General features: G+C 72.3%; 97 protein-coding genes and 3 tRNA genes (1 of these 100 running past the window's edge). 49 read left to right on the top strand and 51 right to left on the bottom strand.

All coding sequences use genetic code 11. The features are described 5' to 3' along the window. The 3 genes from ispD to rlmB form a co-directional block, all read left to right on the top strand. On the top strand, positions 1 to 623 hold the 3' portion of the coding sequence (gene ispD, locus J2X49_RS01850) for a 2-C-methyl-D-erythritol 4-phosphate cytidylyltransferase (RefSeq protein ID WP_310121837.1). 538 nt of this gene lie to the left of the window's left edge; only the last 623 of its 1,161 coding nucleotides appear in the window; the start codon falls outside the window, past its left edge; it ends in the stop codon at positions 621 to 623. A 114-nt stretch (positions 624 to 737) separates the two neighbouring features. Then, complete coding sequence (cysS, locus tag J2X49_RS01845) at positions 738 to 2,147, top strand: cysteine--tRNA ligase (RefSeq protein WP_310121834.1); 1,410 nt, start codon at positions 738 to 740, stop codon at positions 2,145 to 2,147. Then, positions 2,144 to 3,115: a 23S rRNA (guanosine(2251)-2'-O)-methyltransferase RlmB gene (gene rlmB, locus J2X49_RS01840; protein WP_146355478.1), complete on the top strand. Its 972-nt coding sequence runs from the start codon at positions 2,144 to 2,146 to the stop codon at positions 3,113 to 3,115. The genes cysS and rlmB overlap by 4 nt, the downstream gene beginning before the upstream one ends. A gap of 28 nt (positions 3,116 to 3,143) precedes the next feature. Here rlmB and J2X49_RS01835 read toward each other — a convergent pair whose 3' ends face one another. Together J2X49_RS01835 and J2X49_RS01830 are read right to left on the bottom strand one after the other, a co-directional pair. Beyond that, positions 3,144 to 4,448, bottom strand: a complete 1,305-nt coding sequence (locus J2X49_RS01835; RefSeq protein WP_128190348.1) for a DUF4032 domain-containing protein — start codon at positions 4,446 to 4,448, stop codon at positions 3,144 to 3,146. Between the two features lie 107 nt (positions 4,449 to 4,555). Then, the gene (locus J2X49_RS01830; protein ID WP_310121827.1) at positions 4,556 to 5,629 is read right to left on the bottom strand and encodes a sn-glycerol-3-phosphate ABC transporter ATP-binding protein UgpC; all 1,074 of its coding nucleotides are present in this window, start codon (positions 5,627 to 5,629) and stop codon (positions 4,556 to 4,558) included. A gap of 173 nt (positions 5,630 to 5,802) precedes the next feature. Here J2X49_RS01830 and J2X49_RS01825 point away from each other — a divergent pair, with 173 nt between their 5' ends. Both J2X49_RS01825 and J2X49_RS01820 read left to right on the top strand, forming a co-directional pair. Next, on the top strand, positions 5,803 to 6,687 hold the full coding sequence (locus J2X49_RS01825) for a thioredoxin domain-containing protein (protein ID WP_128188559.1): 885 nt from the start codon (positions 5,803 to 5,805) through the stop codon (positions 6,685 to 6,687). Continuing rightward, positions 6,687 to 7,676, top strand: coding sequence for a thioredoxin domain-containing protein (locus J2X49_RS01820; protein ID WP_310121824.1), 990 nt, complete (start codon positions 6,687 to 6,689; stop codon positions 7,674 to 7,676). Before J2X49_RS01825 ends, J2X49_RS01820 begins: the two co-directional genes overlap by 1 nt. Positions 7,677 to 7,889: 213 nt before the next feature. On the opposite strand, the gene J2X49_RS01815 is transcribed toward J2X49_RS01820, so the two are convergent. Beyond that, positions 7,890 to 7,961, bottom strand: a tRNA-Thr gene (locus tag J2X49_RS01815). A 48-nt stretch (positions 7,962 to 8,009) separates the two neighbouring features. Between J2X49_RS01815 and J2X49_RS01810 the strand changes: the two genes are divergently transcribed. Then, positions 8,010 to 8,993 (top strand): DMT family transporter, encoded by a 984-nt coding sequence (locus J2X49_RS01810; protein WP_310121821.1) that lies wholly within the window; start codon positions 8,010 to 8,012, stop codon positions 8,991 to 8,993. On the opposite strand, the gene msrB is transcribed toward J2X49_RS01810, so the two are convergent. Beyond that, entirely contained in the window at positions 8,977 to 9,375 is a 399-nt protein-coding gene (msrB, locus tag J2X49_RS01805; RefSeq protein ID WP_128188562.1) for a peptide-methionine (R)-S-oxide reductase MsrB, read from the bottom strand. The two genes, J2X49_RS01810 and msrB, sit on opposite strands and share 17 nt — an antisense overlap. Before the next feature lie 73 nt (positions 9,376 to 9,448). Here msrB and J2X49_RS01800 point away from each other — a divergent pair, with 73 nt between their 5' ends. From J2X49_RS01800 to groL, 3 genes are all read left to right on the top strand, one after another. Further along, positions 9,449 to 9,802 (top strand): DUF3263 domain-containing protein, encoded by a 354-nt coding sequence (locus J2X49_RS01800; protein WP_310121819.1) that lies wholly within the window; start codon positions 9,449 to 9,451, stop codon positions 9,800 to 9,802. Further along, a complete protein-coding gene (locus tag J2X49_RS01795; RefSeq protein WP_310121817.1) occupies positions 9,799 to 10,341 on the top strand; it encodes a LytR C-terminal domain-containing protein in 543 nt (180 codons plus the stop codon). The genes J2X49_RS01800 and J2X49_RS01795 overlap by 4 nt, the downstream gene beginning before the upstream one ends. Before the next feature lie 110 nt (positions 10,342 to 10,451). Then, positions 10,452 to 12,071: a chaperonin GroEL gene (gene groL, locus J2X49_RS01790; RefSeq protein WP_128188565.1), complete on the top strand. Its 1,620-nt coding sequence runs from the start codon at positions 10,452 to 10,454 to the stop codon at positions 12,069 to 12,071. A 370-nt stretch (positions 12,072 to 12,441) separates the two neighbouring features. Here the strand turns inward: groL and J2X49_RS01785 are convergent, their stop codons facing one another. From J2X49_RS01785 to J2X49_RS01760, 6 genes are all read right to left on the bottom strand, one after another. Continuing rightward, entirely contained in the window at positions 12,442 to 12,732 is a 291-nt protein-coding gene (locus J2X49_RS01785) for a WXG100 family type VII secretion target (protein WP_128188566.1), read from the bottom strand. 62 nt (positions 12,733 to 12,794) lie between these two features. Beyond that, on the bottom strand, positions 12,795 to 14,405 hold the full coding sequence (locus tag J2X49_RS01780; protein WP_310121810.1) for a HAMP domain-containing sensor histidine kinase: 1,611 nt from the start codon (positions 14,403 to 14,405) through the stop codon (positions 12,795 to 12,797). Continuing rightward, complete coding sequence (locus J2X49_RS01775) at positions 14,406 to 15,101, bottom strand: response regulator transcription factor (protein WP_310121807.1); 696 nt, start codon at positions 15,099 to 15,101, stop codon at positions 14,406 to 14,408. Between the two features lie 64 nt (positions 15,102 to 15,165). After that, positions 15,166 to 16,818, bottom strand: coding sequence for a DNA repair helicase XPB (locus J2X49_RS01770; RefSeq protein ID WP_310121805.1), 1,653 nt, complete (start codon positions 16,816 to 16,818; stop codon positions 15,166 to 15,168). Positions 16,819 to 16,919: 101 nt separating this feature from the next. Continuing rightward, on the bottom strand, positions 16,920 to 18,596 hold the full coding sequence (locus J2X49_RS01765) for a helicase-associated domain-containing protein (RefSeq protein WP_310121804.1): 1,677 nt from the start codon (positions 18,594 to 18,596) through the stop codon (positions 16,920 to 16,922). After that, the gene (locus tag J2X49_RS01760) at positions 18,596 to 18,907 is read right to left on the bottom strand and encodes a hypothetical protein (protein ID WP_164877040.1); all 312 of its coding nucleotides are present in this window, start codon (positions 18,905 to 18,907) and stop codon (positions 18,596 to 18,598) included. The genes J2X49_RS01765 and J2X49_RS01760 overlap by 1 nt, the downstream gene beginning before the upstream one ends. 95 nt (positions 18,908 to 19,002) lie before the next feature. On the opposite strand from J2X49_RS01760, the gene J2X49_RS01755 reads away from it, so the two are divergent. Together J2X49_RS01755 and J2X49_RS01750 are read left to right on the top strand one after the other, a co-directional pair. Then, the gene (locus J2X49_RS01755; protein WP_146355429.1) at positions 19,003 to 19,377 is read left to right on the top strand and encodes a cold-shock protein; all 375 of its coding nucleotides are present in this window, start codon (positions 19,003 to 19,005) and stop codon (positions 19,375 to 19,377) included. Continuing rightward, a complete protein-coding gene (locus tag J2X49_RS01750) occupies positions 19,361 to 20,026 on the top strand; it encodes a DUF3027 domain-containing protein (protein ID WP_310121798.1) in 666 nt (221 codons plus the stop codon). The genes J2X49_RS01755 and J2X49_RS01750 overlap by 17 nt, the downstream gene beginning before the upstream one ends. Here J2X49_RS01750 and serC read toward each other — a convergent pair whose 3' ends face one another. Beyond that, positions 20,027 to 21,127: a phosphoserine transaminase gene (gene serC, locus J2X49_RS01745; protein ID WP_310121796.1), complete on the bottom strand. Its 1,101-nt coding sequence runs from the start codon at positions 21,125 to 21,127 to the stop codon at positions 20,027 to 20,029. Between the two features lie 80 nt (positions 21,128 to 21,207). Between serC and J2X49_RS01740 the strand changes: the two genes are divergently transcribed. The 5 genes from J2X49_RS01740 to J2X49_RS01720 all read left to right on the top strand — a co-directional run bounded on the left by J2X49_RS01740 (position 21,208) and on the right by J2X49_RS01720 (position 29,626). Beyond that, on the top strand, positions 21,208 to 21,879 hold the full coding sequence (locus J2X49_RS01740; protein WP_310121792.1) for an iron dependent repressor, metal binding and dimerization domain protein: 672 nt from the start codon (positions 21,208 to 21,210) through the stop codon (positions 21,877 to 21,879). A 145-nt stretch (positions 21,880 to 22,024) separates the two neighbouring features. Next, a complete protein-coding gene (locus J2X49_RS01735) occupies positions 22,025 to 22,822 on the top strand; it encodes a C40 family peptidase (RefSeq protein WP_310121790.1) in 798 nt (265 codons plus the stop codon). Between the two features lie 99 nt (positions 22,823 to 22,921). Next, complete coding sequence (locus J2X49_RS01730; RefSeq protein WP_310121787.1) at positions 22,922 to 23,707, top strand: NlpC/P60 family protein; 786 nt, start codon at positions 22,922 to 22,924, stop codon at positions 23,705 to 23,707. Positions 23,708 to 23,954: 247 nt separating this feature from the next. Then, a complete protein-coding gene (locus J2X49_RS01725; protein WP_310121785.1) occupies positions 23,955 to 26,348 on the top strand; it encodes a heavy metal translocating P-type ATPase in 2,394 nt (797 codons plus the stop codon). A 116-nt stretch (positions 26,349 to 26,464) separates the two neighbouring features. Beyond that, positions 26,465 to 29,626 carry an HAD-IA family hydrolase gene (locus tag J2X49_RS01720; protein ID WP_310121782.1) on the top strand — a complete coding sequence of 1,054 codons (3,162 nt, stop codon included), beginning with the start codon at positions 26,465 to 26,467 and terminating at the stop codon, positions 29,624 to 29,626. A gap of 16 nt (positions 29,627 to 29,642) precedes the next feature. On the opposite strand, the gene J2X49_RS01715 is transcribed toward J2X49_RS01720, so the two are convergent. The 3 genes from J2X49_RS01715 to J2X49_RS01705 form a co-directional block, all read right to left on the bottom strand. Next, the gene (locus J2X49_RS01715; protein WP_310121780.1) at positions 29,643 to 30,503 is read right to left on the bottom strand and encodes a F510_1955 family glycosylhydrolase; all 861 of its coding nucleotides are present in this window, start codon (positions 30,501 to 30,503) and stop codon (positions 29,643 to 29,645) included. Positions 30,504 to 30,600: 97 nt separating this feature from the next. Further along, on the bottom strand, positions 30,601 to 31,203 hold the full coding sequence (locus tag J2X49_RS01710; protein WP_310121775.1) for a DUF305 domain-containing protein: 603 nt from the start codon (positions 31,201 to 31,203) through the stop codon (positions 30,601 to 30,603). Positions 31,204 to 31,300: 97 nt separating this feature from the next. Then, on the bottom strand, positions 31,301 to 31,699 hold the full coding sequence (locus J2X49_RS01705; RefSeq protein ID WP_310121773.1) for a DUF6153 family protein: 399 nt from the start codon (positions 31,697 to 31,699) through the stop codon (positions 31,301 to 31,303). 98 nt (positions 31,700 to 31,797) lie between these two features. Here J2X49_RS01705 and J2X49_RS01700 point away from each other — a divergent pair. Then, positions 31,798 to 31,869: transfer RNA gene (locus J2X49_RS01700), tRNA-Arg, on the top strand. Positions 31,870 to 31,912: 43 nt separating this feature from the next. Then, positions 31,913 to 32,980: a peptidoglycan bridge formation glycyltransferase FemA/FemB family protein gene (locus J2X49_RS01695; protein WP_310121771.1), complete on the top strand. Its 1,068-nt coding sequence runs from the start codon at positions 31,913 to 31,915 to the stop codon at positions 32,978 to 32,980. Between the two features lie 79 nt (positions 32,981 to 33,059). Here J2X49_RS01695 and J2X49_RS01690 read toward each other — a convergent pair whose 3' ends face one another. Both J2X49_RS01690 and J2X49_RS01685 read right to left on the bottom strand, forming a co-directional pair. Next, on the bottom strand, positions 33,060 to 33,470 hold the full coding sequence (locus J2X49_RS01690; RefSeq protein WP_310121768.1) for a four-helix bundle copper-binding protein: 411 nt from the start codon (positions 33,468 to 33,470) through the stop codon (positions 33,060 to 33,062). 91 nt (positions 33,471 to 33,561) lie between these two features. Beyond that, positions 33,562 to 34,053, bottom strand: a complete 492-nt coding sequence (locus J2X49_RS01685) for a DUF305 domain-containing protein (protein WP_310121766.1) — start codon at positions 34,051 to 34,053, stop codon at positions 33,562 to 33,564. 170 nt (positions 34,054 to 34,223) lie between these two features. On the opposite strand from J2X49_RS01685, the gene J2X49_RS01680 reads away from it, so the two are divergent. Beyond that, positions 34,224 to 38,075, top strand: coding sequence for an AAA family ATPase (locus tag J2X49_RS01680; RefSeq protein ID WP_310121763.1), 3,852 nt, complete (start codon positions 34,224 to 34,226; stop codon positions 38,073 to 38,075). Beyond that, positions 38,072 to 38,383, top strand: a complete 312-nt coding sequence (locus J2X49_RS01675) for a hypothetical protein (RefSeq protein ID WP_310121760.1) — start codon at positions 38,072 to 38,074, stop codon at positions 38,381 to 38,383. Before J2X49_RS01680 ends, J2X49_RS01675 begins: the two co-directional genes overlap by 4 nt. A 96-nt stretch (positions 38,384 to 38,479) precedes the next feature. Here J2X49_RS01675 and mscL read toward each other — a convergent pair whose 3' ends face one another. From mscL to J2X49_RS01660, 3 genes are read right to left on the bottom strand one after another with little or no spacing between them, the layout of a single operon-like run. Then, entirely contained in the window at positions 38,480 to 38,887 is a 408-nt protein-coding gene (mscL, locus tag J2X49_RS01670; protein ID WP_310121758.1) for a large conductance mechanosensitive channel protein MscL, read from the bottom strand. A gap of 39 nt (positions 38,888 to 38,926) precedes the next feature. Continuing rightward, entirely contained in the window at positions 38,927 to 39,199 is a 273-nt protein-coding gene (locus tag J2X49_RS01665) for an FmdB family zinc ribbon protein (RefSeq protein WP_310121756.1), read from the bottom strand. Between the two features lie 10 nt (positions 39,200 to 39,209). Then, positions 39,210 to 39,800, bottom strand: coding sequence for a 5-formyltetrahydrofolate cyclo-ligase (locus J2X49_RS01660; RefSeq protein ID WP_310121754.1), 591 nt, complete (start codon positions 39,798 to 39,800; stop codon positions 39,210 to 39,212). 87 nt (positions 39,801 to 39,887) lie between these two features. Between J2X49_RS01660 and J2X49_RS01655 the strand changes: the two genes are divergently transcribed. From J2X49_RS01655 to J2X49_RS01635, 5 genes are all read left to right on the top strand, one after another. Then, positions 39,888 to 40,553, top strand: coding sequence for a GNAT family N-acetyltransferase (locus J2X49_RS01655; RefSeq protein ID WP_128188590.1), 666 nt, complete (start codon positions 39,888 to 39,890; stop codon positions 40,551 to 40,553). Positions 40,554 to 40,610: 57 nt separating this feature from the next. Next, positions 40,611 to 41,816, top strand: a complete 1,206-nt coding sequence (locus J2X49_RS01650; protein WP_310121747.1) for a hypothetical protein — start codon at positions 40,611 to 40,613, stop codon at positions 41,814 to 41,816. A gap of 54 nt (positions 41,817 to 41,870) precedes the next feature. Next, positions 41,871 to 41,946 (top strand) — tRNA-Ala (locus J2X49_RS01645). A 165-nt stretch (positions 41,947 to 42,111) separates the two neighbouring features. Further along, a complete protein-coding gene (locus tag J2X49_RS01640) occupies positions 42,112 to 43,386 on the top strand; it encodes a glycosyltransferase (protein WP_310121745.1) in 1,275 nt (424 codons plus the stop codon). A 69-nt stretch (positions 43,387 to 43,455) separates the two neighbouring features. Continuing rightward, the gene (locus tag J2X49_RS01635) at positions 43,456 to 44,295 is read left to right on the top strand and encodes a phosphatase PAP2 family protein (protein ID WP_310121741.1); all 840 of its coding nucleotides are present in this window, start codon (positions 43,456 to 43,458) and stop codon (positions 44,293 to 44,295) included. A gap of 30 nt (positions 44,296 to 44,325) precedes the next feature. Here the strand turns inward: J2X49_RS01635 and J2X49_RS01630 are convergent, their stop codons facing one another. The 3 genes from J2X49_RS01630 to J2X49_RS01620 all read right to left on the bottom strand — a co-directional run bounded on the left by J2X49_RS01630 (position 44,326) and on the right by J2X49_RS01620 (position 48,111). Next, positions 44,326 to 44,922: an NADPH-dependent FMN reductase gene (locus tag J2X49_RS01630; RefSeq protein WP_310121739.1), complete on the bottom strand. Its 597-nt coding sequence runs from the start codon at positions 44,920 to 44,922 to the stop codon at positions 44,326 to 44,328. A 60-nt stretch (positions 44,923 to 44,982) separates the two neighbouring features. After that, entirely contained in the window at positions 44,983 to 46,509 is a 1,527-nt protein-coding gene (locus J2X49_RS01625) for a hypothetical protein (protein ID WP_310121736.1), read from the bottom strand. Positions 46,510 to 46,662: 153 nt separating this feature from the next. Continuing rightward, the gene (locus J2X49_RS01620) at positions 46,663 to 48,111 is read right to left on the bottom strand and encodes a DUF222 domain-containing protein (RefSeq protein ID WP_310121733.1); all 1,449 of its coding nucleotides are present in this window, start codon (positions 48,109 to 48,111) and stop codon (positions 46,663 to 46,665) included. 130 nt (positions 48,112 to 48,241) lie between these two features. Here J2X49_RS01620 and J2X49_RS01615 point away from each other — a divergent pair, with 130 nt between their 5' ends. After that, positions 48,242 to 48,664, top strand: coding sequence for a MarR family transcriptional regulator (locus tag J2X49_RS01615; protein ID WP_310121731.1), 423 nt, complete (start codon positions 48,242 to 48,244; stop codon positions 48,662 to 48,664). 30 nt (positions 48,665 to 48,694) lie between these two features. On the opposite strand, the gene J2X49_RS01610 is transcribed toward J2X49_RS01615, so the two are convergent. Next, complete coding sequence (locus J2X49_RS01610; protein WP_310121727.1) at positions 48,695 to 49,201, bottom strand: VanZ family protein; 507 nt, start codon at positions 49,199 to 49,201, stop codon at positions 48,695 to 48,697. 163 nt (positions 49,202 to 49,364) lie between these two features. On the opposite strand from J2X49_RS01610, the gene J2X49_RS01605 reads away from it, so the two are divergent. Beyond that, entirely contained in the window at positions 49,365 to 50,024 is a 660-nt protein-coding gene (locus J2X49_RS01605; RefSeq protein ID WP_281439983.1) for a low molecular weight phosphatase family protein, read from the top strand. 83 nt (positions 50,025 to 50,107) lie between these two features. Then, entirely contained in the window at positions 50,108 to 51,997 is a 1,890-nt protein-coding gene (locus tag J2X49_RS01600; protein ID WP_310121722.1) for a glycosyltransferase, read from the top strand. A gap of 24 nt (positions 51,998 to 52,021) precedes the next feature. On the opposite strand, the gene J2X49_RS01595 is transcribed toward J2X49_RS01600, so the two are convergent. Then, positions 52,022 to 52,798, bottom strand: a complete 777-nt coding sequence (locus J2X49_RS01595; RefSeq protein ID WP_310121721.1) for a DUF6270 domain-containing protein — start codon at positions 52,796 to 52,798, stop codon at positions 52,022 to 52,024. 201 nt (positions 52,799 to 52,999) lie between these two features. On the opposite strand from J2X49_RS01595, the gene wecC reads away from it, so the two are divergent. The 4 genes from wecC (at position 53,000) to J2X49_RS01575 (ending at position 61,721) form a co-directional block, all read left to right on the top strand. After that, a complete protein-coding gene (wecC, locus tag J2X49_RS01590) occupies positions 53,000 to 54,244 on the top strand; it encodes a UDP-N-acetyl-D-mannosamine dehydrogenase (protein ID WP_310121719.1) in 1,245 nt (414 codons plus the stop codon). A gap of 47 nt (positions 54,245 to 54,291) precedes the next feature. Continuing rightward, positions 54,292 to 58,689, top strand: a complete 4,398-nt coding sequence (locus J2X49_RS01585) for a glycosyltransferase (RefSeq protein WP_310121717.1) — start codon at positions 54,292 to 54,294, stop codon at positions 58,687 to 58,689. Beyond that, positions 58,686 to 60,353 carry a DUF6270 domain-containing protein gene (locus tag J2X49_RS01580; RefSeq protein ID WP_310121716.1) on the top strand — a complete coding sequence of 556 codons (1,668 nt, stop codon included), beginning with the start codon at positions 58,686 to 58,688 and terminating at the stop codon, positions 60,351 to 60,353. The genes J2X49_RS01585 and J2X49_RS01580 overlap by 4 nt, the downstream gene beginning before the upstream one ends. A 132-nt stretch (positions 60,354 to 60,485) precedes the next feature. Then, a complete protein-coding gene (locus tag J2X49_RS01575; protein ID WP_310121712.1) occupies positions 60,486 to 61,721 on the top strand; it encodes a glycosyltransferase family 4 protein in 1,236 nt (411 codons plus the stop codon). Positions 61,722 to 61,739: 18 nt separating this feature from the next. Here the strand turns inward: J2X49_RS01575 and J2X49_RS01570 are convergent, their stop codons facing one another. Genes J2X49_RS01570 through J2X49_RS01535 form a run of 8 tightly spaced genes read right to left on the bottom strand, consistent with a single transcriptional unit; the run spans position 61,740 to position 74,104 of the window. Continuing rightward, positions 61,740 to 64,958, bottom strand: coding sequence for a glycosyltransferase (locus J2X49_RS01570; protein WP_310121710.1), 3,219 nt, complete (start codon positions 64,956 to 64,958; stop codon positions 61,740 to 61,742). Then, positions 64,955 to 66,406, bottom strand: a complete 1,452-nt coding sequence (locus J2X49_RS01565; protein ID WP_310121708.1) for an FkbM family methyltransferase — start codon at positions 66,404 to 66,406, stop codon at positions 64,955 to 64,957. Before J2X49_RS01565 ends, J2X49_RS01570 begins: the two co-directional genes overlap by 4 nt. 50 nt (positions 66,407 to 66,456) lie before the next feature. After that, positions 66,457 to 68,508, bottom strand: a complete 2,052-nt coding sequence (locus J2X49_RS01560; RefSeq protein ID WP_310121706.1) for a DUF6270 domain-containing protein — start codon at positions 68,506 to 68,508, stop codon at positions 66,457 to 66,459. Beyond that, on the bottom strand, positions 68,505 to 69,248 hold the full coding sequence (locus tag J2X49_RS01555; RefSeq protein ID WP_310121703.1) for a hypothetical protein: 744 nt from the start codon (positions 69,246 to 69,248) through the stop codon (positions 68,505 to 68,507). Before J2X49_RS01555 ends, J2X49_RS01560 begins: the two co-directional genes overlap by 4 nt. A gap of 49 nt (positions 69,249 to 69,297) precedes the next feature. After that, entirely contained in the window at positions 69,298 to 70,446 is a 1,149-nt protein-coding gene (wecB, locus tag J2X49_RS01550) for a non-hydrolyzing UDP-N-acetylglucosamine 2-epimerase (protein ID WP_310121700.1), read from the bottom strand. A gap of 12 nt (positions 70,447 to 70,458) precedes the next feature. Then, a complete protein-coding gene (locus J2X49_RS01545) occupies positions 70,459 to 71,253 on the bottom strand; it encodes an ABC transporter ATP-binding protein (RefSeq protein WP_310121698.1) in 795 nt (264 codons plus the stop codon). Between the two features lie 31 nt (positions 71,254 to 71,284). Further along, entirely contained in the window at positions 71,285 to 72,247 is a 963-nt protein-coding gene (locus J2X49_RS01540) for an ABC transporter permease (RefSeq protein ID WP_310121695.1), read from the bottom strand. Positions 72,248 to 72,307: 60 nt separating this feature from the next. Then, on the bottom strand, positions 72,308 to 74,104 hold the full coding sequence (locus J2X49_RS01535; protein WP_310121693.1) for a glycosyltransferase: 1,797 nt from the start codon (positions 74,102 to 74,104) through the stop codon (positions 72,308 to 72,310). A 33-nt stretch (positions 74,105 to 74,137) separates the two neighbouring features. Between J2X49_RS01535 and galU the strand changes: the two genes are divergently transcribed. Both galU and J2X49_RS01525 read left to right on the top strand, forming a co-directional pair. After that, positions 74,138 to 75,031, top strand: a complete 894-nt coding sequence (gene galU / locus J2X49_RS01530; protein WP_310121690.1) for a UTP--glucose-1-phosphate uridylyltransferase GalU — start codon at positions 74,138 to 74,140, stop codon at positions 75,029 to 75,031. Between the two features lie 74 nt (positions 75,032 to 75,105). Continuing rightward, positions 75,106 to 75,444: an Lsr2 family protein gene (locus tag J2X49_RS01525; RefSeq protein ID WP_310121687.1), complete on the top strand. Its 339-nt coding sequence runs from the start codon at positions 75,106 to 75,108 to the stop codon at positions 75,442 to 75,444. Between the two features lie 118 nt (positions 75,445 to 75,562). Here the strand turns inward: J2X49_RS01525 and J2X49_RS01520 are convergent, their stop codons facing one another. Continuing rightward, positions 75,563 to 76,258: an SGNH/GDSL hydrolase family protein gene (locus tag J2X49_RS01520; RefSeq protein ID WP_310121684.1), complete on the bottom strand. Its 696-nt coding sequence runs from the start codon at positions 76,256 to 76,258 to the stop codon at positions 75,563 to 75,565. A gap of 27 nt (positions 76,259 to 76,285) precedes the next feature. Next, on the bottom strand, positions 76,286 to 77,653 hold the full coding sequence (locus J2X49_RS01515; RefSeq protein ID WP_310121682.1) for a maltokinase N-terminal cap-like domain-containing protein: 1,368 nt from the start codon (positions 77,651 to 77,653) through the stop codon (positions 76,286 to 76,288). Positions 77,654 to 77,775: 122 nt separating this feature from the next. Between J2X49_RS01515 and J2X49_RS01510 the strand changes: the two genes are divergently transcribed. Together J2X49_RS01510 and J2X49_RS01505 are read left to right on the top strand one after the other, a co-directional pair. Then, positions 77,776 to 77,940 carry a hypothetical protein gene (locus tag J2X49_RS01510; protein WP_310121679.1) on the top strand — a complete coding sequence of 55 codons (165 nt, stop codon included), beginning with the start codon at positions 77,776 to 77,778 and terminating at the stop codon, positions 77,938 to 77,940. An 86-nt stretch (positions 77,941 to 78,026) separates the two neighbouring features. After that, the gene (locus J2X49_RS01505) at positions 78,027 to 78,161 is read left to right on the top strand and encodes a hypothetical protein (RefSeq protein WP_310121675.1); all 135 of its coding nucleotides are present in this window, start codon (positions 78,027 to 78,029) and stop codon (positions 78,159 to 78,161) included. A gap of 104 nt (positions 78,162 to 78,265) precedes the next feature. On the opposite strand, the gene J2X49_RS01500 is transcribed toward J2X49_RS01505, so the two are convergent. The 9 genes from J2X49_RS01500 to hrpA all read right to left on the bottom strand — a co-directional run bounded on the left by J2X49_RS01500 (position 78,266) and on the right by hrpA (position 89,129). Continuing rightward, positions 78,266 to 79,231, bottom strand: coding sequence for a DUF4349 domain-containing protein (locus tag J2X49_RS01500; protein WP_310121673.1), 966 nt, complete (start codon positions 79,229 to 79,231; stop codon positions 78,266 to 78,268). A 279-nt stretch (positions 79,232 to 79,510) separates the two neighbouring features. Then, positions 79,511 to 80,485 carry a TetR/AcrR family transcriptional regulator gene (locus J2X49_RS01495; RefSeq protein ID WP_310121671.1) on the bottom strand — a complete coding sequence of 325 codons (975 nt, stop codon included), beginning with the start codon at positions 80,483 to 80,485 and terminating at the stop codon, positions 79,511 to 79,513. A gap of 37 nt (positions 80,486 to 80,522) precedes the next feature. After that, the gene (locus tag J2X49_RS01490; protein WP_310121669.1) at positions 80,523 to 81,350 is read right to left on the bottom strand and encodes an aldo/keto reductase; all 828 of its coding nucleotides are present in this window, start codon (positions 81,348 to 81,350) and stop codon (positions 80,523 to 80,525) included. 134 nt (positions 81,351 to 81,484) lie between these two features. Next, positions 81,485 to 82,687: an MFS transporter gene (locus tag J2X49_RS01485; RefSeq protein ID WP_310121667.1), complete on the bottom strand. Its 1,203-nt coding sequence runs from the start codon at positions 82,685 to 82,687 to the stop codon at positions 81,485 to 81,487. Between the two features lie 75 nt (positions 82,688 to 82,762). Next, entirely contained in the window at positions 82,763 to 83,287 is a 525-nt protein-coding gene (locus tag J2X49_RS01480; protein WP_310121665.1) for a hypothetical protein, read from the bottom strand. Between the two features lie 44 nt (positions 83,288 to 83,331). Then, positions 83,332 to 83,886: a hypothetical protein gene (locus tag J2X49_RS01475; RefSeq protein ID WP_310121663.1), complete on the bottom strand. Its 555-nt coding sequence runs from the start codon at positions 83,884 to 83,886 to the stop codon at positions 83,332 to 83,334. Then, a complete protein-coding gene (locus tag J2X49_RS01470; RefSeq protein ID WP_310121661.1) occupies positions 83,873 to 84,481 on the bottom strand; it encodes a hypothetical protein in 609 nt (202 codons plus the stop codon). The genes J2X49_RS01475 and J2X49_RS01470 overlap by 14 nt, the downstream gene beginning before the upstream one ends. Before the next feature lie 254 nt (positions 84,482 to 84,735). Next, positions 84,736 to 85,080, bottom strand: coding sequence for a DUF6804 family protein (locus J2X49_RS01465; protein WP_310121659.1), 345 nt, complete (start codon positions 85,078 to 85,080; stop codon positions 84,736 to 84,738). Between the two features lie 71 nt (positions 85,081 to 85,151). Next, positions 85,152 to 89,129 (bottom strand): ATP-dependent RNA helicase HrpA, encoded by a 3,978-nt coding sequence (gene hrpA / locus J2X49_RS01460; protein ID WP_396130731.1) that lies wholly within the window; start codon positions 89,127 to 89,129, stop codon positions 85,152 to 85,154. Positions 89,130 to 89,346: 217 nt separating this feature from the next. On the opposite strand from hrpA, the gene J2X49_RS01455 reads away from it, so the two are divergent. Both J2X49_RS01455 and J2X49_RS01450 read left to right on the top strand, forming a co-directional pair. Next, entirely contained in the window at positions 89,347 to 90,324 is a 978-nt protein-coding gene (locus J2X49_RS01455; protein ID WP_310121651.1) for a hypothetical protein, read from the top strand. A gap of 152 nt (positions 90,325 to 90,476) precedes the next feature. Continuing rightward, positions 90,477 to 90,947: a cupin domain-containing protein gene (locus J2X49_RS01450; RefSeq protein WP_310121648.1), complete on the top strand. Its 471-nt coding sequence runs from the start codon at positions 90,477 to 90,479 to the stop codon at positions 90,945 to 90,947. Positions 90,948 to 91,023: 76 nt separating this feature from the next. On the opposite strand, the gene J2X49_RS01445 is transcribed toward J2X49_RS01450, so the two are convergent. From J2X49_RS01445 to J2X49_RS01435, 3 genes are all read right to left on the bottom strand, one after another. Further along, positions 91,024 to 91,932, bottom strand: coding sequence for a hypothetical protein (locus J2X49_RS01445; protein WP_310121646.1), 909 nt, complete (start codon positions 91,930 to 91,932; stop codon positions 91,024 to 91,026). Positions 91,933 to 92,013: 81 nt separating this feature from the next. Continuing rightward, the gene (locus J2X49_RS01440; protein ID WP_310121644.1) at positions 92,014 to 93,504 is read right to left on the bottom strand and encodes a multicopper oxidase family protein; all 1,491 of its coding nucleotides are present in this window, start codon (positions 93,502 to 93,504) and stop codon (positions 92,014 to 92,016) included. Beyond that, on the bottom strand, positions 93,504 to 93,764 hold the full coding sequence (locus tag J2X49_RS01435; RefSeq protein ID WP_128189444.1) for an SHOCT domain-containing protein: 261 nt from the start codon (positions 93,762 to 93,764) through the stop codon (positions 93,504 to 93,506). The genes J2X49_RS01440 and J2X49_RS01435 overlap by 1 nt, the downstream gene beginning before the upstream one ends. Positions 93,765 to 93,925: 161 nt before the next feature. Between J2X49_RS01435 and J2X49_RS01430 the strand changes: the two genes are divergently transcribed. Next, positions 93,926 to 95,713 carry a DEAD/DEAH box helicase gene (locus J2X49_RS01430; protein WP_310121638.1) on the top strand — a complete coding sequence of 596 codons (1,788 nt, stop codon included), beginning with the start codon at positions 93,926 to 93,928 and terminating at the stop codon, positions 95,711 to 95,713. Positions 95,714 to 95,728: 15 nt separating this feature from the next. On the opposite strand, the gene J2X49_RS01425 is transcribed toward J2X49_RS01430, so the two are convergent. Together J2X49_RS01425 and J2X49_RS01420 are read right to left on the bottom strand one after the other, a co-directional pair. Beyond that, positions 95,729 to 96,298 (bottom strand): DapH/DapD/GlmU-related protein, encoded by a 570-nt coding sequence (locus J2X49_RS01425; RefSeq protein ID WP_310121636.1) that lies wholly within the window; start codon positions 96,296 to 96,298, stop codon positions 95,729 to 95,731. 116 nt (positions 96,299 to 96,414) lie between these two features. Continuing rightward, positions 96,415 to 97,047, bottom strand: a complete 633-nt coding sequence (locus J2X49_RS01420) for a hypothetical protein (protein WP_310121633.1) — start codon at positions 97,045 to 97,047, stop codon at positions 96,415 to 96,417. A 145-nt stretch (positions 97,048 to 97,192) separates the two neighbouring features. Here J2X49_RS01420 and J2X49_RS01415 point away from each other — a divergent pair, with 145 nt between their 5' ends. Both J2X49_RS01415 and J2X49_RS01410 read left to right on the top strand, forming a co-directional pair. Beyond that, the gene (locus tag J2X49_RS01415; RefSeq protein WP_310121630.1) at positions 97,193 to 97,954 is read left to right on the top strand and encodes a hypothetical protein; all 762 of its coding nucleotides are present in this window, start codon (positions 97,193 to 97,195) and stop codon (positions 97,952 to 97,954) included. A gap of 57 nt (positions 97,955 to 98,011) precedes the next feature. Further along, on the top strand, positions 98,012 to 98,635 hold the full coding sequence (locus J2X49_RS01410; RefSeq protein ID WP_246990546.1) for a class F sortase: 624 nt from the start codon (positions 98,012 to 98,014) through the stop codon (positions 98,633 to 98,635). 3 nt (positions 98,636 to 98,638) lie between these two features. Here the strand turns inward: J2X49_RS01410 and J2X49_RS01405 are convergent, their stop codons facing one another. Next, entirely contained in the window at positions 98,639 to 99,301 is a 663-nt protein-coding gene (locus J2X49_RS01405; protein WP_310121626.1) for a hypothetical protein, read from the bottom strand. A gap of 121 nt (positions 99,302 to 99,422) precedes the next feature. Between J2X49_RS01405 and J2X49_RS01400 the strand changes: the two genes are divergently transcribed. The 4 genes from J2X49_RS01400 to J2X49_RS01385 all read left to right on the top strand — a co-directional run bounded on the left by J2X49_RS01400 (position 99,423) and on the right by J2X49_RS01385 (position 104,240). Beyond that, the gene (locus J2X49_RS01400; protein ID WP_310121622.1) at positions 99,423 to 100,928 is read left to right on the top strand and encodes an MmgE/PrpD family protein; all 1,506 of its coding nucleotides are present in this window, start codon (positions 99,423 to 99,425) and stop codon (positions 100,926 to 100,928) included. Further along, complete coding sequence (prpB, locus tag J2X49_RS01395) at positions 100,928 to 101,851, top strand: methylisocitrate lyase (protein ID WP_310121619.1); 924 nt, start codon at positions 100,928 to 100,930, stop codon at positions 101,849 to 101,851. The genes J2X49_RS01400 and prpB overlap by 1 nt, the downstream gene beginning before the upstream one ends. Next, positions 101,848 to 102,927, top strand: a complete 1,080-nt coding sequence (locus J2X49_RS01390) for a tRNA-dihydrouridine synthase (RefSeq protein WP_310121616.1) — start codon at positions 101,848 to 101,850, stop codon at positions 102,925 to 102,927. Before prpB ends, J2X49_RS01390 begins: the two co-directional genes overlap by 4 nt. A 149-nt stretch (positions 102,928 to 103,076) precedes the next feature. Next, positions 103,077 to 104,240, top strand: a complete 1,164-nt coding sequence (locus J2X49_RS01385; RefSeq protein ID WP_310121614.1) for an acyl-CoA dehydrogenase family protein — start codon at positions 103,077 to 103,079, stop codon at positions 104,238 to 104,240. Positions 104,241 to 104,704: 464 nt separating this feature from the next. Here J2X49_RS01385 and J2X49_RS01380 read toward each other — a convergent pair whose 3' ends face one another. Beyond that, on the bottom strand, positions 104,705 to 106,672 hold the full coding sequence (locus J2X49_RS01380) for a BCCT family transporter (protein ID WP_146357062.1): 1,968 nt from the start codon (positions 106,670 to 106,672) through the stop codon (positions 104,705 to 104,707). A gap of 228 nt (positions 106,673 to 106,900) precedes the next feature. Here J2X49_RS01380 and J2X49_RS01375 point away from each other — a divergent pair, with 228 nt between their 5' ends. From J2X49_RS01375 to J2X49_RS01360, 4 genes are all read left to right on the top strand, one after another. After that, the gene (locus J2X49_RS01375) at positions 106,901 to 108,073 is read left to right on the top strand and encodes a bifunctional 2-methylcitrate synthase/citrate synthase (protein WP_310121610.1); all 1,173 of its coding nucleotides are present in this window, start codon (positions 106,901 to 106,903) and stop codon (positions 108,071 to 108,073) included. Continuing rightward, entirely contained in the window at positions 108,070 to 108,900 is an 831-nt protein-coding gene (locus tag J2X49_RS01370) for an aldo/keto reductase (RefSeq protein WP_128189471.1), read from the top strand. The genes J2X49_RS01375 and J2X49_RS01370 overlap by 4 nt, the downstream gene beginning before the upstream one ends. Before the next feature lie 224 nt (positions 108,901 to 109,124). Beyond that, a complete protein-coding gene (locus tag J2X49_RS01365) occupies positions 109,125 to 109,544 on the top strand; it encodes a DUF2695 domain-containing protein (RefSeq protein ID WP_310121606.1) in 420 nt (139 codons plus the stop codon). A 194-nt stretch (positions 109,545 to 109,738) separates the two neighbouring features. Next, complete coding sequence (locus J2X49_RS01360) at positions 109,739 to 111,499, top strand: DUF255 domain-containing protein (RefSeq protein ID WP_310121603.1); 1,761 nt, start codon at positions 109,739 to 109,741, stop codon at positions 111,497 to 111,499. A gap of 16 nt (positions 111,500 to 111,515) precedes the next feature. On the opposite strand, the gene J2X49_RS01355 is transcribed toward J2X49_RS01360, so the two are convergent. Continuing rightward, entirely contained in the window at positions 111,516 to 113,372 is a 1,857-nt protein-coding gene (locus J2X49_RS01355; RefSeq protein WP_310121601.1) for a phospholipid carrier-dependent glycosyltransferase, read from the bottom strand. Positions 113,373 to 113,509 lie beyond the last annotated feature (137 nt).

Raw genomic sequence — 113,509 nt, 5'->3', positions numbered from 1 at the left:
CGACCGACGACGCGCAGCTCGTGCAGGCGCTCGGCGTCGACGTCGTGGCGGTCGCGGGCGCCGAGCTCGCCTTCAAGATCACGACGCCCGCCGACGCCGAGCGCGCGGCGTCGCTGCTGGCGCCGCAGCCCGCTCCTGCTCCCGAGGTCCGCGTCGGCATCGGCGCCGACGTGCACGCCTTCGGCGGCGACGGCCCGCTGCGGCTCGCCGGGCTCGAGTGGGAGGGGCAGGGCCTCGCCGGCCACTCCGACGGCGACGTCGTCTGCCACGCGATCGTCGACGCGCTGCTCGGCGCCGCGGGCCTCGGCGACATCGGCGCGCTCGCTGGCGTCGACGACCCCCGCTACGCGGGCGCGCGCGGCGAGGTCTTCGTCGGCGCCGCGGTCGCGCTGCTCGCCGAGCACGGCTGGCGGCCGTCGAACGTGGCGGTGCAGGTGCTCGGCGTGCGCCCGCGCATCGGCAGTCGGCGCGACGAGGCGCAGCGGGTGCTCTCGGCGATGGTGGGCGCGCCGGTCAGCGTCAGCGGCACCACCACCGACGGGCTCGGCGCCCTCGGGCGCGGCGAGGGCGTCCAGGCCATCGCGACCGCGCTCATCGCGCGCCGTTCCCCGCTCGTCCAGTAGCGCCGGAGGCGCGCATCGAGACGGATCCGCCGGCACAGGCCGATCTCGAGGCGGCGCCTGCGGCGCCTGCTCGATCAGCGGTCGGGGCGGGATGGGCGCAGTAGCCTTGGGCCCGTGACCGTGCGCATCTACGACTCCCGCCAGCAGGCCGTCGTCGACCTGCAGCCGCTGCAGCCGGGCCGGGTGTCGATGTACGTCTGCGGCCCGACGGTGCAGTCGTCGCCGCACATCGGGCACGTGCGCAGCGCCGTCGCCTACGACGTGTGGCGCCGCTGGCTCGAGCACCGCGGGCTGCGCGTCGCGTTCGTGCGCAACGTCACCGACATCGACGACAAGGTGCTCGTGAACGCCGTCGACGAGCCGTGGTGGGCGCTCGCGTACCGCGTCGAGCTCGAGTTCTCGGCGGCCTACCGGGCCGTCGGCGTGCTCGCGCCGACCTACGAGCCGCGCGCCACCGCATCCGTGCCCGAGATGCACGCGCTCATCGCGCTGCTCATCGAGCGCGGCCACGCCTACCCGGCGCTCGACGGCTCGGCCGACGTCTACTTCGACGTGCGCTCGTGGGAGGCGTACGGCGCGCTCACCCGCCAGTCGGTCGAGAAGATGGAGCCGGCCGCCGACGCCGATCCGCGCGGCAAGCGCGACCCGCGCGACTTCGCGCTCTGGAAGGCGCAGAAGGACGACGAGCCCGAGTCGGCCTCGTGGGCGTCGCCGTGGGGCCGCGGCCGCCCCGGCTGGCACATCGAGTGCTCGGCGATGGCGCGCCGCTACCTGGGCGACGCGTTCGACATCCACGGCGGCGGGCTCGACCTGCGGTTCCCGCACCACGAGAACGAGCTCGCCCAGTCGACCGCTGCGGGGCTCGGCTTCGCGAGCGTCTGGAGCCACAACGGGCTCGTCAACGTCGACGGCGAGAAGATGTCGAAGTCGCTCGGCAACTCGATCTTCGCCGCCGACCTGCTGCGCGCCGTGCGCCCGATCGTCGCGCGCTACTTCCTCGTCGCGCCGCACTACCGCTCGACGATCGACCTGCGCACCGCCGACGGCAGCCTCGAGGGCGGCTCGCTCGCCGAGGCCGAGACGGCGTTCGGCCGCATCGAGGCGATGCTCGACCGCGCGGCGCGCATCAGAGCGCTGCCCGACGAGGCGGTGCCGGATGCGTTCGGCGCGGCCATGGACGACGACCTCTCGACCCCGCAGGCGGTGGCGGTGCTGCACGACACCGCGCGCGCCGCGAACATCGCCCTCGACGCCGGCGACGACCGGGCGGCCCTCGAGCGAGCGGGCCAGGTGCTCGCGATGCTGCGGGTGCTGGGGCTCGACCCGGGCGACGAGGTGTGGCATTCTGGGCAGTCGGCCGAGGCGGGCGCGCTCGCGAGCCTCGTCGAGACGCTCCTGGCGGAGCGCCGCTCGGCCCGCGAGGCGCGCGACTTCGCCGCCTCCGACCGCATCCGCGACGCGCTCGCGGCCGCCGGCATCCTCGTCGAGGACGGCAAGCACACGACCACCTGGAGCATCGCATGAGCAAGCCGCAGCGCACGCCGCGCAAGAAGGGCCCCCTCAAGGGCACCGGCGGCCACGGCCGCAAGGCCCTCGAGGGCAAGGGCCCCACGCCGAAGGCCGAGGACCGCTCCTGGCACGTCGCCGGCAAGCGCAAGGCGGCGCGCGAGCGCTACGAGGCCGCCTCGTCGAAGGGCCGCCCGTCGCAGCCGCCGCGGCACCGCAAGCCCACGTCGGCCAAGGACGACTCCGAGCTCGTGACCGGCCGCAACGCGGTGCTCGAGGCGCTCCGCACGAAGATCCCGGCGACGTCGCTCATCCTGGCCGCGCGCCTCGAGATGGACGACCGCGTGAAGGAGATCCTCTCGATCGCGACGAAGCGCGGCGTGCCCATCCTCGAGGTGATGCGCCCCGAGCTCGACCGCATCTCGGGCCACGACACCGTGCACCAGGGCGTCGCGCTCAAGGTGCCGCCGTACCAGTACGCGCACCCGATCGACCTGCTCGAGCAGGTCGTCGACCGCGGCCAGACGCCCCTCTTCGTCGCGCTCGACGGCGTCACCGACCCGCGCAACCTCGGCGCGATCATCCGCTCGGCCGCCGCGTTCGGCGCGCAGGGCGTCATCGTGCCGCAGCGCCGCTCGGTGGGCGTCACCGCGAGCGCCTGGAAGACGAGCGCCGGCGCCGCCGCGCGCGTGCCGGTCGCGATGGCGTCGAACCTCACCGCCTCGCTCAAGGAGCTGAAGTCGCAGGGCTGCTTCGTCATCGGCCTCGACGGCGACGGCGACGTGGCGCTCCACGAGCTCGAGCTCGCCAACGGGCCGCTCGTCATCGTCGTGGGCAGCGAGGGCAAGGGGCTGTCGCGCCTCGTCGCCGAGACGTGCGACGCGATCGTCTCGATCCCCATCGAGTCGATGACCGAGTCGCTCAACGCCGGCATCGCCGCATCCGTCACGCTCTACGAGGTCGCGAAGCGCCGCTCCGAGCGCTGAGCCGCCGCGCTCGGCGCAGCGCCGGGCGTCACACCTTGTCGCGCCAGTCGCCGTCGTCCTCGTCGTCCTGCAGGTCCTGCAGGGTGACGATCGGCATCGTCATCGTCGTCGGCACGTTGAGCAGCGCCGCCTCGTCGCGCAGGTACGCGAGCTGCGTCTCGATGTAGCTCGCGGCCGCCTCGACGAGCGGCACCTCGCACTGCCGCTGCTCCGACAGGTACCAGCGGTGCTCGAGCACGTGGTGGAACACCTCGGGGCCCTCGAGCTTGCCGCGCAGCTCGAGCGGCACCGACTCGACGATCGGCGCGAAGACCTGCTCGAACCACTCGTTGGCGAGCGCCTCGTCGCCGACGTTCGGGCGCTGGTCGTGCTGCACCGCGACGTACTCGTCGAGGTCGTTGAGCAGCCGGCGCGCCTGGTTCTCCTGCGCGTCGATGCCCGTGAGCGACTGCAGCCGCCGGTGGTGGTGGCCGGGGTCGACGACCTTGGGCTGGATGCGCACGGTCGTGCCGCCGTCGCCCGTGCTGATCGAGAGCTCCTCGATGTCGAAGCCCAGCAGGTTCAGGCGCTCGATGCGGTCGCGGATGCGCCAGCGCTCGGAGGCGGGGATCACCTGCTCGGTGGTGAGCTCGTGCCACAGCGAGCGGTACTGCTCGACGATGGAGCCGGCGACCGCGACGGGGTCGATCGAGGGGTCGAGGCGCTCGCCGGCGGCGAGGTCGAGCAGCTCGCCCGCGATGTTGACGCGCGCGACCTCGAGGTCGTCCTCGCGGCGGCCGTCCGAGAGGCCGTCGCGCTCGAGGGTGCCGGTCTCGGCGTCGACGAGGTAGGCGGCGAAGGCGCCCGCGTCGCGGCGGAACAGTGTGTTCGACAGCGACACGTCGCCCCAGTAGAAGCCCACGAGGTGCAGCCGCACGAGCAGGCCCGCGAGGGCGTCGACGAGGCGCTGCGCGGTCGACGGCTGCATCGAGGAGGAGTAGAGCGCGCGGTAGGGGAGCGAGAAGCGCAGGTGCCGGGTCACGAGCGCGGCGTTCAACGGCTCGCCGTCGGCGTCCGAGCGCCCCGCGATCACCGCGAGCGGCTCGACGCACGGCACATCGAGGCGCTGCAGGGTGCGGAGCATCGAGTACTCCCGCGACGCCATCTCCTCGGTCGTCTCCTTGATGGCGACGACCCGGCCGTTCAGCCGCGCGAAGCGCACGAGGTGGCGCGAGATGCCCTTGGGCAGCTGCACGACGTCGTCCTCGCTCCACTCGTCGAGCGGCAGGTCCCAGGGCAGGTCGAGCAGCGTCGCGTCCATCACCGAGGAGGTGATCCGCATGTCGGAGCGCATGCGGCCATCGTAGGCCCGCCCGCGCATCCGCCCAGGGGCGATCCCGGCGCCCGCGGACCCGGCGACGGGCCCCGGCGCGATGCCGGGGCCCGTCGCTCGGTGCGCGCTCAGAGGCGCGTGCCCGACTCCTTGTCGAACACGTGCAGGTGCTCGGGGTCGGGCGTGATGTAGACGGTGTCGCCTGCGGTCGCGTGGTTGCGGCCGTCGACGCGCGCGACGATGTCGACGCGCTTGCCCTCGACGTCGGCGTGGCCGTACAGGTAGCCGTCGGCGCCGAGCTCCTCGACGAGGTCGACCTCGACCGGCAGGCCGTCGCCCTGCTCGGAGACCGAGACGTCCTCGGGGCGGACGCCCACGATGACGCCCTCCTTCGCCTTCGCGAGCCGCTCGCGCTCGATGGTGGTGAGGTGCTGGCCGAAGTGCACGCCCTGGTCGCTCATCTGCAGCGACATGAGGTTCATGGCCGGGCTGCCGATGAAGCCGGCGACGAAGACGCTCGCCGGGTTCGCGTAGAGGTCGCGCGGCGTGCCGACCTGCTGCAGGATGCCGTCCTTCAGCACCGCGATGCGGTCGCCCATCGTGAGAGCCTCGGTCTGGTCGTGCGTGACGTAGACGGTCGTGACGCCGAGGCGGCGCTGCAGCGACGCGATCTGCGTGCGCGTCTGCACGCGCAGCTTGGCGTCGAGGTTCGACAGCGGCTCGTCCATGAGGAACACCTGCGGCTGGCGCACGATCGCGCGGCCCATGGCGACGCGCTGGCGCTGGCCGCCCGAGAGCGCCTTCGGCTTGCGGCCGAGGTAGGGCTCGAGGTCGAGCAGCTTCGCCGCCTCCTCGACGCGCTTCGCGCGCTCCTCCTTGGCGACGCCCGCGATCTTGAGCGCGAAGCCCATGTTCTCGGCCACCGTCATGTGCGGGTACAGCGCGTAGTTCTGGAAGACCATCGCGATGTCGCGGTCCTTCGGCGGCATGTCGGTGACGTCGCGGTCGCCGATCATGATCCGGCCGTCGTTGACCTCCTCGAGGCCCGCGAGCATGCGGAGGGTGGTGGACTTGCCGCAGCCGGAGGGGCCGACCAGGACGAGGAACTCGCCGTCGGCGATCTCCAGGTCGATCGAGTCGACCGCGGGCTTGGTGCTCCCCGGATAGAGCCGGGTTGCGTTGTCGAACGTCACAGACGCCATCGTCGTGCTTCCTTTCCACCGGCAGGGACGTGCCGGACGATCCGTAGTGGTGAGGACGGGCGGCATCGCCCGCAGGGACATCCTGGCACGTCAGCGGCCCGGTACCCTAGAGGACGGTGCGATCCCTCAGCGCCGACCGCCGACACATCCCGGCCGACCCCAGGACAGGACGCATGACCGAGAAGCTGACGAAGAACGAGCGTCGCGCCCAGGCGCGGGAGCAGGCCCGCAAGATGCAGGAGGAGCGCCAGCGGCGCGAACGCCTGAAGAAGGGCCTCACCGTGGGCGGCATCATCGTCGCCGCGGTGGCGATCGTCGCGATCGTGGCCGTCGTGATCGTCAACAGCATCCGGCCCGCCGGCCCCGGCCCCGAGAACATGGCCTCGAACGGCATCGTCATCGGCCAGGACTTCGTCGCCGAGCGCACCGCCGCGACGCCCGCCGACGCCGAGCCGACACCGACCGAGCCGCGCGACGACGTCGTGCAGATCGAGATCTACCAGGACTACATGTGCCCCGTGTGCGGCACGTTCGACGAGGCCAACCGCGCCACGCTCGAGCAGCTCATGCAGACGGGCGCCGCCACCGTCGAGATCCACCCGATCACGATCCTCGACCGCGCCTCGCTCGGCACGAAGTTCTCGACCCGCGCCGCGTCGGCCGCCGGCTGCGTCGCCGAGTTCGCGCCCGACCAGTTCTGGGCCTTCAACTCGGCCATGTACGACAACCAGCCGGCCGAGTCGACCGCGGGCCTCACCAACGAGGAGATCATCGGCCTCGCCCAGGGCGCCGGCATCGACACCGAGGGCGGCCTCGCCGACTGCATCAACGAGGGCCGCTTCATGAGCTGGGCCGAGGACGCCACCGTGCGCGCCGGTACGCAGCCGCTGCCGGGCACCGACGGCGTGGTCGCCGACCGCACGCCGACGGTCATCGTCAACGGCCAGAAGTACCCGGGCTCGCCCGCCGACGCCGCCGGCTTCCAGGCGTTCGTCACCGCGGCCGCCGGCCAGCAGGGCGGCGAGCCGACCGAGACGCCCGCCCCGAGCGAGGGCTGATGCGCCTGCGCACCCTGCTGGCAGGGGGCGCGGTCGCCGCGCTCGCACTGCTCGCAGGGTGCGCTGCGACGCCCCCGCCGCCGATCACCACGATCGGCGAGCTGGGCGCCGCCTACCTCGAGGCCGGCGGCGAGTGCGCCGAGCTCGTGGAGCAGTACCGCGCCGCCGAGGACGACCCGGTGGTCGCCGCGTGCGGCGCCGACACCGAGCTGATCCTCGCCGCCGACGCCGACGCCGCGCAGGCGATCGCCACGCAGCGCCAGCTGCAGGAGCAGACGGTGCTCGTGTCGGGTCGCTGGGTGATCCGCGACCCGGCGCTCGAGGCGCTGCAGCAGGAGCTCGGCGGCGAGATCGTCACGCTCGGCGCGGCCGACGGGCCCGCGAACATGGCCGACGCCATCGCCTTCGAGGCGGGCGGCGCGATCGAGGCCGACCCCGTGCCCGCCGACGGCGTCCCCGAGGCGCTGCCCGAGGCATCCGGGGTGCACGACATCCTCGTCGTGCTCGACGCGTCGTGCGAGTACTGCGCGCGGCTGCTGACCGCGAGCGGCGAGCAGCTGACGGCGATGGCGGATGCGGGGCAGGCCCGGGTGTCGTACCTGCCGGTGTCGCTCGGCGACCAGATCGAGAACGGCTACGCGTCGACGCTCGGGGCGAACGCGCTCGCGTGCGTCGCGGACGGCGCGCCCGAGGCGTACCGGCCCTTCCAGACGGCGCTCGTCGCCCACCTGCAGGAGCGGCCGTTCGAGGCGAGCGAGGTGACGGCGCTCGCCGCCGAGCACGGCGCCGACGTGGGCGCGTGCATCGACGGCGCCCACTTCGCCTGGTGGGTGCGGCAGGCGACCGTGCGCGCGATCGAGCAGCCGCTGCAGGGCGTCGAACCGCTGCGCGGGGTGCCGACGGTGATCGTCGACGGCGTCACCTTCGCCGGCGACGTGAGCGACCCCGCGGCGCTCGCCGCCTTCGTGGCGGAGCAGCAGCCCTCCTAGGCGCGCCGCGGCCCTGCGTGCCGCCTGCCGGCTGAGTGGCGCCTCCCGCGTCTGAGTGGCGCCTCCGGCGATCGAGTGGCGCGCTCGGCGATCGAGTGGCGCCACTGGATCGCGCAACGCGCCACTCGATCGCGCGCGGCGCCGGTCGATCGCAGGAGGCGCCTCTCGATCGCGCAAGGCGCTAGTCGGCGGGAGGCAGCGAGGGGACCAGGGAGCCCCCTGTCAGGATCGAACTGACGACCTACGCTTTACAAGAGCGTTGCTCTACCACTGAGCTAAGGAGGCGGGCCGGGCGGATTCGCCCGCGGCACCCCGCCATTCTAGGCTTGACCGGTGAGTCGACTGCGCCCGTCCAGCACCCAGCGCGACGCGGCGCCCGGCCTCGGCGGGCTGCTGTGGGTGCTCGCCTCGGTCACGGCCGGCACCGGCCTCGCCATCCAGAGCCGCATCAACGGCGAGCTCGGCGCCCGGCTCGAGCACGGCATGCTCGCCGCGCTCATCTCGTTCGGCGTGGGGCTCGCGGTGCTCGCGGCGCTGCTCGCCGTCTCGCCCGGCATCCGCGCCGGCGTGCGACGGCTTGTGGGCGTGCTCCGCGACGGCACGTTGCCGTGGTGGTTCGCCTCCACGGGCCTCTTCGGCGCGTTCCTCGTGGCGACGCAGGGCCTCGTCGTCGGCACGACCGGCGTCGCGCTCTACACGGTGGGGGTCGTCGCCGGCCAGACCGTCAGCGGTCTGCTCATCGACCGCCTGGGCATCGGCGGGCTCGCGCGCAAGCACATCACGCCGCAGCGCGTGCTCGGCGCGCTACTCGCCCTCGTCGCGGTCGGGGTGGCGCTCGTCGGCGCAGGCCGGCTCGAGGGCGCCTGGCTTGTCGTGCTGCCGTTCATCGCGGGCCTGCTGCAGTCGGTGCAGCAGGCGTTCGGCGGCATCGTGCAGCGCCGCTCGGGCTCGGCGATGGCGCAGACGGTCTCGAACTTCCTCGTCGGCACCATCGCGCTCGGCGCGATCGTGCTCGTGCAGACCGCGGCGGGCGTCACCGCGCAGCCGCTGCCGACCGAGCCGTGGCTCTACGCCGGCGGGCTGCTCGGCATCATGTTCATCGCGCTCATGTCGGTCGCGGTGCACCACCTGGGGGTGCTCACGATGGGCCTCGGCGTCATCTGCGGGCAGGTCGTCACGTCGCTCCTGCTCGACGCGCTGCTGCCCGCCGGTCACCCGGTGACGGTGTGGTCGCTCATCGGCGCCGCACTCACGATCGTCGCGGTCGCCGTGTCGGCGATGCGGCGCAGGAGGCCCCGGGTCAGTCCTCGGGCGTGAAGGTCATCGCGAGCGAGTTCATGCAGAACCGGTCGCCCGTCGGGGTCTGCGGCGCGTCCTTGAACACGTGGCCCAGGTGGCTGCCGCACTTCGCGCAGCGCACCTCGGTGCGCACCATGCCGAGCGAGCGGTCCTCGATGAGCTCGACCGCGTCGTCGCGCGCGTCGAAGAAGCTCGGCCAGCCGCAGCCGGAGTCGAACTTCGTCTCGTCGTCGAAGAGCTCGTTGCCGCACGCGCCGCAGGCGTAGACGCCCTGCCGCTGCTCGTCGAGCAGCGCGCCCGTCCAGGGGCGCTCGGTGCCGGCCTCGCGCAGCACCCGGTAGGCGTCGGGGGAGAGGGCCTCGCGCCACTCGGCGTCGGAGCGATCGATCGAAGGGGTCATGCCTCGATGCTACGCCCGCCCGGCTCGCGTTTCGCGGTGAGCGGACGCCTGCGCCGGTCGTAGGATCGAGGGCATGCCGACCGACCCTCGCCCGCGCAGGGAGGCCTCCGCCGACGAGGCGGCCGCCCTCGCGTTCGCGGCCGCGGACTCGCGGACCGAGCCCGCGTCGCCGGGCCCGGCGGCGGTGACGGATGCGTCGGCGCACGACCTGCAGGCGGCGCGCGAGGCGCGCATCCGCCGCCTCCTCGACTTCGAGGCCGGCTGGACGAGCCACGGCGGAGCGAAGGCGCGCGCGATCCGCGCCGAGTTCGGCTGGACGACGACCCGCTACTATCAGGTGCTCGACGGCGTGCTCGAGACGACCGAGGCGCTGCGCCACGACCCGATGCTCGTGCGGCGGCTGCTCAGCCTGCGCGAGGGCCGGTGAGCCGGCCGCACCGCGTCGGCGCCCACCGATCGGCGTCGACGCGCAGCTGGCCGCGCTGGGCGATCCTGCTGGGCGCGCTCGCGATCGCCGTCGTGCTGACGGCGGTCGGCCTCTTCGTGCTCGACCGGCTCCGGCCGCAGGCTCCGGTGCCGACCGAGACCGCGCCGGCCGTGGTGACCGACCCGAGCCAGATCGACCCGGCGCTCGACGCATCCATCACCGTGCTCGACGAGGACGGCGACGACCACGCCTTCGCGGCGGGCGTCGGCCAGGCGCTCGCGGACGCCGGCTGGCCGGTGGTGGCGACCGGCGGCAGCACGGGCGGCGACGACCGCACGGTCGTGTGGTTCGACGCGCCCGAGCTCGAGCCGGTCGCGCGCGGCATCACCCAGCAGCTGGGGGTCGGCGAGGCGCTGCAGTCGGACGGCCGCATCTCGGGCACGCCCATCACGGTGGTGCTCGGCACGGATGCGGTGGGCACCGCGCCGAGCACGGAGCCGGACGTCGACAGCGAGGTCTCGCGCGCGCCCGAGCCCTGAGCCTCGCGCGGCTTGCACTCGCATGGGTCGAGTGCCAGACTTGGCTACTGGCACTCCCTTCGTCGGAGTGCCAGTTGAACGTCCACAGCGTCCAGGAGGGACGAACTGCAATGGCAAAGATGATCGCATTCAACGAGGAGGCCCGTCGCGGGCTGGAGCGTGGACTCAACACGCTCGCCGACGCGGTGAAGGTGACCCTCGGCCCGCGCGGCCGCAACGTCGTGCTCGAGAAGAAGTGGGGCGCCCCCACCATCACGAACGACGGCGTCTCGATCGCCAAGGAGATCGAGCTCGAGGAGCCGTTCGAGAAGATCGGCGCCGAGCTCGTCAAGGAGGTCGCGAAGAAGACCGACGACGTCGCCGGCGACGGCACGACGACGGCCACCGTGCTCGCTCAGGCGCTCGTCCGCGAGGGCCTGCGCAACGTGGCTGCGGGCGCCGACCCGATCAGCCTCAAGCGCGGCATCGAGAAGGCCACCGCCGCGGTGAGCGAGCAGCTGCTCGCCAACGCCAAGGAGGTCGAGACCAAGGCGGAGATCGCCGCGACGGCATCGATCTCGGCCGCCGACCCGGAGATCGGCGAGCTCATCGCCGAGGCCATCGACAAGGTCGGCAAGGAGGGCGTCGTCACCGTCGAGGAGTCGAACACCTTCGGCACCGAGCTCGAGCTCACCGAGGGCATGCGCTTCGACAAGGGCTTCCTGTCGCAGTACTTCGTCACGGACCCCGAGCGCCAGGAGACGGTCTTCGAGGACCCGTACATCCTGATCGTCAACTCGAAGATCTCGAACATCAAGGACCTGCTCCCGATCGTCGACAAGGTGATCCAGGCGGGCAAGCAGCTCGTCATCATCGCCGAGGACGTCGAGGGCGAGGCCCTGGCCACGCTCGTCGTGAACAAGATCCGCGGCATCTTCAAGTCGGTCGCCGTCAAGGCCCCCGGCTTCGGCGACCGCCGCAAGGCGATGCTCGCCGACATGGCGATCCTCACGGGCGGCCAGGTGATCTCCGAGGAGGTCGGCCTCAAGCTCGAGAACGCCACGCTCGACCTGCTGGGCCGTGCGCGCAAGGTCGTCATCACGAAGGACGAGACGACCATCGTCGAGGGCGCCGGCGAGGCCGACGCGATCGCCGGTCGCGTGCGCCAGATCCGCTCGGAGATCGAGAACACCGACAGCGACTACGACCGCGAGAAGCTGCAGGAGCGGCTCGCGAAGCTCGCCGGCGGCGTGGCCGTCATCAAGGCGGGTGCCGCGACCGAGGTCGAGCTGAAGGAGCGCAAGCACCGCATCGAGGACGCCGTGCGCAACGCGAAGGCAGCCGTCGAGGAGGGCATCGTCGCCGGTGGTGGCGTCGCCCTCATCCAGGCCGCGAAGACCGCGTTCGAGGGCCTCGAGCTCACGGGCGACGAGGCGACGGGCGCGAACATCGTGCGCGTGGCCGTCGACGCTCCGCTGAAGCAGATCGCGCTCAACGCCGGCCTCGAGCCGGGCGTCGTCGCCGAGAAGGTGCGCGGCCTCCCGGTCGGCCACGGCCTCAACGCCGCCACGGGCGAGTACGTCGACATGCTCGCCGCGGGCATCGCCGACCCGGTGAAGGTGACGCGCTCCGCGCTCGCCAACGCCGCGTCGATCGCCGGCCTCTTCCTCACCACGGAGGCCGTCGTCGCCGACAAGCCCGAGAAGGCGCAGGCCATGCCGGCCGACCCGACGGGTGGCATGGACTTTTGAGTCCGCAGGCGTCAGGTCCGCGACGCGGACCTGACGCCGGAGGACTCAAGGTCGAGTAGCGGCCGCCGACGGCGGCCGCGTATCGAGACCCCGTCCACCGAGCGAAGGGCCCCAGCAGCAATGCTGGGGCCCTTCGCCGTGTCATGGTCTCGATACGCCGCCTGCGGCGGCTACTCGACCAGCGGGAGGGGTGAGCTCCTGCTCGACCAGCGGAGGACAGCCCCGCGGCGGTGGTCTCGATACGCCGCCTGCGGCGGCTACTCGACCAACGGGTGGGGTGAGGTCCTGCTCGACCAGCGGGAGGCGCCCCGCGGCGGTGGTCTCGACTCGCGGCCTGCGGCCGCGGCTCGACCACCGGAGGCAGCGAGGGTCAGCCGGCGAACATCCGCGCGTTGCCCTGCTCCACCTCCGCGTACTGCCTGCCCGCGTGCGCGAGCGCCTCGTTGATGCTCGCGAGCGACTCCTCCACCCGCAGCTGGGTGGCGCGCCAGTCCTGCAGCACGCCCTGGAACGCGACGGACGCCTGCCCCGTCCACGAGTCCTGGAGCGCCTGCAGCTGTCCGTGCATGGCGGCGGCCTCGGACTGCAGCCGCGAGGCGGTGCCGCGCACCGCCACGTGCGCGCCGTGGATGGCGTCGGCGTCGACGACGAACCTGCTCATGATGCCCTCTCTCCTGCGCGGCGCATCCGCGCTCGAGGGCACACCGTACGGAGTTCGGCGCCTCAGGCGAGCCCGCGCAGCGGCACCTGTGGATCGCGGGCGCCGCCGGTGGTGGTGCTCGCGTCGGGGCGCAGCCGCTCGCTGAGCGCCATGACGGCGCGGTCGTCGGCGAGCGGGATGGCGATGCGGAACGTCGCGCCGCCGCCCGGCGTGTCCACCACGTCGACCCGCCCGTGGTGGGCGCGCACGATGCCGCGCACGATCGCGAGGCCCAGCCCACTGCCGCCACTCTCGCGCGTGCGCGAGGGGTCGGCGCGGTAGAAGCGCTGGAAGATGCGGTCGCGGAGGTCGTCGGGCACGCCGGGCCCGTGGTCGATCACGAGCACGATCGCCTCGCGGCGGCGCGTCGCGACGCCGACGCCGAGCTCGATCGGGCTGCCCTCGGGCGTGTAGCGCAGCGCGTTGCCGATCAGGTTGGAGATCACCTGCCGCAGCGAGAGCTCGTCGCCCAGCACGATCGCGGGTGGCGTGAGCGGCGGCGGCGTGAAGAGCGCGGTCGGCGCGTCGTCCTCCGCGCCAGCGACCGGGCCGAGCGCGTCCGCGTCGACCGGCAGCACCTGCACGTGCCGCTCGGGGGCGCCGACGCGGGTGTCGCTCGCCGCGTCGTTGACGAGCGGCACGAGGTCGAGCGGCTGCAGGTCGAGCGGCCGGCGCTCGTCGAGGCGCGCGAGCTGCAGGAGGTCCTCCACGAGTCGCGCCATGCGCTTCGCCTCGCCCTCGATGCGCTCCATGGCGCTGCCGACATCCTCGGGCTTCGTGATCGCGCCCATCCGGTAGAGCTCGGCGTAGCCGCGCACCGACACGAGCGGCGTGCGCAGCTCGTGGCTCGCGTCGCCCACGAACTGCCGCATCTGCGCGACCGACTCGTCGCGCTGCTCGATCGCGGCCTCGATGCGGTCGAGCATGGCGTTGAGCGATTGCTGGAGCGAGCCCACCTCGGTGTGCGGGTGCTCGCCCGTCAGACGCGTGTCGTAGTCGCCGTCGGCGAAGCGCTGCGCCTCCGACGCGACGCGGCGCAGGCCGCGCAGGGTCGACACGGCGAGGATGCGCGTGAGCGCCGCGCCCAGCACGACCGCGAGCCCCGAGAACCCGGCGAACACGAGGGTGAAGGTGGCCGTCGACGTCTCGATCGAGGTCATGTCGGCGGCCACGATCGAGACCAGCAGCTCGCCCGAGCCCTCGACGGTCGTCGGCGCCACGAGCATCCGCCACCGGGTCTGGCCGTCGATCGACGGCACGGTGAACGCCTCCTCCTCGCTGACGACCGTGCCGATGTCGATGCCGCTCACGTCGGGGTTGGCCGGCCCCGGGAGCTTGTTGTCGCACAGGACGGTGCCGGATGCATCGGCGACGCCCAGGAAGTAGGTGTTCGGCATGCGCTGCGCCAGGTCGCACTGCTCGGGCGAGTCGGAGCGCGTCACCGGCTCGCTCGTGAACGCGCGCATCGCCTGCTCGATCTCGATGTCGCGCTCGGCGAGCTGCGCGTCGCGGATGATCGCGAGCGTGCCGACGCCGGCGAGCGCGAGGCCGAGCGCCATCACGAGCACCGTCAGCGCGCTGATGCGCCCGGCCAGCGACATGCGGCCGAGCAGGCTCCTGAGGCGCTCGACCACCTACGCCTTGGGGGACTTCAGCATGTAGCCGAAGCCGCGCTTCGTGACGATCATCGGGTCGCTGCTGCCGTCGTCGATCTTGCGGCGGAGGTACGAGATGTACGACTCGACGATGCCGACGTCGCCGTTGAAGTCGTACTCCCACACGTGGTCGAGGATCTGCGCCTTCGACAGCACGCGGTTCGCGTTGAGCATGAGGTAGCGCAGCAGCTTGAACTCGGTGGGGGAGAGCTCGATCTCGGCGCCGCGCACCGTCACCTCGTGCGTGTCCTGGTTCATCGCCAGCTCGCCGACGTGGATGGTCGCGTCGTCGGCCTCGGCCATCGTGCGGCGGAGGATCGCCTTGATGCGCGCGATGATCTCGTCGAGCGAGAAGGGCTTCGTGACGTAGTCGTCGCCGCCGACGGTGAGGCCGGTGATCTTGTCCTCCGTGTCGTCCTTCGCGGTGAGGAAGAGGATGGGCGAGGTGAAGCCCGATGCGCGGAGGCGCTTGGTCACGCCGAAGCCGCTGATGTCGGGGAGCATCACGTCGAGCAGGATGAGGTCGGGCTCGTCCTCGAGCACCGCCGAGATGGCGGCGGCGCCCGCGCCGACGGCGCGCACGTCGAAGCCCGAGAACCTCAGGCTCGTGGTCAGCAGGTCGCGGATGTGGGGCTCGTCGTCGACGACGAGGATCTTGGCGCTGGGTTCGGTCATGGGCAAAGTCTCTGGTCGTCCGCTGAGTGCTTCCTGAGAACCAGCGGGACGTCGGTGCACGCGATCAGACGATCGCGTGGTCGGCGACGCCGAGGTCGTGCTCGTCGAGGATCGTGTAGGCGTAGCCCTGCTCCGCGAGGAAGCGCTGCCGGCCGAGCGCGAACTCCTGGTCGACCGTGTCGCGCGCGACGACGGTGTAGAAGCTCGCGGTGCGGCCGCCCTTCGGTCGCAGCAGCCGGCCGAGGCGCTGCGCCTCCTCCTGCCGCGAGCCGAACGAGCCCGAGACCTGCACCGCGAGCGACGCATCCGGCAGGTCGACCGAGAAGTTGGCGACCTTCGACACCACGAGCACCCGCTCGCTGCCGTCGCGGAACGCCTGGAACAGCTGCTCGCGCTCGGAGACGGGCGTCTCGCCGGTGATGAGCGGCGCGTCGAGCGCGGCCGCGAGCTCCTCGAGCTGGTCGAGGTACTGGCCGATCACGAGCGTCGGCTCGTCGGGGTGCTGGTCGAGGATGCGCCGCACGGTCTGGATCTTGCGGGGGCTGGAGGCGGCGATCCGGTAGCGGTCGCGGTCGGTGGACGCGGCGTACTCGAGCCGCGCGTCCTCGTCGAGGTCGATGCGCACCTCGAAGCACGCGGCGGGCGCGATGAAGCCCTGCTGCTCGATCTCCTTCCAGGGCGCGTCGAACCGCTTCGGGCCGATGAGGCTGAAGACGTCGGACTCGCGGCCGTCCTCGCGCACGAGCGTCGCGGTGAGGCCGAGGCGGCGACGCGCCTGCAGGTCGGCGGTGAGCTTGAAGACCGGCGCCGGCAGCAGGTGCACCTCGTCGTAGACGATGAGGCCCCAGTCGAGCGCGTCGAGCACGCCGAGGTGGGCGTACTCGCCGCCGCGCTTGACGGTGAGGATCTGGTAGGTCGCGATCGTGACCGGCTTGATCTCCTTGCTCTGCCCGGAGTACTCGCCGATCTCGTCCTCGGTGAGGCTCGTGCGCGCGAGCAGCTCGCTGCGCCACTGCCTGGCCGACACGGTGTTCGTGACGAGGATGAGCGTGGTGGTGTCGGTCGCGGCCATGGCCGCAGCGCCGACGATCGTCTTGCCCGCGCCGCACGGGAGCACGACGACGCCCGAGCCGGCCTCGGAGAAGTGCGTCACCGCATCCGACTGGTACGGCCGCATGCTCCAGCCGTCCTCGACGAGGTCGATCTCGAGCGGGGTGCCGGGCGTGTAGCCGGCGAGGTCCTCGGCGGGCCAGCCGAGCTTCACGAGCTCCTGCTTCAGCTCGCCCCGGGCCCAGTCGACGACGCGGATGCCGTCGCCGGCGGGGCCGCCGAGCAGCGGCGCGATCTTGCGCGAGCGCCGCACCTCCTCGAGCACCGGGCGGTCCTGGCTGCGCAGCACGAGCCCCTCGTCGTCGCGCTCGATGACGAGGCGGCCGTAGCGGCCGATCGTCTCGCGGATGTCCTGCGCGACGCCGGCGGGCACGGGGAACTTCGCGTGCCGGTCGAGCGTGCCGATGATCTCGTCGGCGGTGTGGCCGGCGGCGCGCGCGTTCCACAGGCCGAGGCGCGTGACGCGGTAGGTGTGGATGTGCTCGGGCGCGCGCTCGAGCTCGGCGAACACCTGCAGCGCCTGCCTCGCGGCGGCGGCGTCGGGGTGTGCGACTTCGAGCAGCACAGTCCTGTCGGACTGGACGATGAGCGGGCCGGGCTGATCCATAGCGTTCCAGCCTACTGCCGCGCGGTGGAGCTGAGGCGACGACGCCTTCGCGTCGTCGCCGCGACCCCAGCGCTGACGTCCGTCCCGGACATCAGGAGGCGTCAGCTCAGCGCACCCAGCCCCGCGACCTTCGTGATCGCGCTGAGCGGCAGCGTGCGCTCGACGTCGCGGTTCGCGTCCCGCGCGCGGAGCCGGCCGTTCGCGACGGCGAGCGGCACGAGCTCGATGTCGACCGGATCGGTGGCGGTCATGAGCGTCAGCCGCACCGGCACGCGCTCGCGCACGGCCGTCTGCAGCTGCCGCTCGAGCCAGGCGCGCTCGTGCTCGCCCACCTCGAAGCCGGCGTCGCGCAGGCGCGCCACGAGCCGGTGCTGCTCGCGCTCGCGCCGCGGGGCGCGCTCGGGCACGCGCACGACCAGCTCGCCGTGCTCGTCCTCGAGCACCGCGGGGTAGCGCTCGTCGAGCAGCGCGTCGAGCGACTCCTCGGCGCTCGGGCGGAAGGTGACGCGGTGGGGCCCCGTCTGCGCGGGCCCGATCGCGGCGAGCGCCCGGTCGACGGCGATGGTGCGGATGAGCTGCGCGTCGTCGCTGCGCGCCTGCGAGCGCGCGCCGCCCTCGGCGACGGGGTCGACGGCGCGCACGCGCAGGCTGCCGAAGCGGGCGGCGGTGTCGCGCACGAGGTAGGCGACCGGCTGCGGGAGCCCCGTGAGCGAGGCGTCGGCGAGGAAGGCGAGCAGCCCCTCGGCGGTCTCGCCGCCCGCGAGGCCCGCGGTGATGCTCTGCGCCGTGATGCGCCACTGCGAGGCGATGCCGGCGCGCTCGATGCGGGCGATGCGGCGCAGGCGCGACTCGACCTCGGGCGTGAGCGGCCCGGGTGCGACGGCCGACAGGTCGGGCTGGAGGTAGACGGATGCGGTGGCCGGGGGCACGTGGGCGGCGAGCGCGGCGCGGGCGGCCGGCTCGCCCTCGACGGTGCGCCCGCCCTGCAGGTCGGCGGCGAGCGTCGTGAGCGAGCCGCGATCGACGAGGCCGAGCCGCTGCGCCTGCCGGTGCTGTCGCTCGCGCACCGCGCGCTCGGCGTCGCCGGCGAGCGGGAAGCCCGCGCGCGGGTCGCCCGCGACCGCCTCGACGTCGGGGGTGGCGGCGAGCCAGGCCTGCGCGAGCACGAGCCAGCGGTCGGGCACGGGGGCGGCGAGCCAGGCGTCGGCGTCGACGGTGGCGCGCAGCCGCCCGTCGGAGCGGTCGACGAGGCCGGCGAGGAGCGCGGGCTCGAGCCGCTCCTCGAGCTGCGCCGGGTCGGCGTCCACCGCCTCGGCGAGGTCGCGCGCGACGGCCGCGGGCAGCTGGGAGCGGCTGCGGAGCACGACGGGGTGGTCGGCGATGCGGTGCACGAGCTCGGCGACCTTGATCGCCTCGTCGATCGCGAGCTGCGGCGCGGTCGGGCTCTCGATGGGCTCGGTCGCGCGCGGGGCCGCCTCGTCGAGGCCGGCGGCTTCGAGCGCCGCCCGCGCGGCGGCCCGCACGGGCGCGAGCGCGACGCCGTCGACGGCGAGCAGCAGCGCGTCGAGCCTCGGCGTCGAGCCGCCCTCGGCGAGCGCGGCCAGCTCGGCCGCCGACCGCCACCGGAGCGCCTGCGCGATCGACGCATCCGACAGCAGGTGCTCGGCGAGGTCGAACGTGGAGGAGAGCTGCAGCGGCGCCTGCCGCTCGACCACGAGCGCGTCGAGCGCGTCGTCGGGCATCGCCTGGATGCGGGCGGCGAGCGCGACGACGTCCATCAGCGCCTGCGGGCCTTGCCGGCGGCGCTCACGATCACGAGGGCGACGAGGCAGACGATCATGAGCGGCAGCGCCACGAGCGGCAGCCAGAACGCCCACTGCCACAGCGTGGCGGCGAAGAGCTCGACCGAGTCGCGGAGGCCGACGTGGAGCATGGTGGCGGCGAAGCCGAGCAGGGCGATGGCGGCGAAGGCGACGACGCCGATCGCGAGCACGCGCTCGACGAGGCCGCGCGCGGAGCGCTCCTCGGTCGCGGTGCCGCGCTCCCGCTTCCTGGGGCGCTGCGTCGGGTTGCTGCTCGCCTTCGGCATCCGACCAGGATAACGCGGTCATCCGCCCATCCGGCGCCGACTACGCTGGGGCGCAAGCGGCAGGGCGCCGCAGTGCAGACGCTGGGGAGGGTGCCATGCCGACGGGCAGGGTGAAGTTCTTCGACGAGGCCAAGGGCTTCGGCTTCATCGCCGGGGACGACGGCGTCGAGGTGTTCCTGCACGCGTCCGCTGTGCCCGAGGGCGTCGTCATCAAGCCCGGCGCGAAGGTCGAGTACGGCATCGCCGAGGGCCGTCGCGGCCCGCAGGCGCTCTCGCTGCGCACGGTCGGCGGCGCCGCGGTGAAGGCCGCCCGCCGCGACACGGAGGACATGGCGATCATCGTCGAGGACCTCGTGCGCCTGCTCGACACCATCGGCAACGACCTCCGTCGCGGCCGCTACCCGAGCGCCGCGCACGGCTCGACCGTCGCGCAGATGCTCCGGAGGGTCGCCGATGACCTCGATGCCTGAGGCCGGCGCGCCCGCTGAGGCCGACACGGCCGCTGAGGCCCACGCGCCCGCTGACGCAGCGGTGGCCGCTGACGCCGAGGCGCCCGCCGAGGCCGACGCGCAGGCGGCCGCCCCGCAGGCCGAGTCGCCCGCGCCCGTGCCCGCGACGCCGACGCTCCAGGAGCTCGAGCTCGCGATCGCCGCGCTCGACGAGGTCGCGCCGAAGGGCGCCGTGGGCGAGGTGCAGGACGCCTTCGCCGAGGGCGACCACGTGCTCGCGATCCGCCACGCCTCGACGCTCGGCGGCTACCCCGACTGGTCGTGGACGGTGCTGCTCTCGCGCGGCCTCGAGGGCGGCCCCACCGTGCTCGAGGTGGCGCTGCTGCCCGGCGAGGGCTCCCTGCTCGCGCCCGCCTGGGTGCCGTGGGCCGACCGGCTCGCCGACTACCTGGCGGCCAAGGAGGCCTCGGGCGCCGAGGGCGCGGACGACGACGACGACTTCGTCGACGACGAGGAGCTGGAGTCGGATCTCGAGGCCGACCTCGAGGACGACTTCGACGACGACTTCGCGATCGACGACGAGCACGACCTCGGCGACGACGACGAGGCGGACGACGCCGACGACGAGGCGGTCGACGCCGACGACGAGGCCGCCGGCGCCGACCGCTGACTAGCGCTCGAGCAGGAAGTCGAGGCAGCGGGTCAGCTGCAGCACGTCGGCAGGCTCGATCGCGGCGAAGGTCGCGACGCGCAGCTGGTTGCGGCCGAGCTTGCGGTAGGGCTCCGTGTCGACCACGCCGTTGGCGCGCAGCGCCTTCGCGAGCGCGGCAGCATCGACCGACTCGTCGAAGTCGATCGTGACGACGACGTCGGAGCGGTGCGCCGGGTCGGCGACGAACGGCGTCGCCTCGGCGCGCGCCTCGGCCCAGGCGTACAGCGTCGACGCCGACTCGGCCGTGCGAGCCGCCATCGCGTCGAGGCCGCCGGAGGCGAGCATCCAGCGGATCTGCTCGTCGAGCAGCAGCAGCGTCGCGAGCGCGGGCGTGTTGAGGGTCTGGTCGAGGCGGGAGTTCGTCACCGCCTGCTGCAGCGACAGGAACTCCGGGATGTAGCGGCCGGAGCCGCCGATCCGCTCGATGCGCTCGATCGCCGCCGGGGAGGCGAGCGCGAGCCACAGGCCGCCGTCGGCGGCGAAGTTCTTCTGCGGCGCGAAGTAGTAGAGGTCGCTCTCGGCGACGTCGACGGCCAGGCCGCCCGCCGCGCTCGTGGCGTCCACGACCGTGAGCGCATCCGCCTGTCCCCGGACGACCGGGTGGAAGACGCCCGTGGAGGTCTCGTTGTGCGGGTAGGCGACGACGTCGACCCCCTCGACGTCCTCGAGCGCCGGGCGCGAGCCGGGCTCGGCGCTCGCGACGCTCGGCACCTCGAGCCACGGCGCGGCAGCGGCCTTCGCGAACTTCGCGCCGAACTCGCCGAAGGTGAGGTGGTGCGAGCGGCGCTCTATCAGGCTGAAGGCCGCGGCGTCCCAGAAGGCGGTCGAGCCGCCGTTGCCGAGCAGCACCTCGTAGCCGTCGGGCAGCGAGAAGAGCTCGGCGAGCCCCTCGCGCACCGAGCGCACGAGACCCTTCACCGGCGCCTGCCGGTGGCTCGTGCCGAGCAGGTCGAGGCTCGACTGCAGGCGCGCGACCTGCTCGGGCCGCACCTTGGACGGTCCGCAGCCGAATCGTCCGTCGGCGGGCAGGAGGTCGGCGGGGATGACGATGTCGCTCACGCTGACGATCCTACGAGCGCGGCGACAATAGGGTGGAGCCGGATGGCTGGCGGACGGGGCGAAGGAAGCGGGAGCTGCGGGTGACGGATCTCGTCGACACGACAGAGATGTACCTCCGCACGATCCTCGATCTCGAGGAGGAGGGCATCACGCCCCTGCGCGCCCGCATCTCGGAGCGGCTGCACCACTCGGGCCCGACGGTGTCGCAGACGATCGCGCGCATGGAGCGCGACGGGCTCGTCGTCGTCGCGCCGGACCGCCACCTCGAGCTCACCGAGGAGGGCCGCGCGCTCGCGATCCGGGTGCTGCGCAAGCACCGCCTCGCCGAGCGGCTGCTCGCCGACGTCATCGGGCTCGACTGGAGCCTCGTGCACGACGAGGCGTGCCGCTGGGAGCACGTCATGAGCGAGCAGGTCGAGCGCCGGCTGCTCGCGCTGCTCGGCAACCCGCGCGAGTCGCCGTACGGCACGCCCATCCCGGGCCTCGCCGAGCTGGGGCTCGAGCCCGCCGAGGCGTTCCTCGCGGGCGTCGTGCCGGCGACGGATGCGCGGGGCGAGCACGTGGTGCGCAGGCTCGGGGAGCCGGTGCAGCACGACATCGAGGGGCTCGCCGAGCTGCAGGCCGCCGGCGTGGTCCCCGGCGCGCGCGTCGCCGTGACCGACGTCGGCGCGCGCATCCGCCTCTCCGTGGTCGGCGGCGCCGCGATCGACCTGCCCGTCGAGCTCGCGCAGCACGTCTACCTCGAGGCGTGACGTCCAGGCTTCGTCCAGGCCCCTCAGAGGCTCGCCGACGGGCGTGGACGGATTGTGACGGATTGGTAACGGTCGGCTAGTCTCGCCGCGTCAGCCCTGCACCCGTGGTGCGGGGATCTGCACGCATCTGGGGGAACACCGAAGCATGGATCAGCAGCACTCGACGGCCATCGCCGTCCCGATGGCCGGACGACCTGCTCCGAGGGAGCGCGCGCTCGCGCCGCTCCGCCGCGGCGTGAAGAGCGTCGGCGTGGTCAGCATCGCGGCCGCCCTCGTCGGGGCGCTGTCGCTGCCCGCGGCGGCCTTCGGGCCGCAGGGCGAGCAGTTCTCCGCCGACGAGCTCGCGAGCATCGTCGCCGAGAACTCGCAGACCGTCACCGTCGCCGCCGACGCGCGCGTCGACCTCGTCGCGCGGGAGGGCATCGCCGGCACGACCGCCGAGCAGCTCGCCGAGCTGCAGGAGGCCGCCGCCGCCGCCGAGGAGGCGCGCCAGGCCGAGCTGGCCGAGGCGCGCGAGCAAGCGGCGGAGGTCGCCTCCGCTGCGGCGACGGGCGGCGCGGCCGTCAGCACGTCTGCGGCGGCGAGCATCCCCGCCAACGGCTCGATCGCCGCGATCGCGCAGTCGCAGCTCGGCGTTCCCTACGTCTGGGGCGGCTCGAGCCCGGCCACGGGCTTCGACTGCTCCGGCTTCACGGTGTGGGTGTACGGGCAGGCAGGGCACTACCTGCCGCACTCGTCCAACGCGCAGGCCGGCTACGGCACACCCGTGCCCGCGTCGCAGGTCGCTCCCGGCGACCTGCTGGTGTGGAACGGGCACGTCGCGGTGTTCGTCGGGGGAGGGCAGATCGTGCATGCAGCGACGAGTGGCAAGCCGGTGAAGTACTCCAACTATGCGGCCATGCTCGCCGCGTTCGGCACGCCCGAGGTCCGCCGGTTCGGCTGACCTGCACGCCGGGTGACAAAACGATAACGATTTGGTAACGTGGGTCGGAGTGCCGCTTGTCGGTGCTTCGTTCCACCGAGATTTTTGGAGTATCAGCCTGTGACGACCTCAACCGAGATGACCGGCTTCGAGTCCACTGACAAGAAGCGCTTCACCCGCGCGTCGGTGGCGCGCAACGCCCGTCGTGTGGGCGTGATCGCTGTCGCTGCGGCACTCGCCACGCCCCTCGCCCTCCCCGCCTTCGCCTCGAGCTCCAATGTCGACGCCGCCGACTCGTACTCGGCCATCGTCGCCCAGGATGCCCAGTCGGTCTCGGGCATCGTGACGGCTGGTGGCCCTGGCCTGGAGGCCCGCCTCGACGTGCAGGCGACGACGGCCGAGGAGCTCGAGCAGATCCGCGCGGAGCTCGAGGCTGCGGCGCAGGCCGAGCTCGAGCAGCAGCAGGCTGCGCAGGAGCAGGCTGCGCAGGAGCAGCAGGCTGAGCAGGCAACGGCCGGGGCGACGACGGGATCCTCGTCCTCGTCTTCCAGCACGACCTCCGCTGCAGCCTCGGCCGGAGCGTCCGGGAGCGTCATCGCCAACGCTGCGCTCGCGCAGGTGGGCGTCTCGCAGGACTGCGTGCAGCTGGTGCGCAAGGCCATCGGTGCTGCCGGGCTCCCGTACTCGGGCATGGGCTCGCTGTTCAACCTCGGCCCGACCATCCCGATGTCGCAGGCCTCGCCCGGCGACGTGATCTACTACGCCGACGGAGGCGTCGGTCGTGCGCACATCGCCATCTACATCGGTGGTGGACAGGCCGTGCACGGCGGCTGGTCGGGCTACAACACGGTGGTCGCAGGCGTCAACATCGGCGGCACGGCACCGGTGTTCATCGACATCACCTGATCTTGCATCACGAAGCGCCCGCCCCCTCGGGGCGGGCGCTTCGTCGTGCAGCGCGGTGAGGACGAGCCTCGCGGTCCTCCGGGTGCCGCCCATGCAGCACAAGGAGGCCCTGCACGCGAGTCCGGAGCGCGGTTAGCATGGGCTCGGACGGGAGGTCGCCCATGTCCATGCGGCGCTCGGTGGTGCAGGACCGGCTCGGTCGCCGGATGCGACGCGTTGCGATCGACGCTGCTCCGCGACGGGCCGCATGACCACCGCGCCGAGCACCGTGGTCCTCGAGGTCAGCGGCGTGCACTGGGCGTCCTCGAAGTCCGTCGCTGAAGCTGCGCTGCGGCGCCGCCCGGGGGTCGTCGCAGTGGACGCCAACCCGGTCGCGCAGACCGCCAACGTCACCTACGACCCCCGCGTCACCACCGTCGGGCAGCTCCGCGACTGGGTGATCGAGTGCGGCTATCACTGCTCCGGGCAGTCCGTGCCGGACCACATCTGCGATCCAGCCTCCGCCGTGCACGACACGCACGGGGGGCCTTCCGCCCCGGTCGACGACGGCGGCCGAAAGCACGAGGCCGCAGCTTCCGCGCAGGATGCCATGGGACATGGAGGCCACCACGCCGGCATGTCCATGGAGGCGATGACGCGCGACATGCGCAATCGCTTCGTGGTCGCTGCGCTGCTCTCGATCCCCATCACGCTCTGGTCGCCCATCGGTCGGGAGGTGATGGGGTTCGCGGTCCCGGCCCCGTTCGGGCTTCGCGACGACGTCTTCGCGCTGATCCTCTCGCTGCCGGTGATCTTCTACGCCGCCTGGATCTTCTTCGACGGTGCTTGGCGAGCACTGCGTGAGCGGACCCTCGACATGATGGTCCTGGTGGCCGTCGGCGTGGGTGCGGGCTGGCTGTACAGCCTGGTGGTCACGCTCACGGGCGGCGGCGAGGTCTTCTACGAGGCGGCATCCGTGCTCGCGACCTTCGTGCTCCTCGGCCACTGGGTCGAGATGCGCGCCCGAGGCGGGGCGAACGACGCGATCCGCCGGCTGCTGGAGCTCGCGCCGCCACGGGCGGTCGTCATCCGAGACGGCGTCGAAGTGGAGGTCTCCACGTCCGAGGTCATGCCCGGAGACCTCATGCTGGTGCGGCCCGGGGCGAAGATCCCGACCGACGGCGACGTCGAGGAGGGCGTCTCCGAGGTCGACGAGTCGATGGTGACGGGCGAGTCCATGCCGGTGGGCAAGGAGCCCGGATCCGAGGTGATCGGAGCGACGGTGAACACCGTGGGCACGCTGCGGGTGCGTGCGACCAAGATCGGTGCCGATACAGCGCTGGCGCAGATCGTGCAGCTCGTGCAGCGGGCACAGAACTCCAAGGCGCCCGGGCAGCGACTCGCGGACCGTGCCGCGTTCTGGCTCGTGCTCGTCGCGCTCATCGGCGGCTCCGCCACCTTCTTGGCCTGGTGGCTGGCCGGCGCCGACGTGCCGATGGCAATCCTGTTCGCGATCACCGTCGTCGTGATCACGTGCCCCGATGCGCTCGGGCTCGCGACGCCGACCGCCATCATGGTCGGCACGGGGCTCGGCGCGAAGCGCGGGGTCCTGTTCAAGAACGCGACCGGCATCGAGACCGCCGCACGCATCGATGCGGTCGTCCTCGACAAGACGGGCACCCTCACGAAGGGCCAGCCGGAGGTCACCGACTACGTCCCCGTCGGAGGTGACGCTCTCGAGCTGCTGGGGCTGGTGGCGGCCGCGGAGCGGGAGTCGGAGCACCCCCTCGCCCGTGCAATCGTGGACTACGCGGATCGACGCGGCGCGCCTCGCCGCAGCGCCAGCGCCTTCCGCAACATCACCGGCCAAGGAGCGGTCGCGACGGTGGAGGGCCGGACGGTGGTGCTCGGGAGCACGCGGCTCCTCACGGCGGAGGGAGTCGACTTCGCGGCCATCGCGGCCCAGCACCGCGCGTTCGCCGAGGGCGGCCGGACTGCCATCATGTTCGCCGTGGACGGTCAGGCCGCCGGCCTGATCGCGCTCGCGGACGCGCCGCGCGAGACTGCCAGGGCATCCATCGATGCCCTGCACGACGCCGGGATCGAGGTGGTGATGCTGACCGGAGACAACCAGCCGACGGCCGAGCGGATCGCATCCCTGCTGGGCATCGACACGGTGATCGCAGAGGTGCTGCCCGAGGACAAGAGCGCACGCATCGCCGAGCTCCAAGCCGCGGGCAAGAAGGTGGCGATGGTGGGCGACGGCGTCAACGATGCTCCTGCGCTGGCGCAGGCGGACCTCGGGATCGCGATCGGTGCGGGCACCGACGTCGCGATCGAGACGGCCGACGTCGTCCTCATGCGCTCGGATCCGCTGGATGTGGCAGTCGCGCTGCGGATCGGCAAGGGCACGCTACGCAAGATGCGACAGAACCTCGGATGGGCGATCGGATACAACGCCATCGCGCTGCCCGTCGCCGCAGGCGTGTTCTACCCGGCGTTCGGGCTGATGCTGAGCCCGGAGATCGCGGCGATCAGCATGTCGGGCTCGAGCGTCATCGTCGCCGTCAACGCGCTGCTGCTGAAGCGGCTCAGCCTGCCCGCGCAGGCAGCGCCCGCCGCTGAGCAGGTCGCGGCCGCGCCCCAGGTGCCGCGGCGATGACGACGGCCTGATCGGCGGCAGGCGGCGAGCGCGCGGTGGACGCAGTATCGGAGTCACCGGACCGGTCGACGAGGACGGGAGCGCCTCGCCGACGCCGCGCGAGCGGCGCACACGGCATGGACGCGGTCTACGACGCCGTGCTGTTCGACATGGACGGCGTCGTCACGGATACCGCTGTCGTCCACGCGGCGGCCTGGAAGCGCCTCTTCGACGAGGTGCTGCAGGACCCGCGAGCGCGAGCCCGCGATCCGGAGCGCCGCTTCGACGCAGAGGCCGACTATCGGCGCTACGTCGATGGCCGCAGCCGCGAGGACGGCGTCGCCGCCTACCTGGGCGCTCGCGGCATCTCCCTGCAGGCCGGGCGCGTCGGTGACCCGCCCGATGCGTGGACGGTCGCAGGTCTCGCGGCACGCAAGGATGCGCTCTTCATCGGCGAGCTCAGGGGCCGCGGGCTGCGGGTGTACCCCGGCACGCTGGCGTTGCTGCGACGCCTGCGAGAGGCGGGGGTGCCAACCGGCCTGGTCACGGCCAGCCGCAATGCGCATGCGCTGCTGGCTGCAGCCGGCCTGTCGGGCGCCTTCGACACCGTCGTCGACGGCGAGATCGCGTTGGCCGATAGGTTAGCGGGCAAGCCGCACCCCGCGCTCTTCCTGGAGGCTGCCGCTCGATTGGGCGTCGCGCCGGCACGCGCCGCGCTGATCGAGGATTCGGTCGCCGGCGTGGAGGCGGGGCGGCGAGGCGGCTTCGGGCTCGTCGTCGGCATCGCGAGGTCCGGGCAGCGGGAGGAGCTCGAGGCTGCTGGGGCCGATGTCGTGCTGCTGGATGTGGCGCAGCTCGACCTGGGTGCACGCGCTGGGGGCACTTGGTCGCTCCTCTACGAAGGGTTCGATCGTGAGCACGAAGGGCATCGAGAAGCCCTCACGGCGCTCGGCAACGGCCGCTTCGCGACGAGGGGAGCCCTCCCCGAGCACCGCGACGACGGCGTCCACTATCCGGGCACCTACCTCGCGGGCGTCTACAACCGCGTGCTGAGCGCCGTTCACGGAAGAGAGATCGCGGAGGAGCACCTCGTCAATGCCCCGAACTGGCTCCGGGTTGACCTGCGGGTCGGTGGGGGGCGCTGGCTCTCCAGCGGCGCGCTCGTCGCCTCCGACCGGCGGGAGCTCGACTTGCGTCGCGCTGTCGCGGTGCGGCGAGCGACGCTCGTCGGACCCGAGGCCGGGACTGTGGACCTGGTGCAGCGCTGCTTCGTCTCCATGGACGATCCGCACGTGGCTGTCCTGGAGACCACCCTCGCTGCACGCGGCTGGAGCGGTCCGCTCGAGCTCCGGGCCGGGATCGATGCGGATGTGCGCAACACCAACGTGCAGGCATCCATCGGCACCGATGCGACGCACCTGTCGTCCGTGGCCTTCCGGGAGCTCGACGATGTGCTGCTGTGCGAGGCGCAGACCAGCCAGAGCCGTGTGGAGATCGCGACTGCCGTGCGATGGCGCATGACCGGAGCCGATGGAGTCGAGGTGCTCGACGTGCCGTCGGGAGCCCTCCGGCGTGTCAAGGAGTTCAGGCTGCGGCTGGACGACGGCCGCCCGGTCACGTTCACCACGCTCACCGCGATCTTCACCTCCCGCGACCGCGCGATCAGCGAGCCGGGCGAGGCCGCGCTCGGGCGGGTGCGCGGGCTCGGCGACGTCGCCGTGCTCCGCGAGCGCCATAGCGAGGCATGGCGGCGGCTGTGGGAGCTGTTCGAGGTATCGGTGGACGCCGACCGCCAGAGCCGGCTGATCCTCAACCTGCACGTCTTCCACATCCTGCAGACGCTCTCCCCGCACACCGCCGAGCTGGACGCGGGAGTGCCGGCGCGGGGCCTCCACGGGGAGGGCTATCGGGGGCACGTGTTCTGGGATGAGGTCTTCGTCATGCCCGTCGTCGCGCTGCGGCTCCCCGACCTGAGCCGGGCGCTGCTGGAGTATCGCTGGCGACGGCTCGGCACCGCGCGCGCCGCGGCATCGCGCGCCGGGCTGGATGGTGCGCTGTTCCCGTGGCAGAGCGGCAGCGACGGGCGAGAGGAGACTCCGACTGCGCTCTACAACCCCCGGTCGGAGCGATGGATGCCGGACAACTCCCATAGGCAGCGCCATGTCGGGCTCGCGATCGGATACAACGCGTGGCTGTACTTCCAGGCGACCGGCGACCGCGAGTGGCTCGCGGATCGCGGTGCCGAGCTGATCGTCGAGGTCGTGCGTCTGTTCGCCTCGCTCGCCCAGCACGACCCGCTCACCGATCGGTTCCACATCGACGGGGTGATGGGGCCCGACGAGTTCCACGACGGTCCTCCTGACCGGCCGGGGACGGGCCTTCGCGACAACGCGTACACCAATGTCCTCGTGTCCTGGCTCGCCGCTCGAGCCGCGCAGTCGTTCACGGTGCTGCGCGGTCACCTCGCAGACTCCGTCCGAGAGCGCCTGGCCGTCACGGACGCCGAGGTCGAGCGGTGGCGGCATCTCAGCAGGCGGCTCTCCCTCAGCTTCCATCGCGATGGCGTGCTGGCCCAGTTCGATGGCTATGAGCAGCTCGAGGAGCTGGACTGGGCGGGCTACCGCGAGCGCTACGGCAACATCGGCCGGCTCGACCTCATCCTCGAGTCCGAGGACGACAGCACCAACCGCTACAAGCTCTCCAAGCAGCCCGATGTCGTCATGCTGGTGCATCTCCTCGGCTGCGAGACGGTCTGCCGCCAGGTCTCGTCGCTCGGCTACGCGTTCTCCCAGGGAGATCTGCTGCGGACCATGGACTACTACGTCGCACGGACGTCGCACGGCTCCACCCTCAGCCGCGTCGTGCATGCCTCGGCCCTCGCGTCCATCGATCCCGCGAGATCGTGGAGCGCGTTCCGGGAAGCGCTCGTCGCCGACCTGGACGACGCGCAGGGCGGCACGACCAGAGAGGGCGTGCACCTGGGCGCGATGGCGGGCACCGTCGACATCCCCGTCCGCGCGTTCGCGGGCCTGATGCTCGAAGACGGTCTCCTGGCGCTCGAACCGAGACTGCCGCCGCGCCTGTCGCGTCTCGCGTTCCGGATCCGGTTCCGGGGCCATCTGCTGGATGTCGCGGTCGAGCCCGACCGTGCCACGCTGCGCTCGCACGCGGGAACCGCTCCGCCCATCCGAGTGCGGGTTGCAGGGGTCGTAGCGCCGCTCGAAGCCGGCCAGGCTCGCGAGTTCTCGTACGGCGTCGGGCGCGACAGCTCCGACGCGGTGAAGCCGCAACCCGCGTGAGCGTCGGCGTCCGAGCCTAGCCGGCGGGACGGATGACTTCGACGCCGCTCGCATCGATGCGCACCAGGCCGCGGTCGTCGACGAGCAGCATCGAGCCTCCCTCACCGACGGCGAGCGTCTGCAGCGCTCCGCTGAAGCGCTCGCCGCTCGCCCAGCCGCCGCCCTCCTGCGCGCGCCAGAGCAGGCCGTCGACGCCTGCGCCGACCAGCGTGCCGTCGGCACCGGCGGCGATCTGGAACAGCAGCGGCGCGTCGGGCACCGGAGCGAACGTCGCAGCACCGTCGACGCTGACCTGCAGGCCGTCCTCGGTCGCCGCGTAGAGCTCGTCGCTCCCGCCGACGGCGAGGTCGGCGGCTGCCAGCTCCGCGCCTGCGGTCCAGGTGGTGCCGGCATCGCTGCTCGCCTGCACGCCGGGCGACGATGAGCCGATCCCGAAGAGGCTGCCGTCGGGTCCGCCGGTCAGCACGTGGAAGTCCTCGACGCCCGTCCGCGCGACAGGCTCCCACGTCGCTCCTCCGTCGACGCTGCGCACGATGCCCAGGTTGGGAGCGCCGAGCTCGGGAGACGTCGCGGCACCCGGATGCCCTGAGGCGAAGAGGGTGGCACCGGCGACGGTGAAGCCCATGGCGTCGAAGTCCTCGCCTCCGAGGGGCCCCTCCGCCTTGCCGGCGGAGTCGACGCGGTAGACGCCTGCGTGGGTGGCGACGAGGATGTCGGGGTCGCCCGGGAGCACGCCGATGCCGTGGACGTGTGCGAACGGATCGTCGTGCAGCGGAGCTGGGGCTGCTGCGTCCGGAGCGGGCTCCTGGGCGCATCCGGAGAGCAGGAGCGCGAGCACAGGGATGGCGAGCAGTGCTCGCGAGCGAGGGGTCTTCATCGTCGGCGCCTCCATAGCTGTCGAACCGGGGGTCGGGTGGGTGCCGGCATGGGGAGGCTCGGGCGCGCAGCCGCAGGCCTCCCCATGCCGGTCCGGGTCAGAGCTGCTCGAGCAGCTCCTGCATCGTCTCGATCTCCGAGGTCTGGTCCTCGATCACCTGCTCGGCCAGGGAGACCGCTTCCGCGTTCTGCCCCGTCTCCACCTGCACCTCGGCCATCTCCACGGCTCCTTCGTGGTGCACGACCATCTGCTCCAGGAACAGGCGGCTCGCCTCTGCGCCCTCGGCATCCTCGAGCTGGCGCATGTCGTCATCGGTCATCATGCCGTCGCCGTGATCCATGCCGCCCATAGAGCTGTCCTCGTACTCGACGCCCCATGCCTCGAGCCAACCCCGCATCGTCTCGATCTCGGGTCCCTGTGCGTCCTTGATCTGCTGCGCGAGATCTGCGACGCGCGGGTCGGCACCGTCCTTCGCGAGAAGGACGTCGGCCATCTCGACCGCCTGCTCGTGGTGGGGGATCATCATGGTGGCGAACATCTCGTCGGCGGCGTTGAAGTCCGCTACGGCTGCGCCCGAGGCGCTGGGCACGGGACTCTGCGAGGGGCTGGCGGTTCCGTCCTGGGCCGCGCACCCAGCGAGGAGGATGGCGGAGGCGACGACGCCGGAGACGATGGTCATGGTGCGGAAGTGCTTGTGCATGGCAATGCTGTCCTTCGATCAGGTTGGCTGGTGATGGCTTCAGCGCCGCGCAGGGCGCGGCGGTGCACCGGACGCATCCGGGGCACTGCAGAGCCCATCAGGTCCGGCTGATCGAGAGCAGGGTCAGCGAAGGCGGGCGAGGACGCGGCAGGGCTCGCGGCGCTCGTTCGAGGGTTGCCCCGGCGCGCGTCCACGGAGCGGAGTGGAGGTGACCACGACGCGGCGCGTGCAGCACCACGAGGCCGACCAGGAGGGCGAGCACGCATGCCATGAGCGCCATCGAGTGCTCCGGCGACGGCGACGCGCACTCGCACTCGGCTTCTTCATGGTGCTCCGCGGCGGGAGCCGCAGCCGAGGCGATGACCGGATCGTGGCTGTCGTGCCCGCTGAGGGTGTGCATCCCCAACAGGCCGATGATCAGGGCGGCGGCGATCAGGGCCGCGGACCGGAGGCGCCGCGAGATCGATCGCCTGGCATCGATCCAGCTGACCCGCACGTGCGCCCCCTCTCCTGGTCAAGCCTAGTCACGAGGCAGCAGCCGTCCCTCCCCGCGGCTCGGGGACCGCTCCGACGGCGCTAGAATCGGCGAGCCTGGCCTCTGTAGCTCAATGGAAGAGCATCTCCGTCCTAAGGAGCTGGTTGGGGGTTCGAGTCCCTCCAGGGGCACCGCGGTGCATCCGCACCGAAGACACCCATCGAGAGCGAGCGCATGAGCATCACCGCTGCGGCCGAGCCGAGGCCTGCGAAGGCCACCGACGGGGCCGCGTGGGACGCGCAGGTGCTCGAGGGGCAGCCGCGCGCCCACTACATGCAGTCGGATGCGTGGGCCCGCACTCGTGAGGAGAGCCCGTGGCGGGCGCTCCGCGACGTCGTGGCCGTGCCGGTGGCCGGCGGCGGGGAGCGCCAGCTGCCGATCCAGCTCTTCGAGCGCAGCGCGCCGCTCGCGGGCCGCATCCTCTTCCTGCCGCGCGTCGCCGGCATCGATGCCGCCGCGGTCGACGCGATCACCGCCCGCGCCAAGGCCTACCCCAAGCGCTGGTTCGGCCTCAAGATGGAGACCTTCCAGGCGGAGGATCCCGAACTCATCGCCGCGTTCGAGCGCAACGGCTGGGTGCGGGCGGCCTCGAGCCAGTACCAGCACGCCGTCGCCGTCGACCTCACCGGCTCGCTCGACGAGGTCGCCGCCCGCTTCAAGAAGCGCGCCCGCAACTCCTACCGCGCCGCCGAGAACAAGTTCGGCGTGACGGTCGAGAAGGTCGCGATGACGCCCGAGCACGAGGCCGAGATGCACCGGCTCATCGGCGAGACGAAGGAGCGCTCGGGCGGCTACTTCCGCCACCCCGAGTACTTCCAGCGCATCTGGGACGTCTACAAGACCGTCGGCCAGGGCCACTTCTACGTCGCGCACTACCAGGGCGAGGTGCAGTCGATGGCGTTCGTCATGCGCTTCGGCGACACGGCCTGGTACAAGGACGCCGGCAGCATCCGCGAGAACGCGAAGATCTTCGCGCCCTACCTCATGCAGTGGAAGATCATGCAGGACCTGCACGCGCAGGGCGTCACGCTCTACGAGCTCGCGAACATCCCCGACCCGGCCGAGTGGGAGACGAGCGACATCCGCGGCCTCTACACCTTCAAGACCGCCTGGGCGCCGGAGCCGGTCAAGTACATGCCCACCTTCGAGCTGCCGCTCACCGGCCGCTACGCGCTGTGGCAGAAGGCGGGCCGCTGGCTGCGCGCCGTCTACACGCGCCGCACGGGCGACGCCTGGTTCTGAGCGGCACGGCTCGTCCCGAAGCCTGCGCCCGACTGCCCTGGCGCGTCCAGGAAGACCCGCCAGGGCAGTCGGGACGTGCTCAGCCGAGCGACGCGAGCAGATCGGCGCAGGCGGCCTCGCACCGCCGGCACGCCTCGGCGCACACTCGGCAGTGCTCATGCATGTCGGCATGGCGCTCGCACTCGTCCGCGCACGCCTTGCACGCGGCCTGACAGGCCTCGAGCACCGCGCGCGTGACGGCGGCGTCGGCGCCGGTGCGCCGCGAGAGGATGCGGCCGGTCGCCTCGCACACATCCGCGCAGTCGAGGTTCGTGCGGATGCAGGCGGTCAGGTCTGCGACCATGTCCTCCGCCAGGCACGCGTCGGCGCACGCCGTGCAGGTCTGGGCGCACTCGAAGCATGCCTCGATGCATGCGGCGAGCTTGTCCCGGTCGACGCCTCCGAGGTCCTTGGGATAGGTGTCGAGCATCGACATGACGTGGTGGGTCATCGTTCTCTCTCCTTCTTCCGGTTCGGCTGCGACGGTCGCAGCCTGTCCGTCCGGTCCCGCGGCGCAGCTCGCGCCGCGGGACCGGACGACGTCAGTAGCGCTCGAGGATCCGCTCCATCTGCGCGATCTCCTCCTGCTGCGCTTCGACGATGTCGTCGCACAGCTGCACGATCTCGGGGTCGGTGATGTCGGACTCCTGGCACACGAGGATCGCCCGCGAGTGGTGCGGGATCATCGACTCCAGGAAGCCCTTGTCCCCGACGAAGGCCTCGCTCCTCCCCATCAGCAGCGCGACGACGAACAAGGCAGCGAACCCGACGACCATGGCGATGTTCGCCTTCTTGCTCGGGAACATCGACCACATGCCGATCGTCATGACGATCCCCATCGCCGCGACCATGATGAGCGCCATGTAGAAGTTGCTGATGTTGAAGGTGAAGTGCCCGAGCTCGCGGATCATCGACATCGAGAGCACCCACATCACCCCGAGGCTGACGAGCAGGATGGCGCCGAACTTCAGGTACATCTTCCCTGTCTGGTTGCCCGACGACTCGGTCTCGTGCTGTCCCTCTGCGTGTGTCATGGTGCCCTCCCGAGTGTCGATGCGATCTCGTGGGTCGGTGAGCGTGCACCCGCCGGTCCACGTGGGCCATGCAACGTCACCCACCTTGGAGGCGGCTCCATGCCACGGGCCGGCGCTGATCGGCGGTGTGGCACCCGCGCGGCTCCCGGCCGCGTGGCTATCGTGACGGTGTGCGTGAAGACGAGACCGAGATCCGGGGCGACGGGCCCGTCGACGAGGTGACGCACGAGAGGGCGGGCGCCCGCGGCGCCGCCGTCGACCGCGCAGCGCTGACCGACGCGGAGGCCGTGGCCGACGCCGCCGAGGACGCGATCCTCGACGCCCACGACGCCCCCGAGCCCGGCCCCGACCGCAGCCTCGCCCCCGAGCCGGCCGCCGCCGAGCCGGCGCCGCGCGTGCGCCGGCGCGAGGGGGAGTGGCAGGCGTGGGCGGATGCGCTCCGGCGCGTGGGCGGGCGGAGCCCGCTGACCGACTTCATCGACACCACCGCGACCCGCGTCGAGCTCTCGACGACGCATCCGGGCGGCCTCGCCCAGTTCATCACCGGCCGGCCGACCGCGCTGTCGAGCCTCATCCGCGACGACCTCGCGCTCCGCGCCGCCCGCTCGGCTGCCGCGGCGATCGCCTCGAAGGGCATCGAGCTCGCGGCCGCCCGCTCGATCGACGCCGTGCACCTCGGCATCGGCATGGCGCGGTTCCCGCACGCCGACGCCGGCGGCGGCCGCGGCGAGGTCTACGGCCCGGTGCTGCTGCGCCCGCTCGTCGTGCGACGCCGCGGGCGCGACTTCGAGCTGCAGCTGCTCGGCCGGCCCTTCGTCAACCCGCGCATCGCGAGCATCCTGCGCGGCCACCACGGCGTGCGGCTCGACGAGCGGCAGCTGATCGAGCTCGGCTCCGGCGAGGGCACCTTCACGCCCAACGCCGTGCTCGACGCGCTGCGCCAGGCGGCGGCGCACGTGCCCGGCTTCACCGTCGAGGCGCGACTGCTCGCCTCGACGTTCGCCGACGTCGGCGAGCCGATGGCCGCCGACCTGCAGCAGCAGCCGCACGACGTGCTCGACGCGGTGCGCGGCGACGAGCAGGCCGCGTGGCGCGTGCGCGAGGGCCGCGCGGGCGTCGACGAGACGCCGCAGGACAGCCGCGACCCCGAGGTCGACCGGCTCGTGCTCGACGCCGACGCCGAGCAGGACGCGGTGATCGCCGAAGCGGCCGCCGGCAACTCGCTCGTCGTCGAGGCGCTGCCCGGCACGGGCCTCACGCAGACGATCGTCAACGTCATCGCCGCGCTCGTCGGCGACGACCGCCGCGTGCTCGTCGTCAGCCCCCGCCGAGCGACGCTGCGCGACATCGGCGACCGGCTCGCGAGCACGAAGCTCGAGTCGCTCGCCGTCTCGGAGGCGACGCTCCGGCGCGACCTCATCGGCGCGATCCGCCGCATCGAGCAGTCCGAGCGCCCCGACACCGGCGAGATCGACGAGGCGATGCTGCGCCTGCGGAAGGTGCTGCTCGACTACCGCGCCGCGCTGCAGCGGGTCGACCCGAAGCTGCAGGTGTCGGTGCTCGACGCGCTCAAGGAGCTCTCGCGGCTCGCGATGCTGCCGACGCCGCCGTCGACGCGCGCGCGGCTGAGCGAGCAGGCGACGGTCGCGCTCGCGACCGACCGGCCTCGCGTGGCGGCGACGATGCGGAAGGCCGCGGCCTTGGGGCAGTTCCGCTACGGGCCGAGCGACACGCCCTGGTACGGGGCCTCCTTCGACTCCTCGGGCGACGCATCCGCCGCCCTCGCCGACTCGCAGGCGCTCGCCGGCTCGGCGACGACCGGGCCGGGCACCTCCGGCGGCGACCTCGAGGCGCTGCTCACCGAGGCGCGCCGCGTGATCGGCGACACGAAGCTGCGGCCCGCGGCGACGCTCGCCGAGCTCGGCATCCAGGTCGCGCTGCTCACCGATGTGCGGGCCACGCTCGACGTCATGACGCCGTCGCTCTACGACCGCCCGCTCGGCGAGCTCATCACCGCGACGGGCCCACGCCGCGAGGCGATCCAGTCGCTCGGCGCGATGCAGCGCCGGCGGCTCAAGAAGCTCGCCGAGGAGTACATCCGCCCCGGCAGCCACGTGCCCGACCTGCACGACGTGCTCGTCGCCGCGCAGCAGCAGCGGCGGCTGTGGGCGAAGTTCGCGCCCGACGGCTCGATCCCGTCGGTGCCCGCGGGCCTCGCCGCGCTCGACGCGCGCCTGCGCGACGTCGTCGTGCGGCTCGACCGCCTCGACGCGGCCCTCAAGCCCGAGGTGCGCAGCGTCGACCTGCCGATCGAGGAGCTCGAGGCGCGCATCGCCGAGCTCGCGGCTCCGAGCGACGCGCTGCAGAACATCCAGGAGCGGGCCGAGCTGATGAGCTCGGTCGAGCGCCTCGGCCTCGACGCGCTGCTGACCGACTTCGCCGACCGGCACGTCGCCGACGACCAGGTCGAGCACGAGCTCGACCTCGCGTGGTGGCAGTCGGCGCTGCAGTCGATGCTCGGCCGGGAGCGGGCGCTGCTGCGCGGCAACACCGACGTGCTGCGCCGCCTCGAGCAGGACTTCGCGCTCGTCGACGAGGCGCACGTCGACGCGTCGAGCGCGCGCCTCGCGCACCAGGTCGCGCAGGGCTGGCGGCTCGCGGTCGACGACCACCCGGACGAGGCGGATGCGCTGCGTCGCCTCATCAAGGCCGGTCCCGTCGACGCCGACGAGCTGCAGCGCCTCGCGCCGCACCTCACGCGCTCGGTGGCGCCCGTGTGGCTCGCCTCGCCGTACGACCTGCACCGGGTGCCCAAGCGCATCCCCTTCGACGCCGTGATCATCGCCGACGCCGGCGCCATCACGATCGCCGAGGCCGCTGGCGCCATCAGCCGCGCGCGGCAGGTGATCGCGCTCGGCGACTCGGCGACGCAGACGCCCGCGCCGTTCGACGTGGGCATCTCGACCCTCGGCATCCGCCCGAGCGAGGAGCTCGCGACGCCCGACGAGCTGCACGCCGAGTCGGCGCTGTCGCGGCTCGGGCAGGTGCTGCCGACGCTGCACCTGACCCGCTCGTACCGCACGGGCGGCGCCGACCTCGTCGCGGCCGTGAACGAGCGCTTCTACGAGGGCCGCATCGAGGCGCTGCCGTGGGCGGGCGCCTACCTCGGCCACGCCTCGCTCACCGCCTCGATCGTGCACGGCGCCCACGGGCTGCCCGAGCAGGGCGCGGCGACGGTCGAGAGCCCCGACGCCGAGGTCGACCGCGTCGTGCAGCTCGTCACGCAGCACGCGCGCTCGCGGCCGCAGGAGTCGCTCATGGTGGTGACCGCCAACGAGAAGCACGAGGTGCGCATCCAGCAGGCGGTCATGGCGGCGCTCGCGTCGTCGAACCAGCTGACCGACTTCGTGGTCGCCGACCGCGAGGAGCCGTTCGTCATCGTCGACGTCACGCACGCGAGCGCGCTCAGCCGCGACCGGGTGATCTTCTCGGTCGGCTACGGCCGCACGAAGCACGGCCGCAACGTCGACTTCGGCACGCTGGGGCAGCCGGGCGGCGAGCGCCTGCTCGCCGTGGCGATGACCCGCGCCCGCAAGGCGCTGCAGATCGTCACGTCGTTCGACGCGGCCGAGCTCGACCCCGAGCGGCTCGCGCACGGCGCGGCGATGCTGCGCGAGATCCTGCTCGACATCGCGGCAGAGGATCGCGCGCCGACGTTCTTCGGCGGCGACCCGCTCATGGTCGACCTCGCGACGCGGCTGCGCCGCCGGGGCCTCCGCGCCGACGTCTCCTACGACGACCAGCTGCCGCTCGTGGTGGCGAACGGCGGCATCTGCGCCGCGATCGAGGCCGACCACGACGACGGCGACCGCACGCTGCGCGAGGCGCTGCGGCTGCGGCCCGAGGTGCTGCGCCGGTTCGGCTGGCACACGATGCGCGTGCACGCCTTCGAGCTGTTCACCGACCCCGAGGGCGTCGCCGACCGCATCGCCGAGCTCGTCGGGGCGGATGCGTCGTCGTGACGCAGGAGGGCGGCCCGGCCGACCGTCCGTCGACCGGCTCCGCGGGCACTGGGCCGGATAGTCCGGTCGGCGAGACGCAGAGCCGGTCGAGCGACGGCATCGCGAGCGAGGCCGGCGCAGCGGATGCGGCGGAGGCCGCGGATGCGGCGGAGCCGCAGCCCGCGCCGCTCGTCATCCGCCGCCTCGGCAGGCGCGTCTCGACCGAGCCGTCGCCCGGGTACACGGGCGAGCCTCTGCTTGAGCGGCGGCAGCAGTCGAGCGAGAACGACGAGCAGCTGCGTCGTGACGTCCCGCCCCACTGGGGCTGACGCATCCGCCCGTCCTCCGCGTCGCAGATGCAGGGTCAGCGGCTGCCAGGGCGGCCCGATGGGAGCCGCTGGCCCTGCACCTGAGGATGCAGGGCGTCAGCCGCGCGGCGTGGAGCCGGGCGCGGCGCCCGGCGCCTGCTGCGCGCGCAGCAGGTCGCGGATGTCCTGCAGCACGTCGACGTCGGTCTCGGCCGGCTCCTCGGGCGAGACGCCGCGGCGGCGGTCCTGGCGCTCCTTGAGCTTCGCCATCGGCAGAACGAGCACGAAGTAGACGACGGCGGCGATGACGAGGAAGTTGATGATGGCCGCGATGAGCAGGCCGATCTTGAAGATGCCGACCGTCGCTCCGGCGAGGTCGTCCGCGTTGAAGGCCTGCGCCAGCAGTGGGTTGATGATCGCCTCGGTGAACGCGCCGACGATGGCCGTGAACGCCGTGCCGATGACGACGGCGACCGCGAGCTCGACGACGTTGCCTTGCATCAGGAACTTCTTGAAGCCCTCCATGGGGTCCTCCTCTGTGTGGGTGCGGGGAACCCGGCGCGGTCAGGTGGCCGAGCCGGCGCCGCCCGACGACGGAGTCGTCGATGCGGACGTCTTCGCCGTACCGGGCTGGGGGGATCCGGAGGCGGGTGCGCTCTTCGCGCGCGAGTCGGTGCGGTAGAAGCCGGAGCCGTTGAAGGTGACGCCGATGGTGCCGAACTGCTTCCGCAGCGCGCCGCCGCAGACCTCGCAGACGGTCAGCGACGGCTCGTCGAAGCTCTGGCGCGCATCGAAGGCGTGGCCGCAGGCGGTGCAGGCGTAGGCGTAGACGGGCACGGGGCGCTCCTCAGGACGTGTGGTGGATGCCGGACTGCGTGACGACGCCGTCGACCGGCTGGTCGTAGGCCGCGTGCGGCACGGAGTCGAACAGCTCCTCGTCGTGCACGACGGCATAGACCGGAGGACATTCTGCCATCGCGGCGATGGTCTTGTCGAAGAATCCGCGGCCGCCGCCGAGGCGCGAGCCGTCGCGGCCGACCGCCGTCGCGGGCACGAGCATGAGGTCGACCTCGTCGAGCGCGGTCGGCGGGAGGGCGTCGGCGGTGGGCTCGGGCATGCCGAGCGTGGCCTCGACGGTCTCGGTGCCGTCGTGCTCGGCCCAGTCGAGCAGGCCGTCGGGCCGGATGACCGGCAGCAGCACGCGGATGCCCTGGGTGTCGGCCCAGCGGAGGAAGGCGCGCGTGTCGGGCTCCTCCGGGAGCGAGAGGTAGGCCGAGATCGTGCGGGCGCCGAGCGCGCGGGTGAGCGCCTGCAGGTTGGCGGCGAGGCGGTCGGCGCGCTCGGCGGCGAACGCCGCGCCGCGCTCGGCCCGCTCGGTGCGCAGGCGTCGGCGCAGGGCGCGCTTGGCCTCCTCGACGTCGTGCTCCGGGTCGCTCACGCCCCGGAATCTAGCGCTTGCCGGTGAACGGGCCTCCGTCCCGCGCCGCCCAGCCCGAGGGTGCGCAGACGCTCTAGGCTCGACAGCGTGTTCGACAGCGCGCCCCGCCTCTCGCACGGGGCCGTCACCGTGCGGGGCATCCGCATGCGCGACGCGAAGACCCTCGAGGGCGAGCTGCTCGCCAATCGGCCCTGGCTCGAGCGCTGGGAGGCGACGCTGCCGGGCACGCGCCCGAGCGGCCGCTTCGACACCCGCTCGTCGATCCGCTCGCTGCTCGAGAGCGACCGCGACGGCAGCGGCCTCGCCTTCGCGATCGAGGTCGACGGCGAGTTCGCCGGCCAGCTGAACGTCGCCAACATCTCCGGCGGCGCGCTCGCCTCCTCGACGCTCGGCTACTGGATCGCGCGCCGCTTCGCGGGCCGCGGCGCGACGACCACGGCGGTCGCGCTCGTCACCGATCACCTCATGCTCGGCATGGGCCTCCACCGCGTCGAGATCTGCATCCGGCCCGAGAACGTCGCGAGCCTGCGCGTGGTCGAGAAGCTCGGCTTCCGCTACGAGGGCTGCCGCCGCCGCTACATCCACATCGACGGCGACTGGCGCGACCACCTGTGCTTCGCGCTCGTGCGCGAGGAGCTCGCCGAGCCGCTCCTGCAGCGCTTCGAGGCCGGTCGGGTGCCGCCGTTCGACCGCTCGGTCTACCCCGTGCCGGTCGGCGGCGACCCGCGCGCGGGAAGTTCGCCCCGCGCCTGATCGAACCGCCGCGCGCCCTCCCGTGATCGGGTGCGCCGCGCCACTACCGTGCAGGACATGCCAGAGTTCGCAGGTCTCGGGACGACCCTCATCCTCATCGTCGCCGTCGTGCTCTGGGTCGTCTACCTCGTGCCCGTGTGGACGCGGAAGCGTGAGTACCTGGCGACCGAGCGCAACGCCATCCGGCTGCAGCAGACGCTCCGCATCATGGCCGAGTCGGCCGAGTCGCCGGAGGAGGTGCGGCTCGAGGCCGACGCGCGCACCATCGCCGTGCAGCAGCGCGCGGTCGCGAAGGAGGCCCGCCTCAAGCAGGCGATGGAGCACGCGAAGGCTGTCGCCCGCGCCCGCGAGCTCGACGAGCAGATCAAGGCGGTGGAGCGCGAGGTGCGCGCCACCGTGAAGTCGTCGGTGTCGCGCGCGCAGCGGCTGCGCCGCACGCGCCTGGCGTGCTTCGCGCTCGTGCTCGTCGCGGTCGCCGCGATGGTCGTGGGCGCCGCGGTGCCGGGCATGCAGGTGCTGCTCGCGGTCGGCGGCGCGGTCGCCGTGCTCGGCGCTGCCGGACTCGTCGCGGTGAACGCGTCGTCGGCGCGCATGCGACGGGTCGCCGAGGCCACGGCGCCGCACGTGCGAACGCTCGTCGAGGCGCGGCAGGTCGCGGCCGAGGCGGTCGCGTCGGAGGCGCGCATGGCCGAGCAGGTCGTGGCGCGGCAGGCGTCGCGCACGGGCGAGGCGCCGCGGGTCGCCGCCGCCACGCCGGCCGCGCTCCGCACCGACGAGGTGCTGGCCTCGCGCGCATGGTCGCCGCAGCCGCTGCCCGAGCCGCGGGCGCGGGTGCAGTACCAGGCGCCGTCGCCGAGCGACGACCTGCTGCGGCGGGCGCGCCAGCAGCTGGCCGAGGACCGCAAGGCGATCTCCGGCCCGCTCGCGCGCGTCACGCGGCTCGAGCCGAGCTTCGAGGAGATCGTCACCGGCGAGCTCGCCCAGGTGCCGACCGAGACCGAGCGGCGCATGGCGCCGACCGCGCCCGCGGTGCCGATCCGCGAGGTGCAGCTGGACGCCGCGATCGGCGCGGCCGAGTCGCTCGACGTCGTGCGGTCGGATGCGCCGCTCGAGACGCAGGAGGACGAGCACGCGATCCGTCGCGAGGCTCCGGCCCGCCGCCCGGCGCCCGCAGGCGGCTCCCGATTCGCCGCCATGGGGCTCGTCGACGACGACCTCGACGGGCTCGACGTGCACGCCGCGTTCGCCCGCCGGGTCGTCTGAGCCGTCGGCCCGATTTCGCCGCTGGGGCGGGTGTCGGGTACTCTGAACCGGTCCGGGCCCGTGGCGCAGTTGGTAGCGCGTCTCGTTCGCAATGAGAAGGTCGGGGGTTCGATTCCCCCCGGGTCCACCACCAGCCGAGAGCCCCGCCCCCAGGCGGGGCTCTCGCCGTCTCGGAGGACGTGCCGCGGCCGCCGGTGCCACGCCCGCGAAGCCGCCGCGCCCGCAGGCGCAGGGTACCTATAACAGTGTTCCACTAATACCCTCAATCGGGTCGTCGCGGGCGTATCGTGCGAAGGTGGCGCACCTGCTCGTGACTGCGATGCCGTTCGCCGGACACGTCCGGCCGATGACGGCGATCGCCGCCGCGCTGCTGGCGCGGGGGCACCGGGTGACCGCCTACACGGGCGACCGCCACGTCGAGGCGTTCGACCGGCTCGGCTGCGAGACCCTCGTCTGGCGCGACGCGCTCGACTTCGACGAGCACCGCCTCGCCGAGGCGTTCCCCGGCGTCGCCCCTCCGGGGCCGCTCGGCACGCTCGCGAACCTCGGCGAGCTCTTCATCGGCACGGCGCCCGGCCAGGTGGGCGACATCCGCGCGGCGCACGAGCGCACGCCGTTCGACGCGCTGGTCGGCGACGTGATGGCCGTCGGCACCGGCCTCGCCGCCGAGCTGCTCGGGCTGCCGTGGGCGAGCGTGTCGCTCATGCCGCTCACGATGCGCAGCCGCGACCTGCCGCCGCCGGGGCTCGCGATGCAGCCGGCGCGCACCTGGTCGGCCCGGGCGCGCGACCGCTTCGTGCGCGCGCTCGGACGCAGGGCATCCGGCCCCCTCGACCGCTCGCTGCGCGCCGCCCGTGCCGAGTTCGGGCTGGGTGAGGGCCGCTCGTTCGACGAGGCGCTCTACTCGCCGCGGCTCGTGCTCGCGACGGGTGCGCCGTCGCTCGAGTACGACCCAGGCCACCTGCCCGCCTCGGTGCGGTTCGTCGGCTGGCTGCAGCCCGAGACCGGGCCGCTCGCGCCGCCGCCGCTCTGGGCCGAGACCCTCGCGGACGAGCCGCGCCAGGTCGTGTTCGTCACGCAGGGCACGGTCGACACCGAGCCGACCGCGCTGCTGCTGCCGACGATCGACGCGCTCGCCCAGGTGCCGGTGCGCGTCATCGGCACGACCGCCGGGCACGCGATCGACCGCGAGGTGCCCGCGAACGCGCGGCTGGTCGACTTCGTGCCGTACTCGGCGGTCGTGCCGCACAGCGACGTCGGGGTGACGAACGGCGGATGGGGCGGCGTGCTCGAGATGCTCGCGTGCGGCGTGCCGCTCGTCGTGGCGGGCGGCTCGGCCGACAAGCCCGAGGTCGCCGCGCGCGTCGCGTGGTCGGGAGCCGGCATCGACCTGCGCACCGGGCGGCCCCGGCCCCCGCGCGTGCTCGCAGCGGTGCGCAAGGTGCTGCGCGAGCCGCGCTACCGCACACGCGCCCGCCAGATCGCCGAGGAGTTCGCGGCGCTCGGCGGCGCGGCGCGGGCGGCCGAGCTCGTCGAGTCGCTGCTCGTGCCCACGCCGATGTCCGACTGACGCCGCCTGCCTGCGCGCATCCTCAGCCGCGCGCGAGAGGATCGTCGCCACGATCGGGACGGGGTGGGCATGGACGACGACGCGCGACCGGAGCAGGGACCGGCGGGGGAGGTGCGCCGCGACCGCTACGTGGGCGGGCGCGACCTCACGCACTGGACGACGCGCGTCGGTCGCGTGGTGGCGCGGCTCGTCGAGCAGATCGGGCGCAGGCTAGGCCCCCACGCCGCGCTGCTGCTGACGCTCGCGATCGGCCTGGCGGTCGCGGCCGGGCTCGCCGCGGGCGGTGCGGAGGTGTACGAGGCGGTCACCGACGAGGACGGCCTCGCCAACCTCGACATGCCCATCACGGCGTGGTTCGCCGACTGGCGGCCCGGGTGGTTCGGGCCGGCGGTGACGGCCTACACGGATGTCGCGGGCGTCATCGGCATGCCCGTGCTGGCGATCGCGGTGATGCTCCTCCTCGCGATCCGCCGCCGCTCGTGGACGCCGGTCATCCTCATGCTGTCGGCGGGCCTCGGCTCGCTGCTCATGACCATCGTCGCGAAGGGCTTCATCGGCCGCTCGCGGCCGCCGCTCGAGCTCGCGGTGCCGCCGTACGAGCACTCCGCCTCGTTCCCGAGCGGGCACACGCTCAACGCGACCGTGATCGCCGGCATCGTCGCGTACCTCATCGTGCTGCGGCTCGAGCGCCGCTGGCAGCGGGTGCTCACGATCGCGGTCGCCGCGGTGTTCGCGATCACGATCGGGCTGAGCCGCGTGGTGCTCGGCCACCACTGGCTCACCGACGTGGTCGCGGCGTGGGCGCTCGGGGCGGCGTGGCTCGTGCTCGTGATCACGGCGCACCGCCTCTACCTGACCGTCAGGCGCGCATCCGTCGAGCCCGACGGCGAGGCCGTGCCGGCGCCGTAGGGCTGGCCCGGCCTCGCGCGGCGGCGCCGCTCAGGCCTGCTGCTGCGGCACCACCGTCAGCACGCGGCGCACGAAGTCGTCGTACGCCTGCATGTAGGTGCTGAGGAACTCCTTCGTCGACGCGACGGTGACGTCGTCGTCGTCGTCGACGAGGCCGTCGGGGTACTGCACGTACGCCTCGATGTCGTTCATCATCGGGGCGTTGCAGAACGACAGGATCGTCTTCAGGTGCTGCTGGCCGACGGCCGTGCCGATGCCGCCGGGCGAGGCGCCGATGACGCCCACGGGCTTGCGCGTCAGGGCGTTCTCGCCGTACGGGCGCGACGCCCAGTCGATCGCGTTCTTGAGCGCGCCGGGGATCGAGCGGTTGTACTCGGGCGTGACGATGAGGATGCCGTCGGCGGCGAGGATCGCCTCCTTGAAGGCGGTCGCCTCGGGCGGGTACGCGTCGTCGCGATCGCGGTCGTAGAGGGCGAGCTGGTCGATCTCGATGAAGGAGCACTCGAGGTCGGCGGGCGCGAGCTTCATGAGCGCGCGGGCGAGGCGGCGGTTGATCGACGAGGCGGCGATGCTGCCGCAGATGACGCCGATCGTGTACGGGGGCTCGTGGCTGTAGGTCTCAGGCATGGCTCCACCCTGCACCCGCTTCCTGGATGCGTCGAGAGGGAGGGGCGGATGCGCGGGGCGCTACCGGGCGGCGAGCGCCCCGGTCTCCGAGATGGCGCGGTAGACCTCGGCCGCGACCCGCTGCTCCTTGGGGAGCGACAGCGCCGCGGTGAGGAGGCGCCGGGAGCTGAGCACCGGTGCGGGGATCGTCGCGAGGTCGTACTCGCTGTAGCCGCTGCCGCCCCACTTGGTCATGCGGTGCTCCCAGTGGAAGAAGTCGTAGAAGTCGTAGCCTCGCAGGGCGTCGTCGGAGAAGTCGGTGAAGTCCATCCAGCGGGCCAGCTCGTCGTGCAGCTCGGAGTCGTGCTGGAACGGCGATGCGGCGTACTTCGCGGCGAGCAGCTGCGGGGTGAGCTCGCGCACCGAGGTGTCCTTCCACATGCCGGTGACGATGGCGCCGCCGACCCCGAAGATCGTGGCCGCCCGCGCGGGCGCGTGCAGGTAGAGCGCGCCGGCGAGGTTGGCGTAGCGCTGCCAGGTGGGGAAGGTGGCGCGGTAGAGGCGCGACATTTCGGAGGTCGGCTTCAGGATGGGCACGTCGAGCCCGATGTGGGGCAGCCCGGCGGCGGCGGAGAGCCGCCCGGCGGTGAGGAAGTCGGCGTAGGTGCTCTTCGAGGCGACGTGGAACGGGTGGTAGGTGAGCGTCAGCGCACCCGCCCGCTGCAGGTCGACGAGCCCGGCCTCGAGCACGGCCCGCGAGTCACGGCCCGCGGTCAGCGACAGCACGGTGACGGGCGCGACCGAGATCCAGTTGCGCACCTGCTGTCGCAGGTCGTCCCGGAACCGCGCCGACGCATCCGCCGTGCTCAGCTCGACGCGGTCGGCGAGCGGGAAGAAGCGCTCGTTCGAGACGGTCGAGCCCTCGACGGTGAGCCGCCCGTTGGCGTAGAGCTGCCCGACCTCGTCGTGCGGCGTGATGAGACCCGGCAGCCAGCGGCCGGCGGGGGAGCGGTAGTGCGGGTGCTCGAGCACCCAGCGCATGCGGCTGCTGTCGAGCCCGCCGGCGATGTCGGCGAGGATCGCGCTGTGCGAGGCGAGCGCGACGCCCGCCGCGGAGCGGTGCCAGTAGAGCGAGCGGGTGGCGAGCGGGTCGCCCCAGGCGTCGAGCCGCTCGCCCCGGGCGACGAGCACGACGTAGCGGCCCGAGAGCCAGGCGATCGTCTCGTCGAGCGCGCGCGTCTGCGCGGCCGAGTCGGGATGCGCGGTGACCGCGCGCAGGATGCGCTCGGCCACGCGGTCGCGGGTCTTCGGGCCGCCGTCGTCGAACGCCTGCCCGAGCACGAGCACCTCGGCGCGCTCGGAGCGCGCAACCTGCCGGTCGAGCACGGGGTCGACGCGCACGTGCCAGGGCCCGACCGCGTCGTGCTCCCACGTCTCGACGGGCGCGTGGGTCGTTGGGCCGCGTGTGACGAGGAAGCCCTTGGCGAAGAGGTTCTTGTAGCCCCAGATCTTGTACGCGGGGCGCAGCTGCTGCTCGCGTCGGCGGAACGCCTGCATCGCCAGGCGCTGCCGGCGCTCGTGGCGGTCGCCGAGCAGCGCTTCCAGCATCGTCGGGCTCCCGTGGTCGGCGTCGTGCGCCGGTCGCGACCGGGTCGCTGCGGCTCGATCGAGCGTATCCGACGGCGGCCTGCGCGGCGCGGCTGGGCAGCGCTGCGCAAGCCGCATGCGGGACACGCTGCGCACGCCGGCGGCGGCGAGTGCCTACGCGGTGGGCTGCAGCTGCGGCGGGGCGCCGGTGATGCGGCGACCGAAGCCGCGGATGCGCCGGGCGCGCCTGGTCCTCGGCACGACGACCCAGCCTCCGGACGCCCACTGCACCTCGAGCGTGCCGCGATGGACCTCGTGATGATGGTGGGAGCAGAGGAGGATGCCGTTGTCGAGGTCGGTCGGGCCGCCTGCTTCCCACGGCACGATGTGGTGCGCCTCCGTCCAGCCGACGGGGAAGGTGCAGCCCGGGGCGCGGCAGCCGCCGTCGCGGATGGCGAGCGCGCGCCGCTGGGCACGGGAGAAGAGGCGGTCGGTGCGGCCGAGGTGGAGCGGGAGGCCGTCGGCGCCGGTCACGGCGCTCTGGATGCGGCCGTCGCACAGCATCGCGGCGGCGAGGTGCACGGGGATGCAGTCGCCCGTGCGCTCGACGGTCGCGGTGCAGCCCGGGGTGCCCGCTGCGGCGGCCTCGAGGCTCTGCTTGGCGACGTGCACGACGACGACCGGCGCCTCGCCGCCGACCCGCGGCACGTCGCGCTGCTCGACGGAGCGCCCGACCATGGCGATGAGCGCGTCGACCATCTGCTGCGGCCGCGAGCGATCATCGACCTCGAGCGCTGCTGCGGCGCGCTCGTCGTCGCTCTGGAAGCGCGGCTTCGTGCGTGGTCCGGTGAATGCGTCGAAGGCGGCGGCGAGCACGGCGCCCTGGTCGGGCGTGCAGATGAGCCGGCCCTGCACCATGCCATCGGGACGGGTGCCGAAGGTGAAGCCCCGCTCGGCCAGCTGCCGCTCGTAGCGGGGCTCGGCGCCATCCGGATCCATCGCGTCGCGCCACATGCGTGCGAGGCGCGCGAGCAGCTCGGGCGGCATCGGCGCGTCGGTGGCGGTGTCGTCGCGGTGGGTGCCGCGGTCGCCGATGGCGGATGCGACGAGCGCTTCCTCGGCGGCCGTGACGTCGTCGGCGTGCGCGCGATCGGGTGCATCGCCGAGCGCATCGAGCACCGCCCCGACCGCCTCGAGCGAGATGGCGCCGGACTCGAGCGCGCCGCCCAGGATCGGGAACCTCGCGGGCACGGTGGCCCCGGTGATGCCGATCGATGGTCGCGTGGCGCTCGCGGCCCGCAGCAGCTGCCGAGCCGTGCGCCGGGACGCGCCGAGCTCGGCAGTGAGCATCTCGAGCGGATCCTTGTAGCCGCAGCACAGCGGGAAGCGCTCGTCCTTCGGAAGGCCGTCGTGGCGCTTCGCGAGGTCGTCGGCGACGCGCACCTTGAGCGCGTCGCCTCCGCGGCCGATGTCGCCGACCCGGGCGACCACGTCGCGCCGCTGCGCGTCGTCGAGGTGCGGCAGCAGGGCGTCGAGGGTGCCCGCGGCGGCCGCGATGGCGTCGAGTGCGACGTCGAGGGAGCGCAGCGCATCGGAGGTGCGGCTGGTCGGCTGCGGTGCCATGGTCGCCCCCTCCAACGTTGGAATGCGGCTAGTCTATCGAACGTATCTACGACACGCGCGAACTTTCCACAATCTTGCCCGCACTTGCGAGGGGTGCCATTCAGGCATCCGATCGCTATAGAGTCGCAACATGCCCACCAGACTCGCGGCCACCCTCGTGCGGCTTGCCGAGAGCGGCCACCTACTCGGTCGCCTCGCGGGCGAGCACACTGCGCACCGCATGTCGCCCGTCACCGTGCGCGCGCTCGTCGTGCTGCAGCTCGAGGGCCCGATGGGTGTCACCGCCCTCGCACGCCGCTGCCACGTCGCGCAGCCGACGATGACGGCGCTCGTGCGGCAGGCGGAGGAGGCGGGCTGGATGCGCCGGCGCGGCTCAGCACGGACGGCCCGGCTGGAGCCGACGGCAGCGGGGATCGCCGCCCGGGACGCGCAGCGCGAGGCCGACGGCGTGCTGCTCGAGCCGCGCTTCACCCACCTCGGGCGGCGCGAGCGCTCGGCGCTGGAGCGGGCGGCGCTGATCCTCGCTTCGACGCTCGAGCGCGACCGGGCCTGACGGTCGCGGTCGCGGCGACTCGTGGGCGTCTCAGCCCGCGCTGGCTCGGCGCTGCGCCTCTGCGAGCGCCCCGCGACGCTGCACCGCCCGAACGACCGCCTCGGCGACGACGGCGAGCAGCGCCCCCAGCAGCGCACCGATGCCGTTCGCGACGATGTCGCGGACCGAGGCCACCCGCCCCGGCATGAAGTGCTGCACGACCTCGACGCCGAGGCTGAGCGCGACGCAGAGCGCGACCGCGATCCACCAGCGCCGCGCGCCGAGCACGAAGACGAGCAGGAGCGCGAGCGGCACGAACATCGCGACGTTGGCGAGCACCTCGAGCCGCGTCCAGCTCAGCCAGTCGGCGAGGTCGCGCGCCTGCAGCCATCCGATGCCGCGCACGACGCGCGGCTTCGCGCGCAGCAGGAAGTGCGTCGGCCACAGCGTCACGACGAGCACCACGGGGATGCCGAGGAGCAGTCCGACGACGCCCAGCCGCCGCAGCGGCGCACGTCGCGCGCGGGGCACGACGACGACGCGAGGCTCGGAGGACATGCGTCGAGTCTGTCGCGGAAGGCTATGCGCGACCTGACGCGGGGGACGCGGTCGGCACCGATCCTCAGCGCTGACCACACACATCCGCACCCAAGTGCCAGGCCTCGATCAGCCCTCGCCGAGCACCGCCCGCCGCGACGGCGCCGGGTCTACCGTTCGGATCATGACGGGACCTCGACACGCGATGATCCGGTCGACGGCGCCCGAGTTCCGCATCCTCACCGTCTGCACCGGCAACATCTGCCGCTCGCCGCAGGCCGAGCTGCTGCTGCGGCAGCGCCTGCCGAGCGCCTTCCCCGGGTGGGACCCGGCGGTGATCGAGGTGACGAGCGCCGGCACGATGGCGCTCGACGGCCACCGCATGGAGCCCCTAGCGGTGGCGGAGGCCGGCCGCCTCGGCCTGCACGGCGCCGACGGCCACCGCGCCCGGCGGCTGCAGCCCGCGCTCGTCGAGCGCGCAGACCTGGTGCTCGCCCTGGCGCGCGAGCATCGCAGCGCCGCCGTCGCCTCGGCGCCGACCGCGCATCGGCGCGCGTTCACGCTCGTCGAGTTCGCGTGCCTGGCGGAGCGGGTCGCCGCCGGCCATCGCGGTGCGCAGGTGCGGCCGCTCGGCGAGGACGGGATCCCCGCCTTCCTGTCGCGCGTCGTCGCAGCGTGCGCCGACCGCTCGATGATCGACCACGCGCAGCGGGCCGACCTCGACATCGAGGACCCCTATCGGCGCTCGGCCGCCGTCTACCGGCGGTCGGCGGATGCCGTGGCCCGGCAGGTCGACCGGCTGGTCGTCGCGCTCGCCTCGCTCGCGCGCGCGAACGCGGCCTGAGCCGAGCGCGACAGCCCGCGCGGGCCCAGGGCGCGTGGCCGCCCGCCGCCTAGGATGGCGGGCAGAGCACGACGCGACCGTGGATGGAGACCGTGAAGACGCTGCAGACCCTGAGGACCGGCCTGTGGCATCTGCGCAAGGGAGGCGTGCAGCAGCTGCGCTCGTGGCGCTTGCGCCGCGGAGCCGCGGCGCGCAACGGCGACCTCGCACCGGTCGCGGCGCGGAGCCTCACGGACGACATGCCGATCTGGCCCGTCGTCGACCGGCCGACGCGGCGCCCGAGCGTGCGTGTCGGCGTGATCATGGACACCTTCTCGGCGAGCGCGTGGGGCTACGAGTTCGCGGTCGTCGAGCTCACGCCCGACGGCTGGCGGCGGCAGCTCGGCGAGGCGCCGATCGACCTGCTGCTCGTCGAGTCTGCGTGGGCCGGCTCCGGCGGCGCCTGGCGCTACCAGCTGACGGGCTCGAAGGCCCCGAGCGAGCCCCTGCGAGCGCTCGTCGCGCACTGCCGCGAGCAGGGCATCCCGACCGCCTTCTGGAACAAGGAGGATCCGCCGCACTTCGAGGACTTCCTCGACACGGCGCGCATCTTCGACCAGGTGTTCACCACCGATGCGGCGCTCATCGACCGCTATCGCGAGGCGCTCGGCCACGACCGGGTCGAGGAGCTCGCGTTCGCGGCGCAGCCGGCGCTGCACCACCCGATGCGGCAGCAGGGCCTGCACCAGGTGCGCGACATCGGCTTCGGCGGCAGCTACTGGTCGCACAAGTTCCCCGAGCGCCAGGCGCAGATGGATCTGCTGCTGGGCGCGGCCGCCGACGTGGCCGAGCGGCGTGGGATCGGCTTCGACATCTACTCGCGCTTCGAGGACGACCCGAAGTACCGCTTCCCCGAGGCCTTCCTGCCGTACGTGCGCGGTTCGCTCGACTACGAGCGCATGCTGACCGCGTACCGCGCGCACAAGGTCATGCTCAACGTGAACTCGGTCGTCGACAGCCCCACGATGCTCGCCCGCCGCGTGTTCGAGATCCTCGCGAGCGGCACGCCCGTCGTGTCGACGCGCAGCGCCGCGGTGGAGCACTGGTTCCCGAGCGGCGAGGTGACGATCGTCGACGATCGGGAGGAGGCGGAGCTCATGCTGCGCGCCCTCGTGCGCAGCCCCGAGCTGCGCGACCGGCAGGTGCACCTGGCGCAGCGCCACATCTGGCGGCACCACACCTTCTCGCACCGAGCGACGCAGGTGCTCGGCGCGCTCGGGGTCGACGACCCTGCCGCGTGGCGGCGACCCAGCGTCAGCGTGATCGCCCCGACCATCCGCCCGCACCTCGTGCCCGGCATCATCCGCACCGCGGCCAAGCAGGTGGGCGTCGACGTGCAGCTGCTGCTGCTGCTGCACGGCTTCGACCAGGACGAGGCCGAGCTGCAGGCGCTCGCGCGCGAGGCGGGGCTCGCGGAGCTGGTCGTGCTGCGCGCAGGCATGGATCGCTCGCTCGGCGCCAACCTCAACGCGCTCGTCGCGGCGAGCGCCGGCGACGTGATCGCGAAGCTCGACGACGACGACCTCTACGGCGAGCACTACCTCGCCGACGCGTGCTTCGCGCTCGACTACTCGGGGGCAGAGCTGGTCGGCAAGGAGGCGCGATACCTGCACCTCGAGGCGGTCGGAGCGACCGTGCTGCAGAACCCGCACCGCGAGCATCGCTGGGTCGATCTCGTGGGCGGCCCGACGATGGTCGGCCCGCGCGCGACGTGGCTCGCCACGCCCTTCGAGGACCGCACGCTGGGGGAGGACACCACCTTCCAGCGCGGCATCCTCGCGGCAGGGGGCGGCATCTACAGCGCCGACCGCTTCGGCTTCATCCAGATGCGCGGCGCCCGGCACGGCCACACTTGGAGCACCGAGGACGAGCGGATCCTGGCGAACAGCCAGGTGCTGAGCTTCGGCCTGGCCGCGGAGCACGTGCTGGTCTGAAGCGCTCCGGGAAGGAAGGGGCGCTCAGGCGCCGGCGTCCTCGAGGCCTGCCACGCCGTGCACCTCGCGCAGCTGCCGCAGCACCTCGCGGTAGACCGCCGGCGTGTAGTGGAACGGGGCGAGGCCCCACTTGTGCTCGGGGTCGGCGAGCACGACCTCCTCAGGCAGCTCGACCATGCGGAAGCCGAGTGACCGCAGATGGTCGTAGTAGGGGCGGTAGCGCTTGTTCGCCTCGGCGGCGCGCACGCCCATGCTCCATGGCGAGGGCTTGCCCTCTGTCGTGAGCACCGCCCACGGCACCTCCAGCACGACGGTGCGCACGAAGAGGTCGAGCGCGCGCAGGCGCTGCACGAAGTCGTGGACGTGCGACGACCAGATGGCGAAGTGCGCATCGGTGCCGAACTCGATGTGCTCGGCCTCGGCGAAGCGCTCCTCGAGCTCGGGGATGCGGATGGTGTCGATGCTGCGGGTCGCGACGGTGCCGTCGGCGAAGCGGTAGATGCCGTGCCGCTCGTCGGCGAGATCCCACAGCAGCACGTCGACGTCGGCGGCGAGCGTCTCGAGCCGCGAGAAGAGTCCGCCGGAGAAGTCGGCGCGGATCATGCGCTCCTGGAACTTCGACGACACCGTCATGTGCTCCGGGAGATGCGTCGAGGCGTCGTTGCCCGCCGAGATGAGCGACTGGCGGGCGATGTAGCCGCGCAGGTCAACCGTGTCGCCTGCGGCGAACTCGACCGTGTCGCGGGCGACGCAGCTGCCGTACACGAGCACTCGGGTTGCGCGCTCGTCAGTGTCTGTCACAACGCTCCTGGTGCGAATCGGGGATCGACAGTCGTCGACGCAGGGAAGTGTCAAGGCTACCGGCGTCGACGGCAGTGCCGTCTTGGTGCAGTCAAGTGACTACATTGGGGATGGTGCGCGCGTAGAGCGTTGCGCCGACGCCGACACCGGCGCGCTCGCCGAAGGCGGGGCTAACGATCGATACTCGCGAGGACTAGCTCTATGGAACCCACTCAGACCGTCTGCGTCGTCGGGCTCGGATACATCGGGTTGCCGACCGCCGCGATCCTCGCGGCGAACGGCAACGAGGTGATCGGGGTCGACGTGAACCCCCGCCACGTCGACGAGATCAACGCTGGTCGAGTGCCCTTCATCGAGCCGGACCTCGAGTCGGTGGTAGCGGGTGTCGTAGCGCAGGGCCGTCTGAAAGCACAGGCAGAGGTGCCGCACGCCAACTCCTACATCGTCGCCGTCCCCACTCCGTTTACGGATGACTACGACGTCGACCCGAAGTACGTGCAGGCGGCGGCAGAGGCGATCGCACCGCAACTTCGTGGCGGCGAACTGATCATCTTGGAGTCCACCTCGCCTCCCGGCCTCACGGAGCGCATGGGCGAGTACATCCTCGCGGCTCGTCCCGACCTGACCGGTGCGCCGAACGAGCACAACAGCATCTACTTCGCGCACTGCCCCGAGCGAGTGCTGCCCGGTCGCATCATGATCGAGATCGTCGACAACGATCGCATCATCGGGGGCGTGACTGAGGAGGCTGCGGAGAGGGCGCGGCACCTCTACGCAACGTTCTGCAAGGGTCAGCTGCTCGTCACTGACGCTCGTACCGCCGAGATGGCGAAGCTGGTGGAGAATTCCTACCGCGACGTCAACATCGCCTTCGCGAATGAGCTCTCAGTCATCAGCGACCGCCTGGGCATCGACGTATGGAAGCTCATCGAACTCGCCAATCACCACCCGCGGGTTAACATCCTGCAGCCGGGCCCAGGCGTCGGCGGCCACTGCATCGCTGTCGACCCTTGGTTCATCGTCGCTGCGGCGCCTGAGGAGGCGAAGCTTGTGCGCCTCGCCCGCGAGGTCAATGACGCGAAGCCCGACTTCGTGCTCGAGAAGGTGATGGCGAAGGCCGCGAAGTTCCGTGAGCCCGTCATTGCAGCGCTCGGCATCGCCTTTAAGGCGGACATCGACGACTTGCGCGAGTCGCCGTCGAAGGCGATCGTGGAGCGGCTCTCCGCCGAGGTCGAGCACGCAAAGCTGCTCGTCGTTGAGCCCAACGTTGAGGAGCTGCCCGCTTCGCTGGCCGACCGGCCGAACGTCGAGCTCGCCGAGGTGCGCGAAGCGGTTTCCCGCGCCGACATCGTGGTCGTGCTCGTCGACCACCACGAGTTCAAGACGCTCGACCGCGAGATCCTCGCCGAGAAGATTGTCGTTGACACGAAGGGCCTGTGGCGATAGCCCGAACGATCCCTGCCCACGGCCACCCCGACGGACGAGAGCGCCCCATGACGTCGAACTTCCCCGATGAGTCCCGGCCCGAGGACCTAGCCCGCCGAGGCCAGATACTGCGGCTAACGCGCGACCCGGCCAGCACAGCGAAGAAACTCCTCGGCCTCCAAGCTCGAGCACGACGCGCGGAGACGGACCGGAAAGCGCTGGCGAAGCGCCTGGCGGAGGCAGAGAAGCGTGGACGCCGTTCGGCTGCGGTTGAAGCGGAGCTGCGGCGGAGCCAATCGCACGCGGCCGAGCTGGACCTCCAGCTCCGCGCTGCGCGCGAGCAGGCCGCGAAGCTGAGGGCGGATCTGCTTCGCGTCAGGGGCTCGCGCGCGATGCGACTCGGGAAGGGGATACTGGCACCCGCACGCCTCGCGAGGCGCGCCCTCGCTGGAAAAGAGGAGCAGACGCGCGACGCGGCTCGCGCGCCGGAAGCTCCGCCGACGCCGCCGCCCGCGGCCGACGCAGTCGTAGACGAAAGCCAGACACCGTCCCTCACCGACCTGCTTCACGCGCTCGATGACGCTCCGGAGGCGGGCGCGTTGCATCGTGCGCTCAACGCACTTTGGTTCCACGAAGGCGAGATCTCGCGACCGGCGCAGCTCCTAGCCACTCACGCTGACCTCCTCGAGGGCGCGCCGGAGAAGCTTCGGCTCCTCGCAGCCCAGGTCGCTTCCGCGGCGGCCCTGTTGGAGCGCGGCCCCTCGGTACCCCCTAGGGCCGAGGGCATCGCCTATCGAGCGGAGCCCGGGCGCGTGCTCTACTGCGTCCACTCCACACCCGCGTTCGGCACGAACGGCTATGCGATCCGCACTGGCGGCGTCGCGCGGGGTCTTCGCGCGAACGGCGCCGACGTCGTAGTCGTGGCGAGGGCCGGCTTCCCTTGGGACAGCGGGCACCGCGGACCGGAGAAGCGCACCGTCGTCAAGCGCGATGGTATCGAGTACGTGCATCATCCCGGGGCGCCGCTGAATGAGGCGACCACTGAGGAGGCTCTCGACGAGGCTGCGGATGCCTTCCTCCGCGAGGCACGGCGACAGCGGCCGGAGATCATCCACGCGGCCTCGAACTACTTGACCGCTCTGCCGGCGCTCCAGACCGCCCGCCGGCTCGGCGTGCCGTTCGTCTACGAGGTCCGCGGCATCTGGGAGCTGAGCGTCGCCTCGGAGCGGCCGGGCTGGGAGCGCTCTGAGCGGTTCCAGTTGCAGACTCAACTGGAAGACGTCGTGCTGCGTTCAGCGGATCGCGTGCTTGCGATTACTCGGCAGGTCGTCGAGCACCTCGTCGAGCGAGGCGTCGAGCGTTCGCGGATTGACGTGCTGCCCAACGCGGTCGACGTCGACGATCAGCTCCCGCTCCCGCGCGACGACGAGTACGCCCGGTCCCTCGCCCTCGACCCCGAGAAGCCTTGGATCGGGTTCGCCGGCAGCATGGTGCCGTACGAAGGGCTGGACGTGCTCCTGCGCGCGGTAGGCCTCCTCCGCGATCGCGGACTCGACTTCCAGGTGGTGTTGGCCGGCGGAGGCAGTCACGAGCCGGCCCTCAAGAAGCTGCGCGACGAGCTCGGGCTCGGTGCGATGGTGAAGTTCCTCGGTCGTCGACCCCATGAGGAGATGCCGCGACTTCTGTCGCTCATCGACATCGTCGCGTGCCCCAGGATCGACGAGACGGTGACAAGGCTCGTCTCCCCGCTGAAGCCGCTCGAAGCATTCGCAAACGGGAAGGCGGTGGTCCTCAGCGACCTGCCGCCCCACCGCGATCTCGCCGGAGCAGGCGAAGAGCGGGCGCTCCTCTGCAAGCCGGGCTCCGCCGGCGCGCTCGCGGACTCACTCGCAACACTGCTCGAGGATCCTGAGCGCCGTGCCGAACTGGCTCGAGGAGGCAGGCTGTGGGTCTCACGGGAGCGCCGGTGGGAGCGGGTGTGCCGAACGGCGGTCGCAGCGCACGCGGAGGCTCGGCGAGCCCCGGCCGCTCCGGGGCGTCCGCTCGCCGAGTTGCGCGTCGGTCTCATTGCTGACGAGTTCACTACGAAGACGATCGCAGGCGCGGTCGAGCTCGAACCGCTGGAAAGGGACGGCTGGCGCGCGCAGCTCGATGGCCTCGACCTCGTGCTCATCGAGTCCGCGTGGTCGGGCAATGGCGGCGCTTGGCACCGAGCCATCGGCGAATACTCCGCCGAGGAGCATGCGGACATCCGCGCTCTGCTCGGTGCCTGCCGGGCGGCCGGCATCCCGACGCTCTTCTGGAACAAGGAGGATCCCGTCCACACGGCGCGTTTCCTCCCCACCGCGGTGCTGTGCGACCACATCTTCACGGTCGACGCTGCCCTTATCCGGCACTACCGCCGGTCGGCGCCGAAGACGCTGCGCACAGTTTCGGGGATGCCCTTCTACGCGCAGCCCAAAATTCACAACCCGATCGCGACCTGCCCGGACCGCGACACCGTCGCATATGCGGGTACGTACTACGGCGACCGTTATCCCGAGCGGACGAAGGCGCTTGATCCGCTGCTCTTCGCCGCCAAGGAGGTCGGTCTCTCCATCTACGACCGTCAGGCGACGCTGGAGGACTCCCCTTATCGCTTCCCCGAGGCCTTCGAGGACGCGGTGCTCGGCGGACTGCCATACGACGAGGTCATCGAGACCTACCGCTCGCACATCGCGCACCTCAACGTCAACAGCGTGCCGCGGTCCCCGACGATGTTCTCGCGCCGTGTAGTTGAGATCGCGGCGAGCGGCGGCATCGTGCTCTCGGGACCGTCACGCGCGCTCACCGAGCTGTTCCCCGACGCTTTCCCCGTGGGGCTGCGCCAAGACGAGGTGCAGGGGTACATGCACCTCTGGAGCGAAGAGCCCGCCGAGCGGCGCGCCGAAGCGTGGCGTCAGATGCGCGCGGTGCTGCGCGCGCACCAGGTGGATGACGCCCTGGTGATCATGGCTCGCGCAGCCGGCATCCCGGCGATGCGGCGACCGCGCCCCGGCTACGGCATCGACGTCCGCGGCCTAGACCACGTTGCCGTGCTCTCGCAGTCGGTGCTGCCTTCCGCAGTGATCGGTGTCGATCGAGATGACGTCCGAAGACGCTACGAGTCGCGCGGAGTCGCGGTCCTCGAGGCATGGGACACCGCAGATCCGCGCCCCGAGTGGATCGCGATCGGGGTGCAGCTGTCCAGCAGGACGGCGGTCGAGGACCTTCTGATGGCCGCCGAGTTCGGCACGTGGGATCGCGTCCTCGCAGTTCCTGACGGGATACCCGGCACGCGCGCCCTCGCCGCAGTCGGAGGCGGTACTGCCTCTGCCGGCTCCATCGAGCGGGCCGACGTCGTACTGGGCGAGCGCGACGCTTCCGACGATGCCTTGGTCCGCATCGCCGTGCCCCCTGCCGCACCGGCGACCGAGACTCACACGCCGCTGGAGGTGCATCAGCCCGCTCGTCTGCTGGTCGCGGGCCATGACCTGAAGTTCATCGAGCCCGCCTTCGACGCACTCCGCGCTCGCGGGTTCATCGTCGATGTGGACCGCTGGGACTCCCACGTCGGTCATGACGAGGCACGTTCGCGAGACGCGCTCGAGAGAGCTGACGTTGTGCTCGCCGAATGGGCCCTTGGGAACGCCGTCTGGTTCGCGCAGCACCGCCGCACCTCGCAGCGTCTCGTCGTCCGGACGCACATGCAGGAGCTCCGGCGACCGTACCTCGCCCAGGCCGCGACGGCGGGCGTCGACCAGATGGTGTTCGTCAGCGAGGTCGTGCGGCGCTCCGCGATCCTGAGCCACGGCGTCATGCCGCAGCAGTCGGTGGTGATCCCGAACTTCGTGCGCACGGATGTCCTCAGGTTGCCGAAGCGCGAGGACGCCGCCCGACGCATTGGGTTCGTAGGTATCGTGCCGCAGATGAAACGACTCGACCGCGCCCTGGACGTGCTGGAGGGCGTGCTCGATGAAGACTCCTCCTACTCCCTAGTCGTGCGCGGCAGGATGCCGGACGAATATCCGTGGATGCAGCAGCGGCCCGAGGAGCTGCGCTACTACGAGGAGCAGTTGGCGCGCGCCGATGCGATCGCGGAACGGATCCCCGGGGCCGTCGTCTTCGAGGGCCACGGCGATGACATGGCCGATTGGTATCGAGGCATCGGCACGGTCCTGTCGACGAGCGACTTCGAGAGCTTCCACTACACCGTCGCGGACGGCGCGGCATCGGGCGCGCACCCGGTGGTCCTGGCATGGGGTGGGTCCGATCTGCTCTATCCCGACGAGTGGCTGCACGCGAGCGTCGCGGAAGCATCATCGGCGGTCCTGGCGCCGTGGGACGAGGATGACGGCCGTCGAGCGTCCGAGCGGATCGAACGCGATTACGGCATGGAGTCGGTGATCGACCGGTTGGCGGTCGTCCTCCGCGGCGGTGCCCGATGAGCGCCGAAGCGGACCAGCGCCGCACCAGGGCGTTCATCTACGGCAGCTGTGTCACGCGCGACACGATTGAGCACATGCGTGATCAGGTCGACATTGCCCACTACGTCGCGCGGCAGTCGTGGATCAGCGCCGGCACGGATGCGGGCGAGCGAGCATCGCGGCTACTGCCGATCGCCTCGACGTTCCAGCAGCGAGTGATCTCGGGTGACCTCCGGGGGAACGCTGTGGTGCAGCTCGAGCGCTACGCGGCTGACACCGACATCGTCATCGTCGACCTGGTCGACGAGCGCGGCGGCGTCATCGACTTCGGCGACGGCTTCGCAACGAAGCTCGCCGAGTATTGGTCGTCCGGCGGACGTGAGGCGTCGAGGGGGGCGACGCACATCGAGTTCGGCACGGATGAGCACTTCGCCCTGTGGGCGGAGGGGGCGAAGCGGTTGCTGCGGTCGCTGATCGCTCTGGAGCTCCTCCACCGGACAATCGTTATCAGGACGCCCTGGGCGGAGGTCGACGATGACGGCGACGCGCTCACCATCCCGGGGTGGATGATGCCGCCCAAGGAAGCGAATGAGCGATACGAGCGATACTTCTCGCTGCTCGCCGAGGCCGGGCTCCGCATCCTGGAACTGCCTGCTGAACTAGCCGTCAGCTCGAAGCAGCACCAGTGGGGGACGAGTCCCTTCCACTACGCCGAGGCTGCGTATGAGCACTTGGCCGCGGGGCTCAGAGCGTTCGCGGATGAGGTGGCGCGAGAACCATGGCCACTCGCGGAGGGGCGACGAGATGCTAAGCAATGGGGTCGTTTCACGTCGCTTGCATCGCCGGCGGCGCTGCGCGACGTCCCGGACCTCAGCGGACGTTTCACAATCGAGCACGGTGGTGTGCCGATCGACCTGATGGTCGAGGACAACGGCGCCGAGACTACGCTTGTGAGCTTCCACGCTGCGCTCGGGACCGACGAAATCCGGCCGCCGGTCTTCGTTGGCCGCGCGGTGTCCGATGGCCTTCCCGTGAACCGCGTCTTTGTTTCGGACCCCGGGCTGCTCACCTCACCCGAGCTCAGGCTCGCCTGGTTCCTGGGCACCGCGTCGCTCGACCTCCCGACCTTCCTCGCCCGATGTCTGACGCAGATCCAGGCACGTCTCGGCGCTCGGCACATCGCCCTATTCGGTATGTCGGGCGGCGGGTTCGCGGCGCTCAGCATTGCCCGCCTACTCCCCGGTTCTGTCGCTCTGCCGATCAATCCCCAGACCAGGGTGCTGGACTACCTGCCCGCCGCTTGGGAGCGAATGGCTCACCACTGCTACGGCACGACAACCCAGGACGGGGCTCGCCTGCTGCTTGAGGCGCACCCTCACGCGGATCAGCGACGTACGCACGCCTCGGATGTCGATCGTTGCCGCGTCATCTACCTGCAGAACGCGAGGGACGCGCACGTCTCCACCCAAATGATCCCGTGGTTCGAGGCAGTTGGGTGGGGCTCGGGCCCGGCGCTGCTCCTCGCCGATTGGGGCGAGGGGCACGTGCCTCCAGGCTCCTCGGAGTTGCGCGGCATCCTCGCCACGGTCGCGTCGGCAGATGGCGCATGGGACGCGCTCAGCAGGACGCTGGGTGCGGAGACGGCTCCGAGCAGGGCGTGGGTACGTGAGCGGACGGGCAGATAGCATCGGCGCCGTGGGACACCCCTGCGCCCACGCGAGCCCACCAGCGGGCACGGCGCAGTTGGCCGGACGAGCCACGTGCAGAAGAGGAGGGGATCGACGGGCGCGCAGTCACCGCGCCGACCGAGACGCCACATGCGCATCCTCCTCCTGACCCACTACTTCGAACCCGAGAACGGCGCTCCTCAGCGCCGCTGGTCTGCGCTGATCGAGCGCTTCGTCGACGCCGGGCACGTCGTGGACGTCCTCGCGCCCCCTCCGCACTATCCTTCTGGCCGGATCCGCTCGGAGCATCGCGAGCTCAGGCCAGGCACGGTCCAGCGGACACGGTCGGGCGGCCTTGTGCGGCGTGTCGGCTATCTCCAGCACTCCGGCGACCTTCTCACGCGGACTCTCGACCACGTGGCGACTGCCGCGGACAGCTACCGGCACGCGGCACGGGCAATCCGTGGCGGGCGTCGCCCCGACGTAGTCATCGCGACTGCCCCTGCACTCGAGTCGCTGATCGCCGGCCGGCTACTGGCGCATCGCTTCCGCGTCCCCCTCGTCGCGGAGATGCGCGACGCATGGCCGGACCTCGTCGCACACACTCCTGGCCTGGTCTCGCCGACCCGTCCTACCGCGTTCCTCAAGCGCGCCGTCCACGGCTTCGTCACACGCCTCCAGCGCCGCGCCGACGCGGTGGTCACCACGACCGCCACCTTCGCCGCGATCCTTGAGCGCCGGGGCATCGCGAGGGTAAGGGTGCTGCGCAACGGCACCGATCTGCAGCGGTACCGCGTCGTCGGTCCCGCCGAGCTCGCCCCCGGCGACGCCCTGCGCGCTCTCTACATCGGGACCATCGGGAGGAGCCAGGGGCTCGACTTGCTGATCCGCGCGGCGGCACGGCTACGGGCGGACGGCGTCGCCGTCGAACTGCGCATCGCCGGCCAGGGCGCCGACGTCGGTCGCCTCCGGCGGCTGAATCAGCGGCTAGGCGAACCGGCGGAGATCCTGGGCCAGATCGACGGCTCCGAGGTCATCGAACAGTACCAGTGGGCGCACACCACCGTCGTGTCGCTCCGAGACTGGGAGCCGTTCGCGTGGACGGTGCCCTCGAAGCTTTACGAGCTACTGGCGGCAGGCAAGCACATCACGGGCATCGTTGCGGGCGAGGCGGCCGATATCCTGCGCGAGGCCGCGGCGGGGCACATCGTCGCGCCGGGCGATGTCGAGGCGCTCGTGCGGCTGTGGGCGCGGCTTGCGGCCGATCGGGCGCTGCTCAGGATCGATGGCACAGGGCGTGAATGGGTCCAGGGTCACGCCGACTATGACCGGATCGCGGGGCAGTACATGCAGCTGCTGGACGCGGTCGTCGCGCCGACCGCGTGAGCGCGCGCAGTCGGCTCCTCACTCCCGCGCGATGATCGCCATCTCCTTCGCGAGCAACTCGTCCGCGCGCAGTTGCATGGTGACGCGCTCCACCGCGCCCCGCGAGAGCCGTAGGAAGCGCTCGGGGTCGTCGGCGAGCGCGCCCAGCGCCGAGGCTAGAGCTCCGGGATCCTCAGGCGGGACGAGCAGGCCCGATCGCTCGTCGACGAACTCCGGCACAGCGGCGACGTCCGACGCGACCGGGACGAGTCCCGACGCCATCGCCTCGCCTCGCGACACGCCTTGCGTATCCATGCGGCTCGGGGTCAGGAAGACGCCATGCAGCGCATGCTGCTCGACAATCTCCTCTCGGGTGAGGAAGCGCCGGTGGATCGCGACGTTCTCCAGGTCGGCTATGGGCGCGGTGACTTCCTCGAACAGCGGCCCGTCCCCGAAGAAGGAGAATCGGAACCGATCGAAGTCCGCCCTGGTCCGGCGAAGCTCGAGCACCGCGGCGACAGCGAGGTCGTTCGCGTAGACGTTCGAGGAGTACGGCCGGATAGAGAGGACCCGGAAGCGATCCTCCGGCGCCTTCTGCGTGGCGCGGAAGACCTCAATGTCGATCGGGTTGTGAACGACGGAGAAGTGCTCGTCCGGCAGACGGGCACCGACGTCCTCGAACGCCTGCTCGGCGAGGAAGCGCGAGACGAAGACGAAGTGCCAACCCTGTGGAGGCCGCTCGAAGAGCTCTTTCCACATGGCGGTCCGCGCCTCGGACCTCGCTGTAGCGGCGTCGATCTCGGCGTCGCTCGAGAACTGGAAGGCGCGGCGGTACCAGGGCTGGATCTCGAAGCCATGCACCCAGACCGTCACTGAGCGCAGCCCCCGTGCGCCCTGCAGCGCGGCCAGGATCGGTCGATCGAGGAAGTGCACGAGAGCGCGTCCGACTCGACCAGTGCGCAGCGTGCTGCCGAGGACGCGGGAGGAGCTGGAGACAACGTCGACGTCCCTGAATTCACGGTAGGACGGGCTCGCCACGCCGTCGTCGACCAGCGCTACCTCCACGTCGAGGCCACGCTCGGCATATGCACCGACACGCGAGGCCACGAATGCGTTGCGGTAGAGCCGCTCGTAGGACGGATAGATGTTGGTCACGACGAGCGTTTCCGACCGTAGCAGCACAGGCTGCGCCGCGGGCGTCCGAGCGACTCGGGAGAAGTGCTCGAGCCGGCTGCTCCCCGCGCCAGCCACGCGGAGGCCCATACGCACGCGCTGCGTGCCATCCGGCACGACGAACTCGACGTTCCGGGAGTTGGGCAGGATGGTATTTCCGATGCGCTCGCCCGCTGCGTCAAGGTAGAGGAAGACAAGCATGACGTCGAGGCCGGGGCTGATCGTGAAGTGCCCAATGCGTCCGGGGCCGTCGGGCAGCACTTCGGGCGGCTGCGTCGACCGCGAATAGAGGTAGCGGTGCTCGCCGACCGGGATGTCGGCGGAAACTTCGATCGGTGAACCCTCCTCGCGCGTGATCGTCACACCCGCGGCGTCGTGCAGTCCATCGAGTAGCAGTTCTAGGTCGACGCCTGCATCGTCGTCGGCCGCCTCCAAATCGGGGTCGAGCCCGTCCGCGAAGGCGCGCAGGGCTTCTAGCGACAGTCCTTGGTCGACCGAGAGCGAGGTCGCGGGCTCCACCGCTTCCGGCGGTGCCAGAGCGCCCCCTTCGCAATACTCGAGGGTTCCCACGGAAAAGCCGGTCATCTCCGCAGGCAGCGAGGCAAGACCCTCGAGCTCCACCAGGCCACGGTGGAAAGCGATGCGGTGGCGGAGCGTCCAGGCAGTGCCAGCGTCCCGTCGTTCCGGTCGGCCCTCCACTGCCGCCCAGCGCTCGCCGTGTCCGACCGCCCGCACGTCCGCCCATCGCAGGGCAGTGACCAGGTCGTGGAGGTAATCCGGCCCGTACCAGTCGTCGGCCGACCATCCACCGGCATGGGTTGCGCCCAAGCCCGCCGCGACGAGCCGCGCGTGCTCTGCGTCGCGCGCGCGATGGATCCTCGGGTCGCTCGCCGGTGCCGCCGACGCCCCGTCGCCCCAGACGACCATGCACCAGCGCGTGAGCGTCTGGGCGGCTGCCGAATCCGCGATCGTGCGCATCGACCCCGCGTCCGCCACGTCGACGAGGATCGCTGGCATTATCGACGAGGCTGGCCCCAACGGCAGGCCGCACTTCTCGACGATGTACTCGAGCCGCTCGGCGTACGTATGATCCCGCAAGACCTTGCGTAGCCCCTGCTCACGGAGCCGACGGAGACCGTCGGGCTCGGACTGGAGAGCCCGCATTCGTCTGTCGACTTCGCTCGCGGACCCGGCTGTGATGACAAGGTCCCCGAACAGCAGTCGGAGCCCTCGTGCGAAGTTGCTCACGACCGCGGTGTTCGACGCCAGGAGCTCGAACACGCGCCTGGCGAACATCGATTGGCTGTGCTGCACCGAGTTGAGGTTGAGGTTCGATGTATACCCCTTGTATGCGACGTGGATGTCGCCTGGCTCGAGGCTGCCGACTATGCGGTCGCGGTAGCGCGCGGGGAAGGCGTAGTCGGGGTTGTCACCTGCGAGGTTGCGGTCGAAGATGTCGAATGGCCCGCGGGTATCGAGCAGGGCCGCGAGGTCGTCGAAGGCCCGGTTCCGCTCGGGGTACTTCACGTAGTATGCGCCGGCGAAGGCACACCCCTCAACGCGATCGAACAGCTCAGCGGGATTGTGGAGCGCTGGCTGGGCCGCGAAGGGCAGGTAGTGGACGCGGTCGTGGCCGAGCCGGGCCTTGTAGCGGGGCACGCAGTCGACATCGGTCGTGAAGACGAGGTCGAACCGGCTCGCGAGATTGAGGAATGTCCCGAAGTGGACAGGGTCCTCCTTGTTCCAGAACGCGGTCGGGATTCCTCGCTGCTTGCACCACTCCAGGATCGCGAGGATCTCGGGTCCGCACTGATGCACAGCGTTCCACCAAGTCGCGCGGAAACCGCGCCAGGCCGACTCGACGAGTAGCAGATCAGGCTGCGTGGCGCTGAGCTCAACCTCCCAGTCTCGCATCGTCAGGGGCATGAACTCCGCCTCAGGCTCGAAGCTGCCATAAGAGAAGTCATCCAGGATGCACGCGATAGTGAGACCGCCAGCTCGGCCGCTGCGTCCGCGGCTCCGGACCGGCGGCACGCGGAGGCGTCGTTGCTGCAGATGATCGGGGACGATGCTGCCGGTGGTCAATCGAGCTCCTCGTTCGTGGCGGCGGGGCCGGTGGGGCCGGTCGTGCTCGACGGCCCGCGCAGGGCCGCGGCGAGCTCGGAGGGGAGCGCGAGGGCGCGGCGCGGCGACGCGCCGGCCCGACGCAGTGCCGCGCCGACTCGCACCGCGCGGCTGCTGCGCAGGGCCGCCAGCTGCGCGAGCGTGCGGTCAAGTTCAGACCGGAGCCGCTCGGCCTCAGCCGCCGCTCCTCGCGCGTTCCGCTCCGCGATCTCGCTGCGCGTCTGTTCGGCCGTAAGCCGCCGCTCGACAGCGCGGCGGATCGACTGCTCGCGGCGGACGCGCACGGCGGATTCGCGCTCAGCGGCTCGGAGCTGCCTAGCGCTCAGCAGGAGACTTCTCTCGCGAGCCGCCGCGTCCGCTACCACGCTCTCGAGCTTCTTGGCACGCTCGGCGAGCGTCGCGTGCTTCTCGATCGCGGGTTGCGCCGCGAGCAGCTGTGCCTCGAGCTCACGCTCTCGCTCTTGGGCCCGCCGAATCCAGCCGCGAATGACGGCAAGGTCGCTGTCGATAGTCGTCGAGCGCCGTCCACTGCGAACGATCGCGTGCTCGAGTCTCTCTTGCGCCGCTACGAGCGCGGCCGACCTGATGCGCTCCTCGCTCAGCGAGTGCTCGAGCTCCGCCGCGCGCGCGGTCACATCACGATACTTCGCGTTCGCCTTCCGCAACTGCTCGCGCGACGACTGAACACCGACCTCAGCGGCGTACAGGCGTCTTGCCATGGCGAGGATCGGGGCTACGTCGGGGCGATCTGCATGGTCGACCAGAGGCACGAAGAGGTGGGTCGGGGAGACGTTGAAGGTGGCTGCGTAGGCGTACCCGTGCTGATCGAGCCATAGGGCTGCAGCCTCGAAGTGATCGGCGTCGAGCAACTCGATATAGATGATGGGTCGATCTTGCGCGAGCAGCAGCTCTGCACCGCGGAGCGCCTCCAGTTCCATTCCCTCGACATCGATCTTGATCGCGGAGACAGGTCCGGGGTAGGCCTGCTGATCGAGCGTCAGCACGGCGACGCGCTGACCGCCGTCCTCGACCGCATCGTTCGTCTCGGTCACCATGTGCTGGGTGCCGAGGTTGGAGGGATCGGGCGTCATGAGCAGGCCGGCGCCGGATGACGCGCCGATCGCAACCGCACGGACGTCGATGCGGTCGTCGAACCCGTTGAGCGAGGCCGACTCGCGCAGCGCGTTCGCGAGGTGAAAGTCGGGCTCGAACGCGACGACTGCACGGCCGGTTGCGGCGAGATAGCAGGAGTGTCCGCCGATGTTCGCTCCGACGTCGAGGATCAGCGCGCGATCGTCGGTGCGCGCCACCATGTCCTCGAGGAGCGCGCGCTCGTAGACCTTGCCGGCCGCGAGCGTGCGCTGGATGTAGTCGTCGCTTGCGTCGGGCAGCACCATCTCGAAGCTCACGTCGCCAGCCGACACCCTGCCCACGAGAGGATCTTCCTGCAGACGATCAGTCACTGGGTGTCCTCCTCGAGGCGAGCCAGCTGCTGCAGCTGGGAGACATAGAGCCCGTCGACGTAGTGGAAAGGGCTTCGCCCCCACCGATGCTCGGCCGCTGCGACCAGCAACGACCGGTCGTAGGTGAGAAATCGTTCGATGCCGATCTCCTCAGCGGCTCGGTAGAAGCGATCGAGCAGTTCATTGTTCCGATCCGCTGTGCTGGCGTCGACTACCCGCTCGCCCTGGTCGTCGTACTCGCTCCAGTAAACGCGATTCACGATAATGCGCGAAGGATCGACCAGTGACAGCAGGTGCTGCAGGCCCAGCCGGAAGCCGGCGACGTGCGCGGGCGATCCGCTCTGGACGAGCTGGTGGGTCGGTGCGGGCGGCATGCAACGGAGGAGCTCCGGCGACTGGGTGACGAGGCTGCCACCGAGCATTCGGACGTCGAGCCGCTCGTCGATGAAGTCCAGCAGCACCGGTCCCTTCTCATGCGCCCTCAGCTGCTCCGCGAGGAGCTTGCGAAGGTCCGTCTCGACCATGCGTCGTTGGAAGGCAGACGGGTTCGCGGCCAGATCGACGCCGCGCACGTCCTGAGGCACAGGCGCGAAAGCGGAGGCGAGCGTCGAACGCGTGACATAGGCCGCGAGAGCTGGGGCGTCCTCGAACTCGAACGCGTCGCGGCTCACACAGGAGCCATAGACGAAGCAGCCGCTGCCAAGGCCACGGTCCTCATCGGAAGCGTGGAGGTGGGGGCCGGGTTCCGCATCTCGCGCGGGCGCACGACGGCTCGCCGCGGCCAGCAGCTCCTGCGAAGCGAGCCGCAGCCGCCCGGACTCCTCCACCGGGCCGAGCTGGCGGGCGAGGTGGAGAAGCGCCAGTCCGGCACGGGCCGCAGCAGAGGGTCCGAGCGTGATGGAGGTGGAGGTGAGCGCATCGGCATCCTGCAGTGCAGCTTCAATCAGGCGTGCGGCCTCCGGGATGTCATCGCTGCTCGCTCGCCGCAGCTCACGCAACCGGAGAAGCGCGTGCGCGACACCATCGCTCCGCGCGGCCAGCTCGTCGTCGGGGCGTAGCCGCTCGACCGTCGGTAGAGTGAAGGGCTCGACTTCCCGCTGGAGCGCCCTCGCGCCCAGCAGCATGCTGCGGACTGACGCGAGCACGGCGTCCGGCGCGATGCTCGGGTCGCTGGCGAGCAGGCCGAGCACCCGCTCGATGATTGGGCGCGGTAGCGGCGCATGACCGTCTCCCCAGTGGGAAACCGCCACAGAGAGCCGCGGGTCGACTGACACGGTGACGGATGCGACTAGCGAGTCCGCGTCGAGGTCGCTGCCGACCGCGCGCACGATTGGCAGGAGGTGGGATGCGACGTGCCAGTCGCTCTCCTCCTGGAAGCACATCGCCCGTCCCCGGTAGCCTTCCCAGGCGTCCGCTCTTGTGAGATCTGTCGAGGGCATGCCTGCGAAGGTCGTCCGCTCGTGATCGGCGACTGCGCGGAAAGCCCTTACCGCCGGTGCCGAGTAGGCGTCGATGCTGGTCTGAGGGTTCCAGACGAATGCGACTGACCCGTCGATGTCGCGCGCAATCCGCAGGGCCGCGTAGCCGCCGCCCGATCCGCCCCAGGCAACGATCCTCGGCGCTCGCGAGATCCGGCCGACGTGCTGGATGACCTCGAGGGCGAGCGAGTGCACATCGAGGCCGCGAGAGCCGATATGCCAGCCGAGCCTGATCGCGGCGTCGCGGTCGAGGATCGGGTCGGATGGGATAACGAGGGTTGCCGGCAGGCCGCCCGAGATCGGGATCCCGCTGATCTTAGGCACGTCATCAGGCTTCCGCGGAGTCGCGCCGTGGAAGTGCGCAAGCAGCGGAGCCCCATCCCGGATCCTGACGTAGAACTCGTAGTGGTACTCCGGAGCCGCGGGGAACGGAAACGCGTGGACGCCGTCCTCGAGGCGGTTCGAGCGCAGGAAGTGCGCGAGATCCTGCCAGCGGTGCTGCACGCCGAACACCGATGGGCGATGCCGACGCGCGGCAGGGTGCGCCGGCAGTGCTCCGATGTCGCTCACACCAGCCGACCGAGGATCAGCTCCTTGGCGGCCTGCACGCCGAGCGGTCCGTGTCCGAGGACCTGGTCCACAAGCCGGAGCTCATGGAGCGTGCCGTCGTCGCGAGGCGCACCCGCGCACACCCACTCGAAGAACTCAAGCTGCTCGCGATAGCCGCTGTCGCGGACGTTGCTGATGATCACGAACGACGGCACCTGACTTGCGTGCTCGAAGCGCGCCCTGATTCCGACCTGCTCAGGGTGCAGCAGCCGGTGCTGCTCTAGCTCGCGACCGAGGATGTGGGTCTCTACCGCAGTCCGAGCGCTCTGGAGCCACTTGCCGAAGTCAAGCTGCGGCACTTCGGCGATCGCGACAGCGCCGGGGAGGCATGCAGCAAGAGCCAAGGCGCCGAAGCCGCCGAGCGACGAGCCGTAGATCACGACACGGCGTGCGCCCAGGCGCACGATCAGGCGCTCGATCGCCACGGCCATCGCCGCGATGACGTCGTGGTCACGATGCATATACCAAGCACCGCGCAGCTCCTGCGCGATTCCCATGGACGGGTCGGCGACGGCGAGCACGTGGGCCTGGGGAAAGTGCGACTCCCACTGCCAGCGCGCGAACGACGGGTGCCGGTGGGCGACATTCCCTGCCGCGACGGCGCTCGGCATGAAGATCAGCAGGGAGTCGGACGACTCTCGCTCAAAGAGCTTTACGTGCAGGGGCAGTCCGTCGACGCCAATGTCGATCGTTGAGTCCATGGGTGGCTGTCCTGTGGTTGGTGGAGGCTGACGGCGCGGCGGCGCCGTCTCAGACGGAGAAGTCGGGGAGACGCTCGCCGACACCGAGCAGAGCGGCAATGGCGGCGACCGACCGAGCCGCCGCGCGGCCGTCGCCATAGGGATTCACAGCGGTCGCCATGGCCTTGTACGCCTTCTTGTCGGTGAGAAGGTGGTGCGCCTCGAATTCGATCCGCTCGCGGTCGGTGCCGACGAGCCGTACCGTGCCGGCGTCGACGGCCTCGGGGCGTTCAGTGTTCTCGCGCATCACCAGCACAGGCTTCCCAAGGCTCGGCGCCTCCTCCTGCACCCCGCCCGAGTCGGTGAGCACGATGGTCGACGCCGCCATCACCTTGGTGAAGTCGGCATAGCCGAGCGGCTCGGTGACGATGACGTTGTCGAGCGCCTCGAGCTCGGGGAGCACCGACTCGCGGACCGCCGGGTTGCGATGGATCGGCAGCACGATCGTGTGGTCGGTGTGGTGCTTGGCGATCCACGCAAGGGCTTTGCCGATGGCCTTCATCGAGCCGCCAAGGTTCTCGCGGCGGTGGGTGGTAGCGAGGATGAGTGGGCGGCCGCTCGCGATCGCTGCGGCGACGCGCTCGTCAGTCGGCGCGATGTCCCAGGAAGACGCCTCAAGCAGCGAGTCGATCACGGTGTTGCCGGTGACGACGATGCTGCTCGGATCGATGGACTCGTGGCGCAGGTTGTCGCGCGAGCCTGCGGTCGGCGCGAGGTGCAGCTTGGCGACCTGGCCGATGAGTTTGCGATTCGCCTCCTCGGGGAATGGGGAGTCGATGTCGCCAGTGCGTAGGCCCGCCTCGAGATGCACGACCGTCACCTGGCGGTTGAAGGCCGCGATCGCGGCCGCCATCGCGGTCGACGTGTCGCCCTGCACGATGACGACGTCGGGCTCCTCCTGCACAATCAGCTCGTCGAGACCGGCGATGGCGCGGGCCACGATCGAGTTCAGCGGCTGGCCCGTCTTCATCAGGTCGAGGTCGTGCTTGGGCTCGATGCCGAACATCGCGTTGACCTGATCGAGCATCTCGCGGTGCTGAGCCGTGACCACCGGTATCGACTCGAAGCGATCGTCCCGCTGTAGAGCCTCAATGACCGGCGCGACCTTGATGGCCTCGGGCCTCGTGCCGTAGACGGTCATGACCTTGAACTTGCGCATACGTGACTCCGCTCAGTGAAGGCTGGTGAGACTCGGGGGATGTGATGCCGTCGCGCTCAGCAGCGCGTTCTTCGCTGCGTCGTCCTTGCCTAGGGCGATGCTGTGCGCGTAGTAGCGATACATCGTGGCGACCTCGTCGGCGGGGCCGTCGGCGATCAGCGTGCCGGCGTCGAGCCAGATGGCTCGCGTGCACATGTCCTCGATCGTCTTTGCCGCGTGGCTGACCAAGAAGACCGTGCCCGCCCTGGTTATGAGCCCGTGCATGGCCTCCTTTGCGCGCTCGGAGAAGGATGCGTCTCCGGTTGAGAGCGCCTCGTCGATCATGAGGATCTCGGGGTCGGCAGCGACCGAGATCGCGAACCGCAGGCGCGCACCCATCCCGGAGGAGTAGGTGTTCATGGGCTGCCGGATGGCGTCGCCGAGGCCGGCGAGCTGCTCGATGCGCTCCTTCGCGAAGTACGCGTCGTCGGGCGTCATGCCCATCGCCAGCGTGCCCAGCCAGATGTTCTCCTCGCCGGAGAGCTCAGGCACCAGTGCGGCGCTGACACCGAGCAACTGCGGTTGCGCTGAGGCGACGACCGTGCCTGAGGTCGCGGGCTGCAGACCGGCGAGCACGCGAAGCAGCGAGCTCTTCCCAGAGCCGTTGAGGCCCACGATCCCGACCATCTCGCCTTCGCGCGCCGCCATCGTGATTCCCCGCAGCACCGGTCCGGTCACGGACTTGCTCGCGCCGCGCTTCCACCACGCGGCTCGCTTCGAGCGCTGCACGGAGTAGCGGAGGCGCACGTTCTCCGCCGCGATCGTCACCCGCGGATCGCCGCTCAGTCGCCAGCCCTGATCACTCGCGTCCATAGCGCTCCTCGCTCGCCCAGAAGAATGCGAAGCCGACGACCAGAGCCCCGACCGCCCACGCGCAGAGGATGATCCACTGTTCGGTGGGGGGCACTGCGCCCGCGATGAGCGCTGCCCGGTACATGTCGAGCACCACGTAGATGGGATTCGCCTGGATGATCGCCAGGAAGGTCGGGTGGTCGACGAAGCGCTCGATCGGGAAGATCACCGCCGATGCGTAGAGGAGCACGCGGCTCGCGAACGACATCGCCTGTGCCAGATCGGGCAGCACGGAGCCGAGCCAGCCGAAGAAGAGGGTCAGGCCGAGGTTGAGCACCGTGTGCAACACGAGCACCACGGGGAAGAGCGACCAGGCGGCAGTCGGCGCCTCGTGAGGCGGCACCGCCATGATCACGACAAACATGACACCGATGGCAGGCATGGAGGTCATCAGCTCTCGGACGACGTCGCTCACGGCTAGCGACGCTCGCGGGAACGCGAACGCCCTGATCATCGACTTCGAGTTCCTGATCAGCGACGCCCCGTTGGAGATGGCACGCGACGTGAGCTGAAACATGAAGACGCCGATGATGACGAAGGCGACGTAGTTCTGCATGTCGCGCGAGATCTGCAGGAGCAGTCCGAACACGACGCCGTAGAAGACCGCATCCAGCATCGGGCGGATGATGTGCCAGAGGATTCCAAGTCGCTCGTTGGAGTACCGCGTGATGGCCTGCCCGCGCGCTCCCGCCCAGATGAAGTGCCGGCGGTCCCAGAGCTCGGTGAAGTATTCCTGCAGAGGCGGACGGCTGCCGACGCGACGCAGGTGGGTGAGGTCGCCGTACTCCTGCTGCAACTGCCGCCGAAGTTCCGGGCTGAGGACGCTGGCCCCGGCTTGGCGGGTCGACCACGCCCGTCGCCATTGCGTCCGGAGTCCTCTGGACTCAGGTCGCTGCGACGTGGAGGTCATTCGCGTTCCTGAGCAATCTGAGTCGGGGGCATTGGAGCAACACGCATTACGCGCATCCGGTCAATGTTCCCACATCGACGCTTCCGCGCCGATATCGGCGAACACACGGCGGTACGTGGAGCCAGCAGACGCCCAGGTGCGCTCGGCGGCGCGGGCCAGACCGAGCGCGACGAAGCGAGCTACAGCCGTCGGATCGGAGATCAGGAGCTCGATGGCGTCAGCGAGCGCGGGCGCATCACCAGCTGGCACCGCCGCGCCAGCGTGCTCGAGCTCGGCGCCGATCGTCTCGAGCAGGGGAGGCAATGCGCTCACGATGAGTGGGCGACCGCTCGCCATAGCCTCGACCGGCTTGAGCGGCGACACGGTGCGCGTGACGTCGCGATCGTGCCGCGGAACCACGATGAGGTCGAGCGCGTCCCGATGGGCGTCCACGACATCGCGCGCGACTCGGCCGGTGAAGACCGCCACTTCCGCCAAGCCAGCAGCAGCGGCCTGCGCCTCGAGCGCTCGTCGCGCCGTGCCCTCGCCGATGAGCAGCACCCGCACGTCATAGCCCCGCGACCTCGCGATCCTCGTGGCCTCCAGCAGCACGTCGAAGCCCTCGTAGTCGACCAAGGAGGATGCGGAGCCCACCCAGAAGCCCTCGCGCGGCAAGCCGAGAGCCTCACGCGCCTCCTCAGCGGGTGGCGGGGTGCGGTCCAAGAGTGCGGCATCGATGCCGTTCGGCACCAGGTGCACGCGCTCCCGAGGGACAGCACGAGCCGCCAGGTCGTCCCGCATGCTGGCTGAGAGCGTGAACACCGCATCTGCTGCGGCGGCGAGCTCGGCCTCGCGCTCGCGGGTCAAGCGGAACCGCTCGCTCGCCAGCGCCCGCTGCCGAGCCTCCTCGCTGCCGAGCCCCGCGACCCAGGTCTGCTCGAGCATGCCCCGCACCTCGTACGCCCAGGGCACGTCGAGCGCCAGCGCGACCTCGCGGACGACGATCGCATTCGGGTAGTGCGTCGTGGTCTGCAGTGCCGCCGGCCGCACCCGCCCGGCCAACGAGAGCAGCGCATCCGCCTGCTGCGCGAGCCGTCCATCAGGAGTCGCGGCGAGATGGCGCGGCAGTGCGCGGTGGTACTCGATGCCGTCGACCACGTCGAGCGCCGCGGCGCCGATCCCGCCCACGACCACCGGGTAGCCGACGCGCGTCATCGCGGTCGGCGCGAGGCCCGCCTCGCGCTGCGCCATCAGCACCGCGTGCGACCGGACGGTGTAGCCGGACTGCGTATGGGGGAGGGAGTTCGTCAGGAGGTGGAGGATGCCCGACCGCGGCTCTCCGATGCGGACGTCGTCGCGCGGGCTCCAACGCAGCCGCGTCCCGGGCGTCATGAGCGCGAGCTCGGCACGCAGGACGCGATGGAGCCGCGTCCGCGGGGCGCCGTCGGCGAGGAGAGCGATCGCCTTAGAAGCCTCGCCCAGCTGCCAAGCGGCGCGCGCACGGGCGACCGGGTGGACTGCCGGATCGTCGGCGATCAGCTCCGGACGCCCCGATGCGTGCGCGATCTCGGCTGCCAGGCGGCCGAGCGAGCCTCTCGCCGAGAGCTCGTCGAGCATCGCTCGTGTGGCGGTGAGGTCGCCCGAGAGCCAAGTTCGGGCGAGCTCGCGCTCCGGGCCCCCCGCGGCACGAGCGAGCGACAGCAGGGCGGTGCGAGCGCGAGGGAAGCGCCGTGCGACCTGCACCCCGAAGGTGAGCGGGTCCTCCAGCAGTGAGCGTGACGCAGTGGTGCTCGCCATCGCGACGTTGTGCGCCAGGCGCGAGGCTCGACGGGCTCGACCCTCTCCATGCATCCCGTCACGCGCGCCGACCTCAGACATGACGGCAATTCTTCCACCCACTAGCCTGACCCCATGCCGCATTCCGTCACCAAGGTCGTGATTCCTGCTGCGGGCCTCGGCACGCGATTCCTCCCGGCGACCAAGGCGCTCCCGAAGGAGATGCTCCCGGTCGTCGACAAGCCAGCCATCCAGTACGTGGTCGAAGAGGCGGTGCGTGCCGGATTGCCCGATGTGCTGTTCGTGACCGGGCGGAACAAGAATGCGCTCGAGAACCATTTCGATCGCGCGACGGAACTTGAGGCCATCCTCATGAAGAAGGGCGATGAGGATCGCCTTTCGCGCGTCGCCGAGTCCACCGATCTGGCGAATGTGCATTATGTGCGGCAGGGCGACCCGAAGGGGCTCGGGCATGCTGTCCTCCGATCGAAGGCCCACGTGGGGGACAATTCGTTCGCCGTGCTGCTGGGCGATGACATCATCGACGGCCGCGACCACCTGCTCGAGCGCATGCTCGAGGTGCACGACGTGCGCGACACCTGCGTCGTGGCGCTCATGGAGGTCGACCCATCGCAGGCGCACCTCTACGGCATCGCGACGGTCGAGGCGACCGATGAGGACGACGTCGTGCGCGTCCGCGGCCTCGTCGAGAAGCCCGAGAGCGGTTCTGCGCCCTCGAATCTGGCGATCGTCGGGCGCTACGTGCTGAAGCCCGAGATCTACCCCGTGCTCGAGCAGACGCAGCCCGGCCGCGGCGGCGAGATCCAGCTGACAGATGCGCTGCTGACGATGGCCGAGGAAGACTCCGACGGCGGCGTGCACGGCGTCATCTTCCGCGGCCGCCGGTACGACACGGGCGACCGGCTCGACTACATCAAGGCGAATGTCGAGATGGCGACGGAGCGGGAGGACATCGGCCCCGGCCTGCGTTCCTGGCTCAAGGAATTCGCCGCTTCTCTCGACGACTGAGCCTTTCCTCATGTACCCCTATTCTTCGCCCACTGGGAATAGGTTCACAGGGTTGAATGCGCTACCTTTTGCGCATGGCAAAGAAGACCTTGGTCCAGCTCGTCGATGACTTCACGGGTGACGCGATCGACGACGGCGCAGGCCGCACCGTGCGCTTCGCATTCGATGGAGCCGAGTACGAGATCGATCTCAACAATGCGCACATCGAGGAGTTCGAGAACGACCTCGAGCGCTACATCCGCGCTTCGCGTCGCGTCTCGGGCCGTCGCAAGACGTCGAACGCGGCACCCAGCCGCCGCGGCGGCAGCAGCGAGACCGCAGACATCCGCGAGTGGGCGGAGTCGCAGGGGCTGAAGGTCGCGACGCGCGGTCGCATCCCGGCGGACATCGTGGAGCGGTACCGGAATCGGTGATGCTATGAGTGCCTGAGAAGGGCCGCCCGGTGGGCGGCCCTTCTTGGTGGTCTCGTGACGCGTGCCGGGCTGCGCCCGGCGCGCTCCTCGACCAAGCGGGGGGCGGGAGCAGTAGGGCTCACCTCAGGAGCTCGTCGATGCGGGCCGCGATGAGCGCGAGGCCCTCCTCGTCCGGATGGAGGTCGTCCGGCGCGATGAGGTCGGGACGGCCGGCGAAGAGGTCGCCGAGGTCGAGGTACTCGGCGCCAGCGGCCGTCGCCTCGCGCTCCACGAGGCGGCGCAGCTCCACGAGCGACTGCGGCGTGGGGGAGTCGTCCCAGAGCGGCGAGGTGACCACGAGGCGGGCGTCCGGCAGCTGCTGCCGCAGCTCGCGGTAGAAGGCGACCACCGCGGGCTCGAGGTGCTGCCGCGCCAGGTCGTTGCGCCCGCCCGACACGATGACGACGTCGGGATCGTGCGCCGCCGCATCCGCCAGCATCCCGATGTAGGCGGTGCAGCCGGCCGGCGGGCACAGGCCGTCGGCGCGGCCCGTCGCGTAGCCGGTGCCGGGGATCGCCAGGTTGACCACGCGCCAGCCGCGGCGCTCGCCGAGGATCGCGGGGAAGCCGCTGCCATCGAGCGACGTGCCGGTGCCGACGGTGTAGGAGTCGCCGATGAAGACGGCGACCGGGGCGTCGGGCGGGAGGGAGGCGTCGGGCATGCGGCTCGTCTGCGGGTCGGGGGACGCGGTGGGGCGCGGCCAGAGGGCGATGGCCAGCAGGAGGGCGAGGGCGGCGATCGCGGTGAGGGCGATGAGCCGAGTGCGGCGCTGCATGGTCTCGATACGGCGGCCTGCGGCCGCCTACTCGACCAGCGGGGGAGGAGTGACCAGCGGGGGAGGAGTGACCAGCGCGCGCACGGCCTCCTGCGGGACCGGCAGCCAGGTGGGGCGGTTGCGCACCTCGTAGACGACCTCGTAGAGCGCCTTGTCGAGCAGGAGGGCGCGCAGCACCGGGTCGTCGGGGTCGACCGGGCCCGCCTCATCGGCGTACCCGGCCAGGAACTCCGACTGCCGCTGGAAGACCCAGTCGCCGGCCGCCGCGCCGTCGGCATCCGGCAGCTCCTGCAGCGCCGAGCCCGCGGCGTAGTCGAACGAGCGCAGCATGCCGACCACGTCGCGCAGCGTCGGCTCGCGCACCGAGCGCTCGTGCATCGGGCGCAGCGGCTCTCCCTCGAAGTCGAGCAGCAGCCAGCCGCCGTCGGCGCCGCGCAGCACCTGCCCGAGGTGCAGGTCGCCGTGGATCTGCTGCAGCTCGCCGATCGAGGTGATCTCGCGCAGCCGCGCCGCCGCCGCGTCGAGGCCCTCGTCGAGTCCGGCGAGCGCGCCGGCGGCCTGCTCGCGCGCCCACGCGAGCCGCTGCTCGAGGCCCGTGACGAACCGCAGGGTGTCGGACTCCGTCGCCGCTGCCGTGCCGAGCGCATCCGCCAGGTCGTGGTGCACCGTCGCCACCGCGGCGCCGAGCGCTCGCGCGTCGGGCAGGTCGCGCTCCTCGCCGCGCAGTGTCCCGAGGGCGTGCTGGCGGAACAGCTCCCACGCGTCGTCGGCGCCCGCGACGAACTGCGAGACGGCCAGCAGGTGGCCGGTGACGAACGCGTCGCCGGCCGGCCAGGTGCCCGCGAGCGATGCGAGCAGGTGCGGCACGCGGCGGCAGCCGGCGCGGGTGAGCGCGCCCGTCACCACGACGTCGGGGTTGTCGCCGGGGGAGACGACGCGGAACACCTTCGCGATCCAGGTGCCGTCGCCGCCGATGATGGAGGTGTTCGACTGCTCGCCGGCGATGACGCGGATGTCGCCGGCCGGTGCGGGCACGGAGGTCGCGTCGCCCGAGAGGCCGTCGACCTCGCGCGCGCCGGCGGCCACGTCGAGGATCGCCTGCACCGCCCGCGGGTCGGCGCAGGCGTCGACGAGCCAGCGGCCGTCGAGCTGCGCGATCGGCGAGGCGCCCGGCTCGTCGCGCCAGGCGACCGGCACCTGCAGCAGCGTCTCGCCGGCGCGCAGCAGCAGGATGGCGGCGCCGGCCTCGGCGAGGTCGTAGCGCTGCTCGAGGGAGACGTCGAGCTGCTGGCCCTTTAACGGGTACCAGCGGGTCGTGGGCATCCACGCGGCGATCGCGTCGACGACCGCGGGGGCGTCGAAGCTCGGAGCGTCGGGCAGGGTGGTCGCGCTCATGCGGGCCATCATGCCGCGCGCACTTGGACGTGGGCTGGCCGTGCGCGGCGGATCCGGCTCGATCGGGACCGCCGACGAGCCGCCCGGAGTGCGTCGGATGTACCCCACTTGGGGTACACTCGTTGTCCATCAGCGAACTACTCGAACCCAGCACCACCTACAGCGACGCGCAGATCGATGAGATCCTCGCCGACCTGAACGCCAACGTCCGTGGGCTCCAGAGCCTGCACGTCTGGGCCTCCCAGCGGGACTTGGACATCGCCCGCCTGACGGCCGGAGCGACCTGACCTACATCCGCCTAGCCGGGCGCGACGAGCACGGTCATCCGATCGTGCTCATGCTGCTCGACCACGTCTGGGAGAGGCCATCTGAGATGCCCGAGCACCTCGACTGGACGTTCTACGTCACGATCGGCGCGGTTGCGCTCTTCCCGGCGCTCGTGGGGCTGCTCGTCTACGTGCTGCGGCGCGTGATCATCCGGCGGCATCCGGAGATCGACGAGGGGTAGCGAGGGCTCTCGTCTCGTGTCGTCTCGATACGGCCCTTCGGGCCTACTCGACGAGCGGGAGGGAGCGGGGGTTGCGGCGCTGCTCGACCAGCGGGGGAGCTGGGCTACTCGACGACCGGTGCCTTGGGTGCGGGGTTCGCGACCGCTGACGCCGGCGCGGCCGCCGGTGTCGGCAGGCGGCGCAGCAGCCGGCGGATGACGAGCCAGGCGACGAGCGCCAGGATCGCGAGCACGACGAGGGTCGGGATCGACTGGCCGAGCGCGTACAGCGCCGTCGCGCCCCAGGCGAGGAACGCGCTCCAGCCGGCCGCGAGGCCGTCCCAGAAGCTCGGCGTGCCCGTCGGCCCCTCGACCGTCGTCGAGCTGATGCGCACCTCGATCGTCGACATCGCCACCTGATCCTCGAGCGCCCGCTGCTCCGACAGCAGCTGCTCGAGCTCGCTCGTGCGCTGCGTCAGCTGCGCCTCGACCTCGAGCAGCGTCTCGGTGTCGGCCGCCGTCGCCAGCAGGTCGGTGAGGCGGTCGACGGATGCGCGGGACGCCTCCACCCGCACCTCGAGGTCGCGCACCTGATTCGTCACGACCTGCTCGCCGAGGTCCACGCTCGTCACCTCGCCGAGCCCGCGCAGCGCCGTGAGCAGATCCTCGACCTGCGCCGCCGGCACGCGGACGGTGAGCATCGCCCACGCCGGCTGGAAGTCGGTCGACGCGCCCTCGGCCCGCCGGTCGATCGAGCCGCCACGGGCCTCGGCGGCGTCGGCCACCGCATCCGCCATCGTGATCGGGTCGCCGACCCGCATGCTCATGGTGCCCGAGATGATGACGGCGCGATCCTCGTCGGGGGCCTCCTCGGGCTGGCCGCCGCCGCTCGCGCCCTGATCGCCGCCGGACTCCTCGGAGCCGGGCTGCGGGGCGAGGTCGGGCTGCTCGGCCCAGTCGGGCGCGCTGCCGTCGGTGACGGGGGCGCCGGGCTCGCCCGCGGACTGCTGACTGCCGAGGGCGCCGCAGCCGGTGAGGAGCACGCTGCCGGCGATGACGATGCCGGCCATCGAGAGGAGTCTGCGGGTCATGCTCTCACTGTGCGCCTGTTCGGCGGAAAGCACAGCCCAACCTTTTTGGGGAGTGGGGCGTCTCGGGCGTGGTTTCGACTCGCGGCCTGCGGGCGCGGCTCGGCCGGCGGGGCGAGGAGTGGGGAGCGTCGGGGGGTCTCGTCTCGATACGGCCCTGCGGGCCTACTCGACGAGCGGGACGGTGGGCGATCGTCTCGATACGGCCCTGCGGGCCTACTCGACGAGCGGGGTGGGGCGAGCGGGGTGGGGCGAGCGGGGTGGGGCGAGCGGGGAGGCGGCCTACTTGCGGGCCTTCGCCTCCGCCTTCGCGGCGCGCAGGTCGGCCTTCGCGGCCGCCCTCGCCGCGGCGGCCTCGGCCTTGGCCTCCTCCGCCCGCAGCCGCTCGACGGACTTCAGCAGCGCATCCGCAGCCTTCGACTCCGCCTGCCGCAGCTCGGCGCGCGCCTTCTCGACCGCCCGCGCCGTCTCGCGCACCTGCTTGTCCTGCAGCACGGCCGTGGGCAGGCGCTCGAACGGCCGATCCTCCTCGGTGCGCTCGAGCCAGCGCTCGATGCCGTCGAACAGTCGCGACAGGCCGAAGCCGAAGCCGCGCTCCGCGTCGGTCTCGCGGGCCTCGAACACGCCTTCGCGCACGGCCGGCGCCAGCAGCGGGAACCGCTCGTCGGTCACGAGCTGCGGCAGCGCCTGCCGCACCGCCTCGTCGACGCCCGCGTTGCTCGACGCCCGCGAGTAGAGCGCGATGTAGCCGAGCAGCAGCAGCAGCGTCGGCAGCTTCATGCGGTCGGGCGCCGGCACGCCCTCGAGCGCGGCGAGGCCGGCCTCGATGATCGCGAGCCGGTTGGGCGTGGTCGGGGTCGAGCTGGGCGGCAGGTCGGCGAGCCAGGGGTGCGCGTCGTAGGTCGCGCGCACGAACATCGCCCACTCCCGCAGCCGCTCCCGCCACGTGCTGCCGGTGCCGGGCACCGTCACCTCGCTCGCGGTGTCGTACATGAGCAGCAGGAGGTCGTCCTTGCCGGTGACGTACCGGTAGAGCGACATCGGCGCCACGCCCACCGCGGCCGCGACGCGGCCCATGCTCACCGCATCCAGCCCGTCGGTGTCGGCGATCTCGATCGCGGCCTCGACGATGCGCTCGGTCGTGAGCTCGCGCTTCGGCCCCCGGTGCGGGAGCGCGGCGACGCCCCACGTCACGGCGTGGGCGTGCGGGAGGTGCGGGGTGTCGTCGGGGGTGGGCGCGGGGTCGGTCTGGGTCACGTGGCTCGTCGCTGTCGGTGTCGGTCGTCGGTGTCGGTCAGTTGCGGTCGTCGGGATGCGTGCCGGTGCGCTCGCCGGTCTCGAGCGCCGCGATCGCGGCCATGTCGTCGTCGCCGAGGCGGAACCCGTCGACGTCGAGGTTCTCGCGCAGCCGGTGCGGATGCGTCGACTTGGGGATGAGGGCGCCACCGAGCTGCAGGTGCCACCGGATGATCGCCTGCGCGGGGCTCACGCCGTGCGCGGCGGCGATCCGCTGGATCGTCGGGTCGTGCAGCACCCGCGAGCGGCCGAGCGGGCTCCACGCCTGCGTGATGATGCCGTGATGGCGGTGGAACGCGCGCAGCTCGTGCTGCGGCAGCCACGGGTGCGACTCGACCTGGTTGATCGCGGGCGTCACGCCGGTCTCGTCGATGAGGCGGCGCAGATGCTCGTGCGTGAAGTTGCTGACGCCGATCGTGCGCACCCGGCCCTCGTCGCGCAGCTCGACGAGCGTGCGCCACACGTCGACGTAGCGATCGCGGGCCGGCCGGGGCCAGTGGATCATGTAGACGTCGATCGGCGTCCCGAGGGCTCGTTCGCTCTGGGCGAACGCCTCGCGCACCGCCGCGGGCTCCTGCGACGCCTCGCCCCAGAACTTGCTCGTCACGGTGAGGGCGTCCCGCGCGACGCCCTGCTGCTCGGCCCGCCGCAGCGCCTCGCCGAGCTCGCGCTCGTTGCCGTAGAACTCGGCGCCGTCGACGAGCCGGTAGCCGGCATCGAGCCCGGCGGCGACGACCTGGGCGGTCTGCTCGGCGGGCACCTTGTAGAGGCCGAAGCCGAGCGCCGGCAGCGCGAGGCCGTCGAGCATGGGCAGGTCGGCGGGCATGGCCTCGATTGTGTCAGGCCGCCCCGCCCGCCGGGGTGGCGGGCTCGTGACCGGCCCGCCCGGCGGCGCGACGCATCCGTGACCGGCCCTCTCGGGCCCGCGACGCATCCGTCTTCGGTGCCCGCGAGGCCGCCTCAGCGCGGCAGCTCGACCGGCGCCGTGTCGGGCGGATCGCCGATGCCGTGCCGCAGGTCGGGCTGGTGGCGGCGGAAGACGGCCGCGAGCAGCGCCGCGAGCGCCACCATCACGACCGCAACCCACACCGCGCCGACGCCGCCGACCGCGTCGATCGCGATGCCCGCGACCGCGGAACCCACCGCGGCGCCGAGCAGCTGGCCCGTGCCGATCCAGGCATAGGCCTCGGGGGTGTCGGCGAACTTCACCGTGCCGGCGATGATCGCCGAGAATGCGGCGAGCGCGGGCGCCGTGCCGAGGCCGGCGATGAAGAGGGCCGCCGACAGGCCGACCACCTCGGTCATCGGCAGCGCGAGCGCCATGCCGGCGAGCACGATCGTCAGCCGGATCGCCACCGACCACGGGCCGATGCCGCGGCTGCCGACCGCGAAGCCGCCGATGAGCGACCCGATCGCCGAGACCGCGAGCACGAGCCCCGCCTCGAGCGCGCCCTCGCCGAACGTGGCGATGACGCCCGCCTCGACCGCCGAGAATCCGCCGATGAACATGGCCGACACCGCCACCGCGAGCAGCACCGGGGGCTTCCGCAGCACGCGGCCGAGCTTGCGCGAGGTGGGCGGGATGCGCAGCCGGCGCACCTCGGGCGAGACGATGAACAGCGCCGCGCCGCCCGCCTGGATGGCGATCGTGACGAGCATCGTGGGCCCCGTGCCGAGCGCCGACACGAGCAGCGTCAGCAGCACCGGCCCGAACACCCAGATGATCTCCTGCAGCGCCGCGTCGAAAGAGAATAGCGGCGACAGCAGCCGCTGCGGCACCATGCGCGGGTAGAGCGTGCGCACCGTCGGCACGATCGGCGGCATGGCGGCGCCCGCGACGAGCCCCGCGGCCACGTCTGCCCACAGCGGCAGGCTGAGCGACGCGATCGACGAGAGCGCCGACACCGACACGACCGTCGTGACGACGAGCACCGTCACCGTGCCGAAGCGGCTCATCAGCCGCGAGACGAACGGTCCGGCCGCCGCCATGCCCACCGAGAAGGCGGCGAGCACGAGGCCGGCTGCTGTGTAGGAGCCGTGCTGGTGCTCCATGTGCATGAGGATGCCGAGCGAGTACATGCCCGCCGGCAGCCGCGCGATGAGCTGCGCGAGGATGATGCGCGCGAGCCCCGGGACCCTCAGCACCTCGCCGTATGCACGCACCAGGCAAGCCTAGGACTCGGGTCGGGCGGTGGGCGGCAGCATGCGAACGCTCCGCAGCATGACGCGGGGAGCGGGTCAGTCGCCCCACCGGACGGAGGTGGCGACCATCATGAGCTCGGAGGCGCGGTGCCCGAGCGCCATGGCGCCGTCAGGCATGAAGAGCCCGCTCGTCGCGAGGTGCGGCTGGCTGTTCGGGCCGGTCGTCCACTCGCCCTCGGCGTCGAGGTAGACCGGCATGCCTTCCGCCTCCACCGCCGCTGCGATCGCCGCCATCGCCTCGGCGGAGCGGGGCAGGATCGCGACCGATCCGCGCGTGCCGCCGTCGAGGATGAACGTGTCCGCGCAGAGCGCGTCGACCTCGTCGAGCACATCGACACCCACCCATCCGGCGAACGGATCGCGCGGGGCCCGTTCAGCGGGATGGATGCCGAAGAGGTCGTCGAGGTCGCAGGACGGCAGCCCGTGCATGTGGGCCGGCTCGGCCAGCGTCAGGAGCGGCACGAGCGGGGAGGAGCCGTCGACCGCGTCTCCTGCGGCCGACGCCGAGCAACCCGCGAGTGCGATGACCGGCACCGCGAGCACCGCCCACGACCGGTGCATGCCGGCATCGTACGCCCGTCGCGACCCGGTGTCACGGGGCCGGTTCAGCGCAGGACGGCGACCGCCTCCATGAACCACAGCGGTCCGGCCCAACCAGGCTCGAGCGTGGCCACCAGCTCCGGCCCCGGTCGCGACAGCAGCACCGTCGAGGTGAAGTCCGGCGCGTGCGCCGTCCACCCTCCGCCGGTGCCGAGGCGATCCTCCACGACCTGCAGCCCGACCGCGGCGCCTCGCACCTGGTCGGGGACGGCATCCCCTGTCAGCACGAGCAGCGTGTACGCCGCCGAGCCGTCGTCGAGCGTCGTGGCGCAGAGCACCTGGGCGCCGCCGAGCGGCAGCGGCAGCGGATGGTCGACGTCGCGGGCGCGCATCGCCTCGCCTGTCGCCGCGGGATCGCCGGTGAGCAGCCGCGAGTGCGCGTCGACCATCGCGGATGGGCAGCGGTCGGCGTCGAGCGTGCTCGTGGCGGTCGGCTCGTCGGTCGGCAGCGGCGGCGGCAGCGGCACGCAGCCCGCGAGGGCGAGGAGGGCGGACGCGACGACGCCGCTCGCGAGCGCGGCGCGGCCGGCGCGCAGCGCGGCCGCGTCACTGCGTGGCAACGGTGCCCTCGAGCAGGTAGCGATCCTCGGTCGACTCGATGCCGCCCTCGGTGAGCACGTCGGCGCCGGGCCGGTGCAGCACGTAGCGGGTCGCGGCGTCCTCGCTGACGAGGATGAGCGCCGCATCGCCCTCGGCGGGCTCCTCCTCGAAGCCCCGCTCGCCGGCGACCCCGGCGACGGTCTCGGGCACCGTGCCCGGGCCCTCGAGCACGCTGAGCGTGTGCGTCGCGGCGCCGGTCGGATCGGTGAGGGCGACCGAGCAGACGACGACGACCTCGCCGGTCGGCAGGTCGCCGGGTCCGTTCGGCACGGGCTCCAGGTCGGCGGCGGTCAGCGAGGGGTCGTCGCCGAGCCGCAGCCACGCGTCGATGAGGCTGTCGGGGCAGCGGTCGTAGGCGGTCGAGCCCTCGCCCTCGGTGCCGGGGTCGGATGCGGTCGCGGGCGGCGCGGAGTCGGGTGCCGGTGCCGCGGTTGTCGGGTCGTCGGCGCCGGGCGCCGTCGTCGCGTAGTTGGGGGGCGGCACGTTGCCGGAGCATGCGCTGAGGGCGAGCGCCGCGGCTGCCGCGACCGCGGCGAGGAGCGGGATGCGCGGCATGGCGGCTCCTCTGCTCGGCGGCGGTGGTCCTTTGGGGGAACGGTACGCCAGAGCGGGGGTGGAGTCACGGGGTGCCGCCCAGGGGGTGGTCTCGACTCGGTCGCTGCGCGACCGGCTCGACCAGCGGAGTGGGGAGTGGGAGTGGTCTCGACTCGGTCGCTGCGCGACCGGCTCGACCGGCGGGGAGCGGGGGTGGTCTCGACTCGGTCGCTGCGCGACCGGCTCGACCAGCGGAGTGGGGAGCGGGGGTGAGGTCAGGCCCGGTCGTCGTCGCGCGGTGCCTTGATGAGGGCGGCGGCGGTGAGCATGGCGAGCGCCGCCACCCAGTGCGCGCCGACCCAGACGGGGCCGGCGATGTCGAACGGCAGCACCGGGTTCCACGCCACCGCGATCGCGAGCATCACCGGCACCCACCACCAGTGCCGGGCCTGGAAGGCGAACCAGCCGACGATGAGCGCGAGCACCGCGATCACGAACCGCAGCGTGCCGAACCACTCGGTCTCGAGCAGCAGCTGCGCGACGATCAGCGCGAGCGCGCCGAGGAAGCCGGGTGCGAGGGCGTTGCGCTGCCAGGAGGGGCCGTAGCGGTCGGGGTCCATCGGCGTGTCCTTGTCGGGTGGGGTTCGTCTCGACGCGCCCGCGTCTCGGGCTGCTCGACGAGCGGGGAGGGTCAGGGCGTGAGGGCCTTGCGGATGCGCTGCAGCGAGACCGGGCCGGCGGTGCCCAGCTGCTGCGCGAAGAGGCTGACGCGCAGCTCCTCCAGCAGCCACCGTGCGGCGACAAGCCGCTCGGCCCTCGCCGACCCGTCGGCGCCCGCCGGCGCATCCGTCACCGACGCGGGCAGCGGCAGCGCGCCGCCCGCCTTGAGGAACAGCGCGGTCGCCTGCTCGACCTCGGTCATCCAGGCGCGGTCGCGGTTGGCGGTCTCGGGCAGGCGCTTGACGCGGTGCTCGATCGCGCGCACGTACACCTCGAGGCGGCCGAGCCGGTCGAGGCCCGTGCGGCTGACGAAGCCGTCGAAGACGAGCTGCTCGAGCTGCGCCCGGGCGTCGGCGAGCGCCGCCATGTGCGCGAGGCTCGCCCCGTCGCGGATCGCCCGGTCGGCCAGGCGCGCCGCGGTGAGGATGCGCGCCACCTGCGCGGCGAGCGCGAACATGCGGTCGACGAGCCCGTCGGCGACGCGGGCGCGCACCGCCTCGAACTCGGCGACCGTCGCGGGCGGCACCGCTCCCAGCTCGGCGTCGATGATCGCGAGCATCAGGTCGGCGAAGAGCCGGTCGGTCGACGGGTAGGGGCTCGCGCCGAGCGCGAGCTTCTCGGCGCTCGTCAGGCTCGACTGCACGTAGGGCGCGGGGCTCGGCACCTGCCGCAGCAGCAGCTGCCGCACCGCGGCCCGCTGGTCGCGCTGCTGCGCCTCGCGGGTCGACGCGAGCCGCACGCCGACGGTCGCTGCGCCGCCCGCGCCCTTGCCGGTGATGACGTAGCCCGGGTAGGCGCGCACGGTGTTGCCGCCCTGCCGCACGTCGATGTGCTCGGGCAGGTCGGTGTCGAAGCCGGGCACCTCGTCGCGCTCGAGGTCGCTCGTCACCTTCACCGCCGCCTTCGCGACCTGCGTGCGCGCCTGGCCGGCGAAGCGGCGCTTGAGCGCCTCGAGATCCTTGTCGCCGCCGAGCCGGCGGCCGCGAGCGTCCTCGACGGCGAACGTCGGCTTGAGGTGATCGGGGATGCGGTGCCAGTCGACGTCCTCGGCGGTGGACTGCACGTAGGCGGTGCGGGAGATGCGCGCGGCGAGCACCTCGGCGATCGAGCGCGCGCCGCCCCGCTCGTCGGACGGCGGCTCGTCGGGCAGCTCGGCGAGCATGCCGCGCGCCCAGTCGGCGGCCGGCACGACGTGCTTGCGCACGTGCTTCGGCAGGCTCTTGATCATCGCCGTCAGCAGCTCCTCGCGCATGCCCGGCACGAGCCAGTCGAACCCGGCGGGGCTGAGCCGCGGCAGCACGGCGAGCGGCACGTGCACGGTGAGCCCGTCGTCGGCGGCGCCCGGCTCGAAGCGGTAGCTGAGGCGCAGGCGCTGCTCGCCCTGCTGCCACCGGGTGGGGAACGCGGCGGTGTCGACGCGCGCATCCTCGCCCGTGAGGTCCTCGCGGGTCATCGTCAGCAGGTCGGGGGTCTCCTCGCGGGCCTTCCGCCACCACCCCTCGAATCCCCGCGTCGAGGCGACGTCGGCCGGGATGCGCGCGTCGAAGAAGTCGAAGACCGCCTCGTCGCCGACCAGCAGGTCGCGGCGCCGCTGGCGCTCCTCGAGCCGCTCGATCTCGCGCCGGAGCTCGCGGTTCCTGCGGTCGAAGTCCTGCGGGCTGTCCCACTCGCCCTCGACCAGCGCGTGGCGGATGAAGAGCTCGCGCGCGTGCGCCGGATCGATGCGCTGGAACTGCACGCGCCGCCGCTCGACGATCGTCACGCCGAAGAGCGTCACCTTCTCGTACGCGACGACCGCGCCCTGCTTGCGCTCCCAGTGCGGCTCGCTCACCTGGCGCTTCGCCAGGTCGCCCGCGAGCGGCTCGGCCCAGGCGAGGTCGATGGATGCGACGGTGCGGGCGAAGAGGCGGCTCGTCTCGACGAGCTCGGCGGCCATGACCGCGCGGGGCGGGCTCTTCGCGAGGCCGGAGCCGGGGAAGATCTGGAACCGCGCGCCGCGTGCGCCGACGTACTCGGCGCGGGCGCGCATCCGTCGCTTCGACTCGCCCGGGCGCGGCTGCTGCGGCTTCTGCGTCTCGTCGAGCACGCCGATGCGGCCGAGGAGGCCCGCGAGCAGCGCCTTGTGGACGGCGACCGCGTCGACGGCGACGGCGTCGACCCCCTCCGCCCCCTCCGCTGGTCGAGTAGCCGGCGAAGCCGGCGTACCGAGACCACTGCGCTGCGCGTCTCGATACGCGCCTGCGGCGCTACTCGACGAACGGGAGGTGGCGCTGCTCGACGAACGGGCGGCGCGACCGGTGGGGTCAGCCTTCAGCCCCATCGCCTTCGTGAGCTGCCGCACCACGTCCTGCCACTCGCGCACGCGCAGGAACGAGAGGTGCTCCGCCTTGCACGCCTTGCGGAACTGGTTGCCCGACAGCGCCGCCTGCTGCGCCTGCAGGTGCCGCCAGAGCGCGAGCAGCGTGATGAAGTCGCTCGTCGGGTCGACGAACCGCGCGTGCGAGCGGTCGGCCTCCTCGCGCCGCTCGAGCGGTCGCTCCCGCGGGTCCTGGATCGTCAGGCCCGCGACGATCGCGATGACCTCGTGGGCGACGCCCGCGTCCCTGCCGGCCAGGGCCATCCGCCCGAACCGCGGATCGACGGGCAGGCGCGCGAGCTCCCGGCCGATGCGCGTGATGTCGCCCTTCGGGGTGATGGCGCCGAGCTCGCGCAGCAGGTCGCGGCCGTCCTTGATGCCGCGCGGGTCGGGCGGCTGCAGGAACGGGAAGTCCTCGAGCGCCCCGAGCCCGAGCGACGCGGCCTGCAGGATGACCGCCGCGAGGTTGGTGCGGAGGATCTCGGGGTCGGTGAACGCGGGGCGCCTGTCGAAGTCGGCCTCGGCGTAGAGGCGGATGGCGATGCCCGGCGCGACGCGGCCCGCGCGGCCGGAGCGCTGGTTGGCGCTCGCCTGGCTGATCGCCTCGATCGGCAGCCGCTGCACCTTCGAGCGCGCCGAGTAGCGCGAGATGCGGGCCGTGCCGGTGTCGATCACGTGGCGGATGCCCGGCACGGTGAGGCTCGTCTCGGCGACGTTCGTGGCGAGCACGACGCGTCGCTTCGTGCCGGGGCGGGTGCTGCGCTCGAAGACGCGGTGCTGGTCGGCGGCGCTCAGGCGCCCGTAGAGCGGCAGGATCTCGGTCGCCTGGCCGAGCCGGCCCTGCAGCTGGTCCTGCGCGTCGCGGATGTCGGCCTCGCTCGGCAGGAACACCAGCACGTCGCCGGTGTCGTCGCGCGCGATCTCGGCGAGCGCCGACTCGATGCCGTCGATCGGGTCGAGGTCGGCGGCCGGCTCGTCGGCCTCGCCGTCGTCGTCCTCGTCCATCGCCTCGGCGACGAGCGGGCGGTAGCGGATGTCGACCGGGAACGTGCGGCCCGAGACCTCGATGATCGGCGCGCCGCCGAAGTGCCGGCTGAACGACTCCGGGTCGATCGTCGCGCTCGTGACGATCACCTTGAGGTCGGGCCGACGAGGGAGGAGCCGCTGCAGGTAGCCGATCAGGAAGTCGATCGTGAGGCTGCGCTCGTGCGCCTCGTCGATGATGATCGTGTCGTACTGCTTCAGGTCGCGGTCGCGGTGCATCTCGGCGAGCAGGATGCCGTCGGTCATCACCTTGATCTGCGTGTCGGCGCTCACCTGGTCGGTGAAGCGCACCTTGTAGCCGACGGCCGTGCCCAGCTCGACGTCGAACTCCTCGGCGATGCGCTCGGCGATCGTGCGGGCGGCGAGGCGCCGCGGCTGCGTGTGGCCGATGCTCGTGCGGCCCAGCTCGAGGCACATCTTCGGCAGCTGCGTCGTCTTGCCCGAGCCGGTCGCGCCGGCGACGATCACCACCTGGTGGTCGCGGATCGCCGCCATGATCTCGTCGCGCGCCTCGCTGACCGGGAGGTCGGCCGGATAGTCGATGCGCATCCCACCATTCTCCCGCAGTGCGCCCGTGCGCCTGTCCGCGTGCGCGCCCCGCGCATCCGCCGCCCTCGCAACGGGCGCATCCGCCACGGGGACCCCCTGTGCCGCGGAGGACCCGGTACACCGGGTCCCGTTCGGCAGTAAGGGTCCCGGTGCCGGGCCTCCACAGGGCGACGCGTACGCACCGCGCGGTCGCGGTCGCCTGTGCCACCGTGCGTCCATGACCGGCGACAGCGAGCCCTCCCAGCCGAGAGCGAGGCGAGAGCTCGTCGTCGCCGAGCCGGGGCTGCGCCCGGAGCGCGACGACCGCTTCACGCGGCTGCGGCGCGGTGTCTACGTCGACCGGCCGGTGGTCGACGCGTCGTGCGCGGATGGGTCCGCGCAAGGGGACGCGCGAGGTCGCGACGCGCGGTACCTGACGCGCATCCGCGCGGTGCAGATCGCCCGCTCGCGGCCGGTGTTCGCCCGGGAGTCGGCGCTCGCGCTCCACGGGGTGCCCTTCGGGACGGAGCCGCCCGCCGTCTACACGGCGGGCGGCGCACGGACGGCGAAGAAGAAGGCGGGCGTCGTGCACTCGCCGGTCCCGCTCGACGCGCGCGATGTGATCGAGGTCGGCGAGATGCGGGTGTGCTCGCTCCTCTACGCCCTCGCAGACGTCGCGCGGCGGCGGGGCCGACTCGTCGCAGTGTCGGCGATCGACGCGGCGCTGCACGCGGAGGCGGTGACGAAGGAAGCGATGCTCGAGGCCCTCGGCCGCCAGAGCGCTCGAGGCCGGGCGCGCGCCGAGTGGGCCATCGCCTTCGCTGACGGGGCCTCGGAATCGGTGGGCGAGTCGTGGAGCAGGGTGCGCGTGTTCGAGCTCGGGTTCGCAGCGCCCGAGCTGCAGCGGTGGGTGGAGGGGCCGACCGGCAGGCAGTGGCGGGTCGACATGCGCTTCGAACGCCCCGGGCAGAGGCCCGTCTACGGCGAGTTCGACGGCATGACGAAGTACGGCGAGCTCGCGACGCGCGCGGGCCGGACCGGGACGCAGGCGCTCGCGAGGGAGAAGCAGCGCGACGACGACCTGCTCTGGACGGGCGACCCGGCGCACTGGGTCTGGGACGACGTGCTGCATCCTGCACGCCTCGAGCGCATCCTCACCGCGTATCGAGTGCCGCGCGTGCGGAGCGCTCTGGCGATGCCGACGACCGCGGGTTGAGCAGTGACGGGGACCCGGTCGACCGACGGGGACCCGCTGTGCCAGGTCCTGTTCGGTAGAAGGGGTCCCGGTGGCGCGGGGCGGACGGGGCGCGCGCCGAGGGCGCGACGCGCGCTCTGGTGCTTCTCAGGAGCCGAGGTCAGGATGGCGCCATGGACATCCACGACAACGGACCCAAGCCGAACGTCTTCGACATCGAGACGGCGACGGTCGAGAACAGCAACTACCGAGCCGTCGCCTGGACGGGCAAGCACCTGCAGGTCACGCTCATGTCGATCGAGCCCGGCAAGACCATCGGGCTCGAGGTGCACAAGGGCACCGACCAGTTCCTGCGCATCGACCAGGGGAAGGGCGTCGCGAAGATCGGGCCCGCCGAGGACGACCTGCAGGAGTACGAGGTCGAGGACGGCTGGAGCATCCAGGTGCCGGAGGGCATGTGGCACGACGTCGAGAACACCGGCGACGAGCCGCTGCGCCTCTACGCCATCTACGCGCCGACGCACCACGCGAAGGGCATCGTGCAGGCGACGGCCGAGAAGGCCGAGCAGGACGAGGAGGCCGGCCGCGACGAGCCGCCGAAGTGGGTCGCCGAGGTCGACACGAAGGGCGAGGAGAAGGCCTGAGCCGCACCTCACCCCGCAGACGCGACGACGCCCGCCGACAGGATCGGCGGGCGTCGTCGCGTGCGGGGCGGATGCGTCAGGCGCGGCCGGTCTCGTCGGCTCGGGCCTCGTCGGCGCTGGTCCGGTCGGCGTGGGCGTCGTCCGCCCCACCCTCGGGCGCGGCCTCGACGTCGGTCTCGGCCGGCGGCGTCGCGATGTCGGGGTCGGCGCCGATGACCGCGGTGCCGTCCTGGGCGTCGGCGCTCGGGCCGGGACGGTCGGCCCCGCGCTCGTCGGCCGGCTCGTCGTGGCCCTGGTGGCCCTCTTCCGGGGCGGGGGAGTAGCCGCGGGGCGCGTCGTCGCCGGGGTAGGCGGGGGTCTCGGGCAGCGTGCCGCCCTCGGAGGCGTCGTGGTGCGGCCGCGAGCGCTCGTCGGCGCCGACGACCGTGTCGCCGGGCAGCGTGCCGCCGCGCGTGGCCGCGGGGTCGGCGCCGATCTCGTCGGCGGTCGGCACGACGCCGTCGCCGAAGGCGGCCGCGGTGGCGGCTGCCGCGCCGGCTCCGCCCGCGAGGCCGGCCGAGACGCCGGCGGCGCCCCGGGCCTCGGAGACCGCAGGCGCACCGCGCTCGCGTGCGCGCGCATCCGCCGCCTCGGCGTAGTCGGGGTGGGGCTGCCCGGGCGCGAGGTCGTCGTGGTCGGCCGCGTCGCCGTCGAGGGGGTTGTCGCCGATGAGCGGCGGCTGCTCCTCGCCGAACTCGCCGCGGCGCTCGAGCACGAACACCGACGCGAGCATGGTGATGAGCGAGAGGCCCACGAAGGTCCAGCCGAGCACGTTGTTGCCGACGATGCCGAGGCCGTCGGTGACGCGCGTGTAGCTGAGGATGGCGAGCAGCGCGCCGACGCCGACGAGCACGCTCGTCGTGACGACGAACCAGGTGGGCCGGGTGCGGCGCGTGGCGATCACGGCGCCGACGACGAGGGCTGCGAGACCGAGCAGGTAGTGCATGCGGTCAGCCTAGGGGCGATGGCTGGATCGGTGTCGAGCGAAGACGGTGGGCGCCAGGAACCGCTCGCGGCCGTGCCGCCGTCAGCCGCCCGCGCGCTCGACCGTGGCCATCATCCCGGCGTCCTCGTGGTCGAGGATGTGGCAGTGGTAGACCGTGACGCCGCTGAACCGCGTGAAGGCGATCCGCACGACCACGCGCCCCTGGGCGGGCACGTGCACGACGTCGCGCCATCGCACGTCGGCGACGGCGGCGCCGTCGGCCTCGACGACCTGCATCGGCCACACGTGCAGGTGGAAGGGATGGTCCATGGGCGTCGGGTTGGAGATCGTCCACTCCTCGACCGCGTCCGCCGCGACGCGCTGGTCGATGCGCGCCTCGTCGAACGCGCGGCCATCGAAGCCGAACGACCCCATGCCGCCGGGACCCATCCCGCCCGCGGGACCCATGCCCATCCCCATGCTCATGCTGAAGGAGATCGCGCGCCGCGCGTCGGGCTCGCGTCCGCGCAGATCGGCGTCGGCGGGTCGCGACGGCACGGCGGGCGCGGCGCCGGTGGCAGCGCTCGCCCCCTCAATCCTGACGTCGGCGAGCACGCCCGGACCGGAGACGTCTGCCGCGCCCGCCAGCATCCCCGCCATCGCCGACAGCCGGTCGTGCCCCAGGGTGCGCAGCTCCGAGGAGCCCGCGCGCATGGTGACGAGCAGGTCGATGCGGTTGCCGGGAGCGAGGAGCGCCTCCTCGATCTCCCGGGGAGCCGGCTCGTGGCCGGAGTCGGTGCCCAGCAGGTGCAGCTGCTGACCCGGCAGCGCGAGGCGCAGGTACCGCGAGGTGCAGGCGTTGACGACCCGCCAGCGCTCCCGCTCGCCCGGCCGCGCGGTGATCTGCGGTCGCAGCTGGCCGTTGACCAGCAGCAGCTCGCCCTCGCGGCCGAGCATGCGCTGCATCGCCCCGGCGGGTGCGATCGCACCGGCGGGCGTCAGCGTGGTGTCCGAGATCACCAGCACCCGCTCGCGCGCCCCCGGGACGTCGTCGTCGTCCTCGACGACGATCGCGCCGAACATCCCGGCGAAGACCTGATCGGCGACGCTGCCGTGCCGGTGCGGGTGGTACCAGAAGACCCCCGGCGGGTGGTCCTCCGGCAGGTCGAAGGCGTAGTCGAAGGCCTCGCCCGGCGCGATGCTGAGGAACGGGTTGTCGGAGCTGCCCGAGGGCGAGACGGAGAGGCCGTGGGTGTGGAGGTTGGTCGGCACGGCGAGCCGGTTCACGAGCCGGACCTCGATGCGGTCACCGGGCCGCACCCGCCACGTGGTCGCGGGCACGGCGCCGCTGTACGCGAGCACGCGTGCCCGGCGCCCCGCGAGCTCGACCTCCTCGCTCGCGGCGACGAGCTCGGTGCGCAGCACGCCGCCGGCGCTCCGCACCGCCGCGGGCTCGCGCAGCGCCGGCCCGCGACCGACGCCCGTCGCCGCCCAGGGCAGGCCCGTGCTCGCGAGGCCCACCCCGCCGACGGCGATCCCGAGCGCGCTCCACGCGCCGAGCGCGAGCGCCTGGCGACGGGTGATCGGCTCCATCAGCCGTCGCCGCGGATCCGCCCGAGGCGCTCGTCGTACTCGGCGGTGTCGATCTCGCCGCGGGCGTAGCGCTCGTCGAGGATCGCGCGCGCCTGCGCCTGCGCGTCACCGGGCGCCGGTCCTCGCCGGCGGGGGTCGACGCCGCCGACCGTGAGGCGCACGAGCAGGATCACGAGCGTCGCGATCCCCGCGAGCAGCAGCAGCAGGAAGACCCAGCTCCAGCCCGCGGCCATCCCTGCCCAGCCCCAGTCGCCCATCATGCTGCACCGTCCCTCCCCGCCGATGGCGGTTCGTGCAGCGCGCACGCGGTCGTGCGCACCGCTCCCCGGTGCCGGGAAGACGCCGCCAGGATACCCCCGGAGGTATCGGTGGACAAGGGCCTCGGCGCGCCGCGTGGGCGGTCTCGCCTACCCTTGATCCAGTGACGAGACCCGCGACCGAGACGCACGCCAGCAGCGCGCACTTCGGCTCGTGGGCGGCCGACCACCTCCCGCCGAACTACCCCGAGCGCGCCGCCTGGGGCACCGTGCAGCCGCTGCGCGCCTGGCAGGAGGAGGCGCTCACCCAGTACTTCACCACCGAGCCGCGCGACTTCCTCGCGGCCGCGACCCCGGGCGCCGGCAAGACGACCTTCGCGCTGCGCCTCGCCTCCGAGCTGCTGCGCCGCGGCACCGTCTCGCGCATCACCGTCGTGGCGCCCACCGAGCACCTGAAGCAGCAGTGGGCCGACGCCGCGCACCGCGCGGGCATCCGGCTCGACCCCGACTTCTCGAACGGCGACGGCGACTACCCCCGGCAGTACCACGGCGTCGTCGTGACGTACGCGCAGGTCGCGGCCCGCGCATCCGTGCACGAGCGCATCACCCGGTCGGCGCCGAGCCTCGTCATCCTCGACGAGGTGCACCACGCCGGCGACGCGCTCTCGTGGGGCGACGCGGTGCTCGAGGCGTTCGGCCCGGCCGCGCGCCGCCTGTCGCTGACGGGCACGCCGTTCCGCAGCGACACCTCGCCCATCCCGTTCGTCGAGTACATCCGCGACGAGCGGGGCGTGCGCGTCTCGAGCACCGACTACGCCTACGGCTACGACGCGGCGCTCCGCGACGGCGTCGTGCGCCCGGTCGTCTTCATGGCCTACGCGGGCACGATGCAGTGGCGCACCTCGATGGGCGACGAGATGAAGGCCACGCTCGGCCAGGGCGACACGAAGGACATCACGAACGGCGCCTGGCGCACCGCCCTCGACCCGGGCGGCGAGTGGATCCAGCAGGTGCTGCGCTCGGCCGACGTGCGGCTGACGCACGTGCGCCACTCGGTGCCGGATGCGGGCGGTCTCGTGATCGCGACCGACCAGGCCCAGGCCAGGCAGTACGCGCAGCTGCTGCGCGCCATCTCGGGGGAGGAGCCGACCGTCGTGCTCTCCGACGACGCGGGCGCCTCCGACCGGATCAGCGCGTTCTCGGCCGGCACGTCGCGGTGGATGGTGGCGGTGCGGATGGTCTCGGAGGGCGTCGACGTGCCGCGGCTCGCGGTCGGCGTCTACGCCACGAGCTCGGCGACGCCCCTGTTCTTCGCGCAGGTGATCGGCCGCTTCGTGCGCTCGCGGAAGCGCGGCGAGATCGCGACGGTGTTCCTGCCCTCGGTGACGCCGCTGCTCACCCTCGCCGCCGAGCTCGAGCGGCAGCGCGACCACGCGCTCGACAAGGAGCAGGCCGACGACCAGCTGCTCGACGACGACCTCATGGCCGCCGCCGAGCAGGGCGACAAGGACGACCGGGAGCCTGCGCCGTTCACGTGGGAGCCGCTCGAGTCGAGCGCGACCTTCGACCGGGTGCTCTTCGGCGACGCGGAGTTCGGCCAGCTGGTCGAGCCCGCGACCGAGGAGGAGATGGACTTCATCGGCATCCCCGGGCTGCTCGACGCCGAGGAGGTGTCCGACCTGCTGAAGCGGCGCCACGCGCGGCAGGCCGCGCGCATCCGCGACCGGCCGCCGAACCAGGAGGCGCCCGAGCCGCTCTACCGCAACATGCGCGAGGAGCGGCAGCTGCTCAACTCGCTCGTCGCGATCGTCGCCAAGCGCCGCGGCGAGGCGCACGCGCTCGTGCACGCCGAGGCGCGGCGCATCTGCGGCGGACCGCCGGTCGCGCAGGCGTCGATGCAGCAGCTGCGCGACCGCATCCACTACCTGCGACGGGTCGTCGACAAGCGCTGAGCGCGCGGGCGGCGTTCAGCCGCCGAGCGACCGCACGACCCGCGCCGGCGAACCGACTACGACCGTGCGCGGCGGGACGTCCTTCGTCACGACGGCGGCGGCCCCGACGACGGCGTCGTCGCCGATCGTCACGCCGGGCAGGAGCGTCGCGTTCGCGCCGATCCAGACATTGCGGCCGACGACCACCCGGGCCGGATGCATGTCGGCGCGCCTCGCGGGATCGAGGTCGTGGTCGAGCGTCGCGATGACGACGTTGTGGCCGATCAGGCAGTCGTCGCCGATCTCGATGCCGCCCTGGTCCTGGAACCTGCAGCCGGCGTTGATGAACACGCGCCGACCGATGCGGATGTTCCTGCCGAAGTCGGTCGTGAACGGCGGGAAGAGCGTGACCGAGTCGTCGACCGGCGCGCCGATGAGCTGCGACAGCAGCGCACGCACACGCGCCGGCTCGTGATACCCGCCGTTGAGCTCGCCCGTGACGCGCATCGCCTCCTGGCTCGCCCGGTGCATCGCGGCGTGCAGCGGGGAGTCGCCCGGGATGGTCTGGCCTGCCCGCAGCGCCGCGAGCAGCTCGTCGAGGTCCATGGGGTCCAGCGTGGCACAGCCGCCCTCGGCTCCAGCGGAGGCGTCGGCCCGGGACGGGCCGACGAGCTGGCGTCGCGGCTGAGACCCGAAAGGGTCTCCGCCCTCAGCTCCAGCGCTCAGTCGTGCTCGACCCAGCAGACGAGCACCGAGGATGCGACCGCGTAGGCGACCTCGGACTGCGTCATCGTGCCGTCGGCGAGCTGCTCGGGGAGGCCCGTCGCGTCGACCACGAGGGTCTTGCCGTCGCGGAGGAACGCGACCACGCCGTCGCCGGTCGAGAACGACGGCAGGCCGAGCCCGAGCATCCCCTCGATCTCCTCGGCGCCCGGGAGGCTGCCCTGCAGCTCGGCGAAGTGCGCCTCGCCGACCGCGGGATCGGTCGCGTCGTGCACCGAGAGCACGAGCGGTGCCCCGTCGACGTCGTAGGTGCAGGTGAAGTCGGGGGCGTCCCACGCGGTCGCGGGCGGCTCGGGGTCGCTCAGCCGCAGCATGGAGGCGACGGCGGTCTCGACCTGCCCGCCGCAGACCATCGCGGCCGCCTCGGACGGCCCGCCCGACGCATCCGCCGAGCCGTGGTCGCCGTGCTCGGCGCCGGGCATGACGCTGCCGTCGGGCATCGTGTGCGAGGCCTCGGGCGACGTCGCCGTCGTCGGCGCGGGCGCCGCTCCGGGATCCGCGGTCGCTGCGGCGCAGCCTGTGAGCATGAGCGCGGCGACGGCGAGGACGGCGAGCCGGTGCGAGCTGGTCATGCCGGTGGTTCGGCGCGACACGCGCGGCGGATTGCGTATCCGCCGCCGCGCCCGCCTGATCCAATCCGCCGTCGGGAGGGCGCCGAACCCCACACCACGAGAGCGCACGCCGTGTGCTCGACATCCTCCGGAAGAGGTCCACCCCATGAAGAACAAAGCAGTTCTGCTCGGCGCCCCGGCGCTGGGACTCGGCCTGGTCATGCTGGGCACCGCCCCCGCGATGGCCGCGCACGCCGAGGGCTCGTACTCGACGATGCTCGACGAGATCAACAACAGCGGCGCCTCCGGCGAGGTCTGGATCGACGTCGAGGGCACGACTGCCACGGTGACGCTGAACGCGACGGGCCTCGCGGCCGAGTTCGACGGCGCGCCCTACCCGCACGTGCAGCACATCCACATCGACGCGCAGGGCCTGTGCCCGAGCCCGGACGCCGACACGAACGGCGACGGCATCATCAGCACGACCGAGGGCGCTCCGTTCTACGGCGGCATCGGCACGACCCTCTCGGTCGGCGACGCCGACAAGAGCCCTGACGGCGGTCTCGACCTCGCGGCTGCGCCGGCGGGCGACACGATCTCCTACGAGGAGACGTTCGAGCTCGACCAGGCCACGCAGGACGCACTCGCCGCCGGCACCGCCGTCGTCGTCGTGCACGGCCTCGACCCGGCCACGCAGCCCGAGGCCGGCACGAGCGAGAGCGACCTCGTGCCCGAGCTGCCGCTGGCAGCGACCTCGCCCGCGCTCTGCGGCGCCCTCGCCATGGCTCCGGCCGGCGGCGTGGACACCGGCGTCGAGCAGGGCACCGACGGCTCGGCGATGGCCGTGACCGCGCTGGGCGGCCTGCTGGCCGTCGGCACCGTCGCCGGTGTCGTGATGCTCCGTCGCCGCGCGATCACGAACGACTGACCACCCGTCAGCTCGATGATCTCCACTGGAACGGGCCGTCGCCATCGCCTCACGGCGGTGGCGGCGGCCCTCCTGCTCTCGCTCACGGCCTGCGCCGGCACGGGAGCCGATGCCCCGCCCGAGGCGGCGCCGCCCGCCATGACGCAGTCGCCCGCGCCCGCCCCCTCCGAGAGCGCCGAGCAGCCGGCCGACGACGCGGCCCCCGCGGCCGCCCCCGCGATGGAGGCCTCGACGCCCGTCAGCGTCAGCATTCCCGCGATCGACCGCGAGGCCACGCTCATCCGCACCGGCATGCGCGACGACGGCACCCTCGAGGTGCCGCCCGACGCCGACGGGTCGCCCGCGAGCTGGTACGACGGCTCGCCCACGCCCGGCGAGGTCGGCGCGGCGGTGCTGCTCGGCCACGTCAACTCGCTCACCGACGACAGCGGCGTCTTCTACGACCTCGTCTCGCTCGAGATCGGCGACGAGGTGAGCGTCGCCCGCGAGGACGGCACCACGGCGACCTTCGAGATCTACCGCGTCGAGTCGTTCGCGAAGTCCGAGTTCCCGACGCGCGACGTCTACTACCCGGTGCCCGACCCCGAGCTGCGCCTCATCACGTGCGACGACCTCGGCGAGGCCGACGGCGAGTTCCCCAACAACCTCATCGTGTTCGCGCGGCTGGTGGCGACGGCGTAGCGGTCACGGCGCAGGCGGGGTCTCCCAGCCCTGCAGCGCCGGGCACACCTGCCACGAGACGACGACGTCGCCGCCGTCGAGCGGGATGCCCGCCATGTCGGCGTGCATCTGCACGCCGTCGGCGCCCTCGTGGCGGCTCACCGCATCCCACTGCAGGAGCGTCGTGAGGGCCCCGTCGGGGTGCACCGAGATGCCGTAGCTGTGGGTGTTGTCGCTCATCGAGATGCGCGTCTGCTCCATGCCGCGCTCGGTGGCCCACGCGACGAGCGCCTGGTCGATCTCGTCGAGCCGCGCGCCGTCGTCGCCGCCGTCGAGGTAGGCGCGGGCGAACCGCATCCGGCAGTCGTTCGTCAGCATCGTCCAGCTCGACGCGCACAGCACGTCGAAGCGGTCGAGCGCGCCCGGCAGGTCGAAGCCGCCGCGGTACTGGGCGTCGGCCGGCACCTCGTCGACCTTGTCCTCGGGGCCGCCCCAGAAGACGTCGTCGTGGCAGCGCGCCGACGGGCCCGGCATGTGGCCGATCGGCTCCGCAGGGGACGCGGTCGCGCCCGGGTCGGTGCGGTCGGGGCCGCCGCCGGCGGGCAGGCAGCCGCTCAGGGCGACCAGCGCGGCCGCGGCGGCGAGGCAGCGCAGCGCTCGTGCGCGGGAACGGCCGACGACCGCCATGACCGCCTCCTCATCGAGGCCTCCGCTTCGGGAGTCGAGCCGATCGTACGCCCGCACCCCGACGGCGGCCAGGGGCGTCGTGCGGCACGCGCCGACGGCGCGCATCGCTAGGCTCGGCACCATGCAGCACCATGATGTGAGAGCCCGCAAGAGCGCCGAGAACCTGCCCCGCGAGGAGCAGCTCGCCTGGAAGATCGCCCAGGTCGCCGTCGACCCGGTCGAGGTCGAGGCCGAGGTCGTCGAGATGATCGCGAACCGCATCATCGACAACGCGTCGGTGGCGATCGCGAGCCTCAACCGCCCGCCGGTCGTGTCGGCCCGCGAGCAGGCGCAGCGCCACCCGTACGAGCCCGGCGCCGCCGTCTACGGCATCGAGGACCGCGTGAGCCCCGAGTGGGCCGCCTGGGCGAACGGCGTCGCCGTGCGCGAGCTCGACTACCACGACACGTTCCTCGCCGCCGACTACTCCCACCCGGGCGACAACATCCCGCCGATCCTCGCGGTCGCGCAGCACGTCGGCTGCGACGGGCGCGCGCTCGTGCGCGGCATCGCGACGGGCTACGAGATCCAGGTCGACCTCGTGCGCGCGATCAGCCTCCACAAGCACAAGATCGACCACGTCGCCCACCTCGGGCCGTCGGCGGCCGCGGGCATCGGCACGATGCTCGGCCTCGAGGCCGAGACGATCTTCCAGGCGGTCGGCCAGGCACTGCACACCACGACGGCCACCCGCCAGTCGCGCAAGGGCGAGATCTCCACGTGGAAGGCACACGCCCCCGCGTTCGCCGGGAAGATGGCGGTCGAGTCGGTCGACCGCGCCATGCGCGGCCAGACGAGCCCCGTGCCGATCTACGAGGGCGAGGACGGCGTGATCGCCTGGCTGCTCGACGGCTGGGAGGGCGACTACCAGGTGCCGCTGCCCGCGCCGGGCGAGCCCAAGCGCGGCATCCTCGACACGTACACGAAGGAGCACTCGGCCGAGTACCAGGCGCAGGCCTGGATCGACCTCGCGCGCAAGCTCGGCGCCGAGCGCCCCGAGCTGCGCGATCCCGAGAACGTCGCGTCGATCGTGCTGCACACGAGCCACCACACCCACTACGTCATCGGCTCGGGCGCCAACGACCCGCAGAAGTACGACCCGACCGCCTCGCGCGAGACCCTCGACCACTCGATCCCGTACATCGTCGCGGTCGCGCTGCAGGACGGCGGCTGGCACCACGTCGACTCCTACGCGCCCGAGCGCGCCGCCCGGCCGGACACGGTCGAGCTGTGGAACAAGATCTCCACGCTCGAGGACCCAGTGTGGACCGAGCGCTACCACGACCCGGACCCCGACAAGAAGGCGTTCGGCGGCCGCATCGTCATCACGCTCACCTCGGGCGAGACGATCGAGGACGAGATCTCGGTGGCGGATGCGCACCCGGCGGGCGCGCGCCCGTTCGGCCGTGCGGAGTACGTGCAGAAGCTGCGCACGCTCGCGCAGGGCATCATCGACGACGCCGAGATCGACCGCTTCCTCGGGCTCGTCGAGCGCCTGCCCGAGCTCACGGCCGAGGAGGTGCGGCAGCTCAACGTCGTCGCGCCCGCGGGCACCGTCGACGCCGGCACGACGCAGGGCATCTTCTAGTGCTGTCGACCAGCGTCACGCCCAACGAGAAGCGCAAGGCGCTGCGGGCGGGCCTCGCCTCCGGCACGCTGCAGCGCTTCCCGGGCGCCTTCACGCCGCTGTCGGCGCCGCTCATCCAGCAGCTCGGCTTCGAGGGCGCCTACATCTCGGGCGCCGTCATGGCGGCCGAGCTGGGGCTGCCCGACATCGGCCTGACGACGCTCACCGAGGTCGCCCAGCGCGGCCGCGAGATCTCGCGCATGACCGACCTGCCCACGCTCATCGACGCCGACACGGGCTTCGGCGAGGCGATGAACGTCGCGCGCGCCGTGCACGAGCTCGAGGACGCGGGCGTCTCGGGCCTCCACCTCGAGGACCAGGTCAACCCCAAGCGGTGCGGCCACCTCGACGGCAAGGAGGTCGTGCCGCTCGACCAGGCGGTGCAGCGCATCGCGGCCGCGGTCGCCGCGCGCCGCGACAGCGACCTGCTCATCATGGCCCGCACCGACATCCGCGGCGTCGCGGGGCTCGAGGCCGCGAAGGACCGCGCGAAGGCGCTCGAGGCCGCCGGCGCCGACGCGATCTTCCCCGAGGCGATGGCCACGCTCGAGGAGTTCGCGGCGATCCGCGAGGCCGTCGACGTGCCGATCCTCGCCAACATGACCGAGTTCGGCAAGAGCGCGCTCTTCACGCACCAGCAGCTGCAGGACGTGGGGGTGAACATCGCCATCCACCCGGTGTCGCTGCTGCGCATCGCGATGGGCGCGATCGAGCGCGAGCTCGGCCTGCTGGCCGAGACGGGCACCCTCGACGGCGCGGTCGAGCGCATGCAGACGCGCGCGCGGCTCTACGAGCTCAACGACTACGCCGCCTACAGCGCCTTCGACGAGGGCGTGTTCGACTTCGAGGTGCCCGGTCGCCTCATCGGGGGCGCGCACGGATGAGCCTGCTCTTCTCGCCCGTCACGGTGGGCGCCGTCGAGGTGCGCAACCGCGCCTGGGTCTCGCCCATGTGCCAGTACTCGTGCGAGCAGCTCGACGGCGTGCCCGGCCAGTGGCACCTCGAGCACCTCGCCTCCTTCGCGCGCGGCGGCGCGGGCCTCGTCATGACCGAGGCCGCCGCGGTCGTGCCCGAGGGCCGCATCTCGCCGCAGGACGCCGGCATCTGGGACGACGAGCAGGGCGAGGCGTGGGCGGTGATCGCCGAGCGCATCCGCGCTCACGGCGCCGTGCCCGCCATCCAGCTCGCCCATGCCGGCCGCAAGGCATCCACGTACCGCCCGTGGAGCGGCCGCGGCAGCGTGCCGCAGGGCGAGGGCGGCTGGCAGACGGTCAGCGCGGGCGCGGATGCGTTCGGCCGGTTCGCGCCGCCGCGCGCGCTGGGTGCCGACGAGGTGGCGCAGCTGCCGGAGCGCTTCGCCGAGGGCGCCCGACGCGCCGCGGCTGCGGGCTTCGACGCGATCGAGGTCCACGCCGCGCACGGGTACCTGCTGCACCAGTTCCTCTCGCCGCTCACCAACCACCGCGACGACGAGTGGGGGCCCGACGCCGACGGCCTCCGCGTCGAGCTGCTGCGCCGCGTCGTCGCGGCCGTGCGCGAGGCGGCGCCGGACGCCGCGCTCATGGTGCGCCTCAGCGCCTCCGACTGGGTCGAGGGCGGCATCGACACGCGCCTCACGATCGAGCACGTGCGCGCCGCCGCCGATGCGGGCGCCGACTGGTTCGACCTCTCCTCCGGCGGGCTCGACCCGCGGCAGGAGATCCCGCTCGGGCCTGGCTACCAGGTGCACTTCGCCCGCGACGTGCGCGCCGCGACGGGCCTGCCCGTCAACGCCGTCGGGCTCATCGACGAGCCGTCGCACGCCGAGCAGCTGCTCGCCGAGGGCGACGCCGACGCGGTGATGCTTGCGCGCGCGTGGCTGCGCAACCCGCACTGGGCCCTCGCGGCCGAGGCCGCCCTCGACGGCGAGCCCGAGGCATCCGTCTGGCCTCCGCAGTACACGAGGGCGCGGCAGGCATAGTCGCACCCTCGGCCCCGCTCCGCGCCGAGCCGTTCGCCTCCGTGCCGTAAGGTGCAAGGCGACTGCTCAGCGCGGAGCGAGGCCGACTGATCCCGATCGGATCGCGGCATCCCGCGCGGATGGCGGCTCCCTAGACACAAGGAGACGGGATGACGATCGATCTGGCCACCTACGCCCTCAGCGACGACGAGCTGACGCTCGCGGAGACCATCCGCGACTTCGCCGACCGCGTCGTGGCACCCGTCTCGTACGAGGCCGACCGCACGAAGACGCTCCCGATGGACGTCGTCGCCCAGATGGGCGAGATGGGCCTGTTCGGGATCCCCTTCCCCGAGGAGCACGGCGGCCAGGGCGGCGACTACTTCGCGCTCTGCCTCGCCATCGAGGCGCTCGCGCGCGTCGACCAGTCGATCGCGATCACGCTCGAGGCGGGCGTGAGCCTCGGCGCCATGCCCGTGTTCCGCTTCGGCACGCCCGAGCAGCAGGCCGAGCTGCTGCCGCCGCTGCTCGAGGGCACCGCGCTCGCCGGCTTCGGCCTCACCGAGCCCGGCGCCGGCTCCGACGCGGGCGCGACCCGCACGACCGCGCGCCTCGACGACGACGAGTGGGTCATCAACGGCGCGAAGCAGTTCATCACCAACTCCGGCACGCCCATCACGAAGTTCGTCACCGTCACGGCTGTCACGGGCGAGCAGGACGGCCGCAAGGAGATCTCGACGATCATCGTGCCGAACGGCACCCCCGGCTTCACCGTGGACCCCGGCTACGACAAGGTCGGCTGGCACGCCTCCGACACGCATCCGCTCACCTTCTCCGACGCGCGCGTGCCCGCGGCGAACCTGCTGGGGGAGCGCGGCCGCGGCTTCGCCAACTTCCTGCACATCCTCGACGAGGGGCGCATCGCGATCGCGGCGCTCGCGACCGGCGCGGCCGAGGGCTGCCTCGAGGCCGCGGTCGACTACGCGAAGCAGCGCACGGTCTTCGGCGAGCCGCTGTCGACCCGCCAGAGCATCCAGTTCACGCTCGCGCGCATGCAGGCGCGCGTGCACAGCGCGCGCCTCGCGTGGCACCACGCGGCGCGCCTGCGCGACGCCGGCAAGCCGTTCAAGACCGAGGCGGCGATCGCCAAGCTCACCGCGAGCGACGCCGCGATGGACAATGCGCGCGAGGCGACGCAGATCTTCGGCGGCAACGGCTTCATGAACGAGTACCCGGTGGCGCGGCACTTCCGCGACTCGAAGATCCTCGAGATCGGCGAGGGCACGAGCGAGGTGCAGCTGCTGGTGGTGGCGCGGGCGCTCGGCGTGGCCTGAGCCGCACGCGCCGTTGGTCGAGTAGGCCGCGTGACCCCGTCGGTCGAGTAGGCCGCGCAGCGGCCGTATCGAGACCGCGCACCCCGTTGGTCGAGTAGGCCGCGGAGCGGCCGTATCGAGACCGCGCTCGGCCTCGTCTCGATACGGCCCTGCGGGCCTACTCGACGAACGGGGTGGGGAGCGGCCCTCACCCCGTTGGTCGAGTAGGCCGCGGAGCGGCCGTATCGAGACCGCGCTCGGCTTCGTCTCGATACGGCCCTGCGGGCCTACTCGACGAGCGGGTGGGGAGCGCCCGTGACCCCGTTGGTCGAGTAGGCCGCGGAGCGGCCGTATCGAGACTGCGCTACCCCGTTGGTCGAGTAGGCCGCGGAGCGGCCGTATCGAGACCGAGGCAGTTTCGTCTCGATACGGCCCTGCGGGCCTACTCGACGAACGGGGATGCGGGCCTACTCGACGAACGGGGGCTACTCGGCCGGGGGCTCGGCCCGGCGACGCCGCTCCCGCTCCTCCTCGCCGACGACGAGCGCGTTGTCGCCCGACGCGGTGTGGTCGGGGCGATCCGGGCCCTTCGGCTGGATGCGACCGGGGTCGAGGGTGCGCTGCACGCCCTGGGCGTCGATCGGCCCGGTCGTCGCATCCGTGTACCACTCGGTGAGCGCCGGGTCGTCGGTGTCGAGCCACGCGCCCGCGCCGTCGTCGGCGTGCACGCCGCTCGAGCCGAAGACGAAGTCGTCGCCGTGCTCCTCGATGCCGAGCCGCACGCCCTGCGCGATCGCGGCCTTCGCGTACTTGTGGCGCAGCATGTAGGGGTCCGTGCGCAGGTCCTTCGCCCAGGCGACCATGATGCCGATCACCACGAACGCGAAGGGCAGCGCCGTCACGACCATGAGCGACTGCACGCCGCTGAGCGCCTCCTCGCCGCCGGCGACGAGCAGCGTCGCCGCGGTCGCGCCGAGCAGCACGCCCCACGTGATGGTCACCCAGCGGCTCGGCTCGGGCTTGCCGCCCTGGCTCATCGACGCCATCACGATCGACGCCGAGTCGGCGGAGGTGACGAAGAAGATGACGATCGACACGAGCGCGAGGATCGACGTGATCACGCCGAAGGGCAGGTTGCCGAGCATCGCGAAGAGCATCGCCTCCGACGAGCCCGCCTCGCTGATGCCGAGCCCGGCCGCCTCCATCGACATCGACGTGCCGCCGACGATCGTGAACCAGACGAGGCAGACGGCCGACGGCACCACCACGACGACGGTGACGAACTCGCGCAGGGTGCGGCCGCGCGAGATCTTCGCGACGAACATCCCGACGAACGGCGTCCACGACACCCACCACGCCCAGTAGTAGGTGGTCCAGGCGGAGAGGAACGCGGCCGAGTCCTCGCTCTGCGCGGGGTTGCGCATGAGCATGGTGCCGAGGTCCTCGAAGAACGCGACCGTGACCGACGGCAGCAGGTTCAGCAGCAGGAGCGTCGGGCCGGCGACCAGCACGAAGACCCCGAGCACGCCGGCCACGACCATGTTGATGTTCGACAGGGCCCGGATGCCGCGCTTGATGCCCGAGACGGCCGAGACCACGAAGAGGGCCGTGAGCACCGCGATGGTGCCGATGAGGAAGGCGTTGCCGACCTCGCCGATCCCCGCGACCATCTCGAAGCCGCGGCCGATCTGCAGCGCGCCGATGCCGAGCGAGATGGCGGTGCCGCCGAGCGTCACGATGATCGCGAAGACGTCGACGAGCTGCCCGAGCCAGCCCTCGGTGCGCTGGCCGAAGATGGGCGTGAAGATCGCCGAGATCAGCGGCGAGCGCCCGCGGCGGTAGGCGCCGTAGGCGATCGCGCCGCCCACGAGCGCGTAGTACGCCCACGCCATCGGTCCCCAGTGGAGCAGCGTCTGCGCGAGCGCGGAGTGCATCGCGTCGACGGTGCCGGGCTCAGCGTCGAAGCCGTGCGGGGGAGCGAGGAAGTAGGTGAGCGGCTCCATGGGGCCGTAGAAGAGCAGGCCGATGCCGATGCCGGCCGAGAAGAGCATCGCGATCCACGACACGGTCGAGAACTCGGGCTCCTCGTCGTCGGAGCCGAGCCGCACGCCGCCGGTGCGGCCGTAGCCGACGAACATCATGAAGACGGTGATCGCGATCGTGAGCGCCCCGAAGAGCCAGCCGAAGTTCGTCGTCACCCAGCCGAGCGAGGCCGAGCCGGTCGCCTGGATGCTCGCCGGGTCGAGGATGCCCCAGACGATGACGGCGGCGATGAAGGCGCCGGCGATCGCGAACACGGCCCAGTTCGTGCCGAAGGTGCGGCCGGTGCGCTCGACGCCGATGCCGGGGATGAGCGCCGGATGCACGAGGCCGGGTTCCGTCACCTCCCGGATGACCTGCCGCACGGGGGTGCGGCGCGGATGCTCAGGGGTCGTGGGCGGCGTCTCGGCCATGGCGTCTCAGCTCGTCTCGTGTCGTTCGGTGTGGTCTCGTTCCAGCCCTCGCGGGCGACAGGCGACGCTATCGCGGGCCTCCGGCGCACCCTGCGAGCATCGGTGGATCGTTGCGGCATCGTGATCGCCCATGCCCGGGCACAGACGTCGTTCGCCGGGCGAACGATCTTCGGAGCGGCCGTGCCCTAGAGTCGGATCGCGCCCCACACCTGTTCACCGAGGAGCACCATGACCCAGCCCGAGGCCCAGCCCGAGATCAAGAAGGGGCTCGCCGGCGTCGTCGCCGACACCACCGAGATCTCGAAGGTCAACCCCGACACGAACTCGCTGCTCTACCGCGGCTACCCGGTGCAGGAGCTCGCCGCGACGCAGCCGTTCGAGGCGGTCGCCTACCTGCTCTGGCACGGCGAGCTGCCCGACGAGGCGCAGCTGGCCGAGTTCCGCGCGAAGGAGCGCGGGCTGCGGGCGCTGCCCGACAACGTCAGGACGGTCATGGATGCGCTGCCCACGAGCGCGCACCCGATGGACGTCGTGCGCACGGCCGTCAGCATCGTCGGGGCCAACGACCCCGACGCCGACGACGCATCCACCGACCTCGACAAGGCGTTCGCGCTCTTCGCCGTGCTGCCGGCGATCGTCAGCTACGAGCAGCGCCGCCGCCGCGGCGAGCAGCTCGTGCCCCCGCGCGACGACCTCGACTACGCCGCGAACTTCCTCTGGATGTCGTTCGGCGAGGAGGCCGACGAGGTCGTCGTCGATGCCTTCAACCAGTCGATGGTGCTCTACGCCGAGCACTCGTTCAACGCATCCACCTTCACCGCCCGCGTCGTCACCTCGACGCTCGCCGACCTCTACTCGGCGGTCACCGCGGCCGTCGGCGCGCTCAAGGGCCACCTGCACGGCGGCGCGAACGAGGCCGTGATGGAGGTCTTCCACGAGGTGGGCGAGCCGTCGAAGGCCGACGCGTGGATGCAGACCGCGCTCGACGAGAAGCGCAAGATCATGGGCTTCGGGCACCGGGTCTACAAGAACGGCGACTCGCGCGTGCCCACCATGCGCGCGGCGCTCGAGCGGCTCGTCGAGCACTACGACGCCCCCGAGACGCTCGAGATGTACACGGCGCTCGAGCAGGCGATGGCCGACCGCAAGCCCATCAAGCCCAACCTCGACTTCCCGTCGGGCCCCGCCTACGCGCTCATCGGCTTCGACGTGCCGATCTTCACGCCGCTGTTCGTCGCGGCGCGCGTCACCGGCTGGACCGCCCACATCATCGAGCAGCGCGCCAACAACGCGCTCATCCGCCCCCTCTCGGCGTACAGCGGCCCCGACGAGCGCCACGTGCCCGGCGTCGACACCGCAGCCCTGCCCGAGGACACGTCCACGATCGAGGAGACCGAATGACCACCATCCCCACCCTGCAGCTCAACGACGGCCGCACGATCCCGCAGCTCGGGTTCGGCGTCTTCAAGGTCGACCCGGCCGAGACCGAGCGCATCGTCACCGAGGCGCTCGAGGCGGGCTACCGCCACATCGACACCGCCACCATCTACGGCAACGAGGAGGGCGTCGGCCGCGCGCTCGCCGCGAGCGGCATCGCGCGCGACGAGCTCTACGTCACGACGAAGCTCTGGAACGACCGGCGCGGCGAGGCCGCGGCCCGCGAGGCGCTGGGCGCGAGCCTCGAGATGCTCGGCCTCGACCACGTCGACCTCTACCTCATCCACTGGCCGACGCCCGCGAACGGCAGCCCGGTCGAGACGTGGCAGACGCTCGCCGCGATGCGCGACGAGGGCCTCACCTCGTCGATCGGCGTCTCGAACTTCGACGAGCGCTACCTGCCCGAGATCCTCGAGACCGGCATCGTGCCCGCGGTCAACCAGATCGAGCTGCACCCGCAGTTCCAGCAGCGCGCCGCGGTCGAGCTCTCGGCGCAGCACGACATCAAGATCGAGGCCTGGGGCCCGCTCGGCCAGGGCAAGGTCGACTACTCGACCGGCGTCATCGGCGAGATCGCGCAGCGCCTCGGCGTCTCGTGGGCGCAGGTCACGCTGGCCTGGCACCTCGCCGAGGGCCGCATCGTCTTCCCCAAGTCGAGCAGCCCCGAGCGCATGGCCGAGAACCTCGCCGCCGCGTCGGTGCAGCTGACGCCCGAGGACATCGCGGCGATCGACGCGCTCGACCAGGGCGCGGCCGGCCGCGTCTCGGCCGACCCCGCCGAGGTGAGCTGACCCGACCCCGCCGGGCGGACGCATCCGCCCGCCCCGGTCGGAACCGATCCCGCTCGACGACCCGTTGCACCCGGCACGACCCGGTGCACCGGGTCGTCGCCGTTCGAGCGGGTCGTGCTGCCGGCCGTCGCCGCCGACGGGGTGGGCGGCCGTGCAGCGCGGCCCTCCACAGGCGGGCGGATGCGCCGCACGGGCCGGGCGGGAGGTCTGCGACCGTGCGCGGCATGGAGAGATCGATCAGCGACGAGGCCGAGGCCTACGTGCGCAGCCTGCTCGACGACTGGCTCGTGCCGCACCCCGGGGAGTGCGTCGCCTGCTTCCTCGACCGCGCGCTCGAGCGCTCGAGCTGCGACGGCGACCTGCGGTTCGCCGAGCTCTACCGCGACCTCGCGGCGCCGCGCGCGACGGCGCTGCTGCCGCGGCTGCGGGCAGCGGGCGGGCACTGCGACTGCGAGGTGCTGAGCAACGCGATGCAGCCGGCGTGGCACCTGTGGTCCACGAGCCGCGAGCTCGACCTCGACGGCCGGTCTATCGTGCTCGAGGCCGAGCCGCCCGAGGCGATGCCGCCCTGCACGGGCGTGCGGCGCGGCTCGACGCAGCCGTGCCGCAACTGGCACCGCATGCGGCGCCCCACGCGCTGGTGAGGCCCGGCGCCCGCTCGCCGGTGTGATCCGTTCCACCGAGCGGGACCCCTTCCACCGAGCGGGACCCGGTGCACCGGGTCCCCTGCGGTGGAACGGGTCCCGTTCGAGCGCACGGTGTTCGAGCGCACGGTGTTCGAGCGCACGGTGTTCGACCGCACCGGCGGGCGCTGAGGCGGCGGGCGTAGCGTGGGCGGATGGAGAGCGTCGACAACCGGCTCGCGGGCGCCGCGAGCGCGTACCTCAGGCTGCACGCCGACAACCCGGTCGACTGGCGGGAGTGGGGCGAGGCGGCGTTCGCCGAGGCGCGCGAGCGCGGCGTGCCCGTCTTCGCGTCGGTCGGCTACGCCACGTGCCACTGGTGCCACGTGATGGCGCGCGAGTCGTTCGCCGACGCCGAGGTCGGGGCGACGCTCCGGGCAGGCTTCGTCGCCGTGAAGGTCGACCGCGAGGAGCGCCCCGACGTCGACGCCGCGCTCATGGGCGCGGCATCGGCCTTCACGCGCCAGCTCGGCTGGCCGCTCAGCGTCTTCCTCACGCCCGAGGGGCAGCCGTTCTTCGCCGGCACCTACTACCCGCCCAGCGCCCGGCAGGGCGTGCCCGGCTTCCGCGACGTGCTCCGCGGGGTTGCCGCGGCTTGGCACGAGCAGCCGGATGCGGTGCTCGACACCGCGGGGCGCGTGCAGGAGGCGCTCCGCGCGGCGCGGGCCGGCTCCGGCGAGCGTGCCGAGGCGCTGCCGGACGCGGCCGAGATCCGGGCGGCGCTCGCCGGCGTCGCGGCGCAGGAGGACCAGGAGCACGGCGGGCTCGGCGAGGGGCAGAAGTTCCCGCAGGCGCCGCTCATCCTGGCGCTCGTCGACGTCGATCCGGCGCTCGCGGGCCGGCTGCTGGACGCGGCGGCCGGCGACGACGCGGTGGTCGCGGGCGGCGGCTACTCGCACCTGCGCGGCCGCGACGGCGGCTTCTTCCGCTACGCGACGCGCCGCGACTGGGCCGCGCCCCACTTCGAGCGGATGCTCATCGACAACGCGCAGCTGCTGCACGCCGCGACGCTGCTCGGGCGCGAGACCGTGGCGGCCGGCATCGTCGGCTTCCTCGACGACGTGCTGCGGCTGCCCGGCGGCGCGCTCGCGGTCGCCGAGGACGCCGAGTCGACCGTGCGTGGGCAGCGCGTCGAGGGCGGCTGGCACCTGGGCCCGCCGTCGCCCGAGCGCGAGCGGCCGCCGCTCGACCGGCTCGTCGTGACGGCCGCGAACGGGCTCGCGATCGAGGCGCTCAGCATCCGGGCGCTGCGCGACGGCGATGAGCGGGCGCTCACGCTCGCACGCGGCGCGGCGGAGCACCTGCTCGCGCATCACGTGCGACCTACGCCCGAGGGCGTGCAGCTCGTGCACGCGAGCCTCGACGGGCAGGCCTCCGACGCGGTCGCGACCGCGGCCGACGCCGGCTGCCTCGCGAGCGGCCTGCTTGCGCTCACCGCCGCGACCGGCGAAGCGCGCTGGGCCGTGGAGGCCCGCGCGATCCTCGAGGCGGCACCCGATCCCGTCGCCGTCGCGGGGCAGGGCCCGGCGCTCGAGCTCGGGCCGGCCTCCGACGGCGACGCGCCGTCGGGCGAGGCCGCGCTCGCGGGAGCGCTGCACGGGCTCTACGCGCTGAGCGGCGACGCCGAGCACCTCGAGCGCGCGACTCGCCTGCTCGACGCGACCCTGGCCATCCGCAATCCCTTCGCCGGCGCCGCGACGCTGCGGGTCGCGGCGCTCCTCGCCGAGCCGCCGCAGACGCTCGTGCTCGTCGGCGACCCGCCCGCGGCCCTGCGCCGCGAGCCCGGCGCCCTGGTCGTGAGCCCCGCGCAGGCGGCCGAGCTCGCGGATGCCGGCTTCGAACTGCTGGCCGGCAAGGAGGCGCCGGGCGCCTACCGCTGCCGCGGCTTCGTCTGCGACCTGCCCGAGCCGTTCTGACCTGTCAGCGGGGACCTCACCGGCCGGGCCACGTCGGCGGCCAGTAGCGCAGCCGCACGAGGTCGGAGGGCAGCTCGATGCCGTACCAGACGGGCAGGAACCAGAGCGCGACGGCGATGCTCGCGAGCACGAGCGCCGCGACCGTCAGCCAGCCCCACGCGCGGCGTTCGACGTCGTCGCGCGCGGTCCGCGTCGCAGCCCGCGCGGCCGGGCCGGGCACGGCGGCCGCGAGGTCGGCGTCGAGCCTTGCCGACGCATCCGCCGCGTCATCGACCGGCCGCGCGTCGTCCGCCGCATCGTCAGCCAGCCCGAGCCCGTCCGTCGACCGGCTCCGCGCGTCCCCGACCGGACTATCCGGCCCAGCCGACACAGAGCCGGTCGACGGAGGGCGCGGCGGCCCGACGAGCACCTGCAGCGCGTGCGCGAGCCCGATGACGAGGAACGGCAGGAAGACGATCGCGTAGAAGAAGAAGATCGTGCGCTCCGGGAACGCGAGCCACGGCACGTACCCGGCGGCGATCGCGACGAGCAGGAAGCCCACGCGCCGGTCGAGCGTGCGGCCGAAGCGGTAGAGTAGGAAGCCGAGCGCGACGATCCCGCCGTACCAGACGACGAGGTTCGGCAGCGCCGTCACCCACCAGGTGCCCGCATCACTGGACGCCATCTCGAAGCCCGTCGGGCGGCCGAGCCACAGCCACTCGTAGGCGGGCGACTGGTACGAGTGGTCGCCGGTCAGCCCGACGTGGAAGCCGAGCTGCTGCGCGTGGTACGCCCAGAGCGACTGCAGCCCGAGCGGCACCCACGCGAGCAGCCCGCCCCAGCGCAGGTCGGCGCGCTCGAGCATGAGCTGCGAGCCCCAGCCGCCGTCGAACCAGCCGGCGTAGCTCGCGACGTAGACGACGAGCGCGGGCCCGACGAGCAGCACGAAGCTCGCCGGCGCCTGCGACAGCAGCGTGCCGAGCCACGGCGATCGGTAGCCTGCGCGCCGCCGGTCGAGGGCGTCGAGCAGCACCGTCCAGAGCCCGAAGGCGGCGAGGAACACGGCGCCCGACCACTTCGTCGCGCACGCGGCGCCGAGCAGCACGCCCGCGATGACGAGCCAGGGCCGCGTCCACATGGCGGCGAGGATGCGCCGGGGCCGTTCGGCGAGGGCGCGCACGGTGCGCGCGGGGGAGCCGCGCCGGTCGACGAGCAGCGCGCCGGCCCCGGCCAGCACGAGGAGGGCGAGGATGCCGTCGAGCAGCGCCGTGCGGCTCATGACGATCGCGAAGCCGTCGATCGCCATCCACAGGCCCGCGAGCGAGGCGAACGCCACCGACCGCAGCAGGCCGCGCGCGATCGCGTAGGTGAGGCCGACGAGGGCGATGCCGGCGAGCGCGCTCGGCAGCCGCCACCAGAACGGGTCGGCCATGCCGAACACGGCCATCGCCATGCCGATGATCCATTTGCCGAGCGGCGGGTGCACGACGTAGTCGGCCTCGGTCGTGAGCCCGCCGGGGTCGCCCGCCTGGAAGCGCTCGTCGGAGCCCTCGGCCCACTCGCCCTCGTAGCCGAGCTGCCAGGTCGACCAGCCCTCCTTGACGTAGTACGTCTCGTCGAACACGAGGATGCCCGGATGGCCGAGCGCGGTGAGCCTCGCGACGGCGGCGATCGCGACGATGGCGACGGGCGCGCCGATCTCGATGCGGCGGCGGATGCGCGGCTCGGCGAGGCGGGCTTCGAGCGCCCCGTAGGCGCGCACGAACCGGCCCGGCCCACGCGTCGCGGGTGGCGCGGGCGCGGGCTCGTCGTCGACCGCGACGGCAGCGCCGGCGGGCGCGAGCGCGGATGCGCGCGCGCCGTCGTCGGGCTCGGCGGCGCGCGGGTCGGTCACCCGGCGATTGTCGCATCCGTCCGCTGCTCCTCCGCTGGTCGAGCCGCTCGGGCCCCACCTCCCTCCGCTGGTCGAGCCGCTCGGGCCCCACCTCCGCTGGTCGAGCCGTTGCGCGCCCGCAGGGCGCGGAACGAGTC

It is taken from the genome of Agrococcus sp. BE272 (genome assembly GCF_031457935.1).
Taxonomy (GTDB): Bacteria; Actinomycetota; Actinomycetes; order Actinomycetales; family Microbacteriaceae; genus Agrococcus; species Agrococcus sediminis.
Note: the sequence above shows the minus strand (reverse complement) of the source record. Positions and strands in the feature narration are given on the sequence as shown.

What these genes read in the sequence shown, in the direction of transcription:
- rlmB (WP_146355478.1), top strand. Translation starts at nt 2,144, where the DNA reads ATGAGCAAGCCGCAGCGCACGCCGCGCAAGAAGGGCCCCCTCAAGGGC.
- J2X49_RS01835 (WP_128190348.1), bottom strand. Translation starts at nt 4,448, where the DNA reads ATGCGCTCCGACATGCGGATCACCTCCTCGGTGATGGACGCGACGCTG.
- J2X49_RS01830 (WP_310121827.1), bottom strand. Translation starts at nt 5,629, where the DNA reads ATGGCGTCTGTGACGTTCGACAACGCAACCCGGCTCTATCCGGGGAGC.
- J2X49_RS01825 (WP_128188559.1), top strand. Translation starts at nt 5,803, where the DNA reads ATGACCGAGAAGCTGACGAAGAACGAGCGTCGCGCCCAGGCGCGGGAG.
- J2X49_RS01820 (WP_310121824.1), top strand. Translation starts at nt 6,687, where the DNA reads ATGCGCCTGCGCACCCTGCTGGCAGGGGGCGCGGTCGCCGCGCTCGCA.
- msrB (WP_128188562.1), bottom strand. Translation starts at nt 9,375, where the DNA reads ATGACCCCTTCGATCGATCGCTCCGACGCCGAGTGGCGCGAGGCCCTC.
- J2X49_RS01800 (WP_310121819.1), top strand. Translation starts at nt 9,449, where the DNA reads ATGCCGACCGACCCTCGCCCGCGCAGGGAGGCCTCCGCCGACGAGGCG.
- groL (WP_128188565.1), top strand. Translation starts at nt 10,452, where the DNA reads ATGGCAAAGATGATCGCATTCAACGAGGAGGCCCGTCGCGGGCTGGAG.
- J2X49_RS01785 (WP_128188566.1), bottom strand. Translation starts at nt 12,732, where the DNA reads ATGAGCAGGTTCGTCGTCGACGCCGACGCCATCCACGGCGCGCACGTG.
- J2X49_RS01775 (WP_310121807.1), bottom strand. Translation starts at nt 15,101, where the DNA reads ATGACCGAACCCAGCGCCAAGATCCTCGTCGTCGACGACGAGCCCCAC.
- J2X49_RS01770 (WP_310121805.1), bottom strand. Translation starts at nt 16,818, where the DNA reads ATGGATCAGCCCGGCCCGCTCATCGTCCAGTCCGACAGGACTGTGCTG.
- J2X49_RS01765 (WP_310121804.1), bottom strand. Translation starts at nt 18,596, where the DNA reads ATGGACGTCGTCGCGCTCGCCGCCCGCATCCAGGCGATGCCCGACGAC.
- J2X49_RS01760 (WP_164877040.1), bottom strand. Translation starts at nt 18,907, where the DNA reads ATGCCGAAGGCGAGCAGCAACCCGACGCAGCGCCCCAGGAAGCGGGAG.
- J2X49_RS01755 (WP_146355429.1), top strand. Translation starts at nt 19,003, where the DNA reads ATGCCGACGGGCAGGGTGAAGTTCTTCGACGAGGCCAAGGGCTTCGGC.
- J2X49_RS01750 (WP_310121798.1), top strand. Translation starts at nt 19,361, where the DNA reads ATGACCTCGATGCCTGAGGCCGGCGCGCCCGCTGAGGCCGACACGGCC.
- J2X49_RS01735 (WP_310121790.1), top strand. Translation starts at nt 22,025, where the DNA reads ATGGATCAGCAGCACTCGACGGCCATCGCCGTCCCGATGGCCGGACGA.
- J2X49_RS01725 (WP_310121785.1), top strand. Translation starts at nt 23,955, where the DNA reads ATGACCACCGCGCCGAGCACCGTGGTCCTCGAGGTCAGCGGCGTGCAC.
- J2X49_RS01720 (WP_310121782.1), top strand. Translation starts at nt 26,465, where the DNA reads ATGGACGCGGTCTACGACGCCGTGCTGTTCGACATGGACGGCGTCGTC.
- J2X49_RS01715 (WP_310121780.1), bottom strand. Translation starts at nt 30,503, where the DNA reads ATGAAGACCCCTCGCTCGCGAGCACTGCTCGCCATCCCTGTGCTCGCG.
- J2X49_RS01710 (WP_310121775.1), bottom strand. Translation starts at nt 31,203, where the DNA reads ATGCACAAGCACTTCCGCACCATGACCATCGTCTCCGGCGTCGTCGCC.
- J2X49_RS01695 (WP_310121771.1), top strand. Translation starts at nt 31,913, where the DNA reads ATGAGCATCACCGCTGCGGCCGAGCCGAGGCCTGCGAAGGCCACCGAC.
- J2X49_RS01690 (WP_310121768.1), bottom strand. Translation starts at nt 33,470, where the DNA reads ATGACCCACCACGTCATGTCGATGCTCGACACCTATCCCAAGGACCTC.
- J2X49_RS01685 (WP_310121766.1), bottom strand. Translation starts at nt 34,053, where the DNA reads ATGACACACGCAGAGGGACAGCACGAGACCGAGTCGTCGGGCAACCAG.
- mscL (WP_310121758.1), bottom strand. Translation starts at nt 38,887, where the DNA reads ATGGAGGGCTTCAAGAAGTTCCTGATGCAAGGCAACGTCGTCGAGCTC.
- J2X49_RS01650 (WP_310121747.1), top strand. Translation starts at nt 40,611, where the DNA reads ATGCCAGAGTTCGCAGGTCTCGGGACGACCCTCATCCTCATCGTCGCC.
- J2X49_RS01635 (WP_310121741.1), top strand. Translation starts at nt 43,456, where the DNA reads ATGGACGACGACGCGCGACCGGAGCAGGGACCGGCGGGGGAGGTGCGC.
- J2X49_RS01630 (WP_310121739.1), bottom strand. Translation starts at nt 44,922, where the DNA reads ATGCCTGAGACCTACAGCCACGAGCCCCCGTACACGATCGGCGTCATC.
- J2X49_RS01625 (WP_310121736.1), bottom strand. Translation starts at nt 46,509, where the DNA reads ATGCTGGAAGCGCTGCTCGGCGACCGCCACGAGCGCCGGCAGCGCCTG.
- J2X49_RS01620 (WP_310121733.1), bottom strand. Translation starts at nt 48,111, where the DNA reads ATGGCACCGCAGCCGACCAGCCGCACCTCCGATGCGCTGCGCTCCCTC.
- J2X49_RS01615 (WP_310121731.1), top strand. Translation starts at nt 48,242, where the DNA reads ATGCCCACCAGACTCGCGGCCACCCTCGTGCGGCTTGCCGAGAGCGGC.
- J2X49_RS01610 (WP_310121727.1), bottom strand. Translation starts at nt 49,201, where the DNA reads ATGTCCTCCGAGCCTCGCGTCGTCGTCGTGCCCCGCGCGCGACGTGCG.
- J2X49_RS01605 (WP_281439983.1), top strand. Translation starts at nt 49,365, where the DNA reads ATGACGGGACCTCGACACGCGATGATCCGGTCGACGGCGCCCGAGTTC.
- J2X49_RS01600 (WP_310121722.1), top strand. Translation starts at nt 50,108, where the DNA reads ATGGAGACCGTGAAGACGCTGCAGACCCTGAGGACCGGCCTGTGGCAT.
- wecC (WP_310121719.1), top strand. Translation starts at nt 53,000, where the DNA reads ATGGAACCCACTCAGACCGTCTGCGTCGTCGGGCTCGGATACATCGGG.
- J2X49_RS01585 (WP_310121717.1), top strand. Translation starts at nt 54,292, where the DNA reads ATGACGTCGAACTTCCCCGATGAGTCCCGGCCCGAGGACCTAGCCCGC.
- J2X49_RS01580 (WP_310121716.1), top strand. Translation starts at nt 58,686, where the DNA reads ATGAGCGCCGAAGCGGACCAGCGCCGCACCAGGGCGTTCATCTACGGC.
- J2X49_RS01575 (WP_310121712.1), top strand. Translation starts at nt 60,486, where the DNA reads ATGCGCATCCTCCTCCTGACCCACTACTTCGAACCCGAGAACGGCGCT.
- J2X49_RS01555 (WP_310121703.1), bottom strand. Translation starts at nt 69,248, where the DNA reads ATGGACTCAACGATCGACATTGGCGTCGACGGACTGCCCCTGCACGTA.
- wecB (WP_310121700.1), bottom strand. Translation starts at nt 70,446, where the DNA reads ATGCGCAAGTTCAAGGTCATGACCGTCTACGGCACGAGGCCCGAGGCC.
- J2X49_RS01540 (WP_310121695.1), bottom strand. Translation starts at nt 72,247, where the DNA reads ATGACCTCCACGTCGCAGCGACCTGAGTCCAGAGGACTCCGGACGCAA.
- J2X49_RS01535 (WP_310121693.1), bottom strand. Translation starts at nt 74,104, where the DNA reads ATGTCTGAGGTCGGCGCGCGTGACGGGATGCATGGAGAGGGTCGAGCC.
- galU (WP_310121690.1), top strand. Translation starts at nt 74,138, where the DNA reads ATGCCGCATTCCGTCACCAAGGTCGTGATTCCTGCTGCGGGCCTCGGC.
- J2X49_RS01525 (WP_310121687.1), top strand. Translation starts at nt 75,106, where the DNA reads ATGGCAAAGAAGACCTTGGTCCAGCTCGTCGATGACTTCACGGGTGAC.
- J2X49_RS01520 (WP_310121684.1), bottom strand. Translation starts at nt 76,258, where the DNA reads ATGCAGCGCCGCACTCGGCTCATCGCCCTCACCGCGATCGCCGCCCTC.
- J2X49_RS01515 (WP_310121682.1), bottom strand. Translation starts at nt 77,653, where the DNA reads ATGAGCGCGACCACCCTGCCCGACGCTCCGAGCTTCGACGCCCCCGCG.
- J2X49_RS01505 (WP_310121675.1), top strand. Translation starts at nt 78,027, where the DNA reads ATGCCCGAGCACCTCGACTGGACGTTCTACGTCACGATCGGCGCGGTT.
- J2X49_RS01500 (WP_310121673.1), bottom strand. Translation starts at nt 79,231, where the DNA reads ATGACCCGCAGACTCCTCTCGATGGCCGGCATCGTCATCGCCGGCAGC.
- J2X49_RS01490 (WP_310121669.1), bottom strand. Translation starts at nt 81,350, where the DNA reads ATGCCCGCCGACCTGCCCATGCTCGACGGCCTCGCGCTGCCGGCGCTC.
- J2X49_RS01480 (WP_310121665.1), bottom strand. Translation starts at nt 83,287, where the DNA reads ATGCACCGGTCGTGGGCGGTGCTCGCGGTGCCGGTCATCGCACTCGCG.
- J2X49_RS01470 (WP_310121661.1), bottom strand. Translation starts at nt 84,481, where the DNA reads ATGCCGCGCATCCCGCTCCTCGCCGCGGTCGCGGCAGCCGCGGCGCTC.
- J2X49_RS01465 (WP_310121659.1), bottom strand. Translation starts at nt 85,080, where the DNA reads ATGGACCCCGACCGCTACGGCCCCTCCTGGCAGCGCAACGCCCTCGCA.
- hrpA (WP_396130731.1), bottom strand. Translation starts at nt 89,129, where the DNA reads ATGCGCATCGACTATCCGGCCGACCTCCCGGTCAGCGAGGCGCGCGAC.
- J2X49_RS01455 (WP_310121651.1), top strand. Translation starts at nt 89,347, where the DNA reads ATGACCGGCGACAGCGAGCCCTCCCAGCCGAGAGCGAGGCGAGAGCTC.
- J2X49_RS01450 (WP_310121648.1), top strand. Translation starts at nt 90,477, where the DNA reads ATGGACATCCACGACAACGGACCCAAGCCGAACGTCTTCGACATCGAG.
- J2X49_RS01445 (WP_310121646.1), bottom strand. Translation starts at nt 91,932, where the DNA reads ATGCACTACCTGCTCGGTCTCGCAGCCCTCGTCGTCGGCGCCGTGATC.
- J2X49_RS01440 (WP_310121644.1), bottom strand. Translation starts at nt 93,504, where the DNA reads ATGGAGCCGATCACCCGTCGCCAGGCGCTCGCGCTCGGCGCGTGGAGC.
- J2X49_RS01435 (WP_128189444.1), bottom strand. Translation starts at nt 93,764, where the DNA reads ATGATGGGCGACTGGGGCTGGGCAGGGATGGCCGCGGGCTGGAGCTGG.
- J2X49_RS01425 (WP_310121636.1), bottom strand. Translation starts at nt 96,298, where the DNA reads ATGGACCTCGACGAGCTGCTCGCGGCGCTGCGGGCAGGCCAGACCATC.
- J2X49_RS01420 (WP_310121633.1), bottom strand. Translation starts at nt 97,047, where the DNA reads ATGACCAGCTCGCACCGGCTCGCCGTCCTCGCCGTCGCCGCGCTCATG.
- J2X49_RS01415 (WP_310121630.1), top strand. Translation starts at nt 97,193, where the DNA reads ATGAAGAACAAAGCAGTTCTGCTCGGCGCCCCGGCGCTGGGACTCGGC.
- J2X49_RS01405 (WP_310121626.1), bottom strand. Translation starts at nt 99,301, where the DNA reads ATGGCGGTCGTCGGCCGTTCCCGCGCACGAGCGCTGCGCTGCCTCGCC.
- J2X49_RS01400 (WP_310121622.1), top strand. Translation starts at nt 99,423, where the DNA reads ATGCAGCACCATGATGTGAGAGCCCGCAAGAGCGCCGAGAACCTGCCC.
- J2X49_RS01390 (WP_310121616.1), top strand. Translation starts at nt 101,848, where the DNA reads ATGAGCCTGCTCTTCTCGCCCGTCACGGTGGGCGCCGTCGAGGTGCGC.
- J2X49_RS01385 (WP_310121614.1), top strand. Translation starts at nt 103,077, where the DNA reads ATGACGATCGATCTGGCCACCTACGCCCTCAGCGACGACGAGCTGACG.
- J2X49_RS01380 (WP_146357062.1), bottom strand. Translation starts at nt 106,672, where the DNA reads ATGGCCGAGACGCCGCCCACGACCCCTGAGCATCCGCGCCGCACCCCC.
- J2X49_RS01375 (WP_310121610.1), top strand. Translation starts at nt 106,901, where the DNA reads ATGACCCAGCCCGAGGCCCAGCCCGAGATCAAGAAGGGGCTCGCCGGC.
- J2X49_RS01370 (WP_128189471.1), top strand. Translation starts at nt 108,070, where the DNA reads ATGACCACCATCCCCACCCTGCAGCTCAACGACGGCCGCACGATCCCG.
- J2X49_RS01365 (WP_310121606.1), top strand. Translation starts at nt 109,125, where the DNA reads ATGGAGAGATCGATCAGCGACGAGGCCGAGGCCTACGTGCGCAGCCTG.
- J2X49_RS01360 (WP_310121603.1), top strand. Translation starts at nt 109,739, where the DNA reads ATGGAGAGCGTCGACAACCGGCTCGCGGGCGCCGCGAGCGCGTACCTC.